This is a genomic window from Providencia sp. UF-183, from assembly GCF_058246155.1.
The window spans coordinates 1-115343 of the sequence record NZ_JBSICD010000009.1; the positions used below are offsets into that span (position 1 = coordinate 1).

Here is a 115343-nt window from a genome sequence, read left to right on the forward strand (position 1 = left end):
TGCGTAAGTGAATTTGATAAAGATTAGCGGGTATTCTTATTGTTGGCGCTGTCTTTTTAGCGTGGGTAAGGCCTGAAAATGAAGCGATAAAGCTCTTTGTCAGTTAATCATAAGCCAATCAGTGGTTTACTCAGCAATTAACTTATTTATCTAGGGATCTTTTTATCATTGTTAATCAATAACCCGCTTGGCAATTATCGGGGTTATCACAATTTTCATCATGTTAGCCCTTATCATAGCTCCTTTTTCTCATCTGAAATCACCCCAGTATTTATGCGACACCTTTTATTGCTCATCCATAATCCACTTAGCAACTAACTTATCTGTTTATGGCACTGTAGTTGCGTAAGTGAATTTGATAAAGATTAGCGGGTATTCTTATTGTTGGCGCTGTCTTTTTAGCGTGGGTAAGGCCTGAAGGTGAAGCGATAAAGTCCCTTGTCAGTTAATGATAAGGTAATCAGTAGTCCACTTGGCAACTAACTTATTTATCTAGAGCTCTTTTTTGTCATCAAATAATAATCAGCTAAGCAATTAACGGGGGATCACGATTTTCATTATGTTAACTTCCACCATAGTTCCTTTTCCTACCCAAAATCGTCCTCTGCCTTTATGCCACTTCTTGTTGTAGTTAATCAATAATCCACTTAGTAACTAACTTATCTGTTTATGGCACTGTAGTTGCGTAAGTGAGGATGATAAAGATTAGCGGGTAATCTAGTTGTGGGCGCTGTCTTTTTCAGAGTAGGTAAGGCCTGAAGATGAAAAGATTAGTTAATCATAAGACAATCAGTAGTCCACTCAGCAATTAACTCATTTATGGCACTTTTTCTCATCGCTGATCAATAATCCGCTTAGCAACTAACTTGTGTTATCACATTGCTTATTATTCCCGCGTTTTTATTCTGTTTTCTACCATCCAATTGATTGCGGCTATGCATAGATAGTCGCTATAGCGATAAGTATATTTATGGAGTAGGCAGGTTAAAAGAGTGGTGGCTTTCATCTATGGCTACTTTTTATCTCATTAGTGATAGATAAATCATGACCTATTAAAAATAATAATGACTTAACGTAATTATCTGGCTTGTTTGTTCTGATCCCGTCATATAATATTTATCAGTTTAATGGTTTTTATGGTGCTAATTAATACACCTATTATGTCCATTTTTTCTACAGTAAACTCAGTAATATCAATCAATAAAGTAAAATTAACCAATTTTACTTATATAAAAAGTGGTTATTATATTTGCAAATTATTGATAGAAAAATGCGCAATTGTTTATTTTTTTATATAAAAATTGTTAAATTGATGTTTCATTTACTTACATTTATACTGTTTCAAAGTAGTTAATGGCATATCTAGTTATCGCGTTATAGATGAAGTTTGCTTATAAGTGAAATTTTCAAAGGAAAGAAACTCGCATCTTGATATGAAAGATAGGTCTGCTAAGCAAGTTATACCTTCTTATGTATTGTATTTCTTGTAAACAATACCTCTGTACCATAGGTGGATCACATGAATAAAACAAAAAGCGCTAACCATAAAATTTTTGACCAAATCCTTTCTGTGAATAACCAGAAAGAAAATGAGTTTAACAATGGCCAAGATGGTGCAACGATTCTTTCTTTATTGGTGATGTTTTTTGTACCCTTTTTACTGCTAAATGCCGTGAGAAACTTCGTTGGAATTGAGTATAGCTTTGCATCTGTTGTGGGAATGCTAGCAATCAGTGGGATTATCACTATCACATTGTTTAAAACGCTAAAATTGGGTTCCCAATTTGCGGATAAGCATGTTGTATTAGACCAATTACTTTCTCGTTATACGCCGAAAAATAAGCAAGAATTCAAAAAATTACAAGAAGAGAGAAAAACAAATTCAGTTGATTTTTATTCACTTGTAGAAAATTGGGCTGATGTAGAAAGACAACACTATGCAAGATAGCAACGAATAACGAAAATAAAAATAAGTCCTTAAATATTATCAATATCCTTCTTTTCTCTATGTAGAAAGAAGGATTTTTTTTGTCTTAGTGAGCTTACTATGGTTTTTATTAAGGCCATAAACTTAAAGGGATAAGAAAGGATAATAAAAAAAACGGCTCGATGTTTTGAGCCGTTTTGGGTGGCAATTAAGTGAAACTTAGTGAGATTTACCTTGTTCAATACCCAAGCCAATTTGTGAACGAACAAACTGCTCTTTAAAGCGTTCTCTTTCCATTCTGCCTTGTTCTGAGTTATCGGTAATAGAGAATAACCAAGATGCGACAAATGCGACAATCATAGAGAATAATGCTGGATATTCATAAGGATAGATAGGTTTATCATGGTGTAGGATACCTACCCAAATTGTTGGCCCTAAAATCATTAAGACGACTGCTGTAGTTAGCCCTAACCAACCCCCTGCTAATGCGCCGCGAGTGGTGAGTTTGCGCCAGTACATTGACAGTAAAATAATTGGGAAGTTACAGCTTGCTGCGATGGAGAAGGCTAAACCGACCATGAAAGCAATATTTTGTTTTTCAAACAAAATACCAAGTCCAATTGCAACAAAACCTAAGATAACAACCGTAATTTTTGAGACTCGTAACTCGTCTTTTTCGTCAGCTTTACCATTTTTCATTGCCATCGCATAAAGGTCATGGGATACCGCTGAAGCACCAGCAAGTGTTAAACCTGCAACAACCGCAAGAATGGTGGCGAAAGCAACCGCAGAAATAAAGCCTAGGAAGAAGTTACCACCAACAGCGTCAGCTAGGTGAACCGCAGCCATATTGGTACCGCCTATCAACGCACCTGCAGCATCTTTAAATGCAGGGTTTGAGCTGACAAGAACAATCGCACCGAAGCCAATAATGAAGGTTAATATGTAGAAGTAACCGATAAATCCTGTTGCATAGAACACGCTCTTACGGGCTTCTTTTGCATCACTAACTGTGAAGAAGCGCATAATAATATGAGGAAGGCCTGCTGTACCGAACATCAAGGCTAAGCCGAGTGATAAAGCGGATATTGGGTCGGAAACGAGTCCCCCTGGGCTCATAATAGCAATGCCATTTTTATGAACGGCAACGGCTTCTTTAAATAAGGTATTAAAGTTAAAGCCGACGTGCTTCATGACCATTACTGCCATGAATGTGGCACCCGCTAATAATAAAATTGCTTTGATGATTTGCACCCATGTGGTCGCTAACATTCCACCAAACAGGACATATAGCACCATCAAGATACCGACAATCACAACAGCAACATGGTAATTTAGGCCGAATAATAATTCGATTAATTTACCTGCGCCTACCATTTGAGCGATGAGATAGAGTGCGACGACGACCAACGAACCGACCGCAGATAAAATTCGAATCGGCCTTTGTTTTAACCGGTAAGATGCAACGTCGGCGAAAGTGTAGCGACCTAAATTACGTAAGCGCTCAGCAATTAAGAATAGAATGATCGGCCAGCCAATTAAGAAACCAATTGAGTAGATTAGCCCATCATAGCCAGAAGTATAAACCAGAGCGGAGATCCCTAAGAAGGAGGCGGCGGACATAAAGTCCCCAGCAATTGCCATCCCATTTTGGAAACCTGTAATTTTCCCGCCTGCTGTATAGTAATCAGAGCGAGAACGCGTTCTTTTCGACGCCCAATAAGTGATATATAACGTAAAACCGACGAACAGCAAGAACATCACAATAGCTTGAATATTGACAGGCTGACGTTCAACATCCCCTGTCAATGCATCGGAAAATGCCATTGATGAGGTAAAAAAGAGAATGAGTGAGAGCAAATATTTCATTTTTCTACCTCTTTTAAAATTTCGGCCGTTAAACGGTCATATTCACCATTAGCACGGATAACGTATAGCCCGGTTAACACAAACGAAATGATGATCAGTCCAACACCCACAGGGATCCCCCTAGTGATATATGAACCTTCCGCAATTGGGGTACCTAACCAGCTAGGGTCAAAAGCGATAAGAAAAATAAAACCAACATACAGGACAAGCGTTATTACTGATAACAACCATGAAAAGCGACTACGTTTTCTAACCAGTTCTTTGAAGCGAGGGTTATCCTCTACCTTTTCGTAAGCAGTAGCATTCATCAGAGTTCTCCTCTGTTATTGTATTATTGGCATACCCTATTCTCTTTAAATACCTAGAAATTGGCCGCAGTAACCTACCCGAAAAGATTATCGGGGGATTTATGCACTTAATTTCTAGTGCTTAATGATTTTGAGTATTTATATAAAGGCCGCCATAAGACGGCCTTTTAACGCTATGACATACTCATAGACTGTTTTTCTTCGAGTAGTTTTTCGACAACACCCGGATCTGCCAGCGTGGAGGTATCTCCAAAGTTGCTGGTGTCCCCTGATGCAATTTTTCGTAGGATACGGCGCATAATTTTACCGGAACGGGTTTTTGGCAAAGAATCCGTCCAGTGAAGAACGTCCGGTGTTGCGATTGGGCCAATTTCTTTACGCACCCAATTGCGAACTTCAGTGTATAGCTCAGGAGAGGGTTCAACCCCTGATATTAATGTGACATAGGCATAGATTGCCTGCCCCTTAATACTATGAGGAATACCAACCACAGCGGCTTCAGCCACTTTCGGGTGCGAGACGAGGGCGGACTCAATCTCTGCGGTGCCTAAACGGTGGCCTGAGATATTCAGTACATCGTCAACACGACCTGTGATCCAGTAATAACCATCTTCATCACGACGAGCGCCATCACCACTAAAGTACATGCCTTTAAAGGTGGAGAAATAGGTTTGCTCGAAGCGCTCGTGATCGCCAAATAAAGTACGGGCTTGACCCGGCCATGAATCGACAATCACTAAGTTACCTTCGGTTGCCCCTTCAATAGGTTCACCGAGGTTATCCACAAGTGCAGGACGGACACCAAAGAAAGGCAATGTTGCGGAGCCCGGTTTTAACATGGTTGCACCCGGCAGCGGTGTGATCATAAAACCACCCGTTTCGGTTTGCCACCATGTATCAACCACTGGGCAACGGCTGTTACCAATCTTTTTGTAGAACCATTCCCACGCTTCAGGATTAATTGGCTCGCCAACAGAACCAAGAATACGTAATGAGCTACGGTCGGTACCTTCAATCGCTTTGTCGCCTTCCGCCATTAATGCACGGATAGCAGTTGGCGCGGTATAAAGAATATTGACTTGGTGCTTATCAACGACCTGACTCATTCGATTAACGGATGGGTAATTTGGTACACCTTCAAACATAACAGTTTTTGCGCCATTGGATAATGGCCCATAGAGTAAGTAGCTATGGCCTGTTACCCAGCCCACATCTGCAGTACACCAGTAGACTTCACCTGGATGATAGTCAAAGGTATATTTAAACGTGAGTGTGGCATAAACCAGATAACCACCAGTGGTGTGAAGAACCCCTTTGGGTTTACCTGTTGAGCCTGAGGTGTACAGAATGAACAGCGGGTCCTCCGCGCTCATTTCTTCTGGCGGGCAATCAGCGCTAACCCCTTTGATGACGTCATGCCACCATAAGTCGCGATCTTCGACCCAACTTGGGACATTGCCTGTACGTTGGTAGACAATGACATTCGTAACGGTAGTGACTTGCGGGTTGGCTAATGCGTCATCCACATTTTTCTTCAGTGGGATAGCACGCCCTGCACGTAAACCTTCATCTGCGGTGATAATCAGCTTCGCTTTACAGTCAATAACGCGACCAGAGACCGCCTCAGGAGAGAAACCAGCGAAAATGACCGTATGGATAGCGCCGATACGCGCACACGCTAGCATGGCGACAGCGGCTTCGACGACCATTGGCATATAAATCGCCACGACATCGCCTTTGCGGATACCTTGTTTTTTTAAGACGTTAGCAAATTGGCTAACATCATGATGCAGTTCACGGTAAGTGACATTTTTTGACGATGACGGGTCATCGCCTTCCCAAATAATCGCTACTTGGTCGCCTTTTTCAGCCAGATGGCGGTCCAAGCAGTTTGCACTTAGATTTAAAGTGCCATCTTCAAACCAACGGATATCGATGTGTCCGGGGTCAAAAGAGGTATTCTTAACGCGGGTGTACGGTTTAATCCAATCAACGATTTTTCCTTTTTCGCCCCAAAATCCTTCAGGGTCTTGAATCGAGCGTTGGTACTCATCGTTATACTGTTGTTCGGTAATCAGGGCATTTTTTGCAATTTCAGCAGGAACGGGATGTTTAGTTATTTGAGTCATATTATTATCTCCTTGCAGATGTTAATACTATGTCAAAAAACGGTTAACTAAAGCACGAAATATAAATTTGTTTTTCTTTTGCGCGGAAGATCACGTATTAATTGTAATGAGATTTGCAGGATTATCATTTGATGCTAAATCCAGTATTGGAATATAAATCTAAAAATATTGAAAATGTTAGATGTAAAGAAAAATAAACTGTGGGGATGTTGGTATTAGTTACTGTATAAACTAATTCTCATAGGGAATGCAAAAGACCACAATTTTATCATGGATTTGATAATGATTTTCATTAACAGTAAAATAACTATAATAGAGAGAAATTCACAAGGTGCGAAACTACGCAAGTGCCATACCCTATGAACCTTGTGGTGAAAATGAGAAACATAGTGGTATTTACGTCACTGGAGACAATAAAATGAGTTATACATTACCTGCTTTACCTTATGCTTATGATGCGTTGGAACCACATTTTGACAAACAAACCATGGAAATCCACCACACTAAGCACCATCAAACCTATGTGACTAACACCAACACGGCGTTAGAAAAATTACCTGAATTAGCAGGTCTGGATATTGACGTTCTGATTCAAAAATTAGACCAAATTCCTGCTGATCAACGTACCTTCGTACGTAACAATGCGGGTGGTCACTCAAACCACAGCATGTTCTGGAAAGGTTTGAAATTAAATACTGAATTAAAAGGCGACTTGAAAGCGGCTATCGAGCGCGATTTTGGTAGCGTTGATGCATTCAAAGAGCTGTTTGAGAAAGCAGCAGCAACTCGCTTTGGTTCAGGCTGGGCGTGGCTGGTTCTAAAAGATGACGGTAAATTAGCTGTTGTTTCAACTGCTAACCAAGACAGCCCATTAATGGGTGAAGCGATTTCTGGCGCTTCAGGCTACCCAATCATCGGTTTAGATGTGTGGGAACATGCATATTACCTGAAATTCCAAAACCGTCGCCCTGATTACATCAAAGCGTTCTGGTCAGTGGTTAACTGGGACGAAGCAGCGGCACGTTTCGCTTCAAAAGCTAAATAATTAGACTTTTTAATTAAGTCTCAATGGGCGTAGCATCGATGGTGCTGCGCCTTTTTTATTTGCAGCCCATTTGATTGTTATCTCGAGTTGCATTCTTTATGATAAAGGCTTCGTCACCAATTTATGTGGAGAGCGCCGCCCATGTCATTCCTACCCCAAGTCTTTATCGGTAAAGTCCAAGCAACGCAATCTTGCGGTCGAAGTGCGATTCATAAACATGCGGCAGATGGGTTATTGATGTTGGGGCAGCTTGGATTAGAGGGCGATGAGCAAGCAGAAACGCGTTTTCACGGTGGCCCTGATAGAGCGCTTTGCCATTATCCTCGTGATCACTACGAATTTTGGCTTAATGCATATCCTGAACAAGATGACTTATTTATGGCATCAGCATTCGGTGAAAATATCTCCACACTGGGAATGACTGAAGAAAATGTATTTATCGGTGATATTTATGGGTGGGGGGATGCGCGAATTCAGGTTACTCAACCTCGCTCTCCTTGCTATAAGCTGAACGGCTTAACGGGCGTGGAAAACTTCGCTCAAATCATGCAAGACAACGGTCGTTGTGGGTGGTTATATCGCGTGATTAAAACGGGGAATGTCAGTGCTAATTCACCGCTAACGCTATTGAGCCGCAACAGTGATGTTTCAGTACAAGAGGCGATAATGATTGCATTTCATGCCCCCTATGATGAGCAGCTGTATCATAGGCTCCTCAGTGCAGCGGGGTTATCTGCCAGTTGGAGCCTAACGATGCAAAATCGCCTTGATAATCATCGCATTGAAGAATTTAGCCACCGTTTATTTGGTAAACGCAGTTAGGATTGACCGATAAACTGCTGGTACCAAGGCGTACCAGCCATTAGTTCTGCATGGCTACCTTGAGCAATAATCTCTCCATCTTCCATATAGACGATGTTATCTGCTAAACACGCAAGGTGAGGGTGATGAGTGACCACAATGCGAGTTTGCTGAGCCGCTTGAGTGATTAAGGAAATCACGGAAGCCGTATTGATGGTGTCAAGGCTTGCCGTTGGTTCATCCATTAAAATGATACCTGGGTGGCGCAGAAGTAGCCGTGCAATACCTAAACGCTGTTTTTGCCCGCCAGAAAGTGCCATGCCACTCGCGCCGACATCTTGGTTTAAAAAATCAGGAATATCTTCAAAATTTAACTGTGACAGCAATATGTTAACCTCTCGGTCATCAATATTTGCATCTTCTAATGTTAAGTTTTGGCGTACGCTGCCGCGAAAGAGTGCGCTGTCTTGCAATAAAACCCCACGCTTTGAACATAGCGCTTCTTGCGATAATTCCATCAGGTTTTTATTACCGTAACTGACAGAGCCTTGAGTCGGGTCTTGTAGACGAGCGAGTAAGCTTAAGAGTGTGCTTTTCCCTGCACCAGACGGGCCAACGATAGTCGTGAAAGTATTATGAGCAAAACTGACGGTAATGTTATTTAAAATTCGTTTCTTTTTATCATGATAGAAAGATAACTTTTGGCAACGGACATCATTATTTTCAGGAGCAGGGGCTCGATAGGGAAATGCTAATTCAGGGGTAATCAATGCGGATTCGACCTGTTTAATCGATTGTTTTGCTTGTCTTAATGATTGGTTTAAATGCGAAAGAAGCCAGAGCGGTTCAATAAACCGCGCTAATAACACCATTCCCGCTAACCATAAGCTTAATGGCATATCACCTTGGATCATTTTTTGAATGCCTAAATAAAACAACGCGATAAAAATGATTTGGATAGCACCTGAAAACAGTAAATGAAATGGCAAACTTTGGCGCTGTAATTGTTTTTGTGTTTGATACTGTGATGCTAACGCACTCGTGAGTTGTTGGTGCTGAGATTGGCTAACGCCTGCTCGACGGATGAGCGGCTGGTGGAGTGCAAATTGGTCGAGTTGGCGAATGACATCTTGTTCAGATGTATGGGCTTGTTGTTCAAAAAAAGCCATTTTTTGGCCACAAAGGCGTAAGGTAAATAGTAAAACCAACCCAACGAATAAAAGTGCGCACCCAAAAATAGGTTGGTAGATAAATGCGCCCAATACGACAGTGAATGGCGTGATTAACCCGCTAATTATGGGATGCAATAAATGCGCAGGGACAGACATAATCTGTGAAATAGGCCCTGCCACTAAGTGATTGGCATTTTTGATCGGTTGTAATGACAAGGGCAAGTGGCGGATTAACGCATTAGCAAGGTAGCGCATCACTAATCCACCCGCTAAGTAGCCTTTTTGGGTCGCAATAAAGGTGATCAGGAGAGATATCAGGCTGCACACCGCCAGTAAAGTCAGCGGTATCATGGTGCCTAAAGACCAACTAAAAATAACATACACGAGCAATAACCCGCAGAGCCCATCTAAAATGGCAGCGAATACCATCCAAAAAATGGCGCTGCGTACCGTATACAATAAGGACTTAAGCATGGTTTTCCTCCAAGGCACGTAATAACTGCTGATAATCCCCGGATGTTTCGGCTAAATCTTTGTGAGAGCCTTGTGCAATCAATCGACCTTCTTTCATAAACAAGACGCGATTAGCGAGGTTTAAGCTATCTAGATTATGGGTTACGAATATGCAGGTTCGTGATTCATCGTGTAATAGAGATAACACCCGCTGGGCATTTTGTGGGTCAAGTGCAGAGGTGGGTTCATCGAACAATAATAAGGGGGCAGGGGATAACAAGGCTCGCGCAATGGCGAGTCGCTGGGATTCTCCACCCGATAACACCATCTCTTTTCCTATCACACTATCAAGCCCTTTAGGGGATTGTTGTACCAATGGCAATAAATTGAGGGCATCAAGGTAGCTGTGCATGTCACTTTCTGTGGCGTTAGGGGCGAAAAGTTGTAAGTTTTCCCTTAACGAGCAGGGCATAGGCTGCGGGTTTTGCATCACAATGGCTATTTGTTGATTTAACGTGGCTAACGAAAGTTCAGGAAGCGGTATTTGGTTAAATAAAACGATGCCTTGTGAAGGGTCTAAAAAGCGCGCCATAAGCTGCAATAAGGTGCTTTTCCCTGCCCCCGATGGCCCGACTATCGCGATGAGTTCACCGTCAGTAATATCGATATCAACCTGAGACAAAAGGTTTTTGTCGCCAAGAGTAACGCTGACTTGAGTCAGTTGAAGGTGGCAAGATGTTGTATCGAGAATTTTCTTGCCGTACTGCATTTCTGGCTCATTTAATAATTTCTCAATGCGCAGTGATGCACTGACCGCAAGGTTTAATGCATCAGCGCCGTGCCCCATCGCAGCAACGGGTGCTGCGATACTTTGTATTAAGAGAATAAATAAAATGACTTGAGCGAGTGAAATAGGGCCGGGAAGCTGCATCGCACCTAAAATGACCCAGAAAGACAGCAAAGTGGCACTGATGCCGATTTGGGTGAGTGAACTTAATGCACCAATTTTACCAATCCAACGTATAAAAGCGGTTTCAAAACCTTGCAGCGCGAGTGATGCCCGTTTTTGTATCCCTTGGTTTGGGTATTGCCTAGCGAATAACGGGTTATCGGCTAATTCAGCATATTGGCTATAGAGGTGCCCCATGGTTTCATTACGAGCTGTATACAAGTGTTGGTAACGCGGTGCTCGTATTGCGCGGAACAAAAAAACTGCGGCAACCAAAGGAATAAGGCAAAAAAGTGTGAGTGATACGCTTTGCCAAAACAAAATAAGCGTGGCGGCAACAGGGACTACCATCAATTTGGTAAGGTCAGCAGGCGCGTGAGCGGTTAATTGGTGGAGGTAGCGGACATCACGGTCAATTACTTGCGAAACGCCGTCTCTGCCTTGTTGGGTAAAGTGATTTAAAGGTAATTTTCCTATCTTATCAAGTAGCTGTAATCGCAATTGGTGGCATAGGTGGCTATCTGTTTGGTGTGTGAGGTACATGGCAAGAGTTTGGCAAACTAACCAGGCTATCCCCCCAATACAGGCGATAATAACCCAGTTACCATATTGATGAACGGGTGATACGGCAACTTGGCTGATGACTACCCATGGGATGAGAGAGCAAAGACCTGCAATGGCTTGTAAAATCACAGCAACCAGTAAAATTGAGCGATAGGGACGAAGCAATGTCCAAAGTGCGCGGTACATACAAAACCTCCATAGCGAATCTGTCACTGTAATTTATTTCGCTTTATTTAAGGGATTTAGTTGTTTTGCTTACCAGACTATTTGTTTTGTTTGCAGGGCAGAAAAGGGTGACGTTTCCTGTGTTTTGAGTAAGATAACGAAATGACATCGCAAGAGGGTTGGGGAAAGTAAGATGCAATATGATTTAAATGACCTCTATTATTACGTTAAAGTGGTCGAACATGGCGGCTTTTCCCAAGCGGGCTTAGCATTAGGGATCCCAAAATCCAAGCTGAGCCGACGTATTGCCGATTTAGAGCAAAAGCTCAATGTTTCCTTGATTTACCGCTCAACACGCCAATTCCATGTTACGGAAGTTGGCCAAGTGTTTTATCAGCAGTGTAAGAATGTGGTTGATGAAGCAGAGATTGCCCATGAACTTATTTGTTCTGTACAGTCCCACCCCAAAGGCACGATTAAACTTTCATGCCCAGTAGCGTTATTGCAGGTTTACTTAAATGAGCTGCTGGTGGATTTTATGGTGCAATACCCGGATATTGATATTCAAATTTTAGCGGTGAATCGCCCCGTTGATGTGATAAGTGAAGGGTTAGATTTGGCTATCAGAGTGCGTTCTTTACCCCTTGACGACTCGGGGTTGATGATGAAAGTGCTGGGGTATTCACGCAGGATATTGGTTGCGAGCCCACTGTTATTTGCTGAACAAGGTGCACCGATTGAGCCTGAAAAACTGGTGGATTACCCTATTTTGGCGAATACGGAGCATTCGCAGAATTACACACTGACCTTAAAAAATAGCGACGATCTCAGCTTTACGCAGCATTTTACCCCTAAATTAGCGACAACCGATGTGCTGACTTTGTACCGTGCGGCACTCAAAGGGATTGGTATTGCGAGGTTACCTTATGGGGTGGTGGAAAAGGAAATTGCATCGGGGGAGCTGGTGGAAGTATTGCCTGAATGGCGTTTTCCTGAAGATATTATTCATGCGGTGTATCCTTCTCGCAAAGGGTTATTACCATCCGTGCAATTATTACTGAATTATTTAGCTGATAACATTTCGCCATCAGTAAAATAAAAATCCCCCGATAGCTTAATGCTACCGAGGGATCATGCGCTGTTTATTGCGTTTCAGGAATACGGCCAAATTTGCCACTGTTGAAGTCATTTACGGCTTCATTAATTTCTTCCATGCTATTCATAACAAATGGGCCATAGCCAACAACAGGCTCATCAATTGGGTCACCACTTAATAGCAGCACCAATGCGTCTTCTGTTGCTTCTAACACAATATTGCTCTGAGTATCATCAAGGATCATCAGTTCCCCTTCGTTTAAGGCAGAACGCCCATCAACAAATATTGAGCCGCGCAGCATCACTAATCCCACATTGCGGCCTGATTTAGTCTGAATACCGACTGTTTTGCCTTTATTGAGCTGTAAATCCCAAACATCTAGTGGGGTAAAGGTTCTTGCTGCGCCTTTATGACCTAAATAATCCCCCGCGATGACACGCAGTGTGCCCGCTTCATTGGGTAGCGTGACTTTCGGCATCGTTTGGCTTTCCAATAGCTGATAGCCCGGTGCGGCGGATTTGTCTTTTGCAGGCAAATTGACCCACAATTGCACCATATCAAGGGTGCCACCTTTTTTCATAAAGTCATCAGATTGGTATTCTTGATGCAAAATACCCGATGCTGCTGTCATCCACTGGACATCCCCTGGGCCAATGACACCCCCTTCTCCCGTTGAGTCGTGGTGGGCAACTTCGCCGTCATAAACAATCGTGACGGTTTCAAACCCGCGGTGTGGGTGTTCACCGACACCTCGATTTGCCGCATCTGAGCTTGGGAATGCAAATGGCCCCGCTCTATCGAGTAATAAGAAAGGGTTCAAGTATTTCCCGTGGTTGCTGTAGCTAAACATTGAGCGAACAGGGAAACCATCACCAACCCAGTGGCTCCGTGGAGATTGATAGATACCAATAATTTTTTTCATGGTGAGACTCCGAATTCTGTTTTGATGAGCCAATCATAAAGCAGTGGAAAAACGTCGAGTAGTGGCAAAAATAGGTTTCATTGTTCCAATAAAAGAACAATCAACGTTTAAGCTATTATCCTATTTATAGAACAGTGTTTATCAAAAATCAGACTACTCAGCCTTAAATCGATGGATTAATTTAAATAACACGAAAACGGAGCGGGTATCGTTCTATTTTTCATTCTAAATAGATTTCTTACTTCATCGATTGAGAGGCTTTATTATGAGTATTCCAGCAAATTTTAATGGTCAGCGTCCTGTTATTAACCCGAACGATGCGGTGATGTTATTAATTGATCACCAAAGTGGACTTTTCCAAACGGTCGGTGATATGCCGATGACTGAATTGCGTGCTCGCGCTGCGGTACTGGCAAAAATGGCTTCACTAGCGAAAATCCCAGTGATCACCACGGCTTCTGTACCACAAGGTCCAAATGGCCCGCTGATCCCTGAGATTCACCAAAATGCCCCTCATGCACAATACATTGCCCGTCGCGGTGAAATTAATGCGTGGGACAACCCTGAGTTTGTTGCTGCCGTGAAAGCGACAGGTAAAAAACAGCTGATTATTGCAGGCACCATCACCAGCGTTTGCATGGCTTTCCCTGCCATTAGTGCTGTGATGGATGGTTATCAAGTTTTTGTTGTGATTGATGCATCAGGCACTTACAGCAAAATGGCACAAGAAATTACATTAGCGCGCGTGGTTCAAGCAGGCGTGGTACCGATGGATACCGCGGCAGTTGCTTCTGAATTGCAAGGGACTTGGAACCGTGAAGATGCGGCTGAATGGGCGATGGCATACACGCAAATTTTCCCTGCTTATCAATTGCTGATTGAAAGCTATAGCAAAGCGCAGGACGTTTTGAAAAATAATGAAAAATTAGATTCAGAACGCTAATCAACCTCGCGAATATTTAACTCACGAATTAAAGATAGCCTTTTAATACAAAAGGCTATCTTCTCTCACTCTATTTTTGGGATTATGTAATGAACAAAATCGCACTGCCGTTATTGGCATCTTTATTGGTTTTTGGAACAGCACAGGCAGCAGACTATAAATTAGACCCAACCCACACCAAAGCAGTGTTTTATACTGACCACTTCAATACTTCTACCAATAGCGGCGAATTTCATAATATCAGTGGGGATATGAGCTATTCACCTGAAAAAAAAACGGGGATGCCTATGTTCCCCGTTTTTATTTGTTTGAGATAGAAATTACAGCTGAGGACGTTTTACAAAGCCAATCGCTTCGTACACTTTGTCTAAGGTTTCTTGAGCGCGAGCCGCGGCTTTGGTTGCGCCTTCATCCATAATTTGGTTCAGCAGTGCTTCGTTATCACGGAACTCATGGTAACGCGCCTGTAAGCCTGTCAGCATCTCAGATACGGCTTCTGCAACGGCACCTTTAAGATGACCGTACATTTGGCCTTCAAATTCCGCTTCGAGTTCTGCAATTTTCTTACCTGTTACACCCGCCATGATATCCAGTAAGTTGGAAACTCCCGGTTTGTTTTCTAAATCATAACGAATGCGAGGCGGCTCTTCAGAATCTGTCATGGCACGTTTGATTTTTTTCACAACCGATTTTGGATCTTCAAGCAGCGCGATAACGTTATTGCGGTTGTCGTCAGACTTGGACATTTTCTTGGTTGGATCTTGCAGTGCCATGACACGTGCACCACCACCTGTTGGGATGAACGGATCTGGAACCGTGAAAATATCACCATAAATCGCATTAAAACGCTGTGCGATATCGCGGCTTAATTCAAGGTGCTGTTTTTGGTCGATACCAACAGGTACTTGATTGGTTTGGTAAATCAGAATGTCTGCGGCCATCAATACAGGGTAATCAAACAAACCCGCGTTGATGTTTTCGGCATGGCGCGCTGATTTGTCTTTGAATTGCGTCATACGGCTGAGTTCGCCGAAATAAGTGTAGCAATTCAGAGCCCAGCTGAGCTGTGCATGCTGTGGCACATGGGATTGTACGAAAATGGTGCTTTTTTTCGGGTCAATGCCACAGGCTAAATAGAGCGCAAGGGTATCGAGAGTTCTTTTACGCAGTTCGACCGGGTCTTGGCGAACGGTGATGGCGTGTTGGTCAACGATACAGTAAATGCAGTCAAAATCATCTTGCATCTGTACCCACTGACGTAATGCACCCATGTAGTTACCGATGGTCAATTCACCGGAAGGCTGTGCGCCGCTGAATACGATAGGTTTCTGGGATTGCTTTAGTTTTTCAGTGGGAGTGCTCATTTTAAATTATGTCCTTGCTTATTTTATTTCAGATAAACCGATTGCAGGTAATAGGCCTGAAAAATGGGTTAACACGCAGTCAGGCTCAGTCAATGCAATAGATTCACCATAGTTATAACCGTAGGTCAGACCGACACACGGGCATCCAGCGTTTCGCGCTGCGATAATATCATTACGGGAATCACCGACAAAAAGCAATTCTTCTTTGCGTAAACCGAAGGTGCCCATCGTTAAATAGAGGGGAGCAGGATGCGGTTTTAAGGCTTTAACATCGTCGCTGCCTAACACAAGGGAGAAATAGTGGTCGATATTCAGCTTTTTTAACAGGGGGGCAATGAAAGGCGTCGCTTTGTTCGTCACAATCCCCATTGGTAAGCCATGCTTTGCTAACTGTTCGAGTGTTTCTCTGACTTCAGGGAATAGCTCACTGCCAGTTGTGACAGATACAGCATAATATTTATCAAAGCTTTGGCGAGCTTGTTTTTGCAAATCAGGGGTGATGGTGGCTTTGGCCCAAGTGAGCGCTCGCTCAACTAAGACATCAACACCATTGCCAACCCAGATTGAGACGCGTTCTTTGCCGGCAGGGGGGAAATCAAAATCGTTCAGCATGTTGTCGATGGCTTCTGCTAAGCCACCGGCGCTGTCAACAAGTGTTCCATCTAAATCGAAAGCAACGGCTTTGATATTCTCTAATACAACTTGAGTCATTGAGATACCTTTTGTAATTCAACACGCATTGCATCGATAACGGTTTTGTAATCTGGCTGATCAAAGATAGCTGAGCCGGCGACGAAGGTGTCGGCACCCGCTGCGGCAATCTCTGCGATATTATTTACTTTCACACCGCCATCGACTTCCAAGCGAATATCATAACCACTTTCATCAATTAATTTACGGACTTGGCGCAATTTATTGAGGGTTTGTGGGATAAAGGATTGACCACCAAAGCCTGGGTTAACCGACATCAGCAAAATCATATCCACTTTATCCATCACATAATCAAGGTAGCTAAGTGGCGTTGCTGGATTAAACACTAGACCAGCGGTACAGCCGCTTTCTCTGATTAATTGCAATGAACGGTCAACGTGGTCGCTGGCTTCAGGGTGGAAACTAATGTGTGTTGCACCCGCTTTTGCAAAATCAGGAATGATCCTGTCGACGGGTTTTACCATTAAGTGAACGTCAATGGGGGCAGTAATACCGTAATCACGTAATGCCTTACAAATTGGCGCACCAAACGTCAGATTAGGAACGTAATGGTTATCCATCACATCAAAATGCACGATATCTGCGCCTGCCGCGAGGACATTGGCAGTATCTTCGCCTAAACGGGCAAAGTCAGCAGATAAAATAGATGGGGCAATGAGGAAGTTTTTCATTATTGTCTCCGAGTATTAGTCGTTATCTGAGAGCCATTCAGCGCTAGGTACAGGTTGTTGCGTTTTTTTCTTATTCGTTTTTCTAGGAGAAAGGCTATTAATTTCATTCGTATACAAAGCCAGTAATTCATTGACTTTACTACGGTTTAATATGTTTCTACTAATGGTGCGGCGTACTTTAACAATATGTAATTGAGCTTGATGATACCACTCTCTGGTTGAGGGGGTATCATGATTTGATATCAACACAGGAATTTTACTTTCTGTCGATAATTTATGCGCCAAAAACGCGAGATTTTGTTGCTCAAGCGCACTAAATGAATTGGTGTGGTAAGCCGTGAAATTCGCGGTTTCAGAAAGAGGTGCATAAGGCGGATCGCAGTAGATGACGGAGCCTTCCCTTGCATTTAACAAGGTTTCACCATAGTGCTGGGTGATAAAGGTGGCTTGTTGCGCTTTCTCTGCGAACCACAATAGTTCTTCTTTGGGGAAGTAAGGTTTTTTATAGCGGCCAAAAGGCACGTTAAATTCACCCTTTGAATTATAACGGCATAAACCATTATAACAGTGGCGATTTAAGTATAAAAAAAGTACGCTGCGTTTTTCCGTATCATCGGATTTATTAAACGCTTCACGCATCAAATAGTATTGTTCTGAGGTATTAAATTCAGGCGTGAAGATGCGCTGGGCTTCTTCAATAAAAAAGTCAGTTCGGTGTTTAACCGTGTTATAGAGATTGATGAGGTCACTGTTGATATCTGCCAGTATATAAGAATCATAGCTGGTATTTAAAAACACTGACCCTGCACCAACAAAAGGCTCAATTAAGCAATCACCTTGTGGAAGGTGTTTTTGGATTTCTTCCACAAGGGGGTATTTACCCCCAGCCCATTTTAAAAAAGCGCGTTTTTTTTTCATGCCGTCTTATTATTACAATCGTTTAGAGTAACTGCATTCATACTCTGTCAGGACAACATAATGCGCCCGGGGAAAAACGTTGTTATTTTTGATCCTGTTTGACTTGTTTCATATTTCTCACCCACGGTTTTTTCGCTTGAACGGCAGCAGGAAGTGTCCCTATTGCATTTTTAGCGTCTGTCACTGAATTATAGTTACCGTGAATAAGAACATACCAAGTTTGCCCATTACGAATAGTTTTATAAACCTTGTAGTTGGCAAGTTTGTTTTCTTTTGCAAAAGCTTCCAATGTGTCTGAACGGCTAGCACTGCTTAATTGAAGTGTATAGCTTCCTGCTGGTGCTGACATGACATTACTGCTTTGGTTATTGGCCGTTGCAGCAGGTTTTGTTGGTTGCTTAGGTTGAGTGGGTTGTTTCGGCTCTACCGCTTTTGGTGGTGTTCTTTCTGGTGTTACCGGTTTCACTGTTGGTTGTTGCTCAACAGGTTTAACAACAGGTGGGTTCAGCGGTGTCACATTTTGTGGCTGCGCTGTGCCCGGAGTAGGAACTTGGCCTTGGTTTAAGGCATCAACAACATCACCTGGAATTTCGATTCGCTCACCTAAACCATTTGGCTGGGTTTGTAGCTCACCTTGGGTTGGTGTTGGCGTGATTTGTGAACCCGTAATTTCTTGGGCTTGTCCTGGCTGGGTTTGACCTTGTGTATTGGTCAACGAGGAAGAACCAGATAAATCAATGTTCTGCCCGCTATTATTACTGGTTGTTTGCTGACGCTCATGCTCTGTAGGGGCTTTTAATGCGGAACTGATGGCAATAATCAGTAGCAGTAAAACAAGCACACCAACGCCTATCATGATGTGCTGGCGTGATAAGGCGATTTTTGGTTTCGCAGTTGTTGATTGGCGCGAGCGCCCTGCTGGCCTGTCTGATGTATCTGGCCTAAGATCATTTTGACCTTGCGGCTGGTTATCTGGTTTAAATTCGTCCATTTTCCTCTCCCGAATAAAATTTGCCTATAGTAGAGATAAAATGTCTCTTATCAGTACAACCTGTTAACGACCAAGCAGAGTTTTCTGCTCATTTTTAAAGCATAGATTCTTTCGTAATACCATGCTAGTCAGAATGATATTTTCATTATGCTTTGTTGAGTTTCGTATAGAGGCGTAGGCATACCGTATAATTTAACGACTTTGAACTGCATCTACCAGTAACATTTTAAAACACCAGGACAAATTAGGTCTTTTCTTTGTTTTTGGTGATGCATAAGGTCATTTTGCCATAATTTTATGGCGTACAGGATGTTATCGCGGTAATTACCGTTTGCGAATCAATATCGGAACGCATTTCTGAATGCCCGATAGTTGTTGGTAGAATTAAATGTAATTTTCCACCCATCACTTTTTTATCACGCATCATGTGTGGTAGATAATCATCAGGCTTCATTTGCGAAGGACCTTTGACTGGGAGTGAGGCGCGTTCTAACAGCGCAATAACGCGTTGTGTTTGCTCTGGAGTGAATTGGCCGATTAATTCAGCTGTTTTAGCAGCCATGACCATACCCGCTGCAACCGCTTCACCATGCAACCAAACACCGTAGCCCATATGTGCTTCAATCGCATGGCCGAAAGTGTGCCCTAAGTTGAGTAAGGCACGTAGGCCACTCGTTTCTTTTTCGTCGGCAGCAACGACTTGTGCTTTGAGTTCACAGCAACGGCGAATACAGTAAGCCATCGCTTGGTTGTCCAAAGCAACCAACGCATCAATATTGTTTTCCAACCAAGTGAAAAACTCACCATCAAGGATGATGCCATATTTAATGACTTCAGCGAGACCAGAAGCCAGCTCTCTTGGCGGGAGTGTTTTTAAGCAATCGAGGTCGATGACAACAGACGCAGGCTGATAAAATGCCCCAATCATATTTTTCCCTAACGGGTGATTGACTGCGGTTTTACCACCGACGGATGAATCTACTTGGGATAACAATGTGGTTGGAACTTGGATAAAGCGAACACCGCGTTGATAGCTTGCAGCTGCAAAACCCGTTAAATCACCGATAACTCCCCCACCAAGAGCGATGAGGGTGGTATCGCGGTTATGATGTTTTTCAAGTAATGCAGTAAAGACATCATTCATAATAAATAATGATTTATACTGTTCGCCATCCGGTAGGGTGATGGAGTCCACTTTGACACCAGAAGTCTCAAGAACACGTTTTATCTTCTCAAGATAAATGGGTGCCAGTGTTTCGTTTGTCACTATCATTGCTCGTTGACCAGCAGCTAATGGCCAAAATGCTCCTGTTTGGTTATATAAACCGGGGGCAATATTGATTGGATAACTGCGCTCATCGAGCGTAACGGTGACCTTTTCCATCTTGTTCTACCTTGAATTCATTACTGACAAAATAACACGATGATAAGTTAGTTTTTTTCTAACATTTCAATGATTTGGTTAGCAACGACTTTAGCGCTTTGTTCATCCGTATGAATCGTGATATCCGCGATTTCTTCATACATAGGGTTGCGCTCGTCAGCTAGTTTCTCAAGTACTTCACGCGCAGGTTCATCAACCTGTAACAGTGGGCGTTTTTTATCACGTTGCGTACGAGAAAGCTGTTTCTCAATTGTGGTTTCGAGATACACAACGACACCGCGAGCTGATAAGCGGTTGCGGGTTTCTTTGGATTTAACAGAACCGCCACCCGTCGCTAGTACAATGCCTTGTTTCTCAGTGAGTTCATTGATGATTTTTTCTTCGCGATCACGAAAGCCTTCTTCGCCTTCAAGGTCGAATACCCAGCCGACATCCGCGCCGGTGCGTTTTTCTATCTCGTGATCAGAGTCGAAAAACTCCATATTAAGCTGTTGTGCCAACTGACGGCCAATAGTGCTTTTGCCAGCGCCCATTGGTCCAACCAGAAAGATATTGCGTTTCTCTGCCATGTTTTTTGGTATTACTACGATTATTCGTTAATGAACCCGCCCCGCCAATAAAAAATTAGCAACGGGACCTAAACTGAAACCTCATTAGTGATGATGTGAGATCAGATAAGAAAATTATCTCAACACATCAACTAGGATTGCAACTATATAAATGTGGCACTAAGCGAACAAAGTGCCACATTTAAAATCACAGGTTTCTATATTTGAGCCGTCTTTATTGCCTAATGCATTGTTTAGCATGATTTTTAACAGATTTTAAATACCATTTGGAGCGTAATATTTCTGTTAATTGTAGAGCAAAATAATTGTGGCTGTTTTATAAGCGACTGACAGCTTGTTCTTTAATCTAAGGATAGTTAGAACATTCAATGGATAACCTTGTATGCTAAAACGACGTCAGCGTCAAATTTATCCGGTAGGTTTATGGCATAAAAACCCTTTTTTTTTTCTCTCTTTGACTTATTGTGTATTCAACTACTTGAAGTATAGGAGTTATTTTATTCATACTAAATATTGATAAGTTTTGGTGTAATAAAAACGACGAGAACCCGCCTATCGATGTGTTCCGCACTATTTGTAAACAATGCCCCTAAAAGAGGAACTTGTGAAAGGAAGGGCAGGCCTGTTTGCGTTTTTTCTTGTTTTTGCTGAAAAATGCCACCCAATATCAGCGTCTCATTATTTTTAATGGTGACGAAAGTGGCTATTTCCTGCTTGTTTATTGCTAAATGGTGATTTTGGCTACTAGTCAGTGCGGTATCTGGTGAGTTATGACTAATTTTTAGGTTTAACGCTACTTTTTCGTCGCGGATAATAGTGGGAGTGACATCCATACCTAAAACGGCGTCCTTGAATTGAACATGAGTTTTCTTTTCACTACTGGTGACATAAGGAATTTCAGTCCCTTGTTGGATGCTGGCAGGTTGTTGATGTGAGGCCACTAACCGAGGACTAGCAATAATAGATAATAAATTTTCTTTTTCTAATGCATTGAGCTTCATTTCAAGTAACCCATCGCTCAATTTTAAGACATTAAATGAAAACTGCCCCGGCGCAGAGTGATAGCGATTATAGCGGTTAAGCCGACTGTGCGTTGTATTGCTTGCCAGAAGCCCCCACTCAAGACCCAACTCCTGTAGCGCTGTCTTACTACTGCTAATGATGTGTGCGGTGATCTGAACTTGTTGTTGAGGTAAATCTTTATGTTTTATCCATTCTTCAATGAGAGTGAGACGTTCTTGGGTGTCTTTGATGATCACGCTATTTGTTGTGTCCTCGTGGCGAATGGTCGCTTTTGGGGATAACAACGCTGTTTCAGGTTGCTTTAGTAAGTGGTGAACTTCTTGGGCTTTTATTGAGACTAATTTGAAAATTTTTTCAATCCAAACCTCATTATTGATGCTAGGAGGTAATGGGGGATCAATAGCTTGAGAGAGAATGTTTTCTTCTATGGGTTGCAGTGGGACGAAAGGATCTCGGATTTGCTCTGCAAAAGCGGGGTTAAGTATTAATAAGAAGATAGCGGTTACTCGCCTCAAAGTGATAAGTCGTGGGCTATTCATAGCTATTTTCATCCTTGATAGTGGTTAAGTGAAATATTGATGAAAGCGTTACGGAGGCAATAAGGGTATTTTTTCGTAGGGATAATGTTATTTCTGGGTAATACCATGCAGCGGACGTTGATGAGGAAATGAGTTTCTGGATAAAAAGAGAAATATTGGCAAAATTTCCCTGAACCTCCATAAGATACCCCTCATTATTATTCACGGGTTGTAACTGGTTAAGTGTGACTCCAGACTGACTAACCAATGAATGAAAATGTGAAAAGAGTGCAATCGGGGGAGCTTTGTGTATTGAGGGTAGCTCAATGCTCTGAATCTGTTGTGTTAATAGATTGATAGAAGGGGATTGCAGAATGCGTAGCTCTTCTTGTTGAATGCGATTAAGTAAATTCGTATTTTCAATTTCTAATTCATTGAGTTGTGAAGATGACTGTTTCCAGTACGTAAAATAGCCAGCAATAAAAAACACCCCGATGAAAGTAACTATTGGCAAAATTTGTTGCCAAAAAGGGCGATACCAAAAGGCATGATATGTTTCATTCATTTTTTTCTCCTTGGTATTTTGCCGTTAAATGTAGGCGGTTTAGCTGATGCTTGCGGTTAAGTTGCATGAATTGAATGTCACTTAAGCTTTTCTGGTTTTCCAGTTGCTGGCCAAAAAGCGCCATATTTTGGAAGTCATAGCTATTAGCTTTGATATCGAGTTGATCATTAATCAATTGGAAAGAGGTCAACCAGCTTTTGGCCGGAGTGATTTCAGGCAAGCTATGTAACAAAACGAGTAGTGCTCGGTTGCTTTGCTCGACAGCTTTATATTTATTCTGTTTTTCAATTAGCTGATTTAATTGAGATTGTTGATGAGCTATTTCCTGAGTTAGTTGTTGGATTTGCTGGTGCTTTTCTTGTGCGCTATACAGCGATATTTTTTTCTTATCAATATTAATTTGTTGAAATAAATATAAAAAGCAACAAGCCACTATGGCTGAACAACATAATGCGAAAGTGAAAAGAATAAATTCACGCTTCTTTTTCATCATCTCCTGTTGCCTCCAAGGTAAAAAATTCACTTGATATGGATTTGCAATTTTCATTTGTTAAATATCCCTATGGCGCAGCGCGAGCCCAGCAGCTATGACAAAGTCGCCTAATTGACGCGGAAGTTTTAGATTATGGTGTTGAAAGGCTTGTAGTAATTCCCATTTGTGTGATGGCCATTGAAGGTGGCTCTCATGAGCGGTTTGTGGGGTTGCTGTGTCGGGAGGTTGGGCTATATTTGAGTGATCGGTTATGAGGTAAATGGGTAACGCGGAGCCATGGCCTTCTGTTGTTAGATGAGGTAAAAGCTGAGAAAGGGTGGTGATCTCATGGTCTGAAACATGGTTATAATTTGCAGGTAGGCTAATTGGACCTGACCATAACCATTCACCTTGTCTATAATGAACAAGCCAGCATTCGTCAGGTAAGCCACAATAGCGAGCAATGTAGCGTAATGCGATAGGGGCAACATCAATTGCCAGTAAATTAAACCCGCTTTGTGCTAAGAGATTTTGCCAGAAAGCAATATCCGCTTTTCGAGCCCCATTGAGGTAAACTTGTTGGTCGACGACACGATAGTCAATAGTCAGTTCATGAACGTTCATTGGAAAACATTTTTCCGCTTGTGATTGCAGATACCAGCCAAGTTCAGGTTGTTGTAGGTGGACTTGGCTTGGTAATGAAAGTTGTTGTTTTAATGTACGAACAGCGGGTAAGGCGATAGAAACAGCACAGTTTTTCGGTAATTTCTGACGCCACTGTATTAAAAGTTTCAGTAGAATTTGGTGTTGTTCAGGGTCTGAATTATCCGTTATTTCGAAAGGAAATTGCTGCTGCCAACATTCACATAAAGACCAGTATTTTCGACGGCGTTTCGTGGCAACTAACTGAATTTTATTTTGATAAATATCGATCCCAATGTTCCATTTTGATGTGTACATAGTTAATTTCCTTATCATTAACGATTAAATTACATTTTCTATTGTGCTGTATAAGCTTTATACTATGCGTTAGTGATATCTAAACCCTCTTGTTAGCCGAGCATGGGAATTTTCCGGTGAAGTTCGTAAAATATTTTTTTATTCTTGTTTTCTGTTGCATTTTTTTGGGAACCGCCTCGATTTATGGCATGTATAAATATGTCGAAGGGGAGTTACCTGACGTTGCAACCATGAAAGACATTCGTCTGCAAATTCCAATGCAGGTATACAGTGCGGATAATGAGTTGATTGCCCAATATGGCGAAAAACGCCGCATTCCACTCCCATTGGCTGAAATTCCACCATTAATGGTGAAAGCGTTTATCGCAACAGAAGATAGCCGCTTTTATGACCACCATGGTATTGATCCAATTGGTATTTTCCGTGCTGTATCGGTGATGGCGTCATCTGGTCACGCGTCCCAAGGGGCGAGTACCATCACTCAGCAGTTGGCGAGAAACTTCTACCTCAGTCCTGAAAAAACCTTAATGCGCAAAGCCAAAGAAGCATTCTTAGCAATTCGCATCGAACAGCTTTTTTCGAAAGACGAGATCATGGAGCTGTACCTAAATAAAATTTATTTGGGTAACCGTGCTTATGGTGTGGGTGCTGCGGCTTATGTCTACTTTGGAAAAACAGTGAATGAGCTAACTCTGAGTGAGATGGCGATGATTGCTGGATTGCCAAAAGCACCATCAACATTTAACCCGCTTTATTCTTATGACCGTGCGGTAAATCGCCGTAATGTTGTGCTTTCTCGTATGTTGGAAGAAAAATACATTACTAAAGACCAGTATGAGCAAGCGAGAAACGAGAAAATTGTGGCGTCATACCATGCGCCGAAGATTGATTTCTCTGCGCCTTATCTCGCCGAGATGGCACGCCAAACACTATATGATAAGTATGGTGAAGATGCATATACCGATGGCTATAAAGTGTATACCACTGTGATCCGTAAAGATCAGGAAGCTGCAACAGAAGCGGTTCGCAATAATTTGATCGACTATGACACCCGCCATGGTTATCGTGGTCCTGCTGAAGTGTTATGGAAGCCAACGGAAGCGGCTTGGACATCCGAAAAAATTATTGAAAAACTCAAAAAATCTCCTGTTTATGGGCCGCTAATGCCAGCAGTTGTGCTATCAGCTACTGGCTCTGAAGCGAATGTTATGTTGGCGGATGGTTCAAAAATTGATATTACGATGACCGGTGTACGTTGGGCACGTAAGTTCATTTCGGATACCCAACAAGGTGCATCGCCAAGAGCGGTGAATGCGGTTGTCCAAGCAGGTGAGCAAATTTGGGTACGTAAAGTGAAAGACAACTGGTGGTTAGGGCAAGTTCCTGATGTAAACGCCGCTTTTGTTGCACTTAACCCTAATGATGGTGCGATTATCGCGCTAGTGGGTGGTTTTGATTTTAATATGAGTGAGTTTAACCGTGTGACGCAATCATTGCGCCAAGTGGGCTCAAATATTAAGCCGTTCTTGTATACCGCAGCGATGGATAAAGGGCTTACGCTGTCTTCTTTGCTAAATGACGTGCCAATTAGCCGCTGGGATGCAGGTGCAGGTTCTGACTGGCGCCCGAAAAACTCGCCTCCACGCTATGATGGCCCAATTCGCTTGCGTCAAGGGTTAGGGCAGTCGAAAAACGTGGTAATGGTTCGAGCAATGAGAGCCATGGGCGTTGATTACGCAGCGGATTACTTGATGCGTTTTGGCTTCCCACGTGAAAATATTAACCGTACAGAAGCATTAGCGTTGGGAGCGCCATCCTTTACCCCAATGCAAATGGTGCGTGGTTATGCCGTTATGGTCAACGGGGGATACCTCGTTGATCCATACTATATTTTGAAGATAGAAAATCATAATGATGAAGTCATTTTTGAAGCGAACCCTAAAATAGCATGCCCAGATTGTACTAATATCCCAGTGATTTACGGTGATACTGAACGCACCATTGAAATGAAAGGGATTGATGACGAGTCTACAGAAGAAGTCACTCAGTCAGGTCGTAATATGGTTAACCAAGAACCAACGATGGAAGTGGCAACGTCTGGCGAAGGCAATGTGGATTTAGGACCTCAGTACGCACCTCATGTAATTGGTACGCCACTCGCGTTCTTAATTCGAGATGCGATGATGACGAATATTTATGGTGAGCCTGGTTGGTCGGGAACGGGTTGGCGGGCAGCTAGAGATTTAGGCGGTCGCCGTGATATTGGTGGTAAAACAGGAACCACTAATAGCTCAAAAGACGCTTGGTTTTCTGGTTATGGTCCAGATGTGGTGGCATCAGCGTGGATTGGCTTTGATGATAATAAACGCACACTTGGGCGAGGAGAAGCTGGAGCGAAAAGTGCTCAGCCAATGTGGGATGATTTTATGAAATCAATTCTGGCTGGTGTTCCAGTGAAAACCATGAAGCCACCGAAAGGGGTTATCTCGGTGTCCATTGACAGTCGTACAGGAAAATTAGGTTCTTCACGTCGTGAGTATTTTATCGAAGGAACTGAACCTAAAGAGTATTCTGTACAAGAGGTGGGAACAACTATTTCAACTGAAGGTGGTGCTAGCCAAGAATTGTTCTAAGAAAAAAGTGGTTAGCAATATCTTAATGAGCACCCCATTGTTATTAAAACATGGGGTGTTTTTTTATAAAAACACATTAAATGAGTATTATCTGCTTGTCATATGGCGTGCAGGTGTAGAAAATAAGCGTGACTTATATAAAATGCACACACACAAAAATAAGTAAGCTTACTTACTACTTTTTAAGTAACGTTCTAAGTAAAAAAGTGCGCTAATATTCCTAGCTTCATTGAAGTCAGGGTGCTCTAGCAATTCCATCATGCGTGCAATTGGCCATCTAACTTGTTGTAGAGGTTCAGGTTCATCACCTTCTAGTTTTTCACTGTAGAGGTCTTGCGCAACTAATATGTTCATTTTGCTAGAAAAATAGGATGGTGACATCGTTAATTTTGCAAGCTGAGTAATGTGCTTAGCACCATAGCCGATTTCTTCTTTAAGTTCGCGCTGAGCTGCTTCAAGTGCAATTTCGCCAGGATCGATAGCACCTTTCGGAAAACCGAGTTCGTAGTTTTCAATCCCAACGGCGTATTCGCGAATAAGGATTAGGCTGTCGCCGATGATAGGTATGATGAGAACCGCTTCGCGTTTAGCTGGGCGCATTCTTTCATAGACTCGTTTTTCACCGTTGCTGAATTCGAGATCAACTGACTGGATACTGAATAATTTTGATTGAGCAACATCTTGAACATTCAAGATTTTAGGTTTTTTTAGCTCTGTCATAATGATTTCCAAACAAGATGGGTGAAATCTATTGCTAAAAGCATATTTCATTTATGTATTTGGTTCTTTTACTCGGCGTTGTCAATAGTATGACAACATCCTGTCACTATGACCTATATCAAAAAAAAATGATAGAGATGATCGAGTAGATAAAATACTGTTAGTATGTTTGGCGCATAAAAATAGCACAGATAAATAAATAAAATATTTTTTTACAACATATTGTAAATTAAAACAAAAACTATAAATAGAATAGGAATTGGCTTATTTTGAGAAAGCAGCATGGTTGCTATGCTTTTCTTATTCATTTTCAGTTGGGGAAACAATGTTAAATCATGTCATTATAACGGCTATAATTGTTATCAGCCTAACTATAATGGCTTCCTTCCTGTATTTCAGGCGGGGGCGGCATTCGGGTGTCTATCAGATACCTTCTGTAGCCTCACCTTCCTTTCGGAAAATGATTGACTCGGATTACCAGACAATTTCTCAGTACTTAAATTATTGCGCTTCCGTTTCAAATAACTCCTCGCAAAAAGCATGGCAAATAAAGAAAAACTCGACAATAGCGACAATTTGCCATTCGGTGACTCGCTTTAATTTACGCCAAGAACAAGGGAATAGTTGGCGTTATTTTATCGATACGGTCGAAGTACAAATGCCATCTCAATTGGAACCGTATTTACAACGGCAAAATGTGATGGAAATCGTAGATACCGACCACTTGCCATTAGTTGTATCAATAAACAGCCACTCATTGAGGGATTTTAGTCATGAGTGGTCAGCAAAATCTGTCTCCGACACCGTTTTGCCAGAAGCGGCAATCAAAGAGCGCGGGCAACATAATGTGGAGCTACTGCGCGTTCGTCAGGAAACCGCCGAAGAGCACCGTTTACATAACTCGACAGGATGGCTCGGTGCAGGGCTGATTTGTCTAAGTTTTTTATTAGGTTACCTCACCTTAATCTCTATTCGATTGTTACAGGGCTGGGGGCTTGTGGGGACGTTGCTGGTTTTTGCTATTGGCGCACTGGTATTATTTCGTTCGCGAATGTTTCCACGTAAATACCAAGATATTCAATGTATTTATGGGCAGCCGAAGCGCTGGGAGTTGTATGGCGAGCTTGATAAAAAGTATTCAACTAACGCGTCAATCGGCGGCGTTGATTTGCATTACCCATCACACTGGGAAGAGTATTTAAAATACGAATCTAATCGTCCTGTTAATATCGATTTTTACCCAACAGGAGAGGTGGTTCGTCATGGGCAATATTTGTCCTTACACGAAGAAGAGCGTTACTACCCTTACAAACGATATAAAAAAAATGTCCTGATGCTGATAGGTGCTTTATTGGTTATTGCACTGGTGTTTTCATATCAATCCATGAGTTTACCCATTAAATTGGGTTTTGCTTGGTTTGGGGGGACACAAAAAGTGAATGTGACAGAGGTGAGTGAGTTACTCTCCTATGATCTTAAAGTGGGTGACACGCTCACCGCACAAGGTAAGGGGATGTGTTATCGCCCACCTAATTTGAACGACGCGAACCAAGCGCAATTTGTTCCATTTGATTGTTCGGGTATTTATTGGAACAGTGTGAATTTGTCGACAGAGCCACAGTCTGAGATTGCAGATCGATCTATTTCTTTATTGAATACCGTCAAAAGCCAGTTGCATCCAGATAAAAATGCGATTGGTGTGAACCCTAGGTTGCAGCGCGATATTATGAAATCGGGGATGAATATTATCTTTGATTTTACGACTATTATTATGCAAACAGACCAATTGTGCCATGATAGCAATGCGTGCTTAAAACTCAAAAATGCCCTGACAAACCTTGGTAGCACTGATGAATGGACGACATTAGTGGCGAAGGCCTCATCAGGAAAATTAAGTGGTGCGCATGTTTTATTACGTGCAGGAAGTGCTGAGGCCTTGGAAAACATCGTCGAAGACACCACATATGACTTTATCAGGAAAGAAATAGACAAAGAAGTGCGTAAAATTAACAGCCCTCCGCCCGGTGGTGTCTTGTTTGTCAGTGATGAAAACAAGCCGTTAGTGGATTTAATGGCGGGCCCATCGTTTAATTTTAATGAGTTATCGCAATTACAACGGTGGGAAGAACTCAATCGATTATCGAATTTGCTGAGTAATACCCCCTTTAGCGTGGAAGGGATTGTGACGAACTTATCGACGGATGCCAATGGCACACTGCATATTGTGCTACATGAAGAGCCAAACGAAGATATTGTCTCTCAGTATGTCTGTAGTACGCTTTTTGTTTTGTTTCTTATCTTTTGTGCATTACTCAATGGTTCGCTAATTGTGTTCCGTATTTTGAATAATAAGAAGCGATTACGTAATATTACGCGATATTACGATAAATGCTTTGAGGCTAATAACCCTTCCAATCGTCATTAGCATTACCCCGTAATGGTGGGAGCCTCATTTTAGTTTGATTCAGACTGATTGTGAGGAGACACCATGAATCAACCCTCTATAGAACCTGTTCGCCTCGATAAGTGGCTTTGGGCTGCGCGTTTTTATAAAACACGCTCTATGGCTCGTGAAATGATTGATGGGGGAAAAGTTCATTATAATGGGCAAAGAACCAAGCCTGGCAAAATAGTTGAACTGCATGCATTGGTGAAGCTGAGGCAGGGGAATGAGGAGCGAACGATTGAAATCCTTGAAATTAGCAGCCAGCGCAGAGGTGCCCCTGAAGCCCAGCGGCTTTACTGTGAAACTACAGAAAGTATTGAGCAGCGAGAAAAAATAGCGTTAGCGCGCAAGATGAACGCCTTAACGATGCCGCACCCAGAGCGTCGTCCAGATAAAAAAGAGCGACGTACTCTGCTTAAATTTAAACAAACGAATTCTCATGAGTCATCCGAATGATGGCCTGAGCAACAGCCCGAGCAATAGAGAGAAATTATGTCAAAACAAGACCAACTCCACCGTTTTCTGTTTGAACAGCATTCCGTCCGTGGAGAAATGATTAGTGTCGATGAGACCTACGAGCAAATTTTAGAAAATCATGACTACCCTACCGCAGTCAAAGGCTTATTGGGCGAGCTGCTTGTTGCTACGAGTTTATTAACGGCAACGTTGAAATTTGATGGTGATATTACCGTTCAAATTCAAGGCGATGGCCCCGTTAAAATGGCAGTCATTAATGGCAACAACCTACAACAAATGCGCGGTGTTGCACGTGTTGATGGCCCTGTTGTTGCAGGCAGTACGCTTAATCAAATGATTGGCGATGGCTTTATGGTCATTACTATCACCCCTAATCAAGGTGAGCGTTATCAAGGGATTGTGGCGATTGAAGGCAATTCCATCGAAGAAAGTATCGATGCGTACTTCCGCCAATCAGAGCAGTTACCAACCCGTTTATTTATTCGTGTGGGTGAAGTTGATGGCAAAATGAGTGCGGGTGGGATGTTACTGCAAGTTTTACCTGCTGCTGATGAGAACAGTCACGATTTCTTTGATCACTTAGTGCAACTGACGGCAACGATTAAAGGCCAAGAGCTGAGCACTCTGGGCGTTAAAGAGGTTTTACACCGTCTTTATCACGAAGAAGATGTCACATTATATGACCCGCAATCTGTAGAGTTTCGTTGCACCTGTTCAAGGGAACGTTGTGAAAGCACATTAGCAACTTTACCTAAAGAGGATGTTATCGACATTTTGCACAAAGATGGAAAAATTGATATGGAATGTGAATTTTGTGGCTCACACTACGTATTTATTGAATCCGATATTGAAGGGTTAAATGATGAGCGAAATCAGCAACTTCACTGATACGATTTAGCAACCTAATTATGTGATGAGGGTGCAATTCTGCACCTTTTTTTTATAATTTTAAAGCATTATTACGTGCTCTAAGTCTCATTATGAATTAAAAAAAATTATACATTTTCAATTCTTTGATAACTATCGCTGTTAATTAGTCGTAAAGAATTATGATCATCTGCAGATTAGTTATGTTTACCAGGAGCAATATAATGAGCGCTAAAAGCATTACCCTGAAGGAACTTGAAAAGTACGGTATTCATGATGTAGCTGAAGTGGTTTATAACCCAAGTTACGAGCTATTATTCACGGAAGAAACTAAGCCAGGACTCGAAGGTTATGAACGCGGCACGGTCACCACATTAGGTGCGGTTGCGGTAGATACAGGTATTTTTACGGGTCGTTCACCAAAAGACAAATATATCGTTCGTGATGATGTCACTCGCGATACTGTCTGGTGGGCAGACCAAGGTAAAGGTAAGAACGATAACAAACCGATGTCACAAGAAGTGTGGGCTGATTTAAAGCACATTGTGACAGAGCAACTGTCTGGCAAACGTTTGTTTATCATTGATGCATTCTGTGGTGCAAACGCAGATACACGTCTGAAAGTCCGCTTTATCACAGAAGTCGCATGGCAAGCGCACTTCGTTAAAAACATGTTCATTCGTCCATCAGATGAAGAGTTAGTTGGCTTTGAACCTGATTTTATCGTGATGAACGGTGCAAAATGCACTAACCCGAACTGGAAAGCACAAGGTCTGAACTCAGAAAACTTTGTGGCGTTCAACTTAACTGAGCGTATGCAGTTAATCGGTGGCTCTTGGTACGGCGGCGAAATGAAAAAAGGCATGTTCTCAATGATGAACTACCTGCTGCCATTAAAAGGCATCGCTTCTATGCACTGTTCAGCGAACGTTGGCGAAAAAGGCGACGTTGCAATTTTCTTCGGTTTATCAGGCACGGGTAAAACCACGCTGTCTACCGATCCGAAACGTAAGTTAATCGGTGATGATGAGCACGGCTGGGATGATGACGGCGTATTTAACTTCGAAGGCGGTTGCTACGCAAAAACTATCAACCTATCTAAAGAAGCTGAGCCAGATATCTACGGCGCAATCAAGCGTGATGCATTACTTGAAAACGTCATGGTATTAGCAGACGGCACCGTTGATTTCAATGATGGTTCGAAAACGGAAAATACCCGTGTTTCTTACCCGATTTACCACATTGAAAACATCGTGAAACCTGTTTCTAAAGCAGGCCATGCAACAAAAGTTATCTTCCTGACGGCAGATGCATTTGGTGTGTTACCACCGGTTTCTCGTTTGACCCCTGAGCAAACTCAGTATCACTTCCTGTCTGGTTTCACCGCGAAATTAGCGGGCACAGAGCGTGGTGTGACTGAGCCAACGCCTACGTTCTCAGCGTGTTTCGGCGCAGCATTCTTATCACTGCACCCAACACAATACGCAGAAGTATTAGTTAAGCGTATGGAAGCCGCGGGTGCGAAAGCGTACTTAGTGAACACAGGTTGGAACGGAACAGGTAAACGTATCTCCATTAAAGATACCCGCGCCATCATTGATGCAATCTTAAGTGGCGACATCGAAAAAGCCGATACCATTAAGCTGCCAGTCTTCGATTTAGAAGTCCCTACAGCATTACCAGGCGTGGATACCAATATCCTCGACCCACGTAATACTTATGCAGATAAAGCGCAGTGGGATGAGAAGGCGAAGGATTTAGCGAACCGTTTCGTGAATAACTTCGATAAATACACAGACACGCCAGCAGGTGCTGCTTTAGTAAAAGCAGGTCCAAAACTGTAATTTGCGAATGTGTTTTGTGTTATAGAAAAAGGCGCTACAGTGTAGCGCCTTTTTTGTGGGTGATTATTCAGCAGAAGGCAGGTCGAATAACAGAATTTCGCTATCTTCATCCGCCTTGATGGTTAAGCTAGTTTCTTCCCAAATCGCTAAACCATCACTGGTAGAGGCTTTTTGACCGTTAATTTCAACGGTGCCTTTGACAACTTGGATCCACACTACCCGTTTTTCGGCGATCTCGTGGGTTTGTACATCGTTTGCATGCAATGCCCAGCGCCATAATTCCATGTCTTGATACACTTTCAGTGAACCGTCACGGGCGTCTGGTGACAGAACCAATTGTTTACCATCGAGTGAATCAAAGCGTTTTTGCTCATAACGTGGCTCAATGCCTGTTTTTTCAGGAATGATCCAAATTTGGTACAGATGCAGCTCTTTATCACTGTTCGGGTTGTACTCTGAGTGGCGAATACCCGTACCTGCACTCATAATTTGGAATTCACCCGCTGGAATTTGCTCCATGTTGCCCATGCTGTCTTTGTGTTCGACGGCACCATTAAGCACATAGGTCAAAATCTCCATGTCTTTATGGGGGTGAGTACCAAAACCTTGGCCCGCGGCAATAAAGTCTTCGTTAATCACTCTCAGTGCTGAAAAACCCATAAATTTTTCATCATAGTAGCTGGAGAATGAAAAAGTGTGCCAGCTGTCGAGCCAACCATGGTTAGCATGACCACGTTCATTTGCTTTGCGTAAATAGATCATCGTGTTATCTCCTAGTTGGATACCCAACCGTGGTTGAACTTCTCTCTAAATCAATTGCAGACAGTTTAACCGTTTTGCTAAGAGAGAAAAGTAGCTGCCATTAACCATAGGATCCAAAAAATTTGAACAAGTAGGTTTGAGATAAGTGAAGAAAATGAATAGAAAATGATGCTGTGGAAGTTTTAACCAATAAACCCATTGACGCAGATAAAAAAATAGCCAGCGCAAGGCTGGCTAAAGTAAACACTGGAAGCAATGTGAGCAATGTCGTACTCCCTACAATAGGTGACTAAGTAACCATATCAAGGAAGTGATGATAATGATAATAGTTATCACTATCGTTTGTAAAGCATTATTTTTAACCAAAATAATATATCTTATAATTAAAACCGCAATTATATGATTTCTATGAAATTAAATATTAACCATTATTTTTCAATGGATTAAGGGAAATTTGGTTAAAAGGATACAAACAAAGAAACATCGCCAATATTAGTTAACCTTAAATTAACTATGGTTAATGGGCAGGCTTTCGGCACACGCTGCCGCTGAACTCCAAGCCCATTGGAAGTTATAACCACCTAGCCAGCCGGTGACATCGACGACCTCACCAATAAAATATAACCCTTCGGTTTTCAGTGAACCCATTGTTTTTGATGATATTTCATGGGTGTCAACTCCCCCTAAGGTCACTTCTGCTGTGCGGTAGCCTTCTGTCCCGTTGGGTTGGACTTGCCAAGCATGTAGGGTGTTATGCAGCGCTTCAACTTGTGGGTGGTTCAATTGCTTTAGGGCACACTCAGGGATTTGCCCTTGTGCTTGCATGATTTCAATTAACCGCTTAGGCAACAGTTTTGCGAGAGTGTTTTTTAAGGATTGATTCGGGTGTTCTTGTTTTTCTTCCATTAAAAAATCACTCAGCGAAAGGTTAGGAAGTAAGTTAATACTCACATACTCACCGGGGTTCCAATAGCTAGAAATCTGCAAAATAGCGGGGCCTGAGAGGCCGCGATGGGTAAATAGGATATTTTCTTTAAATAGCGTTCCGTCAGCCGCTGTCACAGTTGCCGCGACAGAGATCCCTGAGAGCACTTGCAGGGCTTCTAGAAGCGGTTTATGCAGTGTAAATGGGACAAGGCCAGCACGGGTTGGAATAATCGAGTGGCCAAATTGCTCTGCTAAACGGTAGCCAAATGGGGTAGCACCTAAGCCCGGCATGGACAATCCACCTGTAGCGACAACCAGTGAGCGAGCATTTACTTGGCTTCCATTCACGGTGACGAGAAAGCCCTCTGGTGTTTTTTCGACAGCAGTGACTTCACTACGGAGCTTTATCGAAATGTTCGGCAAATTACATTCGTTTTGTAGCATATCGACAATATCTTGCGCACTGTTGTCGCAAAAAAGCTGCCCTAAGGTTTTCTCATGGTATGGAATATTATATTTGGCGACTAAGCCGATAAAATCCCATTGTGTATAGCGAGCAAGTGCTGACTTACAAAAATGGGGATTTGTGGAAATATAGTTGCTGTGCTCAGCGTACATATTCGTGAAATTGCAGCGCCCGCCTCCGGACATCAATATTTTTCTGCCTAATTTTTTGCCGTTATCAAGGACGAGGGTGTTCAGTCCGCGTTTACCTGCGAGCGAAGCACAAAATAGGCCTGCGGCACCTGCACCTAAAATAATAACGTCGATATTTTTCACGATTAGTTTCTCTATAGCTATTTGATTTTCAGCATAATTACATTATGAATGTGGGTATTTTACGTCATCTTGAGATAGTTGTAATGTAAAGCTTCGAGCGAGATCAGATGAAAAGTGTGCAAGACGTATTATAATTAGAAAAATTCGCTCAAAAAGAGCAAATAACTTTTATTTTCGGGAAATATCGTTAAAAAAGTTTCAAAAATTCAGAATAACTTTGTTTTGACTAATGCATTGAAATATATGGAGTAATTACTATGAGGTACTTTTTTGATGGGTAGTTAAATCAAAAAAAGGTTAGATTTTGCTTCCACCGCCAGCGTTTGTCACTGATAATGCGCCGCGTTCATGTCCAACATATAATGGCTTAACGTCTATGCTACATCTTTTTACAGGTTTAGAATTTCATACAGGTCTATTATTAGTTCTAGCACTGTTATTTGTGCTGGTCTATGAGGCTATAAATGGCTTCCATGACACCGCTAACGCGGTAGCAACGGTTATTTATACCAGAGCAATGCGGGCACAGTTCGCAGTTGTCATGGCAGGGGTTTTTAACTTTTTTGGTGTCTTGCTGGGAGGGTTGAGCGTTGCCTACGCGATTGTCCACCTCTTACCAACAGACCTCTTGCTTAATGTGAGTTCCGCTCACGGCCTTGCAATGGTCTTCTCATTGCTACTGGCTGCAATTATTTGGAACCTCGGAACGTGGTACTTAGGTATCCCAGCGTCCAGTTCCCATACACTGATTGGTGCCATTATCGGGGTGGGTTTAACCAACGCGATAGTGACAGACTCATCCGTGGTTGACGCCTTGAATATACCGAAAATGATCAGTATTTTCATGTCGTTAATTCTTTCTCCAGCGATCGGTTTTGTGATTGCCGGTTTGATGATTTTCTTTTTACGCCGTTATTGGAGCGGAACAAAGAAACGTCGCCGTATTCACTTAACACCTGCAGAACGTGAGAAAAAAGATGGTAAGCGTAAGCCACCATTTTGGACCCGTACCGCGCTAATTTTATCTGCGGTTGGTGTTAGCTTCTCGCACGGTGCGAACGATGGCCAGAAAGGTATCGGTCTTATCATGCTTGTGCTGATTGGTGTTGCGCCAGCAGGTTTCGTCATGAATATGAACTCGAACGGTTATGATATCGCGAGAACCCATGATGCTGTAGTCCACCTGCAACAATACTATGAAACACATAAACCTGCATTAAACCACGCGATAGAAAATGCCCCGGCAGTTGCTGAAAGTAGCACTGAGCCAGGTGGTGAATTCCATTGCGATAGTTCACGTACAGGTGCAATTTTAAATCAAGCTCAGACGATGCTAAACGGCATTCAGAGCTACGAAGAGTTAACACCTGACCAACGTAACCATGCACGCCGTTTATTGATGTGTATCTCTGATACAGCGAATGCGGTAGCGAAATTACCTGAAACCAATGCAAAAGATGCAAGCTTACTGAAAAAACTCAGTAATGACCTGCTGTATACCGTTGAGTATGCACCTCTGTGGATCATCATTGCGGTTGCTTTAGCCCTGTCTTTAGGCACCATGTTCGGTTGGCAGCGTGTTGCGGTCACAATCGGTGAGAAAATCGGTAAGAAAGGCATGACCTACGCACAAGGTGTTTCCGCGCAGGTGACAGCGGCAGTGTCGATTGGTGTGGCGAGTTATACCGGGATGCCAGTTTCAACAACCCAAGTATTATCTTCAGCAGTGGCTGGGACCATGGTTGTTGATGGCGGCGGTGTACAGACTAAAACAATCAAAAGTATTGCATTAGCGTGGTTACTGACTTTACCAGTGTCGATTGTCTTATCTGGTGGGTTGTACTGGCTATCTCTGCTGTTTATCTAACAGCACTTCACTTGGCTTCACCGTTGTGAAGCCGTCGAAAGTGACATGAACACAGCGATATAAAAACACCAAATAGTGATGATCGTAAGGTCATCACTATTTTTTTACCTCAAGAAAGCCTGCTAGCCTGCCATTAACAAATAAACTAAGCTGACGACAACAAGAATACTAAGCCGGCTTATTGTCATAAACTGCTTACGAATTCGCTCACAACGGGCAATGACTTCAGGGTCATAATGCTCAAGATACTGTTTGCTATTGATATATCGGACAAGCCGAAGTTGTTTGTTCAGTTGGCCATGGGTGGTGAAAAAACCATTCCCATCAACGGATTGGTAGAGTAGCGGATCAGAATCCCGCAAAATAGACAATAAAACGCGAATAGATGAAAAATAACGCATCATATTTAAGATGCATAAAATGCATAGTGCCCAAAATAAAGCAATCATACTGAACATAATCCCCTCCTTAGAAACCCAGCTCACAGCACTTGTCAAAAAGGAAATACAGCAAGATATTTTATTTATACTCAGTCATTTCATTGTAGGATAAATAACCGCTTAAAAAAAGTGCAACCCCCACAAATTTTTGATTACTTTTTGTTTCTATTGAAAAAATACTTTATTGCTACTTATCATTGGGTATCACACTTTAGCGTGAAATTATGTTGTTTTTTGTCTGTGAAAGTGTAGCCATAACTCGAATTGTTTAGGTGAATATATTAATATTGAATGAATGATGTTATTGTTTTATAAAATGTTATAGACGCTTATGATTTTAAGGTTAATCTGCTTAGATGTGATCAACACAACACTTAATTATCACAATTAGCAGGTATAGTATTATTAAGATGTGGTGAAGGCATAACCACTGGATTAATCAGCATTCGGAAGGAGTTTACTTATGGCTTACAAACATATTCTTGTTGCGGTAGATTTATCACCTGAAAGTAAAGTATTACTGGATAAGGCTGTCTCTATGGCAAAACCTTACGGTGCCAAAGTCTCCATGATCCATGTTGATGTTAACTATTCAGACCTGTACACCGGCCTTATCGATGTCAATTTAGGTGACATGCAGCAGCGTATCACTGATGAAACGCGTAATGCTCTGAAAGACTTAGCCGCAGGTGCAGGTTATGAAATGCAAGAAACCCTAAGTGGTAGCGGCGATCTCGGCCAAGTATTGGTTGATGCGATTAAAAAATATGACATGGACTTAGTGGTCTGTGGTCACCACCAAGATTTCTGGAGCAAGCTGATGTCATCTGCTCGTCAGTTAATCAATACTGTTCATGTGGATATGTTGATTGTTCCGTTAAATGACGACGAAGAATAATCTACCTTCTTCAATTTGAAATATTATTCACTGAAAACGCTTGCTTATGCAGGCGTTTTTTTTGTGTCAAAATATGTCATTCAAGGTAGATATTGGCAGGTCAAGCAATTTTTTTTGCATTATAGTGAAAAAAAACCTTGAATTTAGAATACAAACTAATGATATATTCAATAGGCAAAACACAAATCAACCTCACATTTCCTAAAAATAATGACAAGAAAGAGTGAGGCACATCACAACAACCACACGTTAAAAAGGAAGACATAGATGACACAATCACTATCTTCATTCTTGGAGTCTGTCCAAAAAAGAGACCCTTCACAACCGGAATTCCTACAAGCGGTGCGTGAAGTATTCACTTCCCTTTGGCCATTCCTTGAGCAAAATGCAAAATACCGTGACCAAGCCCTGCTTGAGCGCTTTGTTGAACCCGAAAGAGTGATCCAATTCCGTGTGTGTTGGATGGACGACCAAGGCAAAGTCCAAGTCAACCGCGCATGGCGTGTGCAATTTAGCTCAGCCATCGGTCCATTCAAAGGCGGTATGCGCTTCCACCCATCAGTTAACTTATCCATTCTGAAATTCCTAGGCTTCGAGCAAACACTGAAAAACGCACTGACTACCTTACCAATGGGTGGTGGTAAAGGCGGTTCAGACTTCGATCCTAAAGGGAAAAGTACGGGCGAAGTAATGCGTTTTTGCCAAGCATTGATGACAGAATTGTATCGCCATATTGGCTCAAACACTGACGTGCCTGCGGGTGACATTGGTGTGGGTGCACGTGAAGTTGGCTTTATGACGGGTATGATGAAAAAGCTGTCTAACGACACTTCTTGCGTATTTACGGGTAAAGGCCTGTCTTTTGGCGGTAGCTTAATTCGCCCTGAAGCAACGGGTTACGGCTTAGTATACTTCACTAACGCAATGTTACAGCGCCATGGTTTAAGTTTCGATGGTATGCGTGTTGCGGTTTCAGGTTCGGGTAACGTAGCACAGTACACCATTGAAAAATGTATGGAACTGGGCGCGAAAGTGGTTACTGCATCTGACTCTAGCGGTACAGTGGTTGATGAAGCGGGCTTTACTGCGGAAAAACTTGCACGTTTAGAAGAGATTAAAAACAACTACGGCCGTGTTGAAGAATACGCGAAAGAGTTTGGTTTAACTTACTTAGCGGGCCAGCAACCATGGAATGTTCCTGTTGATATCGCACTGCCATGTGCAACACAAAATGAGCTGGATGTTGAAGCAGCGAAAGTGTTAATCAAAAATGGCGTTAAAGCGGTCGCAGAAGGCGCAAACATGCCAACCACTATTCCTGCAACAGAGCTGTTCCTTGAAGCGGGTGTGTTATTTGCACCAGGTAAAGCCGCTAACGCAGGCGGTGTGGCAACTTCTGGTCTGGAAATGGCGCAGAACGCGGCTCGTCTTGGCTGGAAAGCAGAGAAAGTCGATGCGCGCTTACACCACATCATGTTGGATATTCACCACCACTGTGTTGAGTTTGGCGGTGAAGGAAAACAAATTAACTATGTTCAAGGCGCGAACATCGCGGGCTTTGTAAAAGTCGCTGATGCAATGCTTGGGCAGGGTGTGTTGTAATCCTCTGACAAAAAAAACGTACGCGAAAGGGCGGCTGTAACATACTGATAATTCACCTGTACATACGCCCTTCGCCGTTACGTTTAATCGTTATTTTTAATGCACGGATAGATATCGAATCGATGGCTTTTTGTTGTGACCGCTGACGGCGCTTTTTGTCCCGCAAGGGGTTCTGCGTAGTCAGGGCGTTTAACCACCACACGGCGTTTTGCCAAGGCAATCGCAGGCGCTAATAACGCATCCGCATCATCATCTGCTCCCACCAATGACTGAAACACCCGCATCTCTTTCTTTACTAATGCACTCTTTTGCCGATGTGGGTACATGGGGTCGAGGTAGATAACGTCTGGCGCAGGGGTTATGTCACTCAGAGCAGTAATACTTGAGGCATGGATCAAAGACATACGTTCTTGCAGCCATGGGCCGATTTCGGCGTCCTGATAGCCACGTTGTAAGCCATCGTCTAGCAATGCAGCAACCACAGGGTGGCGCTCTAACATCCGAACACGGCATCCCAGTGCGGCAAGCACAAAGGCATCGCGGCCTAATCCTGCGGTGGCATCAATCACATCGGGCAAATACTCTTTTTTGATCCCTACCGCTTTTGCTACCGCTTCACCACGCCCACCACCAAACTTGCGGCGATGCGCCATCGCACCCGAAACAAAATCGACAAAGATCCCACCGAGTTTGGGCTCATCAAGCTTGCGGAGCTGTAAATTTTCAGGGGTAAGCACCAGCGCCATTGTGGCATCTGGTGTATGGGAGAGCTGCCACTTTTCAGAAAGTTGAGAAAGGGTGCTTTGATCAGCACCCTCTTCACAGATCAACTGGATCTTAATGTGATTAGCCATGAATACCGTAGCTCTTCAACATCGCATCAAGTTCTGGCTTACGACCACGGAAGCGCTCAAACAACGCCATTGGCTCTTCAGAACCGCCGCGACTTAAAATATTGTCGAGGAACGATTGGCCTGTTTGGCGGTTAAAAATACCTTCTTCACTAAAGCGCGAGTAGGCATCTGCCGCGAGCACATCAGCCCATAAATAGCTGTAGTAACCTGCTGCGTAGCCGCCTGCAAAAATATGGCTGAAGGCATGTGGGAAGCGCGCCCATTTTGGTGATGGCACGACCGCAACTTTTTCTTTAATCGCATATAATGTTGGCATGACTTGCGCACCTTTTGCAGGGTCATACTCTGCGTGCAAGGTGAAATCAAACAGACCAAACTCTAATTGGCGTAGGACAAACATTGCAGATTGGTAATTTTTCGCCGCTAACATGCTGCTTAACATTTCTGCGGGTAATGGTTCACCCGTTTCATAATGACCAGAAATAAATTCCAGTGCTTCAGGCTCCCAGCACCAGTTTTCCATAAACTGGCTTGGCAATTCGACAGCATCCCATGGCACACCGTTGATACCTGCGACATCAGCCACATCGATTTGCGTCAGCATATGGTGTAAGCCGTGACCAAACTCATGGAACAGGGTGATGACTTCATCATGAGTGAAGAGTGCGGGTTTATCGCCTAATGGCTGGTTAAAGTTACATGTCAGGTAAGCCACTGGATTTTGCAGTGAGCCATCTTTGTGCACCATGCGACCCACACAATCATCCATCCAAGCCCCACCACGTTTGTGTTCACGTGCATAGAGGTCAAGGTAGAAACTACCGCGTAGGGTATTTGTTTCGTCGTACAGCTCAAAGAAACGCACATCTTTATGCCATGTTTCGACGTCATTGCGTTCTTTGGCGGTTAAACCATAGATACGATGAACCACTTCGAACAAGCCATTCAAAACGCGTTGCTCAGGGAAATAAGGGCGCAATTGCTCATCACTGAGTGAGAATTTATGCTGTTTTTGTTTCTCGCTGTAATACGCTAAATCCCACGATTCTAAAGATTCAACGCCATAATGTTCTTTGGCGAAAGCGGTGAGTTCTGCCAGCTCATTTTTGCCTTGCTGGTGGGCGCGATCCGCTAAGTCATTGAGGAAGCCTAAAACTTGCTCTGGTGATTCTGCCATTTTTGTTGCTAGGGATTTATCTGCGTAGTTTTTGAAACCAAGCAATTGGGCAAGCTCGTGGCGCAATGCCATTAATTCATCGATAAGCTCGCTATTATCCCATTTACCTGCATTTGGCCCTTGGTCAGAAGCGCGAGTGCTGTATGCGTGGCTCATTTCACGGCGCAGCTCTGCGTTATCCGCATAGGTCATGACAGGCAGGTAGCTTGGCATGTCGAGGGTTAAAAGGTAGCCTTCTTCGCCTTTGGCTTCTGCCATCGCTTTAGCGGCGGCAATTGCGCTTTCTGGCATACCTGCTAATTCTTTTTCATCTTTAATCAGCTTCGTCCACCCCATGGTGGCATCAAGTACGTTATTGCCAAATTTAGAGGCGATCTCCGACAAACGTGCAACGATTTCACCGTAACGTTGCTGTTTTTCGACAGGCAAACCAATACCGGATAATTCGAAATCACGTAAGGTATTTTCGATAGATTTACGCTGTGATTGGCTAAGTGAATTAAATTCAGCACTTTCTTTTAACGATTTATACGCTTGGTATAAAGGTTCGTGTTGACCCATCCACGTACTGAATTCAGACAGCAGCGGTAAACATTGCTCATAGGCTTCGCGCAATTCAGGGCTATTTTTCACGGAATGCAGATGGCTCACTGGAGACCAAACGCGAGACAGCTTATCACTGGCTTCTTCTAACGGCTGGCACAGGTTATCCCACGTATAGTGTTCGGTTGCATTCAGAAGGCTTTCAACCGTTTGGCGGTATTCGGTAAGCACGTGTTCGACAGCAGGAAAAACGTGTGCAGGTTCAATGCTAGAAAAACGGGGTAATGCAGAATCGGCTAATAATGAATTTGTCATAAAAACATCCTGTGATTGCAGGCTTGTGCTCGTAGGCCAAGGCTTACTGTGTTGACAATAAAAGTTAAACGGCGAACTTATACCCAAAACGATTCATGTTATAGGGTGATAAAACCAGCACACCATTATGAATATAAGAAAGTATATGGGGGCGGATATGAAAACCTCAATATCAAGATAACGATTTTTGTTATCAGTGCTTATCAATAAATGGGGTTTTTGTTGGCTTTTATCAATAAAGAGGATAGTTGTAGTTTCAATGCTTTGGAAAATAATGAATTCAGTCTATAATCACTTTCCAATCTATAGAGGAAGATCGTCGTCTCCGGTGAGGCGGCTGGATTTCAAATCCAGTTGGGGCTGCCAGCAGTCCCGGGCAGGTTCGACTCCTGTGATCTTCCGCCAAATGCTGTTTCTGAATTTCTCCTAAAATCCATATTTTCCTTTTAAATCAATAAGATTTGTCTTTCTGTAGTCTGTCTGATTCTCCCCTTGTTTACTGGTTTCTACCCCTGTTTGGGGGCAAAATTGGGGGCATAATTTTCCCCTGTTTTTTGGATGCCCCCACAATGAAGCTCAAAGCCAGTCAGGTAGCGGCCTCAAGGCCAATGGTAACTCCCTATAAAATGGCAGATGGAGGGGGGTTGTATCTCGAAGTTAACATTAACGGATCGAAGGCTTGGAGAATGAAGTACCGTTTTGGAGGAAAAGAGAAACGACTATCCTTTGGAATGTACCCGCTAGTTTCACTCGTGGGCAGGATATTTATGGATTTGGGAAATTCCGGCTGAAGTGATGAAGGTGAAGCGGCCACATGTTGTGCCATTATCTAAACAGGTGCATAGCCACCAATTCAGTATCGCTTTGGTGAGGAACATCAACCGATTACCGAGGAACAAGTATTACAACCGCGTCGCTGGGAGGATAAGAAAGATGATCTGTGGACGGTATATCAACGCTTGCAGGAGAATTTAATTAAAGGTGGGTTATCTGGCAAAAATGCGAAAGGCAAGCGTGCTCGTGCTCGTACTCGTTCGGTGAATGGTATTGATGGGGATATCAAATTGAATAAGGCGCTGTGGGTGATGACAGAAAGGATGTATGAACATTTTTCTGGAAGAGAAAGAATATAGGAATGATAGCACATTGTTTTTGCATAAAATAATGTGCTTTCTATCTATTCATTGATGGCCTTATTTTTTTGTTAAATATACTATATTGTTGTTCATAGTTTATGCATAACGTATAGAGAGTGGAGGCAATTTGATGAGTGAAAATCTTCCTGAAGCGCCACAGGGCGAATTTGTTTTGTTCCGCAGTGAAGATGGGCAAACTCACGTCGAATGCCGCTTTGAGTCTGATACTCTGTGGTTATCTCAGGCTGAGATTGCCAACCTTTATCAAGTAACTCCTCAAGCAATAACTCAGCATGTTAAAGCTATCTACGAAGAGGGTGAGCTTGTACAAAATTCAACTTGTAAGTCTTTCTTACAAGTTCGGCAGGAAGGTAATCGGCAGGTTAATCGCAATACACTGCATTACAACCTCTCAATGATCCTCGCCGTTGGTTACCGGGTCCGTTCTGTTCGTGGTACTCAGTTTCGTCAGTGGGCAACGCAAACGCTGGAGCAGTATCTGATCAAAGGGTTTGTGATGGACGATGAGCGGCTGAAAAACCCGCCTATCGGTCAGTCAGTCGTGCCGGATTACTTTGATGAGATGCTCGAACGCATCCGTGATATTCGTGCCAGTGAGCGGCGGGTGTATTTACGAGTGAAAGAGATCTTCACTATGGCGGCAGACTATGAACCTTCTAATAAAGAAACTACTCGTTTCTTCCTATCTATTCAAAACAAACTGCATTTTGCTTGTACGGGCATGACTGCTGCGGAGCTTATAGCTAGTCGCGCAGATGCCAGTCAGCCGGATATGGGATTAACCAGCTATAAATTTGATGAAGTGCGTAAAACGGATGTGACGGTAGCGAAGAATTATCTACGTGAAAATGAGCTCAAAGAATTAAACCGTATCGTCAATATGTGGCTGGATTTTGCCGAAGACCAAGCGCTGCGCCGTAAGCAAGTTTTCTTACAGGATTGGGATACTAAGCTGGATCAGTTTTTAAGTTTCAATGACCGTAACGTATTACAAGGCGCTGGTGGAATAAGTAAGAAAGCCGCTGACGAAAAGGCTAAAGTAGTGTTTGATATTTTTGCTCAAAAACGCCGTCGGTTAAAAGAAATCGAAGGGGCGAGGGTGAACATGGCGGCGCTGAAAGATTTGTTGAAAACCAGTAAGCAAAAGAAGTGATCTGCTGTGGATAGAACGTATACAGATAAAGACCTCTGTGCAGCGTTATCCGATATATTTGTGGATAATTGGGTGAATTTCGAATATATCGCCTCGATCGCAAAATATTTTCCCGTTGAGTATGTTCAAGTCATGTTGTGTCGGTATGTTGCTCCTATCTGCTCCTGCAATCTGTTATCCCCTGTACCTCCCGTATGGACTGCTTTTGATGCAGATGAATTATGGAGAGAAATTGGTATATTGAAAAAGAAAGAGCAAAGTGTATTTGGTAAATTTAAAAGCTATCTCTGTACGTTATATTTCAAAAATAGGCTTAAGCAAGAGTGGCAAGAATTAATGCGTTTTTTGCAAAATTAACGGATAGTTTTCCAACTCGATTAACTGGTTGAAAGAATAGGAACAGAACATGCAGTCAATACGACTCATGGGGAATGGTTATGAACCTCATGTTAAACGCTCTGGTTCTCATTTAACCTATTCACTGCCTGTCGACTCGGGTTTTGCCAGTTTCAGTTTTACGTTTGATATTTGCCAAAACGATCTGGATATTTTACTTTCTGATGATTACAGGCGTGCAGTCCTTGAAATCATAGCACATACATTGCTACAGCGTTCGACTATGGATGGAGAGCACCGTTTTACTCAAAGGGATTTCGATAGGCTTATTTCAGAGACGCTTTACTCTAAATTTGATCGTCTTCAGGTGTTTATTGAGCAAGTGACTCGGGAAAAGCACATTTCTATTGAGCATTATGTGCAAGAAATCATTAATCGACGCGCTAACCGCAACCGAAAAAAATTGAATGAAATATAAGATTATAAATAAAGATGAAATTATTGGCATCACTGAGTTAGAGATAAGTGATCCACCGATGGGGTTTGTGTTCGGAGCTTTAGAACCCACTCAGTTTTATACATTAGGTATCAATACAACTAATTGTAAAATATTCATTTCTGAGACTGATGAAGAAATTGCTTGTGAATTCATTGCAATCGAAGATTATTCAGAGGAATGGGGAGGGCAGTGTATAGAGGTGACCGTTTTAGTTGAGTCAGCTGAAGAATATGAGAAATTCTTTAAGCATCACCTAGACGCTTACGAAAAACAATTCATCTAAGCAACAGATAATAAACAACAGCAATCGACTTCAAAACTGCCAGCTTGTTCTGAGCCTAATTCGTATAGTGATAAACTGAATTTATCGTTCCGTTCCATCATTATTTATCTGCTCAATTTCTACTCAAAAAATAATCTGGGGGCATTAATGGGGGCACTGATATTTATCCAACTCAATAAACTCATTTAATATCAACGCTATTACCCATAAAGTACGACTCGACTCCTGTGATCGCCAGAGACATGGGAGATAATATTCTCTGGCGGTTCATAACAACGAAGAGCGTATTAAGAACCTTCCAGTATTCGTGGAGCATCACAAGTTTTAGTTGCGTTGATTTCCTTACTAGAAATCAGATTTACAAAAACCGGTCATTTCATCCAGTTCCATTTCGCGACCTAATGCCGTCATTGGGTGGACAATCACTAAACCGCGTACGGATTTCTTCAGTTTGCCAAGATCAGCTTGTTCTTTCTTAGTGATAGGGCGTTTGAATGGCATATCTACCAATTTTTGCGCTTCTTTGCTTAGCTTCTTGTTACGCAACGCTTTCAGACGAGCAATTTCAACTTCTAGCGTCGCTTTTTCTTTCTCAAGTTCTGCGTATTTTTCCGCTTCGTTCGTCAATTGCATGCTTGCCATTTGGTGACGAATAAGGTCTAAACGATCGCTGAGAAGTTTAATTTGTGTTTTTTCGATTTCTTTCATTATTAATTAACCGTGAGTAAAGTTCTTGTCGGCGAGTATACACCATTCTGTGTAAGAGGGTGAAAAGGGATAGGGGTTGGCCGCTGTTTCATCAAGTTATTATTAACGACATAAATAGGAAATAACCTCTATCAGCATTACTGATAGAGGAAAATTAATTCAAACTGTTAATGAGCTTATTTCTAATTGATAGCGTGCTTTGTGGGGTATTGAAAAGGCATAGCTCTAACCAGGCTTCAATTTCTTGATAGGTCGCGTTCGTCAGGCAGTTTTGCCACTTTTGTTTTAAATCAACGGGTAATTTGAGAAATTGCTGACGGTCTAAGCGATGGCTTAATTGAGTTGAACCTGCGAGAAATAATGTGACTTGGTGAAAACGTTTTTCGGGAGCAAGTACATCTGGCGGGACGCTTCTATCTGGATTGCGGTTAACCCGTTGAGCCAATGCCATAATTTGTGGGTCTAGCTCAGGTTGAGTGAAATCGCATAAATGTAAATCTCCCTTAATCAACATTGCGGCAATGATGTATTCAAGGCAAAAACGCGCTTCGATGCCATTTTCAGGTACTCTAATGTTGGCAGCAATATCTCCTCCCAATGGAAAAGCAATATCGATACGTTGAAGGTTATCAAGAAGCGCGATGAGTGGCTTTCCGCTGCTTAACCAGCGGTCACGTAAAACTTGGGTCACGGCGACAGCGGAGTGAGTACCTGCACACGTAGGATAAGGTTTAAATTCAAGGCCTGGAGACTCGATACGCCACGGTTTCCCCCAATCTTTAGTTAGAAGCTCAGGCGCCGCTTGCCGGTGGCTCATTGCATCTAGGAATGCCTCAATCACGCCATGGGGGCGAGATGAGAAACCGCTAGAGGCTAATTGGAATGACATGACGGCGGATTGTGCTGCCAGCCCAGCATGAAGAGGTTTTACCGCTGAACCAAATTGTGCGCGTAGTGCGGTTGATTGTGTTGCCGCAAGGCCAAGCGCGCAGGCCGTTGTGTTTAAATCAGCATCGAATAAGTAGCATAACGCGGCTGTGGCTGCGATTGCCCCTAAACTTCCTGTTGAATGAAAACCCAGCTGGTAATGTTGGTTAGTGACTGCTAACCCTAATCTGCCAGCGACTTCGACACCAACACAATAAGCGTTTAAAAATCGCACATTATCGATTTCGCCTTGAGCTGGTGCTAGGGCAAAAAGTGCAGGTAAAATAACCGTTGATGGATGACCGCGAAAATTCGCGTGAAAATCATCAAAATCAAGGGCATGCCCTGCATAGCCCAATAATAGCGCAATACTGCGCGGATCACGCTCAGGGTATAGGGCACTTAATTGTTGCCAACCCGCATCATTAATATGGCCTTCTGTCACCGAGAGCGTGACAGCGAGGTAATCTTTAATGCCATTTTGTGCGGCTTGCTGTGCGCAAAGAGGCGGAGAAGCCTCAATAATTTTCTCCGCCAAAATAGTGGTTAACTCGCTAATCATTGCACCTTTCCGCTGTATTTGTTTAGCGTGGTTTCAGCCAGTTGAGCGAGGTAACGGGCTGTTGGGTATAATGCTTTATCATCAACTCGGAATTTGGGGTGATGTAGGGCATATGGCCCCCCTGAACCGATCATCATAAAAGCCCCAGGTATTTTTTGCTGATAGAAGGCAAAGTCTTCACCAATTGGGCTGGCTTCGACTCGAATAGCCTCAAAACCCGATTTCTCAGCTTGGAGTAGCGCGAGATCTACCCATTCACCCGTGTTGACTACCGAAGGTGGACCTGGGTGCCATAACAGTTCTATTTGAGCATCAAAGGTGGTGGCGATCCCATCTAATATTTGACGTAAACGCTGCTCAATTTGTTCTCGAGTCGATTGTTTAAAGGTACGTACGGTACCTTCTAAGTAAGCGGTATCAGGGATGACATTCCATGTACTGCCACTGTGAACTTGTGTAATGGACACGACGGCGTTTTGATCAGAGGAAACATTTCTGCTGATAATTGATTGTGTTGCATTAATAATCTGAGCAATGATAATTAATGGGTCATTACCTTCATGAGGTTTAGCGGCATGGGCACCTTTTGCGGCGATTTTAATTTCAAAACGGTCAACTCCAGCGGTAAGAGCGCCTTCTTTACTTCCCACAACACCGACAGGCAACGTAGGGTCATTGTGAATACCAAATATCGCAAGGGCACCATCTAATGCACCTGTCGCGAGTAGCGCTGGCGCACCTTGGCCGGTTTCTTCCGCGGCTTGGAAGAGAACGCGTACAGTACCTTTTAAATTGGCGCTATTTTGTTGCAGTAAAATAGCCGCACCAAGCGCTGCTGATGCATGAAAATCATGGCCACAAGCGTGCATTACCCCTTTGTTTTGAGAGACAAAATCAACGCCAGATTCTTCTTCAATCGGTAGTGCATCAATATCGGAGCGTAATACGACTAACGGGCCGTCTTGTTGGCCTTTGATTTCTGCCACTAACCCAGTTGCGAGTGGAAGGGGTAAAATGGTGATCCCTGCTTCCGTTAAGGCATCACGAATACGCTGTGTTGTTTGATGTTCTTGATTCGATAATTCAGGAAAACGGTGCATTTCATGGCGAAATGCCTGAATTTTATCTGCAAGTGCTTGCTCGTGGTGGCTAATGTTCATTTAATTTCTCCCAATTGAGGTGCAGGTGCCTGTGGATATTTTTTGGTTATATATTGAATTCGTCGATTGGCTCTATATTGGTCAATTGACGTAAGAAGCGGCGCGTTTGTGGGTTTTCAGAGAAGCGAATAACTTGCTCAGCGGGGCCTTGTTCGACAATGTGCCCATCGGCCATAAAAATCACGCGGTCAGCCACTTCTTTTGCAAACTCCATTTCATGAGTCACGATCACCATGGTGGTTTTTTGTTGTGCAAGAGATTTAATCACCTGAAGAACCTCGAATACTCTTTCAGGGTCGAGAGCCGAGGTTGGCTCATCAAATAAAATGGCGAGTGGCTTGACGGCAAGTGCGCGAGCAATGCTCACCCGTTGTTGTTGCCCGCCAGATAAGGTGACGGGATACTTGTGGCTATGTTCTGCAAGACCCACTTTCTCCAACAGGGCTAAGCCAATTTTATCGGCTTCACTTTTGGCGATTTTTTTGACGGTAATTAACCCTTCTGTCACGTTTTCAAGGGCAGTCTTGTTTTTAAATAGGTTGTAATTTTGAAATACCATTGCTGTTTGACGTCGTAGGGCATAGGCTTCATTAACACTGTGCTTATGCGTGTCTAATTGGACATCGCCAATTTGTATGGTGCCGGACTCAGGGTGTTCCAACAGGTTTAGGCAGCGTAATAATGTGGATTTTCCAGAGCCTGATGGACCGATAATAGCCACTACTTCCCCTTCTTCAATATCGAGGGAAATGTTATTTAAAACAGTATTTTCGCCGAAGCTTTTATTCAGTTGCGATACACGGATCATTATCATTCCTTAACGTTGTAATGATTGGCTTAAGCGTTTTTCTAACACCGTTTGAAGACGGCTATAGATAAGTACGGTGAGCCAGTAAATGAGCCCAACAACAATGAATGTTTCGAAGTAGCGTAATGATTCAGCAGCGATCATTTTACCTTCTGCAAACAGTTCTGTGACGCCAAGAGCAAAGGCGACTGAAGTGTCCTTTATCAATGAAATAAAGGTATTACCTGTAGCAGGGAGCGTGTTTAACATCGCTTGTGGCAAAATAATACGGCGGTAAATTTGGCGCTTTTGCATGCCAATAGATAAGCCTGCCTCCATTTGCCCAAAGTCGACCGAGGTTAATCCAGCACGATAGATTTCGGCCATATAGGCAGAATTTTTGAGGCTAAAGCCAATAATTGCCGCCGTGAACGCATCCATCCCACTAAAAATGGGAAAGGCTTGAGGTAAGCCGAAATAGATAATAAACAGTTGTACTAGCGTTGGAATTCCACGGAATAAGGACACGTATAAGTCCACGATTTTAACAACGGCTTTGATACCTGTAATCCGCAGCAGTGCGAGCGTCAACCCTAATGTCATCGCACAAGCCATTGAAACAATAGCAAGAAATAGCGTGACAGGTAGGTAGCTTAAAATTTGCGGAAAGATCCGCACAATATAGTCGAAATCTAAATTCATCATTCATGCCTTACAAATGTTTACCAGCCCGAGTCCTTAAGGCTGGTAAGAGCCTAGACTAATTAGTTGGCTTTTTTAGCGGTGATATCTTCACCAAAGTATTTTTCTGACAGCGCTTTTAAGCGTCCATCTTGGCGTAATACGTCTAATTCTTTATCAAATGCCGCTTTGAGCTCGTTGCCTTTTTCATCTTTCTGGAAAGGGAAACCGACAGCTTCAATCACTAAGGGTTCACCGACCAGTTTTAATGGCAGATTGTTCTCTTTGATTTCGGCTAATAGGATAGGACGCGAGTTAACATAAGCTTGAACGCGGTTGTTAATCGCATCATTCATTGCGGCATCACGACTTTCATACGTGCGGATAGTGACACCATTGTCACCAAAGGCTTTTTTCAGGTTTACGAGGTGGTTAGAACCCAAAACCCCAGCGATTGTTTTTCCTTTTAAATCATCGACAGTATTGATGTTTTCGTTTGATTTATTGGTCACAAGCTGACTACCGTAGTAGCTATAAGGTGCCGTGAAATCATATTTTTCTTGTCGAGCGGGTGTGATTGACACCACGTTTGCGACAGTATCTAACTTTTTCGCCTCAAGTTGCCCCATTAAGCCGCTAAAGTCAGAGGTGACCCAGACAATTTTATAATTGAGGTCTTTTGCGATGGTTTCTGCCAGTTCAACGTCAAAGCCAGTGAGCTTGCCATCTTTTTTATAGGCACTTGGGAAACTGAGCCCAGTGGCACCAATACGCAGTTCTTGGCTAGATTGTGCCTCAGGTGCTTTTTCAGTTTTGTTATCACAAGCAGTCAGCAAAGTCGTTGCCGCGACGAGACCTGCGATCAGCGTAATGTATTTTTTCATCGTGTTTTCTCCGGTTGATTAGAAATTGCTAACCATTGTGTATAACGTTGTTGTTCAATGATTTTTTGCATAAAAATAGTTATGTGGCCTTTGCCTAAATCCCTTTTTTCAATGATTTGAAAGCCCAAAGATTGATAGTAATTGACTAGCCATGGGTGGCTCTCGGCGGTACCGAGTGAATAAGCCGGTGCCCGCAGCTGTTGCGATAAAATACTATCTTCAAACCACGCTAATATTTTTTTACCTAACTGCTGGCCTCGGTGTGTGGGTGCTGTCGCAAACCAGCCAATATGAGGTAGACCAAACGGGCCGGGTTGCTTGCCCCATGGGTAACGTAAAGTGACAGAAGCAATTAAAATACCGTCTTCAAACATCCCATAAACCGCGTGATTATTGAGGTGTTGAGTCATTGCTGCTAAGTCAGCGGTTGCCGCATCAAAACGAATACCCAAATGCTTAATTTCTGCGTAAGCATGATGAAGTAGTTGGTAAAATACAGTTGCATCAGCAGCGAGTAATTGACGGTATTGGTACATAACGGCTTTGTCCTTATTCTGCTAATAAACCGAGTGCTTTCGCGTGGGCGATCACTTGGTCAACTTTTTGAGGTGCTGACCCTAAATAGTTAATTGGATCTAACCATGCGTCGAGTTCTTGCTCAGAAATTAATCCAGCTAATTGTTCATTGGCTTGCAAAACAGCTTTGAATGAACGTTGTTCCTCGTAGGATTGCATCGCACATTCATACACAATATGGTGCGCCGTTTGTTTGCCGATTTTGGTGCCTAATTCGAACATCACTTTTTCAGATAGTAACAAGCCGCCTTGTAGGTCAAGGTTACGGCGCATTTGTTTTTCGTTGACGGTGACGCCCTCGATAACAGCAATGGCATTTTTCAGCTGCGCTGACAGGTAAATACAAATCTCAGGTAACGCTATCCATTCTGCGCGCCAACTCATGGCGTCCCTTTCATGCTCAACATGCATGGATTCATAAATGAGGGAAACGCTCTTTAAAAGAGGATGGGTCAAACTTGCCAAACCCTCTAAAGCCGCAGGATTACGCTTATGAGGCATGGTTGTGGAACCAATTTTCCCCGCAGAGAATGGCTCTTCGATTTCATTAATTTCAGTGCGCATCAGGTTGTATAATTCGTTCCCGATTTTGCCGAGAGTGCCACTGATTAATGCACAAACAGAAGCGAATTCACTGAATCGATCTCGCGCAGATTGCCACCCGATAGTCGGGGTGCTTAACCCTAAAATATCCAATGTGCGTTTTTCGACAGCAGGCCCTTTATCGCCAAATGCCGCGTAAGTACAGATAGCGCCACTGATATTTCCAGTTAATACCCGTGATTTAATTTCATTCAAGCGTTGGCTATGGCGCAAAAATTCATCTAACCAAACGGCGACTTTAAAACCAAAGGTCGTTGGAAGTGCTTGCATCCCATGGGTTCTGCCAACCATTGGTGTGTTTTGATAGCGTTTTGCACTATTTGCTAGTGCGATAACTAATGCTTTGGCATCACGCTCAATGATGTTAAATGCACTATTTAGCTGCAACATGGTGGCGGTATCCACGATATCTTGCGTGGTTGCACCATAATGAATGTACTCACCTGCTTCACCACATTGCTTTTGCAATGCTATCAAGGTTGGCATTAACGAATGCTTCATTTGCGCGCCTTGGCTCGCAATTTCTTCAATATTCAGTTTATCTGCATCTGCGTGCTGCTCGATATATTGTGCGGCTTGGGTTGGGATCAAACCTAGTTCACCTTCTGCTTTCGCGAGTGCTACTTCAACGGCAACTTGGCTTTTTAGTCGATTATGTTCCGACCAAACATGGCGCATTTCCTCTGTGCCAAAGTTATTACCAATTAATATAAAGTCGATAAGATGTGAGGCCATTTTGTTCTGCCTTATAACTGAATTTATTTAACAAGATGATTTTTTCATAAAATATCATTGCGGTTATAAAACGATAAGAATTAAAAAATATAAGTTATATTCAACAGGGGATTATTAAATGCTTTCAGATATTGAAATGTTATTTTTTGAAACGTGATTTTTAGATAAATCTATTATTTATCATGGTGTAATGGTTTTTTTGAAGTGTTCAATAGTGTTTCTAACCAAAAACTATTTGATGAATGAAATACAAATTCACTCAATGATAAAATAGATATATAACTATTTTTATTTTCGTATAATTAATTATTATAAGTTTTAATTTCATTATTTTAGTGTATTAAATTCGTTATTGAATAAGTGAGGGTAAATATCTTCAATTTTCATCTTATAATTAAATTAAATAACTCAGTTTTTTTTATTCTTTCTCACTTTAAATCCCTCTTCATAGAGTAGAGCTAATGTAATTCGTGCAGCAATCATATGAAAAGGGATAAAGAATGAGTAAACGAGACATCTATTTTGAAAAGCCAAACGCCAGTATTTTAACGGCGGCGACCGTTGCGTTAAGTTTATTCGCGACATCCTCAAGCTTTGCTGCATCAGAAACACCTGTGAGTGGTGGAACATTAACGGTGGGGTTAGGTAGTGACACGCCGATTATAGACCCATCATTGACGGCGTATTCAGTTGCCGCTGTGGTATCGCGTAATGTGCTAGATTCATTAGTTGGGCAAGCGGAGGATAATCGCTTTACGCCATGGCTTGCTGAAAGTTGGGAAATTAATGATAACAATAAAGAGTATGTGTTCCATTTACGTAAAGACGTCACATTTAGTGATGGCACACCACTAAATGCGCAAGCAGTTAAATATAATTTTGAGCGGATCTTAGACCCTAAAACTATTTCTCATTATTCGAAATCACTATTAGGCCCGATTAAATCGATAACTACACCAGATGAGTACACCGTTGTTATTCGCTATGAAGAATCATTTGCACCGTTGCTGCAAGGTTTGAGCTTGCCTTATCTGGGTATTCAATCACCCACCTATTTGAAAAATACCCCAAATACTAGCTTCACGTTAGTGGGCTCTGGGCCATTTCTTTTAGATTCATTTGTTAAGGGAAGTGGCAGCAAGTTAACCAAGCGCGCTGACTATAATTGGGGGCCTGGTTATGCAAACCATACAGGCCCTGCGTATTTAGATCATATCGAGTTTAAATATTTACCTGAAGCATCTGTTCGTTTAGGGGCATTAAATAGTGGGCAAATTCAAGCAATTGATGCCGTTCCGCCAGTAAATTTCAAGCAAGTGAAAAGCAACCCTAAATTGAATGTGATCACTCATGAAAACCCAGGCGTTAACCGCGTATTGTATTTGAATACTGGGAAAGGTGTCTTTTCAGATGTGAAATTGCGTAAGGCTTTCCAAAGTGCGGTTGACCCAGCTGTCGCGGTGAATGCTGCTTTCTTCGGTTCACTACGTGCCGCCGATAATGTGTTGGGGCCCGCCACGCTGTATTACGACCCATCAGTGCGTAATTTATGGGGCTATGACCTAGAAAAAGCTGGGCGTTTGTTGGATGAAGCGGGTTGGAATCAGCGAGATAAAGACGGATACCGAACAAAAGATGGCCAGCAATTGCTTGTTCGCTTTACTTATGTTCCAACTAACGTCGAAGCCGCAGATGTCACTTTGTTCCAAGCTGTTCAGCAGCAAGTCAAAAAAGCGGGCTTTAACCTCCAGTTTGACCCTGTGGATGCAGGTGTATTTGATGAGCGAACCGCTTCAAGTAGCTATGATATCGCATCAAATTTCTTTGTTCGTCCTGAGCCTGACATTTTACGTACCGTGTTTCATTCTGCGTTTACGCCACCACAAGGCAATAACCACGCTCGTGTGAATACATTAGATAAGCAATTGTCAGAGGCGGTAGGGACGAATGATAAAGAGCGTGAGCGCTTATATCATGAAATCCAGCAGCAAATTATTGATCAGGCTTATGTTGTACCACTTTACATCCCAGCGTATCAGTTGGGCGTATCTAAACAAGTCCAAGGTATTAACTGGGCGACTAATGCGAAACCGAATTTCTATGATGCTTGGATTAAACCGTAATTTCCGGTTATTTAGCCATCGCATATTGATGATCGTTGCCGTGCTTTGGGGGGCGGCAACCCTCTCATTTACGGTGGTGAAATTTATACCGGGCGACCCCGTTAGCGTGATAACGGGCGGGGAAGGCGTGGTTGATGATGCTGTCAGGGCAGAGATTATTCAGCAATTTGGGCTGGATAAACCAGTGTGGCAGCAATACATCAATTACACAGGGCATGCATTGACGGGGGATTTAGGCCAAAGTTATCTGTATCGGCAACCTGTTATTTCTGTGATTGGCAATGGGCTAAAAGAGACCTTGCCTTTAGCGTTGGGCGGACTAGGTTTTGCGTTATTGGTTTCGATTATTAATGCCGTTCTAACTGCTGGGCGCCGACATCAAGCGAAAGACCTGATTGTTGGCTTAGAACTCATTTTACTGAGTACGCCGGTGTATTGGATTGGTATTTTACTGCTCAGTATTTTTAGTTTTTCATTGCAGTGGTTTCCTGTAACGGGAAATGATGGCGTGATGTCATTGGTATTACCCGTGATCACATTGAGTTTGCCGTTAATCGCGGTGTTAAGCCAGGTACTGCGTGATGGAATGGAAGAGGCATTAGCCCAACCTTTTGCCACGACAGTTAGGACGCGTGGAGTGAGTGAGCTTATGTTGCGAGCACGTCATGTTTTGCGACACGCAGCATTAGCGATATCAACTTTAACAGGCACATTGTTAGCGTCAGTGTTGGGAGGCTCAGTATTAACGGAGACGGTTTTTGGCCGAGCAGGCATTGGTCAAATTATGTTAGGTGCGATTGAAAACCGGGATATGCCGTTGGTACTTGGGCTTGTTATGTTTTCTGCTTTTTTATTTGTAGTGATTAATTTATTGATTGATGGCCTTTATTTGTTAATCGACCCTCGCTTACGCAAACAGGAGGCTATCTGATGAGTAGTGACGCATTTGGGATCAAGACAATACGACCGCAGGTGATCCCTCAGTTTGTGATGAAATATCATGGCTTATTTCTACCGAGTATGGTGCTGGCGGTGTTGTTGCTCGCGATGTTTTTCCCTGCTTGGTTTACGCACTATGCGCCAGATGAGGTAGATTTAACGGCAATCTTGCAGCCCCCAAGTACAGATCATTGGTTTGGGACAGACCAACTTGGAAGAGATGTATATACACGGGTGGTTTATGGTACTTCGTTATCACTGAGTATCGGTTTAGGAGCGACTCTAATTGCATGTTTAGGCGGGATATTATTAGGAAATGCGGCAGTATTAGCCCCTCGATTTATTCGCACACCACTCGTGCGTTTGCTCGATATCATGTTGGCTTTTCCGGATTTATTGCTTGCGCTATTAGTCATAGCCGTTTTAGGTCGCGGACCTGAGAATACATTACTGGCGGTCGGGGTTGCAGCGATCGCTGGGTATGCGCGCCTAGTCCGTTCACAAGTGTTATTGGTTAAATCATCAGGTTATGTTGAACATGCGATTGCCCTTGGAACGCCATCGTGGCGCATTATTTTTCGACATATTATTCCCAATACACTACGCCCTTTACTCATCTTAGCTACTATTGGTGTTGGTCACGCGGTATTAGCTGCTTCTGCATTGAGTTTTTTAGGTTTGGGTGTCACTCCTCCAACCGCAGAATGGGGAGCTTTGCTTGCCGATGGTCGAAACTATTTAGACAGTGCGCCATGGATAAGCTTAATGCCTGCAACGGTGATTGCATTATCAGTGATCACGATTACATTGACGGGAAGACGCATACAGCGATTGATTGCACGAGGTGAATTTTAATGAACCCTAAAATAACAAAGCCTGGGCAACCTATTTTGCAGGTTGAAGACCTACATGTACGCTTTTTATCCCAAAATACGGATTTTCATGCTGTTGCTGGTGTGTCTTTTACATTGCATGCAGGTGAAATTATCGCATTAGTTGGGGAATCGGGTTCAGGAAAGTCCGTCACAGCACGCACTCTAGTTGGCCTCACGGGGGATAACGCAGAGGTATCAGCCAAACGCTTAGCGTTATTGAGCAAGGACTCAAAAGGGGTAAGTTATGACATTGATTTACGCCATCAAAGCCAATCTCAATGGCGAAAAATACGCGGAAGAGAAATTGGTTTTGTTTTGCAAGATGCTCTGACGTCTTTAGACCCACTGCGTAAAATAGGTCAAGAAATTGCGGAGCCATTGCTGGCTCACCGATTGGTTTCTCGCCGTGAAATTCCACAAAAAGTAAATACGTTACTTAAGATGGTTGGAATACCTGACCCAGCTAATCGCTCACAAATGTACCCCCACGAATTATCGGGCGGATTGCGCCAAAGAGCGTTAATTGCGTCTGCATTGGCTGGTCAACCACGCGTATTAATTGCGGATGAGCCGACGACCGCGTTGGATGCCACTATCCAAAAGCAGATATTGGAAGAGTTCAAATCATTAGCGAACTTAGGGATTGGTATTTTACTCATTACACACGATTTATCAGTGGTTGCCGATATTGCCGATCGCGTGATTGTGATGCAGCACGGGCGGCCACGAGAAAGTGGGGATGTTCATCAAGTGCTTAAGTCTCCCAAAGACCCATATACAATAAAACTATTGTCATCTGTACCTACCCGACATTCACGAGGAACTTGGCTGACAGGGCGCGACCCTTTGGCAAATTGGTCAGTACCCGTGTCTCTATCGCCAGAAGACGCTGAGCCGGATACGGTGCTAGCTGTTGAGCAGGTTTCTCGTGCTTTTCGGTTGCCAAATGGACAGAAATTACAGGCGGTTGATAATATTTCGTTAACCCTGAAAAGGGGGGAAACTTTAGGTATTGTTGGTGAGTCTGGGTCAGGTAAAACGACACTAGGGAAGCTGATTTTAGCACTACAAACACCGGATGATGGCAATATTGAGTTGCTTAACCAGCCATGGAGCATGCTAAAAGAGCGTCAGCGCAGGGTTCTTCGTCCACGTATTCAAACAATAGTGCAAGACCCTTTAAGTTCTTTTGACCCACAACATACGGTTGAACAAGTCTTGTTGCAGCCGCTAGAGCTGCATTCCACTCTTTCCGCTGCGCAGAAACAACAGCGAATGCACGAGCTATTATCTTTAGTTTCGCTTGATAGTCATTTATTGAAACGTAGGCCAGCTTCGCTGTCTGGCGGGCAGCGGCAACGTATTTCGATTGCTCAAGCATTAGCCTGTGAACCCGATATTCTCGTTTGTGATGAGCCAGTATCCGCCCTTGATGTGACAACCCAGGCTCAAGTATTGGACTTATTATTTTCGTTACAGAAAAAACTGGGGCTAGCGATGGTGTTTATCTCCCATGATTTGGGTGTTGTACAGCATATTAGCCATCGTATTGTGATATTGAAGTCCGGAAAAGTTGTGGAAATGGGGAGTGTTGATCAGATTTTTACACAACCTAAGCACCCTTATACTCAGCTGTTATTATCTTCAGTATATTGAGTTGCTTTTCCTAAAGAAGAAAGCGTAAGTGAGAGTGATTTGCTCACTTGATTTTTTGTGCACTCAGCTTAACAGCCACATGCCTAGTCTGTATTGCTAACTCGAATTAGTTTATACTTAAGCTTATTGATAAATGATTATAGCGAACTTATGGCAAAAACTGTTGAGCAAATTGCGAACGACTTAAACCTTTCTGTGACAACGGTTCGGTTAGTTTTAAGTCAAAAAGCGGAGCAATACCGTATTAGCAAAGCGACCCAAGAACGGATCCAGTCTTATGTTGAAACTCATGGGCTGGTGGTTAACTATGCTGCGCGCAGTTTAAAATTAAACAAAACTGACACGCTTGCCCTTGTTGTTCCTCGTTTATCGAACTTATTTTTCTCAACCTTGGCAGAAAAGCTTGAGACGTGTTGCCAAACAGCAGGATATCAGCTAATCATTGCGTGTTCTTATAGTGACCCTAAGCATGAAAAAGAAGTTGTTCGCCGCTTATTAGAGCGCAATGTAGATGGGTTGTTTATTGTTCCTTCCTCTTTAGAAACTCAGCAACATCACCGAAAATTAGCCCGTAAGCGCCCCATTATATTTTTAGACCGAGATTTCGGCGAAATGGATGTCTCTTTGGTTTTAAGTGACAACTATAGCGGTAGTAAGACATTAGTACAGTCGATTAAAAAGACCGTTAATGTCGAACCATTATTTTTTATTGCAGGTGATACCCAACAGCCGTCAATTCAAAGTCGTTTGCAAGGCTATTTAAATGAAATGCCAGAGCGACAAAGCTGGGTTTTGACTGCACGCCATAATCGTAAGGAAGATGGGCAGAGCTTAATGCATGAATTCTTAAAGAAAAATAAGCAACCCCCCTCCGCTTTTATTACTTCGTCATTGCCTATCTTAGAAGGTACCTTGAGCGCGCTTCGTCAAGTTTATGGGTTTATTCCTCAGGAAATTCCGATAGGCACTTTTGATGAAAGTGACATGCTTGGTTTTTTACCAAATGCAGTTTGGTCTATGGGGCAGAATGAAGATGCGTGGGCACAACATGCTTTTCATCTAATGCAAAATAAGCTCCAAGGTGATAAGACAAATGTGAAAATAACGGTGCCAATGACGTTAATTTATCGGCCGTTATCAGTCGCTAGGGATATATAAGAAAGACTGAGCCCTGAGAATAAGGGCTCATTATTCATTAAATGAAGGTGCGTGCCGCGTGGATATATCCTTGTAAACGGGAATGAAGGCAGTCAAGTGCTTGCTTTTGTTCTGCATTCAAGGGAATAAATGGTTCTCTTACAGGGCCTAAATAGGTGACATCTAATCCTGCCAAGTATTTTGTTGATTGAAAAATACCGTTATTGACCATAGTTTCAACAACATCATTGATTTGATGTTGCAGTTTTTGTGCAGTGATAAAGTCCCCTTTTGCAAAACAATGGCGAACCGCGAGAAAGAGCTCAGGTTGAATATTCACGGTTGTTCCCACGGTTGCCGTGGTTCCTGCCGCCAAACTGGAAAGAAAAATTTCATCAAAGCCATTAAAGAAAACTTTTTCAGGGTGTTTATCTACCATACGCTCTAAAGCGTAAAGGTTGTGAGAGGTATGTTTCACTCCCAGTGTTTGTTCATTGCTGAATAACGTCTTCGCTGTTTCGAGATCTAACTCTACCCCTGTAAATTGAGGAATGTTATACAAAATAACAGGCAGTGATGTTTCATCTAAAATACGTTGGTAATAGCGAATGATAGCTTCATTACTGTATTTATAATAGTAAGGGGGAACTAAAGAAACAGCGCTCGCACCCACACTTTCTGCGTGTTTTGCTAATTCGACGGCATCCTGAGTTCTTGGTGCGCCAATGTGACTAATTACAGGCACCTTTCCTTCACTGCTATTGATAATAGTTTCTAGAACTTGTTTTCGTTCATCTAAATGTAAAAGAGGGCCTTCACCAGATGATCCGCAACAATAAAATCCTTCAACACCACGTGCGATCTGGTGCCTCACCAGCGTTTCTAATGCTGCTGTATTGATATCTTCATTGTCATGCATTGGAGTCACAATAGCCGACATAATCCCACGAAATTTAGCCCATTTATCTTGTTGTTGATTTACCATGCTGTCCAACCTCCATCAATGACAAGGTTCGCACCTGTCATATAACAAGATGCGTTTGAAAGCATAAAGACAATAGCGCCATTAAATTCATCAGGATTAGCCATACGGCCAATTGGGATGCGGTCAGTATAATTTTTTTGAAAGCGAGGGTCTTGATCCTGTCGAGCAACACCAGAGAGCGTTAACGTATTCACCCGAATACCTTCTTTTCCCCAATAAGTTGCACAGTAACGAGTAAAATTATAGATACCCGATTTTGCAGCTGCATAGGCAACAGGCTTAATAAAAGGAATGCCAGTATCTTCTTTTTTATAGCTATAGATATCTTGAACAGGTGACACAACACCATAAATCGAGCCAATATTGACAATAGAACCCGTTTTTTTCGCTTTCCTCATGCGTTTTCCAACTTGTTGGGTCATTAAAAAAGTGCCAACTAGGTTTACATCAACCACTTCACGGAAAACGTCTTCTGGGAAATCTTCAAATGGCCCAGAGACTTCAGGCGGTGCGCTTGGTTGAGTGTCGATACCCGCGTTATTCACTAAACCATCGGGTGTTCCCCATAAAGATTCAATTTGATCTAATACACGATTAATACTTGTTTTATCAGTAATATTAACTTCATAACATGCGATGCGAGGGGAGTCTTGCAATGAACCTAATACTTGAGCCAAACGTGCTTGTGTAACGTGGGTCGCTAATACCGCAACATTAGCGCCACGTTCATGAAGGGTCTTGACGTACTGCGCACCAAGTTGCCCTAATCCACCAGTGACAATAATAGTTTTATCTTGTAGCGAAAAAAGTGGGTCAGTCATAACGAGTTCCTTATTCTTTTATTTATTGATGGATAAAATATTGACGAGCATCCCCTGCAATCAACACGTGAATATTTTGCGTCATCGCTTGTGCGGCAAAGGCTTGGACTACATTGCCTAATATATCTTCATCAACATAGGCAATCGATAGGTGGTTACTTTGATGTCCCGCCATTAATGAATCACGAGAGATGCCATCAAGTACAGCATTTAATAATGGCCACTCATAGTTTGTTGCTCGGCGGCGGCGCTCAAATTCAGCATCAGGAAGCTCAACTGCGGTACCTGTTCCAATATGCATAACGACTTGGAGCCCTTCATAATGTGCCCTAGCCCAGATGAAGCGACCTTTTTTTCCTTGCCCTGCGATTGTTGAGCCTCCAAAAGGAAAAAACATTGGCGGTTGGCGATAACCTGTTGCCCCAGCAATACCACCTTTTAGGTGTGCAAACGGAACCGCGCCTGAAATTTCAAAATCCCAGTAAAACGTACCGTCATACTCACTTCCCCAACGAATATCATGTAACGTTGTTTCACTGGGGATATTTAATGATTGTAATAGCTTAGCCATGATGACTTGTGGGATAGCACTACCCATATCAACTTCATTAATACAGGTGATAGGTAAGTTTGGAGCAATAATTTCGCCGTTTTCATCGGGTATAGGAAAGCGAGCTGAATTGCCGATAGCGCCTTCTGCAAAGTCTGAAGCAGCACAACTGTCCTTCAAGCCTTGTTGGTATTGCACCCCAACGGCACTTAAACCAAACCTTTTCGTGAATCGAGCCATCGCAATCATCATGGCACATTGCTCTAATACTTGCTCACGGGTTAATTCATTGCTGTGGTTTGTACCAAACTTAAATGTCATTCCTTGAGACTGATACCATGTTAAGCAATCTTCTCGTAGGGATTGCGGTACTTTTTGCATTTCAATTAATAAGGCGGATTGAGATAAGGATTCAATTGGCATCCCTATATCAATCATTGATTTTTGTGGAAAAACACCATTAATCATCCCCATGCAAAAGCTATCAAATAACCCAATGATGGCTTTATCCCGCAACATGGCTTGTCCCATTTCACGACCAATCTTACCTTCAGGGGTTCCCATAACGGCATCAGTTGATTTTAGTGGGTATAAATAATCTAACTTATGATTGAGAAAGCCATCATCAAGCCACGTTTGCAGGCCTTTCATAAAAAAGTCATCAGTAAATGTATCTGACCATAACCGTGAATAATGGCAACCTAAGCTTGTTAAACAACCTGCCATACATAGCATACCAACCAGCCCAGGCCATGTGCCATCGAAGTTGGCTAACAATAAAATGGGACCGCGATGATGAGCTAATGAAGGGGCAATATGGTGTGAATATTGCCATGCTGTTAATAACACAATAACAGGCGCGTCAGGTGCTATTTGCGCAAAAATATCACTTCCTTCTCGCTGGTTACTGATGAACCCATGACCTCTCTCATTATCTACGGGGTGTGCCCGTTTGACTTGGTAACCAAGCTTGTTTAATGCATCTGCTAAACGTTGTTCATACAGAGCTTGAGTCGGCCAGCAGGTCACGTTCGCAGGTTCGCGTAAGTCAGCATTTGTCACCAATAATACTTCATTGGATTGAGTTGTTATTAGTTTTGGATGGGCTGGTGGGGTAAAAGTCAACATAGGAAGCTCTCCTGATGATAGATGCTGTGTTTCTAATTGTGCTAATTCGAGTTAGCAAGTTATTATTATTAGTTGTCTAACTCAATTCGTTTAAATCAAATATGTGACGGAACTCATGATTGGTTTTTTAATTTACTGTAATTAAAGGATTTGTTTTTTTCTTGAAAAGTATGAATTTGTTTTCTTTTTATAAATTGTTAATAATTTGCGCTATTTGTTTTTATTATGTTGACTTTAATTATTAGGTTTAATTTGATTGTCTTCAGTTTTTTTTTCTTGAAATCAACAAAAATATAATGCCACATTAATAAATAAAATATTTTTTATATATTAATCATTATGATAAAAAAGTTTGAAAGATCGCCATCACAAAATTATCAATAATAACTTTGAGCAACCATATCCTTTGCTATTATCAGCTAACTCGAGTTAGCAAATTAATAAAATATTTACATAATATAACTAATGCAAGCATACAGATAATCACTATGTAGAGGATTTGAAAATGACACTACTAACACCCACAACGAGTACGGCTCAGGTACATGAAGAAAGTGAACAAGAAAAAAAGCAACAACGTAAGCTTGTTACCGTTCTTGGTTCAGGATTAGCAGGAACAACCATTGAATTTTATGATTTTTTTATTTATGGCACAGCGGCAGCATTAGTCTTTCCAACATTATTTTTCCCAAACTTATCGCCATTAATGGCATTGATCGTTTCATTTTTAACATTGTCGATTACCTTTGTGAGCCGCCCCATCGGTGCTATCGTTTTTGGTCACTATGGAGACAAAATTGGTCGTAAAAAATCGTTGGTGATTTCATTGATGATCATGGGGATATCCACTTTTTGTATTGGATTAATTCCTTCTTATGACTCAATAGGAAATGCAGCTCCGTTGCTCTTGATTTTTTTGCGTCTTTGCCAAGGTTTTGCCATCGGAGGTGAGTGGGGAGGCGCGACAACACTCATTACGGAATATGCACCGCGACATCGACGTGGTTTTTTTGGGACGTTTGTTCAGTTAGGAAATGTGTTAGGGTTATTTATTGCAACCGGTGTTTTCGCTTTAGTTGTCATGTTGCCTGAGGATGATTTAATGTCCTGGGGCTGGAGAATGCCTTTCTTAGTCAGCATCTTATTATTATTTATTGGGTTATATATCCGCTCAAATATTGAAGAAACCCCTGTTTTTAAAGAAAACCAACGTCAGCAAGAAGCTAGCCAAACGAAAGAACAGAAATATCCAGTATTAACTGTGTTAAAGCATTATCGTAAATCTGTATTTCTGGCTATGGGTATGCGCATGGGGGAAATTGTATTAGGGTGGTTAACCGTGGCATTTTTTATGTCTTACGTGACTCGCGAATTAGATTTCACGCGTGAAACAGCATTAAACGGTTTATTGCTAGCGAGTTTCTGTGGCATTTTTACCTTCCCATTCTTTGGTTGGTTATCGGATAAAATCGGTCGCCGGCCTGTTTATTTAGCGGGTGCTACAATTACTTTTATCTTTGCTTTTCCTTTATTTTGGATGATTGATAGCGGCTCCGTTAAAATGTTTATGTTCGCAACCTCTTTTTGCTACTCAGTTGGGTTAGGAATGATGTTTAGCGTACAACCTGCATTTTTCTCTGAACTATTCGATACAAAAGTTAGGTACACCGGTGTGTCTTTAGGTTTCCAACTCGCAAATATTGTCGGTGGGCTTACTCCTATGATTGGTACGCTTTTACTGGTGTGGTCGGGAGGGAATTCATGGCCTATCTCTGCATTTTTAGCTTGCATGGCCTTAGTCACAATTGCTTGTGTTTGTGTGACAAAAGAAACTTATAGCGATGATTTAACAGAAGAAATTAAAAATTAATATTAGAAATAGGTTAATTGTTTCATAAAAATAAACCCTAACGGCGTGGTAAATAGCTATTAGGGTTTATTGGTATCACTTGTTCAAATATTTAGCAGGGAAATTACAAACCACAATAGCGGCAGTAATATTTATTACTCTTCTTCTACATAGAGCCTTTCTTTTCGACTCGGTACATGCTCAAAAATTACAGGTATAATCCCCCCATTATCTCACTGACAATTTAATTGATGCGGAAATAGAAATGGCAAAACTCACCTTACAAGAACAGATGCTACAAGCAGGGTTAGTCACCAGTAAAAAAATGGCAAAAGTTCAAAGAACCGCGAAAAAATCACGGGTACAAGCGCGTGAAGCGAGAGAAGCCGTAGAAGAAAACAAAAAAGCACAGCTTGAGCGTGACAAGCAGTTGAGTGAACAGCAAAAACAAGTTGCTTTATCGAAAGAATATAAAGCGCAAGTGAAGCAGCTAATCGAAATGAATAAAATTGAGATAGCAAAAGGCGATATTGCGTTTAACTTCACCGACAACAATGTCATTAAACAAGTGATGGTAGATAAAACTACGCAAAAACAACTTATTAGTGGTCGCTTGGCGATTGCGCGTTTGCTCATTGATAACAGTGATGTAAGTGGATACGCAATTATTCCAGCGGTTGTCGCCGATAAAATTACGCAAAGGGATGTGGACAGCATTGTGTTAAATAATGCATTAAGCGAAGAGGCTTTGGATGAAGATGACCCGTATGCGGAGTTCCAGATCCCAGATGATTTGATGTGGTAATACTCGTCATACTTCAAGCTGCAGCGTTGTTGACCGCGTTGATTCGCACTAGTCACATACTTATGTATGCTCCTAGTGTCTCATTCTCTTGTCGCCTAGCTGCAAATACTCGTCATATTTCAAACCGCAGCGTTGTTGTCTGCATTCGGTCACCTTAGTCACATACTTGTGTATGCTCCTAAGGGGCCCTCACTTGACGCCTAGCTGCAATTTGAACTATTTAGAGTATTAAAATTGAATTATGTAGGGTATTAAAAGATAGCTTCAAGTTATACGCCTAGGGGCAACTAAAACGGGCTGTCATAAATCATATGGAGCGGTTTATGGCTAATTGGGTGCATAAAATGCAGTTCACTTGCGTGCAACATTAGCCTTGGCGAGTGTTCTGTTCCGGGTAAGCATTGGCCACCATATAAATCACAGCCTAAAATGGGATGCCCCAAATACTGACAATGAATACGTAGCTGATGGGTGCGCCCTGTTTCAGGGGTGAGCTGCACTCGTGTTAATGGGGCAATTATGCCATCGACCATTTCTTGTTGAACACGCTCAATCACCCAATAACGGGAGCGTGCGGGCTTTCCATTCACTTCGCAAATAGACATTCGAGGAAATAGCGCTGGGTCTTTTGCAATCGGCGTATCAATTATCCCTTCATTATCATCCAAGTGCCCACACAGTAATGCTTGATAAACTTTAGCAACGGTTCGTTGGCTAAACTGCTGGCACAGTGCTGCATTGATGGTTTTATTGAGGGCAATGATCATCAGCCCTGAAGTGCCAAAATCTAAGCGATGGACAAGCGTACAATCCGGAAATAACTTCACCAGTCGATAATGTACTGAATCTAAATTTTGAGGATTCTTTCCCGAAAGACTAAGTAACCCTGAAGGCTTATTGATAATCAGCAAATGTTCGTCTTGATAGAGGATATCAATCTGCTCATGGCAAGGTGGGGCAATAAAGGTATCAATAATCGTAGACATCGAGTTCTCAGGGTAAAGAATGGCAACACATAATAGCTAATTTTTCTCTCCTCGTCGCTTTTGAGATCAGGGAAATTTACTCTCAGCGTAAAACCAAAGGCATGGTCTGAGCCTGCTTTGTGCTTTATACTGCTGCCAGAGAAACTGAGTTCATAAACGATTAATTAGGTGGTAATGCAATGAAAGGAACAATCACAACGTGGTTTGACGATAAAGGCTTCGGATTTATCAAAGATGAAAATGGCGATAACCGTTATTTTCATGTGATTAAGGTTGCTAACCCTGAGCTGATCAAAAAAGGCGCTGAAGTCACCTTTGAACCCACAACCAACAATAAAGGTTTGTCTGCTTTTGCAGTCAAGGTGATCCCTGAGAGCAAGTATATTTTTATTGCAGGTGAGCGTTTAAAACTCACTGCGATTAAATCTTTCCTCGTTTACAGTGAAGAAGTTCCTGCTGATGCGGGTATTGATAAAGCGAATACCGTGTTATCGGTCGGTGCATTGATGAGTAGTATTCGCCCAAAAACGGAAATTAAACCCGGTGATATGCGTTCACTGAAAAAATTAGCCATCACCACACTGCATGGCACGACGTTGACGTTTTCAGAAGATGAAATAGATATTGAAGAGACAGTAAAACGATTGAATTCATGCAAAAATTAGCATTTAGATAGACCTGAAAATTGAGTACTGAAGCGCTATCTTTGATGGCGCTTTTCGTGAGATGCTTTTTAATAAATCCCTTCTTTTATTTCAATATTATAATATTGATTGTTCTTCTAAGTGAATCCACTTACTATCGGTGCTTTGTTTTAAAGGAGCTGATTTCCCTTTTTGGGCTTAAGCGCGTATTCACCTAAATATCAAAAATAAATTTGATTTACGCGTACTCGAAATATGAGTAATGATAAATGTGCCATGTAAAGAGGCTGATAGCCTTACTTTTCCTTAGCCTCTAATTGATTTATTAAGGTGAATTTTTATTTTTTTAGAGATATATATTGAATTTGTTATTGCTGTTAATGAGTAAAACCAAAACTATCTATGTTTATAGTTTATTATTTTACTCATATTATGAGTTCGCATGATTAGAATTAATGTACTTTGTGTCAATTTGTAATTCAATGTAACTTTATGTGTTTTAATCCTTATAGGAGTAATTACTCGCTTGGAATTACACGCAATAATACCTGCCATAAATTAAAATATACTAATAATATTTAATTAATATATTTATCAGGCAGTTAATTATCTATTTCTTATCTTAAATACCCATGATATGCGTATATCAATAAGTTAAAGTGATCAATATTCATCATTTAATAGGCTGCGACTATCAAATTTCGCTATTTGATCGGTATAAACGTTTTTACTCTTATTTCAATGTATTTATTATTAATGAGAATTAAATGTTTAATTAATTATTTTATATTGGAGTGTAGTTAATGAAATCTAATATAATCAGTAGTCATGTTGGTATTTTCTTAAGGCGATCCCGTAAAGAAAGAAATATGACAGGAAAGCAGTTGGCTAAATTAATGAATGTTAGCCAACAACAAATTTCTCGTTATGAAATAGGAACGACATCTATTACGCTAGATCAATTAGAACAATTTTTGAGAATACTGGATAAAAGATGGATAGATGTAATTCGGTTTCTTGAAGATGAATCGGTAGTTGGAATAAAAACAGAAAAAAATGAAAGTAAAAATAAATATCTTTCATGGAAAGGCTATTCTACTAAAAACTTTATAAATAACTTCTAATTATTAGGGTAATCTGAATAAAATAATCAGATTTTCTGATTATTTTATTGATTATATTTTATAAAAAGCACGGTTAAAAGTGTTTTTTATACTATGTAATTATTTTTTGATATAAATTTAAATTAGAGAGAATAATATGTTAAATAAAAAAATGGCATCTGTTTTGCTATCAACAGTTATTGCTGCTTCTTTTGCAACCGTTGCTAATGCCGATACACGTACTGCTCAAGCGACTGCGACTTGGCAAGCAACAGCAATTAAAGATACAACAAGTATGTTAGTTGTTACTCCATTAAAAAGTTTAACGTTTAATTATGCTGAAGGCCAAAAAAGCTTTAACCAGCAAAATGGTGCGTTCGACATTGCAATTCAAGGTCAAGCTGGCGCTACAGATTTTAAATTAGCATCAAAAATTATTGCTAACACATTAGCAAGAACAACTGACGATTCTAAATTAACTGTTGGTGTTAAATGGAATGGCGAAGATCTAAATAAAAATACAGACTTAGTCTTAATTGATACATCAAAAGGTTTAACTTCTGGTTTAGATAACTTAGCTGCTGATGGTATCTACAATGGTTCTGACCGTGCTACAGACCGTGGTGAATTCACCTTTGTTATTGCAAGTGCTGAAGCGGCTGGTGCAGCAACAGACTTTAAAGCATTAACAGACGGTACATGGGATGGTGATGTGAAAGTTCAATTTACCGCAACTTGGGACGGTACTTTTACTCCAGCTCCTTAATTATCCCTTTATTGGATAATTGAATACTACGATAAAGATACTATAAGGAAATAATATCTTTATCGTTATTCCTTTCTTAGAAATTTATGATTATGAAAAAAATAACATTAGCCTTAATTTTATTATCATGGCTCCCATTAAAAAATAGCTTCGCTGTTAATGTGGGGAATATTACTGAGATAATACCATCCGATGAAGACACGATAGCGAAAGAAATTGAAAATACAGTTGATACAGCAAGACTGGTTAATCTAACAATCGAAAAAATTGACTCTCCACTTGAAAATGGAAAGGTTATTCCTGTCAATGATCCTAATGAAATATTATCAACACCAGCTAATTTAATTCTTCCTGGTAAAGCAAAAGATGTTTTTAAAATTATTTATCAGGGGCCAAAGGATGATAAAGAACGTTATTACAGATTGAATTGGAAAGATGACCCTATTGGTGAAAGTGGGGTTACGCAAAGTTCAAAATCTGCATCAGCAACAACATCGGCAACAATTAGTACGATTTTAGTTGTCGCACCAAGAATTGAAAACTTTAATTACCAATATATTAATTCCCAAGTTGCGAATACGGGTAATAGTTCTTTTCGTGTTGTGGCTTCAGGACCTTGTTTAGCAGAAAAACAAAAATATGCAGTGGATGGTGTTTGCCGTGAGCGATATTACCTTATGCCACATTTAGCCGTTAAATTGCAATTTGTCGATCTCTCAAATAAAAAATCAAGCGTAGGTATTTGGCACAAAGGAGAGTTCATTGTTGTCAAATAATGAAGAATGGACTTAAATCATGCGTAAGAGTGCTATTGCTTTATCAATATTGAGTATTATTTTTTCGAATTCGATTAATGCTGATGAAATGAAAAGTATTAAGATTGGCGGATATATTATTCCTCCTGCATTTGTGAGTGCATTGGAGGAAGGAATGTCTGTACCTGTTTTTTTACGTCTGAATGATGAGGCTAAAAAAAGCCAGAGTGAAAGCAAAATTGCGGATGCAGTTATTGTCATTGATCAGGATAAAATTAAATTATCAAGTCTTCATCTCATTGATAATGATCAGGGTGCGAAACTTAATAACTTATTAGTTGAGAAGCTTGAAAGTAAGCAAAATGCCATTTTTAATGAAAATAACGGCATTGTTATTGATAACAATGCCGTTCTTCAATTAAATATCTCTTCATTCAACCTATCATTAGATGTTGATAAAGCCGCTTTTGCAGCAAAAGAGCATGCGAGACAATCTGTCTTAGGAAATTCTTCAGTTAATTCACTTTCAGCCGTCGCCAATTATGATTTAGGTGTGTTTCAGAGCCGGGTCAAAGACGCGAAAGACTCATCAAGTAGCTATTTTAATTTAGATACCTTATTTGCTGCCGCAGAGCATCACTTTAACGTGAATGCTTCGGCTTACAGTATCGGAAAATCGAATTCGAATGTTGAGCTTTACCGTGCAATGTATGAACGCGATTTTAATGGATTCCGCTTTGCGCTCGGTTTAATGAGCACATGGAACCTGCAATCAATTGCCAGTTTAACCGCGCTCAGTAGCAGTAAAATTTATGCCGCTTCCATCGGGAATAATTCATCCAGTATGGTGGTAAACAAACAACAGTCGTTAACGCCCATTTATGCTTTTTTAAATAGCCCTGGGGAAGTGCGTATTTACCGCCAAGGTAAATTATTAAATATTCAAAATTTCCCGATGGGTAATTTTGAAGTTGATACGAGCGTATTGCCTTATGGTATTTATGAAGTCACTATCGAAACGGTTGTTGATGGAAAAGTTGTCACCACGCAGCACCAAACAATTAATAAATCCTTCGGTGCGATAACGGGAAATTACGACAAACTAAATTGGGAAATTTATGGTGGATATATTGATTTCGATAAACGCCATTATGTGAGAGGTGAGGGCTCACATAGTCAAACCCCTGAAAAAAGTTATTTAGCGGGTGTTTCTTTTGCCTATAACTTCCCGGTGTTATCGGGTGTTCGTTTCCAAATGTCCAACTATGGATTTGATAAGTTTGTTGTACAAGAAACCAGCGTTAATGCGTCTTTAAATAACTATATTTCAGTTGCTTGGCAAGGCATGTTAGAAAATCATGGTAGCCATCGCAACATTGCAACGATTTCAGTCAATATCCCTGAGGGGTACGGTTCTTTATGGGCATCTAAAGAAAAGACTGTCGTGACGGGCGATTTACCACTTTATGATGCGGATAGTTATTCTTACGGCGGCACGATTAATTTTGACAAAATCATTGATAGAACAGGCTCGTTTACTATCAGTAATACCAAAGACCGCCGTGTTGGCAGTGACTCAATTAACTATGAATACGCCAATACATTATTCTCTGGTCGTTATGGCACCGTAGGGTTAAGAGCGGGCGTTCAGCGCTATCACTATGATAATCAAAACAGTACCAACGAAAAATACGTGAATCTTGACTTCTCTTTGCCGCTCTCTACTTGGTTAAGTACGGGCGTTTCTTCGACAAACGGGAACGTAAAAGCCAATATTTATGCGAATAAGAATTTTGAAGACTCTGTGATTACCAATGCGGGGGTTTCAGTTTCAAAATTAGTTCGTGATAAAGATAATGGCGAGTCTGATTTTTCAACGCTAGGTTATGCGTCTTACGACACGAAATACAATTCAGGAACTGTGACGATTAACCGGCCTGATAATAACCGACTCAATGGTAACTTAACTTCACGTGGTTCAGTGGCCTACAGTAACGGAATGATCACGCCGAGCGGGCAGCAAGGTAAATCTGGCGTCATTATTAACTCAGATATTAAAGGTAGTGGCAGCATGGTGGCTAAAGTGAATGGCCAAAACTACCCAATTAGCGGAAAAAATACGTTTATTCCATTGTCTCCTTATTCTGACTATGACATCCAATTAATGAATGACGGCAAATCAAAAGACAGTTTTGATATTGTCTCTGGCCGAAATAAATCCGTCACATTATATCCTGGAAATATTGCCCTTTATCAACCCGAAGTCAGGCAATTAGTGACCGTATTTGGGCGTCTGAAATCTCCTAATGGCGAATATATAAAATATGCCTCCATTCGAAACCACATCGGCCGAACAAAAACAGACCAAAATGGTGAGTTTTCCATGGACGTTGATGTTCGATATCCCGTGATATCACTATTACAAGACGACCAACAGACTATTTGCGAAGCCGATTTAAACCTGCAAGGTGCACGCGGTGCATTATGGGTTGGTGAGGTGACTTGTGAGCCTCAAGAAGCATTTGCTAAACGTTAATTATCTCTTTAAAGGCTAATTTAATATGCGATTATTATCGATAACAGCACTCTTTTTTTCATTCGCTGTTTTAACGCCGAATTCTTTTGCAGCAACCGCTCCACTGCAAGAATATGTCATTGTTGAAAACCAGATTGATAATGAATTTTTTATTGTGGCAAATAGAGTTGACCCGCGTTTTTCGGGTTCCAATGTTTTCACAAAATACCAACGTAATAGCCAATTGAGTTTAGGTTATATGGGGTATACCGGTACGCCATTTAGTTCTGCTTATAATATGGGTGATATTTGGTTAGAAAATTCCCCTGTCAACCAACCGTTTGTTGGAAACCGTTGTATGACGAACAACCGAAATTGCCCTGCAACCTCTTATTGGCCCGCTCAGCAATTACGGGATAATGGAGCATATAAAATACAGCAAACAGGTACGCCGGGTGAATCGGGTTATTCAAGGCCTATTTTATCGGAAGCGTTTTATCGCTGGTTAGCGGAAATTCCGCCAGGAACTGAATACACCTTTGATTTAAGAACATGTACGAGTCGTGATGATTACGATTTAAATAACACGACCTGTATGACCAGCGGGGGGCGAACAAGTACACAGCAACATTACATTCCAACCAATAAAAAAGGGAGCATTATTTTGAAAGGCACGGGCGCCTTGCAAGAAGTGTTTGTGGACAGTAATGGGAATCCAACCATTGGGCTTGGTTCGAACTTTTGTTCTACCGGTATTGTTGGAAATACGTCTGGCGTAATTTGTAAATTGGTGGAGTTAGAAACCAAAGGATCATCAATTAGTGGGTCATTTACGGTTCGGATGTACATTGATAGTGCAAAATTAGGTTTAGCAAGGGCCCCTGCTGCTGCACAGATCCAATACAAAGGCAGTAATAGCACACGCTGGACGAATTGGTCTTCAACAACAAATATGTCTGAGATTTTTAATAATGGCTCACAGAATATTGAAGTTTTTCTCTCTAATACTTATTTGAAATCGATAGTTGATGCCTCGCCGAATTCAACCGTGACATTGGCGGACAGTGTTTATACGTTTGGTTTTCAATCTCCACTGCCACAGTCTGGTTTTTATGAATTTACGCCATCAAACTACTTAATAATTAAACCGAGAGATTATGGAATTAGCATTATTCCTGCGGACTTTAATCCAAATCAATCGAAAACAGGTAAGGTCGGTAGCGAAGAACCACCAATAGAATTTAATTATATTGTTACCACCAGTGGCCCAAGGCAGGCTGATTCTATTACAGCAAAAGTTGAAGGCCCCCAAACAATATTAAAAGGTCAATCGTATTGTTTATTTACGTCAAACGATAACAAATTAAATGTGCCTTTTTCTGCCTATCTTTCCTTTAAAAATGGCAGTGGTGTGAAAGAATCATATCGCGCAAGTTGTGATAACAATGAAATTTCATTGAAAAATGCGTTATGGGCGGAAACGCCATGGGATAGGCCAAATGAAGATCTCGGTTCTTTTTATCGCACTAATTTAGATTTATCGTTCCCAATGAATGATGCTAATTCGTTTTTCACATTAGATGGCATTGATTGGCTTGGGACAGTTTCAGCAAGTGGGACGATCACCGTTAAGGCGATTTGGACAGGGCCGGATATTCAATAAATTTCACGGCTATTTTGTGGCTACTTGTAATGACGCAAGTAGCCATTTTATTGGCACCAATTCTTCCTTCAATTCAATATCGGATTTTTATTATGAAACGCTTTTCTTTGCTTAAAATCCTATTCTTGATGGTGTTGTTTTCGTTCTACAACAACGCATTTGCGTTATATATCAACTCAGATATTTCTTCGATGGATTCGGGGCAAGAGTTTTTTTCTAAGCCATACGTGAATGACACAAAAAAGACGAACTTATACAATTTTAGTGCTTATAAAATTGATAAGCCGGGTGGCCAAGAACAGGGTGAGCCGATACTCAACGGTGAAATTATTTTTACGCCATTGAAGAAAATTTTATTACCAGGAGAGCAAGAATTTTTTAAAATTTTTTATCGAGGGCAAGCGGATGAAACAGAGCGTTATTATAAGATTATTATTAGCGAAACGCCTTTAGATATGCGCAATGATGACGGGAAAAAAAAGCAGCCATTATTTTACCCAACTGTTAGTTTAGAAACCTATTTTGTTGTGAGACCCAAAAAACCTGATTTTAAATACAACCTTAATTCAAATGAAGGCGTGTTGAAAAATACAGGGAATACTTACTTTAGAGTGTTATTGCATGAAAGCTGTGATGCTGATGATGACTCTGAGCCTTACGTCTTTTATTTATTGCCTAATCAAGAGTTTAACGATGCACGCTTAAAGAAAAAAAGCCGAAAATATATTGTTATTTTTGATAAGTATTACTCAGTTGGGAATTGTGAATAACTAATAAGAAAGGGGCTTTTATTCATTAAAAGCCCCTTTCTATCGCTATGGTGTGGACATAATAATTGTTGCCGCAGAGTTAAAATAGCCTTCTGTTAGTTCATTTGGTGATAAATTTGGTTTTTTCACTAACGTAAACATTAATGTATCTCGGCCATGGCCGTTTTCGATTTTTGAATTGAAGTGCCCATTCATTGGCGAAACACGTTGTCCTTGATGATAAACCTCTACACCTAGTCCGGGCATAATTGGGCCTTGGCTACCGATATCGCCAGTTCTAATGAGTAGTGCATCAGATGAGAAAGTTGAGGTTTCCCCGCTCAAAATCATTTTTATTGGTGCTGTTAAGTTATTATCTTCGCAGCTGTACGTGATCTCAACATTGCGCTGAAAACGGCTCGCGCTACCTACGGTTGAAATACCTGATGCGTTGACTGTTTCAAAATCAACAATAATGATTTGGTTATTATTGATATCGCATGTCCCTGTTCCGACTACCACATCATTTCCAGCATAGAAATTCCATTTAAAATAGGCGTGGTCAATATGTTGGTTACTATTCACATATGTCGCGTATTTATGGAGATCCAACGTCATCAACAAATCGCCTTTTCTGACTAACACAGAAGGCGTAGGCTTAACGTTTACTTGTAAATATAATTTAATTTGTAAAGGTTCAGAGGCGGTGGTTAAACGAAAAACTTGAATTTCTTTCCCACTAAAAGGCGCTAAATAATAAGCACCACGTACAACAACACCCGCTTTTAATTCAGGATTGTTTTTAAATGCGGGGCCTAAATCAGCGCCTGTGACATTGAGGTAATCAACGTACGCAGTGGGTGCTTCATTACGGCAAGTCATAAAATCGCTCACATCTGCGAATTCATTAATTCGATTAGGTACCGCAAAAATATCATTATCAAGAGGAACATCATTAATACTTTGTGTTCCACCGCCGACCTCTTGGCCCCCATTTGTTTTACATTGGAATGCTAAAATGGTGGGGGAAAATAATAAGGTTGCGAGAAGTAATATTAATATCTTCATTGTTACTGATACCTTAATCATAAATTAAACTAAAAATAGCGGTTGCAGTAAAATGGCCAAACGCAATACTTTTATTTTTGATTGCATCGGGTTCCCCTTGTACATTCGCATTAAAACTTAATATATTTGTACCATTCTCTAGTTTGTATGCGGGCGTCGTACTATTAATGGGGATTTTTTTACCACTGTATTCTAAAATTTCAATGCCTATACCCGAAGCCATACTGCCTGAATCTAATGCAAGAAGGCCTGGTAGATTGGTATTTTCGGTTCCTGTAAATTTAACGGTTACCGTTTTAAATATACTATTATCACAATCATCTAAGTGAATATTAAAATTTTCCAGAGGCGTTTTTTGGTTGATATAGAGATACTTATTGACGATAGTACCAAAGTCTACAATGATATTTTCATCACCAGGTCTTACTGTACAAGCTTCAGCAACAAGCTGCCCTCGTATTTTAATTTCACCGATTTGACCATTTTTTGCATGACTCGGTAATGAAAAAAATAACAAACTTAATAGCATGGAGAGTATTATTTTTTTAAATTTATAAAAATTGAAATTTAAGTTATTCATATAAATACCTTCAATGCTACATCCGCAAAATTGAGTGAGCTTATTCATAGGTTATTTGAAAAGAAATAACGCTTCTGTACGCGCCTGCCTGTAATTTTTCAGCAACTCTAACGGGGGTTACGTAATAGGTTAAAATATTTTGCCCAGACGAAATAAGTTGTGGTTCGCTGTATTCACCAAAAGCGATTTCTTTTCCTTTTGGGTTAGTGATTTGTAATCCTAATCCTGTAACACCTTCTACACTGGCAATGTTAGGGCGAAACGGTATGACAGGGGCAATAAACCGAATTTTCATCCCCGGCTGAGAAGTACTCCATGTAACATTACCCGATTTGTCATTTCTTAGGACGGTTGGCGTTTCGATACAATCTAGTAACTCAATATTAATCGGGGTCTTATGGCCTTGTGCACCAATTGCTTTTAATGACGCAGTTTCAACATTCCCCAAATCAACAGATTGAAATGCAGAGTCCATCGATAAATGGCAAGCACTTTCAGTTAAGGAGCCATAAACAAAAATTTTTCCATTAGCGCCTTCGACATCCCAATTTCCTGTGGCGTTATGAAAGGCATTCGAGGATGCCCCATATATGACAGACGGTGGAAATATCAGAGATAACCCGAGAAGCAAGGTAAGACTTTTTTGATTAATCATCTTTTCCTCTCTATTTATTTTCAGGAACAACCTGGCATGTGCTGGCTTGGCATTTGAATTGCAATTTAGGACGGCCACCGTAGTCATTGATGTAGGTGAGAACAGGGTTCGCACCTACAGTAGAGCTTGGAACACCTAGGTTTTCTTGGCTAAATGGCGCGACCATAACGGCTTTAAAGTTTTGATTTACCGGTGAGTTGATACGCTCCGCAGCACCAATAATAGTGATGTAAAAGGGTGTTGGGTTTTTTATAATATATTGGTCGCCTTGCTTAATAAGCTGTGTTTTTTCTTGCCAAGGGTTATTCAGCATTTCAGTTTCGCTTAGCATGATGCTTTTGGGGCGATAAAATAATTTAATTTTGCTTTGTAATGCTAATTGCAAAACATTGGGTTTATCACTTTTCGGTGGGATCTCTCTTAAGTTAAAGTAATAAACACTTTCTCGATCTTGGGGCAATTGACTTATTTCAGGGAGTGCCTCAATACGCACTTGGCTTGATTTTTCCGGTTCAACTCTTTGCACGGGAGGTAATACGGCAAAAGGTGAGGTAATTTTCACCCCTTGAATATTTTCTACCCAGCCTTGAGCCAAATAAGGCAGTTGGTTATTTTTATTGGTAATAGTGATTGATACACTTTTTTGATCGCCATTAAAAATAATGCGAGTTCTATCTAAAGCAATTGCTGAGAAAGCACTTCCGCTAACTAAACTGCTTAATAAAATAGTACTGATATATAAATTAGTTAATTTTTTCATCGCAATCACTCATCTACAGATTATTATCTGTTTCATTACGTTTATTTGATAATGGTTTACAAGGAATGAATAATCCTTGGCTAATTGTTTCTAAATTTTCAGGAAAATGAATTTCACATTGAGCTTCGCCACCCCAATGAATAATCATGACTTCATTCGGATTGATTCCGCTCACGTAGGCATATCCATTATCAGTGACTATTCCTGTTTCTTTTCCTGCCAAATTGGTAACCTGAGCACCAAAAGGTGGCGCAGAACCATCAGACATACGCATTGAAAGCATCATCTTTTCACCAGATAACACATTAAATTTACGGTAGCCAATCGCGCCTTCAGTTAATGTTGCTTGAACAATAGAATCAGTCACTTCGGCGTTATTCGGTAGAGCGTTTAAGTCGACTTTAACTTTACTGCGGTAGTAGCTATTTAAGTCAGGCACGACCACTTTACCGAATGCATTTGATGCAATAGGGATGCCGCGGTCTGATACGGGGATTTTAGCTACGCCGTCAGTGTCGATAAGTAAACGAGTGCCGCCAATATTTGAAACTCGGTGAGCATCCGCACCTTTTAACGTCATAGTGAATCCGCCTTGAGCCCCTAATCCAAATGACGTGTAATTATTGTGAATATAGCTGGCATTTGCGGTTAACTTCGTATTATCGCCATAATGAGTAATATAGGTGCTTGCGGTTCCGCCTTTGTTAGTTGACCCTGCGCTGACTTGGTAATTGGTTCTATCAGACAGCTTGTCATAATAAGTTGCCCGGTTAACGGTGTCGTCCCGTGTTGCTTGTAATGAATAGCCGATATTGGCGCCATTTCCCCAAGGCATGGATGCTGAAATATAAAGGCCGTCATCATTTGTTTCGTTATATTTATTGCGATAAGCTGATAACGAAATATTAATATTTTTCAGGCTCCCCCAATCTAAGGTTTTTGTGACCATTAAATTGTAGCGATTGCTTTCTGGCTTATCCCAATACGTTTGGTGTGAATAGTTTAAATAAGCCGTAATTCTTGATTCCCTAAAGTTTTTATTTAGGGAAATCACATACATTTCCTTATTACTGCCTTGGCGTTCGCCAGAGTCTTTAGCCGTTAAAAAATCAGTCACTGTCATAAAGCTACGCTCAGAGAAGCGGTAGCCTGCGAATTGGACTTGGCTATCATAGTCATCAAAGCGCTTCGAATAGTTTATTCGATATGAATTACCAGTCAGTTTTTTATCATTCGGAATATTTGCAATAGAATGTGTAATATCGAAAGATAAAGCACCAAATGCTAATAGGTCTCGGCCTACACCTACGTTGAATGCATTATAGTCTTGGCTATTTAATGAGCCTGCGAGTAATGACCAACCGTTGGTGACACCCCATGACATTTCACCACTTGCGAATGTGTCTCCATTAACATGGTGCTCCATATCCGTTGGTCGGCCCACTGCTAATTTATACCGAACACTGCCAGGTCGCGTTAAATAAGGAATATTAGCCGTTTCAACTTGATATTCTTGAACTGAGCCATCTTGCTCTTCGATTCTAACATCCAGTTTACCTGTCGTTGCATCACTTAAGTTTTGGACACGAAAAGGCCCTGCAGCGACTTGTTCTTGGTAAATAATTCGCCCCTGTTGGCTAATAATGACTGTCGCATTGGTTGCCGCAACGCCTGTAATCTCAGGTGCATACCCACGTAAGTTAGGTGGTAGCATCAAGATATCAGAGCGTAAGCTAACACCTGTAAATCGGAAGCTATCGAATAAATCCGTATTAAAATAGTCTTCACCTAAGGTCAATTTAGCTTTAATACTGGTTAATGCTTTGTAGGCGTATAACCGACTCCATTGGAAATCATGCTCATTTTTACTATTTGAACTGGTTTCTCGTTGAGCACGTCCTTGCCAATCGCCCCTGAAGCGCCAAGCACCAAGGTTCACGCCTGCAACGCCGTTTGCTGTCACATTATAGTTACTGTTGTTATCATGGGGTTTATTGGCTCTTGCGTTAATGTTGTAGTCGAAAAGCGCCCCAGAGATCCCTTCATCCCAGAGGGAAGGTGGATCCCAGTTGGCCGTTCTATATTCAAGATAGGCCTGAGGAATGCTCAGGTATAATGTTGAGTCAGATAAATCTCCTCGAGCTTGAAAACCGGGCAAGCTGAGTAAATCAAGGCACTCATTATTATGCCACCACGTGATTTTCTTCAGCGAATCTGCCGTTAATCCTAACAGCTGGACTTGTTCTTGAGTAATACACACAAGGCTCGCTTCAGGGTCATTCTTCGGCGCATAAAATGAAAATCTTTGCTCAGAAAGTGTTTCTTTATTTAATTGTATTTTCAGAGGGTAAGTGCCAGGCATAATATAGCCAGCACGTGAGAACTGCTTTATATCAATGTTTTTTTTGTCTTCTAAATCAAATAAAGCTGTATTAAATTGTATGGTATCAGCAGCATATAACTGGGCGGATAATGACCCAAAAGTAAGCATTATCGTTGTCGTTATTATATTTATTTTGTGTTGTTTAAAAAACATAAAAAACATCCCTAAAACAGCAGTATAACTTTTAGAATTAATAATAATCGACCTTGAACCTTAATAAGGTTTGGTAATTACCCGCTTTAACAGGGTGATAATTGGTGACTAATTGCATTTTATATTTCAATATCATTGTGCCAGGTGTAATTCCTAATGCTGGTAATGGCTTCCCTGGTGTAATGGAATATCCTGATATATCATGCAATGCCAATTGCACTCCTTTTGCTTCACCCGAGAGCGTGAAGAAATTACCTTCTGATGGACCATCAAAAGTGACTTCGAGTGAATTCCATTCGTTATTATCTTTTGAATATTTTTCCCAACGGCAATCAACAAGTTTAATATTGAATTCTTTTATGGGGCCTTTTCCAACTTCACGAATATAGCTTGTTGGAAGCACCCCCATATTAATCGTCTGATCCCTAGACCCGATATCTATTGCACAGGCAGTATCGACTATCTCACCGTTCATTGTGACTTTTCCCCATCCATGAGGTGATGCCGCCATTTGTGGCGAAAGAAATAATGTAAGAAGAAATAGAAACAATGCATTTTTTGGCGAATAGATAAATCCTTTCACTTTAACCTCTGACTTAATTAGGTGACTAATAGAGGAATACGGATGTATTCCTCTTTAACTAATCAATTAGTTATAAGTTAAGGTAAAGTTAGTTACGCCTTCGAATTTACCTAATGGAATTTTATCCACTGCAACGTTTGCACCTTGTACATAAGCGCTATAACGTAGTGTGTTATCACCTGCTTGTAGTTGGTGCTCTTGTGCTGTAGCAACACCCATATCTAATGCTGCACCGTTGGTATCTGTTAATTGAATACCGACGTTACCTGCAATAGTTGGATCCGTTGCATCTAAGCCAGTTACACCTAATAATTTAGGATTAAACGCGGCACTAGAACCAGAGAATGTGATGTTGACTTTGTCATTATAGACTTTGTCGTTTGCATCTTTAGGGAATACACAGTCTTCTAATTCAATGTTGAATTGTTTAGCAGTAGAAGTACCACCATTCGCTAAAACAGAGTTAGCGATTTGGCCTAACCATACTGTTTGGTCAATAGAGTCAGAACTAATTGAGCAAGGTGCATCGATGATTTCACCTTTAAATGTAACTTTACCATGCCCTTGATCAGCGAGTGCTGGAGAAGCGATAGCGGCAGAAACAAGTGCTGCTAAAAATACTTTTTTCATTTGAACCTCATTTATATATAACAACGTGATGATTACCCAACAATTAAGTGGGCATAGTTAAATCTTATATTTTTTAAATAACTATTTGCTGTATAAAGAATTTAAAATAATTTCTGTTTGTCGATTGAAAATATAATGACAATTATCTTGCTTATCGAAGAGGTTTTCATTGTTATGAATAAATGAATTAGCATTTGAATGTTCTTCATTTATTTTCAATGTTATACTTTCGAAAAACGCACTAGGGTTAGTATCTAGATAGAATAAGATTGAAAACAGCATTGCACAGTTAATGCTACATATTCCTCTTTCATATCGAGAAATTTGTTGTTGTGATATCTTTAATTTTTTAGCTAGCTCTTTACCACTTAGCCCTTTTTCTTTTCTAAGATGAAATAACTCCAAACCAATTTGTTCAGTTAGTATTTTCTGAAAGTTATCTATACTGGTTTTTAACTTATTATTTTTCATATCTCACCAATAAAGCGTTATGTCAGTTAGGTTACAGTCAGACCTGCCTACAAAGTAAACGACTTGATTGTTTTTGACTCAAGAAACGCAACAAAATAAATCAAAATGTTGCGTTAAATTGGTTTTAGCGATTTTGTTTTATATATAGGCATCGTCAGGATTAAAATCTTTAATTTGTGTTTTTTGCTAGTAAATAAAGAGTATTTTACTGGCGAGTTTTAATGATTAAAACATCACGAATGGTAACTTTTTGTTGTAGATAATAAAATTTTACATTAATTGCTTTCTGACTCTAAAAAGCATTACGCAAACAGATTTTTATGCTGTTTGATTTTGGTTAGTCTCAGAATTATACTTATTAGGCATTTTAAACATTTTGATTTATTATGTTGCGTTATCATTTGATTTTAAATCAAATTTGAAATTTATCATTGTTTTTGCTTAATTGTTGTTAATTTTCTTTATTATTAACTTATTTTTTGTTTTATTTTTCGCTCATATGAAATATGCATCTTTTTATTGCCATTTTATGGGTTTAAACTCTGTTGGTATTTAAATTTTATCATTAAAGTCATTAATAATCTTTATATGACTATCTAAATATGAATATAAATGTGTTTTTTTTGTGTATGAATTGGTAGTGACATGTTAATTTAATGCAATTTTGGATATACTCGTAATTGGAGTAATTAAATTATGATAATTGGTAAAAGAAGAATAAATAAAATTATTAACTAATCTTATTTTAGGGTTTTTGAAAATAGTCAATCTATAGCTTTATTTAGCGGTATTAAAATTAATCATTACACCCACTATTTATGAGAATACCTCAGTTTTATAAAACCAATTGGTTAAATAACTGAGGTATTTTTGGTGTTTAATTCATTTTATAATATTGAACTTTGGTTTCATGTTGACACAAGTCATTAAATTGTCTATTGATTAGACCAAATACCGCTAAAGCGTTTTTCATTACTTGCAGTATAAATTACAGTGTGGGCGATATTTCGATGCCCTAAATAGTCTTGAATTAATCGAGTATCTCTGCCGAGGTCAGCTAATGCATACCCACACGCATGCCTTAACATATGTGGGTGAAGCTTGACGGAAAGTCCGGCTATCTTGCCGTATTGTTCAAATAAACGATAAATTTGATAGCGAGAAATTTGGCTCCCTTTTTGTGAGATAAACAAACAATCTGAACTGGATGTTTTCCAAGAGTCTCTCTCAATTAGCCATCTTTCTATTGCTGTAAATTCTTCTGGGATTATAGGTTGAACAGTGGATAGCCCTCCTTTTAATCGTCTGATATAGATGACTTTTTGGACTAAATCAATATCAGACATGGTGATATGAGTAAGTTCACTGACTCTCAAACCATGTAAAAAGCTCATTAATAACAAACAATAGTCACGATTAGGATATCGCCCCTGTTTGGTTGCATGTAATAGAGCGTTAACTTCTGTGCGTGTAATAAATTTACGTTTAGTCATTATGATCTCATTTATACCTCGTTACATTTCGCTATATACTCACGATAAATTAACTAAAAATAATAAATTTTCCTAAAATTACATATAATATGTTATATGTATGCGTGATGATACCTAAATACGAGTGATTAAGCATGATGACTTTTCATACTCTTTAGTCGTGCTAAAAAGAGTCTGTGAGCAGAAAGTATGGAATTGTTGAAGGATAAAGTGAAACGGGTTTCGTCTCTGGAGATAAATTGATTTATGAGGGAATGTAGTCGTGTAGGCACTAAGAAGAGGTGGGCTGTAAAGGGCATTTATGGGTGCAAATTTGCCAAACAGCACCATAAATGACGCTGCTTGGCGGTTTTAATTTACGGTTATTCTTTCTTCTCTTTCTCTTCTTCTAATACTTCGCGATACCAACGAGGATGGTGTTTCCTTGCCCACCCACGTGTCACCCAGCCTTCGACCATGCTACGAATCGAGCCTTTTACCCAAAAGGCTGCATAAGCATGAACAACAACCGTGATAATCAGAACTATAGCAGATAGTGAGTGCGCCAGTAATGCCGCGCGGATGATTGAAATCGAGAAATAATCCGCGAAATAAGGACGCCAAATAATAACTCCACTGACTGTGAGGATGATAAGGCACAGGCTGAGAACCCAATAAATCCCTTTTTGGCCAAGGTTATAATGACCAATATCGCCAGCTTCTTCATTACGTAAAACTTTATGAATGTTTTTAGCCCAAATAAGGTCTTGTTTATCCACAAAATTATATTTTAGGTATCTGAAAAACATAAAAATAAATAAGAATGCCATGACGCTACCGACAAACGGGTGCAGTAAACGTGATAATTGTGGCGTTCCTAAGATATTCATAAACCAGTTTAATGAGGGAAAAAAGAAACCTAACCCACTGAATGCCGTAAAGACAAAGGCAATGACGACTAACCAGTGATTAATACGCTCAGATGCATTATGGCGTAAAATTGTATCGCTGTTTTTTTTCATCAGTGTTGCTCCTCGTTATGCTCTGATTGTGCAGTTTGAGAAGCCGCTTCTTTATCTTTTCGCGCTTCTTCCTCATCTTCTTCTGTGGTGTGGTTTGGCCCGATACCAAAATAGTGGAACATTGCGCCAGCAAAGGTTGCCGCAAACCCAATTGCCGCAAGCGGTTTCCAAATTCCTTTCCAGAATTTTACCGTTTCACTGATTTCGGGATTGTCAGGGAGCCCGTGATAAAGATTGGGTTTATCTGCATGATGAAGAACGTACATTACGTGGGTTCCGCCGACGCCTTGGGGATCATAAAGCCCAGCATTTTGATAGCCGCGGGTATTCAGTTCAGAAACACGCTCTTGAGCAAGATGTTTCATGTCTTCTTTACTACCAAAATGGATGGCACCTGTTGGACACGTTTTTACACATGCAGGTTCTTGACCCACTTCAACACGATCGACACACAATGTGCATTTATAGGCACGGTTATCTTCTTTATTGATACGAGGAACATCAAATGGGCAGCCTGCGATACAGTAACCACAACCGATACAGTGCTCCGATTGAAAATCAACAATACCGTTAGCATATTGAACAATAGCGCCTTCCGCTGGGCAGGCTTTTAAGCAACCTGGGTCAGCGCAGTGCATGCAACCATCTTTACGGATTAACCATTCTAATTTGCCATTTTCTTCAACTTCAGAAAAGCGCATAACCGTCCAAGATTTTGCTGTTAAGTCGACAGGGTTATCATAAACACCAATATTGGTGCCCACTTGGTCACGAATGTCGTTCCATTCTGAACAGGCCACTTGGCAGGCTTTACAGCCAATACAGACCGTAACGTCAATCAGTTTTGCGACTTCTTCTTGATGGTTGCGAACTTGTGGTGCTGGTGTAAGGCTATTCGTTGCCGAACGGCGAATAATGTTTTGAGATTGCAGTGACATAATTTCTCCTTACGCCTTTTCAACATTGACTAAAAACGCTTTATATTCAGGCGTGAATGCATTTGCATCACCAACCGATGGCGTCAATGTATTGGCAAGGAAACCTTTTTGTGTTGCTCCTTCAAAGCCCCAATGGCAAGGGATCCCAATGGTTTCGACCACATTACCATTGATGGTTAATGGGCGAATACGTTTGGTGACTACGGCCTTGGCTTTAATAAAGCCTCGTTTGGCACTGACTTTGACTTCATCACCTTGTTTAATGCCTTTTTGTGAGGCTAATTGCTCACCAATTTCGATAAATTGGTCAGGCTGTGCAATGGCATTTAATAATGAATGTTTCGTCCAATGACGGAATAGCTCAGTGATGGAGTAAGTGGTTGCTACATATGGAAAATCTTTTGCATTTCCTAAATGCTCTTTATCATAGCTATATAAGCGGGCTACTGGGTTACGTGACACTTTTGGATGCAAAATATTATGTTCTACAGGGGATTCAAACGGTTCGTAGAATTCAGGGAATGGGCCGTCAGCCATTTTATCCACGGAGAATAAGCGACCGACACCCTCAGGTTGCATAATAAATGGCCCTACACCGCTGTTTGGCGGAGCATTACCAAAATCAGGAACATCAAAGCCCCCCCATTGGGTACCATCCCACTTAATGAGTTGGCGTTTTTCATCCCATGGTTTTCCACTTGGGTCGACTGACGCACGGTTATAGAGAACACGGCGGTTTTGCGGCCATGCGAACGCCCAGCCTGGGGTACAACCTAAACCGGATGGATCTGCATTATCGCGGTTTGCCATCTGATTGCCTTTTTCTGTCCAGCAACCAGAATAGACCCAGCAAAAACTGGCTGTTGAGCCATCGGATTTCAATTGGTGGAAGCCATCAAGCTGCTGCCCTTTCTTGAATAATAGCTTGCCGGCATCATCATAAATATCCTGCATCGCTTGGCCATTCGCTTCCCTCGCCACTTCTTCAGGTTGCGGGTCATATGGGTCTACATAGTTCCAAGAGAGATTCATTAATGGTTCAGGGCAAACACCGCCTTCTTCTTGGTATAGTTGGCGTAGGCGCATCAATAAATGCCCCAGAATTTTACCATCATGCCATGCTTGAGCGGGTGGTCGTGCGCCCGCCCAATGCCATTGTAACCAGCGGCCAGAGTTTGCGATTGAGCCATTTTCTTCAGCAAAACACGAGGATGGAAGACGGAAGACTTCGGTTTGAATATCGGCGGTATTGACGTCGTTCATCTCACCATGGTTTTGCCAGAAGTTTGATGATTCAGTGACCAGAGGATCGATAATGACCAGATATTTGAGCTTCGAGAGTGCTACGCTACATTTGTTTTTATCAGGGAATGCAGCTAATGGGTTAAAACCTTGAACGATATAGCCGTTCATTTTGCCATCAACCATCATTTGGGTTTGCGCCATGATGTCATAGCTCTTATCCCATTTAGGTAGCCAGTGATAACCCCATTCATTGGCTGCGGTGGCATTGTCACCCCAAAAGCTTTTCATTAAGCTAATGAAAAAATCGGGCGTTCTTTTCCAGTAGTTCACTTGGTCAGGCACGATTGAGCTTGGTGTGATTTGCGACAGATAGGTTTGTAGTGAATCCTGTTTCTCGTTGGGTAACGGCATATAACCCGGTAGATTCAAAGAGAGTAACCCTAAATCGCTATAACCTTGAATGTTGGAGTGGCCACGCAGCGCATTGACACCACCACCCGGCATACCAACGTTACCCAGCAATAGCTGGATCATACCTGCAGTACGAATCGTTTGTGCCCCACCTGTGTGGTGCGTCCACCCTAAAGCATACAAAATGGTCGACGTTCTGTCTTTGCCTGAAGTCGAGGCAAGTTGTTCACAAATATAGATAAAATCTTCAAGTGGTGTACCACATAAGGTCGTGACGACTTCAGGTGTATAGCGGGAAACGTGTTGCTTTAATAGGTTCCAAACGCAACGAGGATGTTGAAGTGTTTCATCCTTGAGCGCATGGCCATTTGCATCGGTTTCATAATGCCAAGAGCTGCGGTCATATTGTTGTTTTTTATCATCAAAGCCGCTAAAAAGCCCATCATCAAAATGATAATCTTCACGAACGATTAATGGCGCATTAGTATAGGCTTTGACATACTCGTGTTGAATTTTATCATTTTCAATAAGGTAGCGGATAACACCGAGTAAAAATGCCGTATCTGAACCCGCACGAATTGGCGAATACATGTCTGCGACGGACGCGCTGCGGTTAAAGCGTGGGTCAACAACAATGACTTTGGCATTATTTTTGATCTTGGCTTCGATAACCCATTTGAAACCAACAGGATGTGCTTCCGCCGGGTTTCCACCCATAATTAAAATGACGTTGGCATTTTTAATATCAACCCAGTTGTTGGTCATTGCGCCACGACCAAATGTTGGGGCAAGTGCGGAAACGGTCGGGGCATGGCAGAGTCGGGCTTGGCAGTCGATAGCGAGCATGCCTAATGAGCGGGAGAATTTATTATCGAGAATCCCTGTTTCATTGCTCGCCGCAGATGAACACAACATGCCTGTTGTCAGCCAGCGGTTAACTTCTTGGCCTTTTTCATTGTGCGTAACGAAATTTTCATCGCGGTCTTTTTTCATTAAATGCGCAATTTTGTCTATCGCTTCATCCCATGAAATACGTTCCCATTTGTCAGAACCAGGTTTGCGGTATTCAGGGTATTTTAGGCGGTTTTCACTGTGAATATAGTCGATAAGGCCCGCCCCTTTTGGGCATAACGAGCCTCGGCTAACAGGGTGATCAGGGTCGCCTTCGATGTGATAGATATTTTTTTCTGCGTTTTTTGCGCCATCGCCTAAGCTGTACATCAAAATACCGCAACCTACGGAACAATAGGTACAGTTATTACGTGTTTCGACAGAGCGTAAGAGCTTATATTGGCGAGAACCTGCGAAAGATACATTTGGGGCAAAACCAAGTAGTGCAGCGGAAGTTCCTGCCATACCACCTGCACAGATCTTGAAAAAAGACCGTCGACTGACTTGCATCAGCGTCTCCTTGTTAATTGATAAGAAAGCCCAAGGCTAGGTCGTTAAAAACAACCTATCCGCGGCGAATTTCATTTTTCAATCATTCAAGACAGACCTGAGCATCATGTTCGAACTCAATGTAATGAACTACTACATAAAATGATGGGCACTGATTATAATTACTAAAAAAAATAAATCCATAGTAACAATATGGAAACAGTTAGGCAGAAAATTGCACAAAAAAAGGCGGCACTACCAAAGGATAATCGATAAACTCGCTCTTTGGCGGGCAATATGACTAGATCTGTATTACTTAGAGAAATATCTTAATAAACTAAGTTATTTTTTTAGAACATATTGTTTTAATTAAACAATTGTACCTTCTCACAAATTTACCTCCCTGAATTCTATATAAAGGCTCTATTTGGCGTATAATCAGCAAATTGATTATTTTGTGTTATTTCATCATTATTAATCATCATCACGTTGTTGGTCCCTGCGGTATAATGGGTTTTTTCGGCAAAATTGGTCAGGTGGGATATGTTGGAATTTTTAAAAAATTACGATAATTTAACGCTCAGCGAAAAAAAAGTTTTAAAATACCTGAACGACAATATTGCTGATATTCCATACTTAAATATCAATGATTTAGTGGCGAAAACGTATGTGTCTAAAACAGTCATTATTAACTTATCGCAGAAATTAGGCTTCAGTGGTTTTAAAGAGCTTAAATTTCAAATTAATAATTATATTCTGTCCAAAAACAAAGCTGAAAAAGTCACGCCTGCTTCCTACAAAAAACAACTCGAAAAAAACATTAATAAAAGCTTTACGCTGATCAATGAAGACCAAATTAACGATTGTGCGAATATCTTACATAAATCACGAAATATTTTTATTGTCGCGAGGGGAACCAGTAAGGCCGTGGGCTATTACCTTGAGCACTTACTCTTTGCATTAGGTCTGCACTGCTTTTTTATTAATGACTACAATTTATCTGATTCTTTCACTCGGCTCGTCAGTAAAGATGATACGGTGATATTTATTTCCCTTTCTGGTGGCACAAAAAAGATTATTGAAACCGCTAAAATTGTCCAATTAAAAGGGGCGAATATTATTAGTATGACGGCATTCAATACCAATGAATTAACCAGTTATACCGATAACACGCTTTTTTGTTTCGCAGACAGTTACGATACTAAAAGGGATGACACCAAGTCCCGAATCGGTTTTTTTATTTTAGTTGATTTACTTATCAATGAGTTAGAAAACCTACTTTAGGCGACTTTCTTAACTTACCCTTCCTATATTACTGCCTTTTTATTGTTATTTCTCGCGTTAGTGCTGTTTCAAAATGACCTAGGTCATAATTTATGACCTAAGATAATTTTTAAAACCGGGACATCATTTCTTTTATAAAACCCCCAAGCTAGTATGCCTTTAATTCTAATAATAGAAGTCATAAGGAAAAAGTATGGCCAGAAGAAAGTTTGGTGAATCTATCCAACGCTTTGGGAGAACATTACTCCTTCCGATTGGTGTGCTTGCACCTATCGGTATGATATTGGGTATCAGCGGTGCGTTAGTGCAAACGTATATGATTGCACGCTTTCCTTTCCTCGGAAATGAAACAGTTAACGCTCTATTAGTTAGCATTCGTTCTATTGCAGGGGTGATTTTCGATAATATCCCATTGCTGTTTGCGATGGGGGTCGCTTATGGGATGAGTCAGAGAGATAAGGGGATAGCCGTTTTTGCGTCGGTGGTCGGTTACTTATCCTTGATCATTACTATGAATATTTGGTTGGTACTCACTGGCAAGCTCGCTGATGCAGCGATTATGAGCCAAGTGGGGCAGATCAAAGTCCTTGGAATACAAACCCTAAATATCAGTGCCGCGGGGGGGATCATTACCGGTTTAATTGCCTCTTGGGCGACTGACAAGTTCTATAACCTTGAGCTCCCAACCGCATTTGCATTCTTCTCTGGTAAAAAATCAGTGTCCATTATCATGATTGGTTTAATGATCATGGTCGGCGCATTGTTACCGTTTATCTGGGAAGTCTTAGTTCAAGGTTTAATGAAGCTATCCGCCGTGTTTTTGAGTCCAGTTGGGCCATTCTTTACCGCAGGTGGTGAGCGTTTATTCATTCCGTTCGGGTTGCACCACGTCTGGAACGTGTTGTTTCGATTCACGGAAGCGGGCGGTACTTATGTTATTGATGGACAAACTTTTGTTGGTGTTGTTCCTGCATTGACTGAAGTGTTATTCAAACAAGGCCCTAACAGCGAATATTGGGCAATGATGCCAAGTTTGACCCGCTTTATGGCGCAACAGCAAATGTTAGTAACGCTGTTCTTATTCCCTGCAATTGCACTGGCAATTTACAGAACATCGAAGAAAGAAAACCGCGCAGAAGTGAAGTCGATGTTGGTGACAATGGTATTGACTGCGATGCTGGGTAACGTGACCGAACCGCTCGAATTTACTTTCGTATTTATTGCGCCACTGCTGTATCTCATTTACGCGATTATTGTCGGTATTGGGGCGGTATTACTTTCTTTCGCGGGTGTTGCTATCGGTTATATCCGAGGAACGGTATTCGACTTCACGATATTTGGATTGCTATATGAGCACACCAACTGGATATTCTTGGTCATCATTGGTAGCTGTTTAGCCGTCGTCACTTACTTTATTTTCTACTGGGCGATTATTAAATTTGATATCAAAACCCCGGGTCGTGAAGAGTCTAGCAATCTGAAAAATACCTTAATTAAAGAAAAACGTTATGGCGAAATTGCAGAAATTTTAATCCAAGCGTTAGGTGGCAAACAAAATATTCGTAACGTAGATAACTGTATTACTCGTATGCGTATTGATGTTGGCGAAGTGAATCAAATTGATAAAGATTTAATGTTGGAATCAGGATGTACCGCATTCTTCTTTCCATCGGCAAACCATGTCCATGTCGTTTATGGGCCGAAGGTTGAATTCGTTCGCAATGCTGTTGATGAAGCAATGAAGAAATAAAGAAGGGATACGAAATGAGAGCATTATACGATTCTAAAAGTAAAACCATTGATGACCGAGGTATTAAGGCGCTTTTATCTGATGAAGCGAAATATACGACTTGGTTAATGTTTGAATCTATGTTGGCTCAAGCACAGGCGGAGCAGGGGTTTATTCCCCAATCCGCAGCTGATGAAATCAAAGAAAAGGCGATTATTGAAAATATTGATTTCGAAGAAATGAGCCGTATTTACCAAAAAATTGGCCATGGTTTTGTGCCTTTTCTGAAAGTATTAGTAAATGCATGCTCAGAAGAGAGTGGTAAATATATTCACTACGGTATTACCACGCAGAATATTCAGCAAAGTTCCCAGCTGTATATGATGAAAACAGTACACAACAAATTTATGTTGCTGCTGAGTGAAATCATTGAGAACTTATCGGGGCTGGCAGAAAAAACCAAACATATGGTCATGCCGGGTCGAACCCATGGACGCCATGCAATTCCGATCACTTACGGTTATAAAGTGTCGGTATGGATCAGTGATTTTATTGATTGTTATCAGCGTATGAAAGAGTGTGAAAAGCGCGTCTTCACCATCATGATGGGCGGAGCGGTTGGGGCATTTAACTCTATGCCGGGTATTGGTTTAGAGGTACAAAAACGCGTCGCTGAGCTAACGGGCATGCATGCGATGGAAGTTCCATCGAGAAACCTAAGTACCCATAAATTAGAATATATGGCGAACTTGGCGCTGATGGCGAATATCTGCCATAAAATTGGCGAGGAAGTTTACAGCACCACATTGGAAGAAATTGCTGAGGTTTCTGAAGGGTTTACTAAGGGGACGGTAGGCAGCAGTACCATGCCGCACAAGATTAACCCAAAACTTGCGAAAGGGATTATTGCGAACTCACAGAAATTGTACTCTTTGCCAAGTGTGGGGATGTACTCTGCCGTGCGTCCTTATGAAGGTGACAGTAGCTCTTATATGTTATTCGATGGCTTAATTGAAGAAGCGTTAGAATTAACGACAGAAATTCTTTTAAGAACTGAAGAGCTTTCAAGAACTCTCGTTCCTCATGAAGATAGAATGTTACATAACGTATTGAGGAATAAAGGGCTAGATAATACTGAATACGTCATGATGAAAATGGCAGAAAAGCTGGGGAAAGACAAAGCCCATGAGCTGCTATATGAAGAAGCGATCAAGACCGCAGCGGATGGTGAGGATTTCTATACCAACCTGACCAAAAACAGTGTGATTTCAGCCGCTTTTAGCAATGATGAAATCAAAGCGATGCTCGACCCGCGTTCTTATATTGGTTTGTCCGTTGAGATAGCAGAAAAAGAAGCAAAACGAGGCTTAGCGATTTCGCAAGAAATTAAAAAAAGCTACCAATAGCAATCAATTAAAAATGATAAAAGAGCGACCTATTTATTAGGTCGTTTTTTTTTGATAAGAAATAATAGCGTATAACTGATTATGTTTTTTTAAGTTGTACTAATTGATGCGTTTTTCATTTAACGCTTTTTTATTTATACATAGATAAGGCATCTCATCTGTTGAGCCGTCATTTTTACTCTCTTAAATAAAGGTGAAAATAATCTATGTCTAAACAATACCGTTTTACAGCCAAAGCTGTTGATTTTCTATTACCGAATATTAAAAATGCAAATAGAGATGAAAGTGTGATTCATATCCATGCGACAGGTTCTTTTGAAAATGAGGAGGAAGTAAAAAAAATACATTTTATCCTCAATGATTTGGCGATAAATTCTGCACCTTTTACCGCTTTGCTTGCATTTGTTTTTGGCTCAAAAGGGGTTGATGCAAAAACAGGATTTACTCCACCGACTAAACTGGTTTTCACCTGTACAGAGAATGAGTTAAATGAAGGTTTATTTGATGTGGTATCTTTAGGTTTGGAATCAGAAGGCCTTTGGTAAAAATATTATCGCTGCTCTTTACTAAGCAGCGATAATATGTGGAAAAACGCTTACTCGCCTGCTAATGCCCTTGGGAACAGTAAGTTGTTTTCTAAGTTAATATGATTCATTAAATCATCAATTAACTCATTGATTCCATTGTAAAGTACACGCCAAGTGGTACAGGCTTCCGCGGGAGGTGTCACGTTATCTGTGATGCCTTTAATCGCTTCTAATAAATCTCCAGCATCATCATGTTCCTGTTCCATGACGCTAATTGGACCCGCTGCATTTTGCCCTAACCCATTTTTAATCATTGGGAACAATACACGTTCCTCTTTCATCATATGGCTGGTTAATTCTTCAAGCAGGGCTTCAAGGTATTTTGCCAAGCCACTCGGAACGGTGGGTTTATTAGCATGAACTCTCTCGACTTTTTGTGCTTGCAAAATAAGTTCAGGTAATTGCTCTCTGTGTCTATCGTGATAACGGACAATAATAAAATCAATAATTTCATCTAGCGGAGCCGCTCGCCAGTCTTTTTCTAATGTTTCATTTGATAATTCTGCTAATTGTTTTTCTAATGCTTCAATGTCTAAATTCAATTTTTCTGCACTTCGGCTGAGCGTTTGTTTTCCGCCGCAGCAATAATCCATATTGTATTGGCGAAAAAGCGCGGATGCTCTTGGAATCGATAAGGCAAGCTGGCCAAGTGTTTTATCTCTTAATTGCATGTGAGGTGTCCTCTATAAAATCATAAAATTCTGATCGTGCTTTGGTCAGTGTGGTTATGCAGATAAAGCCCATTTACGTGCAATATCTCGGCCATATTCACGGCAGCTTTCTAGCGTTGCGGTATCTGGTTTCCATTTTGCTTTTAATGACAGAGCTGTATCAAACCCTGCATCCATTAGCCGCGTTTGTACCCGATCAACGGCGCCGCCATTCCAGCCAAAGCTACCAAATGCAGCCGCTTTTTTATTTAAAAACCGTAACCCAGACATTTCTTCAAGCATGCCTGCAATCTTTGGCATCATCACATTGTTCATGGTTGATGTGCCGACAAGGGTGCCTTTAGAACGAAATACATGTGTAATAATGTCGTTTTTGTCACTTTTTGCGATGTTGAAAATCTTAACCGCCACATTCGGGTCAGCCTCATTAATGCCCTGTGCAATGGCATCGGCCATTAAACGGGTATTATTTGACATGGTATCGTAGAAAATTGTGATGCGGTCTTCTTGATAATCAGCCGCCCATTTCAAATACAATTCAACAATTTGCGTTGGATTATCTCGCCATACCACACCGTGTGACGTTGCAATCATATCGACGGGTAGATTAAAGCCTAAGATCTCATTAATTTTCGGGGTTACTAAGCGACTAAAGGGTGTCAGAATATTGGCGTAATAGCGCTGACATTGATCAAACAGTTCATTTTGATCCACTTCATCGTTGAATAATCGTTCATCACAATAGTGTTGTCCAAATGCATCATTACTAAAAAGAACGGCATCGTCAGTAAGGTAAGTCATCATGCTATCTGGCCAGTGAAGCATAGGTGTTTCAATAAATATCAGCTGCTTATTGTTACCAATATCAAGGGTATCCCCTGTTTTGACGACATTAAAATTCCATTCAGGGTGATGATGGTGACCATTGATTGAGTCAATAGCGTTTGCGGTGCAATAGATAGGCGTGTTAGGAATATAGCTCATGAGCTCAGTTAAGGCACCTGCGTGGTCTTCTTCCGCATGATTAATAACAATGTAATCGATATCATTTAAATCAATCTGGCCACGTAGATTTTGCACAAATTCGCGGCTAAATTTATGATCTACCGTATCGATAAGGACATTTTTCTCCTCACAAATCAAATAGCTGTTATAGCTACTTCCTTTGAGTGTTTTGTACTCGGTACCATGAAAATCGCGCACTTCCCAATCACGCTGACCTACCCACTGAATATTGTTTTTTACATGAATCGCCATATTAATTTTGTCCTATATTTCTTTGGAGTATACAAAGACATAATCAATATCCATGCCATGTTTTTATCTATTTGATTTTAATGTAAATAGTGATTTCAAGGTAAAATAAATATGTCATAATGACTATATTAAAATGAGTCATTATGACTATAATGATAGTCAAATTGACTATGAGGAATGATGATGGGTTTTTCTGTCGATGCATTGGCACAAATCGCGATTGAACTGCAAAGTGGTATTGAACACCCAGACCGCTTTCAACGGCTTATTACCACATTGAGGCAATCCCTAAAATGTGATGCTTGTGCATTGCTTCGTTATGAGTCAGGCCAATTCATACCCTTAGCAATTGATGGCTTAATGGCAGATGTGTTGGGAAGACGCTTTTTATTAGAAGGGCACCCACGACTCGAAGCAATTGCACGCGCTGGGGATGTGGTACGTTTCCCCGCGGATAGCCAACTCCCAGACCCTTATGATGGTTTAATTCCACATCATCAACACCTTAAAGTGCATGCCTGTGTAGGGCTACCTTTATACGCAGGGCAAAATCTTATCGGTGCATTAACCTTAGATGGACTGTCTCCTGACCAATTTGATGCCTTTAGTAATGAATCATTGAGGTTAATTGCTGCACTTGCAGCGGGGGCTCTAAACAATGCCTTGTTGATTGAACAGCTTGAAAATCAAAATGTTTTGCCAAATCAACCAGCCTTATTTAAACCGACAGGGCAAACTGAAATCATTGGTTTATCCCTGCGAATGCAGCAATTAAAAAAAGAAATCGAGATTGTTGCAGCCTCTGATCTGAATGTACTGGTGGGCGGTGAAACGGGAACAGGGAAAGAGCTAGTCGTTAAATCCATTCATGAAAAATCACTCCGCGCAGATAAGCCATTGGTGTATTTAAACTGCGCGGCCTTACCTGAAAATGTGGCTGAAAGTGAGTTATTTGGTCACGTGAAAGGGGCATTTACTGGAGCAATAAGCCATAGAAGCGGCAAGTTCGAGATGGCAGACAATGGCACACTGTTTCTTGATGAAATTGGTGAGTTGTCATTATCATTGCAGGCAAAATTATTGCGTGTTTTACAATATGGCGATATTCAGCGGGTGGGGGATGACCGTAGTTTACGGGTTAATGTACGGGTATTGGCAGCAACAAACCGTGATTTGCGCGAAGAGGTTTTAGAAGGGCGTTTCAGAGCTGACTTATTTCATCGGCTCAGCGTGTTCCCATTATTTGTTCCGCCATTAAAAGAGCGGGGCGAAGATATTATTTTGCTTGCGGGGTATTTCTGCGAACAATACCGCCAACGTTTTAATTTATCGAGTGTGGTATTAAGCTCATCATTGCAAATGTATTTGCTTAATTACGTGTGGCCTGGAAATGTCAGGGAATTAGAGCATGCTATCCACCGTGCAATTATACTTGCTCGGGCATCTACTCATACAGGTGATGTTATTTTACAGCCACACTACTTTACGTTTAATCACCCTGAGCAGGTAGTTGACCAGCCACTCACGCTACCAGTGGGCACTAACTTGCGTGATGCAACGGATGATTTTCAACGTAAAATGATTACGCAAGCCTTGGAGCAAAATCATTATAATTGGTCGGCAAGTGCTCGCGATTTATCATTAGATATTGCAAATTTACACCGATTAGCCAAGCGATTAGGGTTGAAGTAATTAGGAGTAATAGATAATAAACTTATTACTGCATTGATAAAATAGGCAGTGATATTTTTTCTGAAGAAAGCAGAGGTAGTGGAACAATTTTATTTGTCATCATAATTAACGCCTCGTCTTTTTCGATTCTGACACTAATTCCTAATGGTTTTTTATTGGTCATAAGATGGTCTGGAATATTCGCTTTAAAATAAACAACACGACTAACTTTATTTGTTTTAAAGTGATAGCTATAGGTCTCATTATTAGAGGAAACTATATCTAATGGACTGATGGATAATGTTATTTCAGCATTATCAGGGATATTGGCATGTGAATAGATATCTCCCTCAAGACGGTAGTCAGAATCGAGTAGTCTGTTTTGCGAAAATTGACTGCAACCAAACAGTAAGCCAACAAAAGCGAGAATAAATAAAACGTTAATATATTTTTTTAATGTATTGATAAAAAACATGATTAATTTCTTCTATATATGATTTTATTGGAATGAACGGACAAAAACTTTTTGGAAAAAACATCGAATGTAAGAATAAACATTTTTTCTATCTTGATGATTTTTCGATAAAACTGGCATTTCAAATTTCTCTCCAGTATAGAGAATACCAATTCTTGGTAGCGTCATGATGAGGTTCTCATCTAATTCCACTTTTTTGAAAGATTGACGTAACTGTCTCACCAGTTTGTAGTAACTACTTTCAGTCACAATGGTTCCTCTCTTTTCCCAGATTTCGTACATGACCTCTCTTTTATTACTTGTTTTTACTAGTAATAATTTTAACAGGCAAGACTCATTTTCTGTAAGACTGATGGATTTCTTTCCTTTGGAAAGGGTTCTTTTTAATGGGTTATAAACAACCTCTTCGGATAACAAAATCATGGGCTCTATTTCCATGTATTCCATACTACTCATATATTTTCCTATAAAAGATAACTGGGTAAGAAATTAGTCATATCCTAACTTCCACTAAAATATGCTTCAATATAAAAAAACAGGGCTCACTAATAAATGAAAAAAATTAAGTCGTTTTTTTATAATAGCTCTAAATTTATTGTTAGGATAAATTTAACTCATATTGCCTGGATATATATATCAAAAAAATATACATAATTTTTATTTTTTAGAGGGAGAATAGAGAGGAAATATAAAAGAGGTAAATAATTATCAAAGATTGTATGAACTTTACCTCTATAGAAATGCATCTAATATTGATGGTGGTTATCATTTTTAAACTTAATCATCATCGTCGCCATCTATATTAAAGCTAGATATATTTTTGTTTAGTTGCTCAGTAAACGGTTGATTCATTAAATTTATCGCCATATAACGCTTTAACCCTTTTGTGAATTTATCATAGAGTGATGGTGTTCCATCATTCGGTAGCGATTTGAGCATTTGCGCCGTGCCAGCAATAAAATTCTCTTTTTCATTTTTTTTAAGCCGAGTGAGAGTACTGAAAATAGCAGAAAAAAACTCTTTATCTGTTTCTTTTGACTGTAATTTTTCAATAAATTTATCTATTTTTTCTTGTGTCTTAGGTGGGATATCCACTACCTGTTTTGTTGTATTTGATGCTAAAGGTGTAGTGCCTTTTGTGGTAATCCTTATTTTATCGAGGGGGTGACTAATTGGCACGATAGAGCTTGTTGGTATGGGCCTATTGGGGAGTATCGTCATTATTCTCTTTCTCTGCATTTATTCTTTCAATCAGTTTCTGGTAGGCCACTTTTTGTTCATCCAATATCTGGCAACGAACTGGGATGGAGAAAATCTGTGGTAATGTATTTTTAGTCGCAATTGAAGGCGAGAAATAGCAAATTTGGTTATTAGTTTCTAACGCAATTGATTCATAATCAGCATGGGTCAATATCGTAATGTTTTGTTTTATATCATTTAAATTTGCATGTGTCTGCGCTGGCAAATGTAAGGTTGTTTTTGATGCTATTTCGGGGGACTGAGCAAAGTAATGCGCAATAATTTCTTTCAAACGGTCATCATTAAACAGCGACATCAATAGGTTTTCGAGCCTGACTTGGCTTTGATTTACCTGTTCTTGAAAGGCAATTATGCTGTGTTCTAACCCTGCAATAAAGTCATGTAAAAGCTGTTTTAAGCCATCATTGTACCCTTGTTGATAGGCCGCTTTTTGTAATATAGCTTCATTTTCTTGAGCATGTTGATAAAGTCTATTAGACTTTTTTTTGGCGTATTGTATGATGCTTTTTTCATATTTTGATGCATTCAATACCTGCTTTTTAATCAGCACTTTTTCCTGTGCTGTTGCCATTATTTGTTTCTTAGTTTCTATTTCTGCCGACATGGTGACACGCCTCCTCGATAATGTTCCAGGGTAATGCCCCGTCGAAATATGTAGGTATAAGTTGTTGTGTGTTTTGGCTGAACATATATTTTGCGCGTGAAACATAAATATTGCCGAAAGGGGTAAGGCAAGCTAAAAGCTGTGCTGCACCAAAGGCAGACAGTGCCTGTGGGATATTTTCCTTAGGTAACATATCGTTATTGAATGGTTTTCTTTGCCATAAATGACCGAGTGTTATTGCAATCGTAGGGAATGCTTCCCAATTATTTGATAATAAACTGGGTAATATTCGGGTATTTTCATTCGGCATCTTTAATGCATATTTTTCAATCAAATTTTGATTGTGTTGCTGCTGCAATTTTGCAGGTAATTGATGATAAATGGGGAGATTAAATTCATCATGAAAGTAATTCCCCGGTGCTAAAAAAATATTTTTTTGGTCAATAAGAAGCTTATTTAGTAATAACATCTAAATTATTCTCAGCGATTTCATCAGATTGTTTTTTATTTGATTGCCGTTTCAGGATAAAAGCTAATAAGCTAAAGAGAAAAACAATCACGACAAAAATAGTCCCTATTAATATAGGCTGAAAACTACTCTCTGATGTCGATTTTAATTGGTATTGAAGTGGTGGACGATTAATAACAACAACCGAGACATTATCGTAAGTTGTTTCTGAAAAACTACTATTTAAAAATAGTTTTATTTTGCTCATCATCATTTTGGGGTCTTCATTTCCCGAGTAAGTCACTAGACTGGAGACTTTTTGTATTGGCTTTGCCGTACCATTGCCATTTAATGGGTAACTAACATGCACCCTTGCATTGACTACGTCGGGAATGGATAACAAGGATTGTTCTAAACGTTGCTCAATTAAAGATAACAAACGGGTTCGCTCCGCTTGTGGTGAGGCAACGAGTGAATCACCTGGAAATGCCTGAATAATCTCAACAGGGTCTTTCGAGGGGAGGTTATATTTTTGCAGTAAATCAACGGCAATGACAAAATTATCACTTGAGACACGGATGGCATCCCCGCTTTTATTATCGTGCTTACGGGTCGCATCTACGCCGTGTGCCTGTAATATTGCAAGAACTTCATTACTTTGTCTTTGGCTTAAGTTACTGAGCAATAATTGATTATCACAGCCTAATAACAAACCAACAAAACCGACTAATAATATTTTTTTTAAAATGTTCATAAGTTATTGGGCTTTTAAGACGACATCAATGGCCGAAACACTTTTATGAGTAAGCGTGCTGATTGTGCTCATCGCAAGGTTATAATTACCGACTTGGTTTTGAATTTTAAGTAACTCCGCGGGGTTGCTGACATCAATATTATTCGCCTTATTGATTAAGTCCGCTTTTTCACTTCCAACAGCCACAGTATATTCCGCAAATAATTGCCTCACTTTGTCTTCAAATGAGCCCATAGGTACTGCTGTTGTGATACCGTTGTCAATTTGGAAAAGAGCTGAAGATGTAATTGGGCTAATCATAAAAATATCCTATAAAAGAGAGCACCCGTTTATAGGGTGCTTAGTTAAATATTAAACGTTACGAATAATTACTTGGGCAGCATCTTTAATTGATTTCATAACATTGCTCTGTAATTGACGAGCCATATTATAGTTTCCACTCAGTGTGGTAATTTTTCCAAGTACTAATGGGTTATCAACTTCAACATTTGGGTTATCCAACGTATCTTTTAATTGATCTGCAAGAACTTTAGTTCGTGCGCTTATGCCCGCTGATGCACGATACATCATCCCCCATTTACTATCTATGGCATCAGGAGATTCAAATTTAGAGCTATCCCATTCACCTGTACTAACTGTTGTATTACTCGGGCCAGCTGTCGTACCCATGCCAATTGTTGCCATGATATTATCCTCATTGTTTACTGATTAAAGTGTTTTTGGATTAAATTTCCAATGGTTATTACCTAATAAAATATAACCATCTTCGTTTGTAATAAATGATTGATCTGCTAATTCATTATTAGCTAATGATATTGAGAACTGAATTTGTCGCTCCCCCCATTGCTGGTTAAATGAATTAACGAAGTTAATTAATGAGATAGTTTGCTTATCATTTAAACTATCTTTAATAATAAATATAGATTTATTATTTTTAGTGATTTTATGCCATTTTACGTGACTTTCTGTTAATCCTAGCTCGGCATTTTTTAGTAATTCATCGATATTGATAGTATGTGTAGTATAGTTTTTATAGCAACTAAAGTTACTGGAAAATATCTTGTTAAAAAGATCATTGTTTTTTACTGTTTGCTGATTAGATAATGACTTAATCACTGGGTGACAGGGGTCAGTAATATCAACTTTTAATAAATTAGATATTTCATTTGAAATTTTATTTTCTATCTCATTTTCTAATTGTCGGCGGATCTTGATGGAAAAATTGTTGCGAAATTTTGTCTTTAACAATTGTTGCATTGCCCAATCATAATCACGTTGAGATTGTACTAATATAAGGGCAGCATTTTTATCATCTTTGGTCACAACAATTTTTTGTGTACTGCCGATAAGCATTTTTTCAATAGACTGCAATTGGATATCTTTTTGTAAATGAGAATTTTTAGGAAGAAAGAGATAACCAACAAGAATGCACGCGAATAATGATAGACCTGCAAAGAATTTATAGTTGTATGGCGATTTATTAAATTTATTATGATTTTTTTCTGTTTTAATAGGTTGGTGTTGCTCCTCTTTAGACATTAGCGACGTATTCCAAGGCGTATCAATTTCTTTAAGCATAAATGGAAATAGCTCTTTTAAAACAATTTCTTGTAGATTAATTAAGATGATCTCACTTTGGTTTTTTTTGTGTAGGTCGATGGCAATTTGGCCTTCATGGGAAATAATAGAGAAAGTAAAAGCGTCTTGATGGCTAGGTATTGAGTAGCCAGTAAAACCCTCATCCGTTACGTTAGCCTTATATGTATCTTCCTCACCAATAATAATCAAATTGGCATTTAAATTAATTATTATTTCATGGTCATGCATTTCACCATTCATGATTTTCATCACGTAAGTCTGATTATGGATATCTGTCACGTATATAATCTCTTTAAAAATAAGTTGAGTGTATTAAACAGAATAAAAAAATCACTGTCAGCTGAATTAGTCTTATTCCTTATGACTAGGGAATCATTTTTTTAAGTGCAAAGTATTCCTTTTTATTCCATTGAGTTTGTTGGGCATATATTTCAAGCTACTTTTTGAAAAAATACATAGATAGGGCTTATATATCATGACAAAGAAAGATATTGCTGCGCTGTTAGAAAATAGAAACTTCTGTTTTTCTTTGCAGGATAAGTTAGTTTTGGCAGTACCAGGTGATAGCGCAACGGCGTTTTTTTATAAATCGCCATATTCAAATTTAAATATTTCATTTGATCAATCATCTATATTTATTGCCAATGATAATGTGTTAGAGAGCAATGAAAACCCATGCTGGGAGCTCTATTCAATAGCATTGTCAGAGTTGATTGAGATTCTTGCGGTGATTGATACGGCGATGGGGCAGTCATTTCTTTCAAAGAAGGAAGTTTGCAGCTTAAACGAACAAGTCACACAAGAATTTATTTCATTGGATGAAGAGCTTTCTACCAGTGTCTCAATGAGAAATGTTGTTATCGATTTGGTTATAAGAATACACCCGTTATTTAACTGTTGGTGCAATGTATTACGTAAATATGAAGCTTACGGAATGATGCGTTTTATTTTGGAAGCTGCACAGAGTGATAAGAATGCCAATATCAATCAGCTTTGTGCTCGCTATGGTGTATCAGCGTCTTATTTTAGACAACTTTATCGAGAAAACTTTAATAAAACAGCAAAGCGTAAAATTATGAGTGTTCGTATGGCGAATGCAATTCTACAGCTAATTGAGAGTGAAAGTTCAATTTTAGATGTTGGGTTAGAAGCAGGATATTGCTCAGCCTCTCATTTCACCAATGATATCAAAAAAGAACTGGGGTTAACGCCTTCAGAAATAAGACATCTTGGAGCAAATTTATATGAGCAGTAAAAGAAAAGGGGCAATATTACTAACACTCCTTTTGCTGAATTCTAATGTTTACGCGGCTCAGTCTGAAATATTTATTGCAGAGCCTGTGGCACAAGAAAGAAATCATGAAACTTTTGTCGCAAATAATATTGCGGTGGGTAAGGTTTTTGAGGCTGTGGCTGAACAGTTAAATAAACCCATTATCTTAAGTAAATTAGCGGCTCAGAAAAAAGTCACAGGTAATTTTAATCTGGCGAATGCAGATGAAATGTTTAAAGCCCTGACACGGCGTATTGCGCTAGTGTGGTATGACGATGGCGCCAGTATTTATGTTTATGATAATAGTGAAATGCGCAGCGTCATTGTGCCAACGCATCGAGTGAGCAGCGGACAAGTGCTGAGCTATATTCAGCGCAATGGGATTTATGATGAACGATTTCCAGTGCGTTCTCAAGGTGCTGATAACTTATTATTTGTTTCAGGCCCTCCGCTGTATGTTGAGTTGATCAAAGCTGCCACGCTGTACCTCGAAAAGCAGTTAAAGCAAGAAGAGTCAACCAGCAGTGAGGTGGCTGTGATTTCATTGAAACATGCCTCTGTTACTGACCGTACATATTCATCCCGTGGTCAGAGCACAACAGTGCCAGGCATGCTGACTGTTATTAGTACATTATTTAAAGATAGCGGTAATACCGTAGAGGAAACCGTTAATATTCAGCCTGCAAAACTTAATGTATCAGGGGATTCAATCGATGAATTGATGGATGCGCCGATAGGTGAAGAAAAGCAGGAAAAAAAGCAGGTTATTGTTAATCGTTCATCGGGTAAAAATGCACTTTCATTAGTGGCTCATCCTGACAGTAATAGCTTAATTGTTAAGGGTAGCCAAGAACAAATTAACTATGTAAAACAGCTAGTTCGTACACTGGATGTGCGCCGACGCCAAGTTGAGCTTTCATTGTGGATTATCGATATTACCCGTTCTGAGTTAGATAACTTAGGTGTTAGCTGGGAAGTAGGGACATTTAAAGCGGGTCGAGGGGCAATTGCTTTTAACCGTAGTACACTGTCGAATAGCCAAGAGTTTTTACTGCAAATTGATGCACTTAGCAAAAAAGGCAATGGGCATATCGTATCCCGCCCTGTCTTACTGACACAAGAAAATATCCCCGCGTTGTTTGATAACAACACTAGTTTTTACGCCAAATTACAAGGCGAGCGTATTGCGACGTTGGAGCAAGTCACTTATGGCACCATGATCAGCGTCATGCCGCGTATTTCAGCGGGCCATCAAGTTGAAATGGAAGTCAATATTGAAGATGGTGCCCAAAGCCATGGCAGTGATGGCAAGGCTTCCAGCGTTGAAGGGTTACCGTCTATTAATCGTACCAGTATTAATACGGTTGCACGAATTGCGAAAGACAGCAGTTTACTGATAGGTGGCTATACTCGCGAACAATACATTGAAAATGAAAGTAAAATTCCTGGATTAGGTGATATTCCTTGGATTGGCGGATTATTTAGTAGCACTTCAGTTAACCAGCAGAAAATGGTACGCCTATTCCTTATTCAGCCGCGTTTATTGGATGAAAATGAAGCGTGGGATGGCCGCCAATTCTCAGAAAAAATGCGTATCACTCAGCGTGATAGCCAGTTGCACGGCACGGTACAGTTTTTACAGCAATATATGAGTGAATCATGGCAATAACGCCAATGAATTACAGCAACCGGTTTTTATCCAACACTCAGGATAAAAGCCGTGCATCATCAAAGAGCAATAGTGATGATGGCGACGAGGTTGCCCGTGGTTTAGGGGTTATTGATAGCAGCAGTGAATACGCGTCAATGGCTATGTTGGCCGCGAGTCATGTGCGCCGAGGGAGCTCTCGAAAGGCACCTGAAGAGGAATGGACACGTTTTTCTGAACGCATTTTAGACAATGATGCCGATGAGAAAGTGATGAAAATCGAGGGGTTGCTAAATAAGCAGCTTATGACACCGCAGCAATTACGTGCATTATTGTTGCAGTTTTTCCCAGACCCCAGTGATTTATTAATGGCGCTTGCAACATTAATTCATCGCAGAAAGCTAAAGCAGGAACAAATTGATAACCTTGAGACACTGAATGAGCATCTTTTAAATGATGAAAATGCGCGAAAAGCTCAAGCTGGGGCGAATGTCGCGTTATTAGCTAAGGCATTTGCTGAAAAACTAAAACAAAGTGCTGGGAACTTGAGAGCCGTTTATCGTGAGTTTATTAGCTATGACGGCCCAGTCGTTTATTTATATGAGCAGTGGGTTGAAGAGTTAGAGTTTCAAGAACGTGAAAATATGATGCGTTATTTAGCTCGTGCATTAGCGTGTGATTTGCAGGCATTACCGTTGGGGGATATCAATGTTAGCGAATTCGGTAATTTTTTTATTCGAGTTGGGCGGCTAAGGGAATTACAGTCACTTGACTATATCTTTAGTCAGCAATTTTTTCTATCAACATGTTTTCAAAACAGCACTGACATTAATAAGCCGATATTGGAAAAATCACTGAGCCAAGTTTTTACCGGCGGGATCCGTGGGCAAATAATATTTGAAGAAAAAATCATTTCTTTTATTAATAAAGAACTCCGTATTGCTCATACCGAAATACGTGCTCAATTTTTTCAGTTATTACTGTTGGCATTTTCCATGATCCCTGTCGCTATTTTTCCTTCATTGGAAGATAGAGATGAATTATTGTCATTTTTAAAAATACAGATGAATGACATTGTGGCTAAAGAACAACAGCAAAGAAATAAATAGGAAATTTATCATTCTATGAAAAATATAACAGGGTTTTTATTACAGATCCGACAGCGACCTGAATTAATGGTATTGGTGATTATGGTGATGGTTATCGCCATGTTAATTATTCCATTACCAACAGTTTTGGTCGATTTATTAATTGGTCTGAATATTATGATTTCAGTCCTTATTTTTATGAGCTCTTTTTATATTACTCGAGTACTGAATTTTCAGTCGTTTCCATCCATCCTATTAATCAGTACATTGTTTAGATTGGCCTTATCAATTAGTACAAGCCGTTTAATTCTATTAGAAGCCGATGCCGGCGATATTATTGCCACGTTTGGCGAGTTCGTTATTCAAGATAACCTCGTTGTGGGGATGGTCGTGTTTGCCATTGTGACAATTGTGCAATTCATTGTTATCACAAAAGGTTCTGAGCGTATTGCGGAAGTGGCTGCGCGGTTTTCTCTTGATGCAATGCCGGGCAAACAAATGAGTATTGATGCTGATTTACGTGCGGGTGTGATTGATGAAGCTACCGTGAAAGAAAAGCGGGGAGACCTCGAAAAAGAGAGCCAGTTATTTGGTTCCTTTGATGGCGCCATGAAGTTTATCAAAGGTGATGCCATTGCGGGTATTGTGATCATTTTTGTTAACTTAATCGGTGGCATCTCTGTCGGTACTGCACAACAAGGTATGGATGTTTCGACAGCGCTAAATACGTTTTCGCTGTTAACGATAGGCGATGGTTTAGTTGCTCAAATTCCTGCATTACTGATTTCGATTAGTGCGGGCTTCATTGTGACGCGTGTCGGGGGAAATGATAAAAATTTGGGTGAAAATATTGTTTCTGAATTATTTGCTAATGATTTTACGATATTAATTACCGCTTTGATTGTACTTTTTATGGGGTTTTTACCCGGGTTTCCAACGACGATTTTTCTATTTCTTTCCGCATTGCTGATTGGGCTTTTTGCCGTACGTTACTATAAAAAGCGTAAGACAATGACCACTGAAAAACAACAAGAAATAGAAAGCGTCACATCAGAAGCGACAGAGGGGGAAACACAACGCGTTAACCAAGATTTTATTGACGAATATATCCCAGAGACACTTCCCATTATTATTTCAGTGAATCAAGTATATAAAGAACATTTGGAAGAAAATAATTTTCTATCTCGTATGAAGAAAGATGTTTTTATTCGTTATGGCTATCGAATCCCTGATATTGCAATAAATTACTCACCGATCATTGAAGAAAACAAAATAGTCATATTAATTAATGAAATAAAGGCAGGGGAATATGACATTTGCTTTTATGGGCACCGGTTATTGTCAAATACAGATGAATTGAAATACCTTGGCATTGATTTAACTGAGTATGCGGATGAGTATGGCTCAAAAAATATTTGGTTTGATAATAAAGACAAAGAAAATATTGAGCAGCTAGGGTTGTATTCTCGCGATGATGTTTCAGAAATGATTGATTGTGTTAGCACACTTTTGCTGCGCCATATTAATGAATTTTTTGGTATTCAAGAAACCAAAAATTTACTTGATGACCTAGATAGTAAATATCCTGAATTACTCAAAGAGTGTTATCGCCATGCCACTGTGCAGAAAGTCACAGAAGTTTTCCAACGTTTATTGATGGAAAAAATTTCAGTGCGAAATATGAAATTAATTATTGAAATTTTAGTGCAGTGGGTGCCGAAAGAAAAAGACAGTTTGATGCTTGTTGAGCACATTCGCAGTGGGATGGCGAGGTATATCTCATCAAGATTTGCAGTAGATGGGCGCCTCAATGTTTTAATGATTAATTCAGAGTTTGAAGACACTATTCGCCAAGGTATTCGTCAATCATCGGGTGGTGTGTATTTACACCTTGAGCCAGAAGCAAGTAATGCCTTAATTCAATCCGCGGAGCTGGCGTTAGAGAACAGTTATTTATCAATCAGGGACATCAATGTGCTCGTTCCTGTTGATATCCGCCGTTTTGTAAAAAAAATATTAGAAGGACGTTTCCCTGAGCTAGAGGTTCTCTCTTTTAATGAGATTTCAGACACAATAAAAGTCAATGTAATTAAAACCATTTAAATAAGGAATATAATATGAAATACCGTTTTATCGAAGTGCTAAACGAATACTTAAGTGTCATGGGGCGCAATGATTTAATTAATAGCCAACTGGATTGCCATTCAAATATTCAGTTAGAAATGAATGATTCGCCTGCAATTAATATTGACCTCTCTTCGGATGATATCATTATTTGGTGTAATTTATTGCCATGCAATTATAGCCTTCTCGATTCCGTGAGTGCTTTATTATTAAAATCCATTATTGAATATCCGCCACGTAATTTTCAACCAGGTCAACCCGCGTTGAACCTTGTTGAGGATGAATTGATTTTATCTGCGGTATTGAAACCAGCTTCATTGAATGAAATGTCACTATTTTCAGATAGCTTTGAAGAATTTTTTGAACGCGCAATTGAATTACGCCAATTATTATCCGCTTAAATGATGAAATTTTTCGATACGTGCGCACATCCTGTGCGCATTCATGGGAGCCTGATTGAAGCGCCATTACAGGGTGTTTTTATCGGTGAAATCTGCTTTATCGAGCAGTCGATTTCGAATACTCACATTATTGCAAAAGCGCAGGTTGTGGGCTTTAAAGAAGGGCTCGCTGTGCTGAGTTTGATTGGTCGCATTCAAGGATTAACCCGTGAAGTGGTTATCAGGCCTAGTGGCTATCCTTTTGTTTTTCCTGTTGGTGAGCACCTTGCGGGCAAAATTTTTGATGCAGCTGGGGAAGAGGTGGGGCGGCTAACTGAAGATGAAAATGAGGTTACGCACATTGATAACCGATTACAACGTATTGATAATCCACCTGTTAGTGTCACTAAAAGGCAACCAATAGATCAACCCCTGTTTACAGGTGTTCGAGCGATTGATGGGTTGTTAACCTGTGGTCAAGGGCAGCGTATTGGTATTTTTGCCGCTGCGGGAAGCGGGAAAACCTCTTTGATGAATATGATCATTAATCAAGCCGAGGCAGATATCCATGTGGTGGCGCTAATCGGTGAGCGTGGCCGTGAAGTTATTGAATTTATTGAGGAGTTGAAAGCTTCACCTCAGGCTGAGCATACAATTTTAGTGTATGCCACGTCAGATAGCCCGCCAGTTGAACGGTGTAATGCGGCATTATTGGCAACGACGATTGCGGAATATTACCGTGATGAAGGGAAAAACGTTCTGCTCTATGTGGATTCAATGACGCGTTATGCAAGGGCCTTACGTGATGTGGCATTGGCGACAGGGGAACTACCTGCAAGGCGGGGTTATCCTGCTTCTGTATTTGAACAATTACCTCTGTTACTCGAGCGCCCAGGGCGCCTCAAGAATGGGTCAATCACCGCTTTTTATACTGTGTTATTAGAAAGTGAAGATGAAGCTGATCCGATAGGTGATGAGATACGCTCTATTTTGGATGGTCATATTTACCTTAGCCAGAAATTGGCAGGTCGCGGTCATTATCCTGCCATTGATGTTTTAAACAGTATTAGCCGTGTGTTTTCTAAAGTCACGCAACCTGCGCATCAACAATCGGCGGCTCGGGTTCGTGAGATGTTAGGCAGGCTTGAACAACTCCAGTTGTATCTTGACCTCGGTGAATACCAGCGTGGGGAAAATACAGATAACGATGAAGCATTAAACAAACAAGCCGCAATTGAGCTTTTTTTAAGACAGGGTATGACGGAGAGCCAATCTATTGAAATATTGATAAATGACTTAAATCAGTTGGCGTCATGAGTGTCAAAAATTTATTGCAATTAGTTGAACGTCGCTTAGACAAAACACGCTATGAACAGGGGCAACTTAATTCGCAAATTAGTGCGCTACAAAGTGCTTCTCAAGATATGAGAGATCGTATCCTGATTTTATCTGAGCAGGTCGCTTTATATGAAAAATCCCAAGAGCTAAGCCCGATTGCTTTTTGGGAACGCCAAAGACTGAAAGCGGCAGTACTCGGTGATATCGCCCAGTTTGAATATGAAATTGACGCCATGTCGACCCAAATAGAGAAATATCAACTCTTGGCTAAGCAAATGGCAATGCAAGCACGAGTGTTACACAGTAAGTGTGAAAAATTCCAAAAATATCTTAAACAGCAATCGAACACTCGGCGTTTAAAATTAGAGCAGCAACAGCATACTGAAATAGAGGAGCTCTTCGTTCATGTCCGCAATAAAATCACCTAAGAGTGAAATAGTTATAAATTCTTCCGATATAGGGATAATAAAACCCTCGGATGAAACAATATTGGGTTATGCCCTAATAAATAAAAAGGAAGATAAAAATAATAGCTTACAAATGATGGCTAAAAAAATAATCACGAGTTTGAGCAAAAATAAAATGCCATCAAGTGTATCACAGAATATTTCTATTCAGCCAAGTGAAATTGAAACAGGTATTACACCAAAAGAAACCCTGAGAAATAATTGTCTACAGGAAAGTATTCTTTATCCAAATAAGGAAATTAATGACTCAGTTATAAGACCGAATTTTTTTGTATCACCTAATAGTCAGGACACAAACTTTATTGATTTAAATAATGTGAATTTATTTTTTTCTAATATAAAAGATACCTCTGATAATATTCAGTTATCTAAAGGGAATGAGCTTGTTTTTCTCCAAAATGAGGTTGTTGAGATAAATGATATTCAAACAACTTATGATGATACACCGGCAGGTGAAAAAGTAACCGCGCAACATGAGTTTGATGATGAGTTTCCATTGGTGAATTTCAACGGGGGAATGGTGATCCCATTACGCGATAACACTTTGCCAGCAAAACCATTATTAAGCCTCAGTAATACAGGCGTTATACCTGAAAATACGCCGCTAAGTTTTGGCATGATTGATGGTCAACATCTTGATAGTAAAAAGTTATCCTATATGGAAACTCGTAATTACCATACGGTAAATATCGCGTTGAATAGCCATCAAGAAACTGTGTTTAATCATGTTCAATCTGAGCTGCATCATCTGACAAATAACCCTCGTGAAACAGTGAATATAGATTCTGGTCATGGCAAAGAAAATGTCTTGCTTGATGGCGAAAATCCCTATTTTTCGGATAAAAAAGCATACAGTGAGCAACTGCCATTGAGCCAAATATTGGCTGATTTTGGACAAGATGTGACGAAAAATGAGAAAAAAGCACCTGTTTTACAAGAGATGGCAGATATTGAAGACGTTAATATCATTCAGAATCGTTCACCACAACTTGATGTGGTTGGTGAAGTGTATCGGGAAGCTCAGACTACGCCGTTACGAGGTGCAACAACTCAGCCTCAGAGTACCATTCAAACGGTTGAGCATAACGTGGTTTCTCATTTGGTGCTTGCAAATGAACATGAGCCAAGAACATTAACGTACACGTTCCACCAATGGAAAAATGCGCCATCCGTCACATTTGAACTGGCGACTAAAACTGAATTAATTGCAATCACTCAGAATCGAGAGGTGCAAGAAACCTTAAAAGAAAATAAGCACTTACTAAATAGTGAACACGATGTTTATTTTCGACAAGAACAGCATCAAGAACGTGGGCAACATCACCAGCAGCAGGAACATAATCAACAAGAAGAAGATTAAGTATGTTGAAAATAAGGCGAATTAGCCAACGTGAAACACAACTAAAAGCTTGGGAGAAGCAATACCAAGCAACTGCAATTCTTAATAAAGATAATGTCGAAAAGCGTTATTTTAATGTGTGTTTAAAAAACGATAACCAGCAAATTCAAATAAAGATTGATGTGCATGGTTGGTGCCAACACCGTTGGCCTCATTTAGCGCATTATGCTTGGGAAGCGGTAGATGATCAAAGCGTGTGTGAAATATTTGAATTTGAAAACCACAATAAATCTTTTTTTACCACTCAGCTTTATTGCCATTCAGTGGATATTGTTAATCACAATAAGATTGAAAGGTTTGGTTTATCTGTATTCGAAAATCAACTTGGCACGGTATTGATAGATGCGCCATTTGAAGGGCTACCCACTCGAAATATTGCACATTATTCCTATGACAATCTATTACTTTCTATGGATTGGGTTTTAGGGCACAGCATTATCAGCGCGTCGCTATTAAGTTCTTTAGCGTTAGGTGATGTGCTGTGCATCCAACAATTAACCTTGAACATGAAAATTGCTGGGCAATTATTCGCACGCTTTCAAAAACAAGAAGAGGGACTATTTATGATTGAAGAACTGATTTCAACAGAAAATGACGAAAATAATATTCAATCTACAAAAGATTACCAAAATGAAATGGTACGCCCATTTAATATTAACGAAATGACTATTCAACTGAGCTTTGTGTTAGGAAGTACGGATATTAAAGTTAACGAGTTGAGTAATATACAGTTGGGCTCTGTTTTTTCAATTGGTGAAAATAAAGAGCGAGAAGTGAAAGTCTATGCTAATAAACAGTTAATTGCGGAAGGTGAATTAACTTATATTGGGGATGGCGATGAATTAGGTTTGGAAATTACTCGCATTATTAGCCTTGGTGATAAAAGAGTTTAATATGCCAACTGTTCCACAAGAAATTCCATTATTAGCAATAATTGCATTTTCCACATTACTTCCTTTTGTGATTGCAGCAGGAACCTGCTATTTAAAAATATCCATTGTATTAGTTATGGTACGTAATGCGATGGGAGTACAACAAGTGCCTTCAACGATGGTATTAAATGCCATTGCTTTATTGTTATCTATTTTCGTCATGATGCCAGTTTTGCAAGATGTGAATAATTATATGCGTCAAGAAAGTGTAGATTTTAGCAATATAGACTCTATTGATCATTTTGTGGATGACGGGTTAGGGCGTTATAAAACTTACTTACAGAAATACTCAGACCCACAGTTAGTGACTTTTTTTGAGTCCATTCAGCAAGGGCGTAGTGAGGAAGAAATTAGTGCGGATGGCACGGTGCCAACACTTTTTTCATTATTACCCGCCTATGCACTCAGTGAGATTAAGTCTGCTTTTCAAATTGGTTTTTATATTTATTTGCCCTTC

At 40.8% G+C, this 115343-nt stretch carries 104 protein-coding genes, 1 tRNA gene and 3 pseudogenes (1 of these 108 running past the window's edge); 50 read left to right on the forward strand and 58 right to left on the reverse strand.

Annotated elements, in window-relative coordinates:
• Window positions 1–1519 precede the first annotated feature (1519 nt).
• Window positions 1520–1948, forward strand: coding sequence for a hypothetical protein (locus AC4IFT_RS10175; protein ID WP_490734098.1), 429 nt, complete (start codon window positions 1520–1522; stop codon window positions 1946–1948).
• 198 nt (window positions 1949–2146) lie between these two features.
• Here the strand turns inward: AC4IFT_RS10175 and actP are convergent, their stop codons facing one another.
• The 3 genes from actP to acs all read right to left on the reverse strand — a co-directional run bounded on the left by actP (window position 2147) and on the right by acs (window position 6233).
• Window positions 2147–3796, reverse strand: coding sequence for a cation/acetate symporter ActP (gene actP / locus AC4IFT_RS10180; protein WP_219245217.1), 1650 nt, complete (start codon window positions 3794–3796; stop codon window positions 2147–2149).
• Window positions 3793–4104, reverse strand: coding sequence for a DUF485 domain-containing protein (locus tag AC4IFT_RS10185; RefSeq protein WP_490734095.1), 312 nt, complete (start codon window positions 4102–4104; stop codon window positions 3793–3795). Before AC4IFT_RS10185 ends, actP begins: the two co-directional genes overlap by 4 nt.
• 173 nt (window positions 4105–4277) lie before the next feature.
• Window positions 4278–6233 (reverse strand): acetate--CoA ligase, encoded by a 1956-nt coding sequence (gene acs, locus AC4IFT_RS10190; RefSeq protein WP_490751266.1) that lies wholly within the window; start codon window positions 6231–6233, stop codon window positions 4278–4280.
• 418 nt (window positions 6234–6651) lie between these two features.
• Here acs and sodA point away from each other — a divergent pair, with 418 nt between their 5' ends.
• Together sodA and yiiM are read left to right on the forward strand one after the other, a co-directional pair.
• A complete protein-coding gene (gene sodA, locus AC4IFT_RS10195) occupies window positions 6652–7278 on the forward strand; it encodes a superoxide dismutase [Mn] (protein WP_225819965.1) in 627 nt (208 codons plus the stop codon).
• Between the two features lie 141 nt (window positions 7279–7419).
• Complete coding sequence (gene yiiM, locus AC4IFT_RS10200; protein ID WP_490734091.1) at window positions 7420–8100, forward strand: 6-hydroxyaminopurine reductase; 681 nt, start codon at window positions 7420–7422, stop codon at window positions 8098–8100.
• On the opposite strand, the gene AC4IFT_RS10205 is transcribed toward yiiM, so the two are convergent.
• Window positions 8097–9725, reverse strand: coding sequence for an ATP-binding cassette domain-containing protein (locus tag AC4IFT_RS10205; protein ID WP_490751267.1), 1629 nt, complete (start codon window positions 9723–9725; stop codon window positions 8097–8099). The genes yiiM and AC4IFT_RS10205 overlap by 4 nt on opposite strands.
• Entirely contained in the window at window positions 9718–11403 is a 1686-nt protein-coding gene (locus AC4IFT_RS10210) for an ABC transporter ATP-binding protein (RefSeq protein WP_490751268.1), read from the reverse strand. Before AC4IFT_RS10210 ends, AC4IFT_RS10205 begins: the two co-directional genes overlap by 8 nt.
• Window positions 11404–11575: 172 nt before the next feature.
• Here AC4IFT_RS10210 and AC4IFT_RS10215 point away from each other — a divergent pair, with 172 nt between their 5' ends.
• On the forward strand, window positions 11576–12481 hold the full coding sequence (locus AC4IFT_RS10215; RefSeq protein WP_490751269.1) for a LysR substrate-binding domain-containing protein: 906 nt from the start codon (window positions 11576–11578) through the stop codon (window positions 12479–12481).
• A 43-nt stretch (window positions 12482–12524) separates the two neighbouring features.
• Here the strand turns inward: AC4IFT_RS10215 and AC4IFT_RS10220 are convergent, their stop codons facing one another.
• A complete protein-coding gene (locus tag AC4IFT_RS10220) occupies window positions 12525–13400 on the reverse strand; it encodes a pirin family protein (RefSeq protein ID WP_219245225.1) in 876 nt (291 codons plus the stop codon).
• A 265-nt stretch (window positions 13401–13665) separates the two neighbouring features.
• Between AC4IFT_RS10220 and AC4IFT_RS10225 the strand changes: the two genes are divergently transcribed.
• Together AC4IFT_RS10225 and AC4IFT_RS10230 are read left to right on the forward strand one after the other, a co-directional pair.
• Window positions 13666–14343, forward strand: a complete 678-nt coding sequence (locus AC4IFT_RS10225) for a hydrolase (protein WP_490751270.1) — start codon at window positions 13666–13668, stop codon at window positions 14341–14343.
• Window positions 14344–14432: 89 nt separating this feature from the next.
• On the forward strand, window positions 14433–14660 hold the full coding sequence (locus AC4IFT_RS10230) for a YceI family protein (RefSeq protein ID WP_490751271.1): 228 nt from the start codon (window positions 14433–14435) through the stop codon (window positions 14658–14660).
• A 3-nt stretch (window positions 14661–14663) separates the two neighbouring features.
• Here AC4IFT_RS10230 and trpS read toward each other — a convergent pair whose 3' ends face one another.
• The 11 genes from trpS to pilM all read right to left on the reverse strand — a co-directional run bounded on the left by trpS (window position 14664) and on the right by pilM (window position 24489).
• A complete protein-coding gene (gene trpS / locus AC4IFT_RS10235) occupies window positions 14664–15707 on the reverse strand; it encodes a tryptophan--tRNA ligase (RefSeq protein ID WP_206085210.1) in 1044 nt (347 codons plus the stop codon).
• Between the two features lie 18 nt (window positions 15708–15725).
• Complete coding sequence (locus tag AC4IFT_RS10240; RefSeq protein WP_490734078.1) at window positions 15726–16418, reverse strand: phosphoglycolate phosphatase; 693 nt, start codon at window positions 16416–16418, stop codon at window positions 15726–15728.
• Window positions 16415–17089, reverse strand: coding sequence for a ribulose-phosphate 3-epimerase (gene rpe, locus AC4IFT_RS10245; protein ID WP_047756509.1), 675 nt, complete (start codon window positions 17087–17089; stop codon window positions 16415–16417). Before rpe ends, AC4IFT_RS10240 begins: the two co-directional genes overlap by 4 nt.
• A 15-nt stretch (window positions 17090–17104) precedes the next feature.
• Window positions 17105–18007: an adenine-specific DNA-methyltransferase gene (dam, locus tag AC4IFT_RS10250; RefSeq protein WP_490734075.1), complete on the reverse strand. Its 903-nt coding sequence runs from the start codon at window positions 18005–18007 to the stop codon at window positions 17105–17107.
• A gap of 82 nt (window positions 18008–18089) precedes the next feature.
• Window positions 18090–18998, reverse strand: a complete 909-nt coding sequence (locus tag AC4IFT_RS10255) for an SPOR domain-containing protein (protein WP_490751272.1) — start codon at window positions 18996–18998, stop codon at window positions 18090–18092.
• A gap of 295 nt (window positions 18999–19293) precedes the next feature.
• Window positions 19294–20382 (reverse strand): 3-dehydroquinate synthase, encoded by a 1089-nt coding sequence (gene aroB, locus AC4IFT_RS10260; protein WP_490734071.1) that lies wholly within the window; start codon window positions 20380–20382, stop codon window positions 19294–19296.
• A gap of 47 nt (window positions 20383–20429) precedes the next feature.
• Complete coding sequence (gene aroK / locus AC4IFT_RS10265) at window positions 20430–20951, reverse strand: shikimate kinase AroK (protein ID WP_490734069.1); 522 nt, start codon at window positions 20949–20951, stop codon at window positions 20430–20432.
• A 506-nt stretch (window positions 20952–21457) separates the two neighbouring features.
• Complete coding sequence (locus AC4IFT_RS10270; RefSeq protein ID WP_490751273.1) at window positions 21458–22513, reverse strand: secretin GspD/PilQ domain-containing protein; 1056 nt, start codon at window positions 22511–22513, stop codon at window positions 21458–21460.
• Window positions 22506–23057, reverse strand: a complete 552-nt coding sequence (locus tag AC4IFT_RS10275; RefSeq protein WP_490734065.1) for a hypothetical protein — start codon at window positions 23055–23057, stop codon at window positions 22506–22508. Before AC4IFT_RS10275 ends, AC4IFT_RS10270 begins: the two co-directional genes overlap by 8 nt.
• The gene (locus AC4IFT_RS10280; RefSeq protein WP_490734063.1) at window positions 23050–23604 is read right to left on the reverse strand and encodes a PilN domain-containing protein; all 555 of its coding nucleotides are present in this window, start codon (window positions 23602–23604) and stop codon (window positions 23050–23052) included. The genes AC4IFT_RS10275 and AC4IFT_RS10280 overlap by 8 nt, the downstream gene beginning before the upstream one ends.
• Window positions 23605–23607: 3 nt before the next feature.
• Window positions 23608–24489 carry a pilus assembly protein PilM gene (pilM, locus tag AC4IFT_RS10285; RefSeq protein WP_490734061.1) on the reverse strand — a complete coding sequence of 294 codons (882 nt, stop codon included), beginning with the start codon at window positions 24487–24489 and terminating at the stop codon, window positions 23608–23610.
• A gap of 116 nt (window positions 24490–24605) precedes the next feature.
• Here pilM and mrcA point away from each other — a divergent pair, with 116 nt between their 5' ends.
• Window positions 24606–27122 (forward strand): peptidoglycan glycosyltransferase/peptidoglycan DD-transpeptidase MrcA, encoded by a 2517-nt coding sequence (gene mrcA, locus AC4IFT_RS10290; protein WP_490734059.1) that lies wholly within the window; start codon window positions 24606–24608, stop codon window positions 27120–27122.
• 168 nt (window positions 27123–27290) lie between these two features.
• Here mrcA and nudE read toward each other — a convergent pair whose 3' ends face one another.
• Window positions 27291–27842, reverse strand: a complete 552-nt coding sequence (gene nudE, locus AC4IFT_RS10295) for an ADP compounds hydrolase NudE (protein ID WP_490734057.1) — start codon at window positions 27840–27842, stop codon at window positions 27291–27293.
• Window positions 27843–28167: 325 nt separating this feature from the next.
• On the opposite strand from nudE, the gene AC4IFT_RS10300 reads away from it, so the two are divergent.
• The 4 genes from AC4IFT_RS10300 (at window position 28168) to pckA (ending at window position 33476) form a co-directional block, all read left to right on the forward strand.
• Entirely contained in the window at window positions 28168–30267 is a 2100-nt protein-coding gene (locus AC4IFT_RS10300) for an IgaA/UmoB family intracellular growth attenuator (protein WP_490751274.1), read from the forward strand.
• Between the two features lie 63 nt (window positions 30268–30330).
• Entirely contained in the window at window positions 30331–30744 is a 414-nt protein-coding gene (hslR, locus tag AC4IFT_RS10305; RefSeq protein WP_490734054.1) for a ribosome-associated heat shock protein Hsp15, read from the forward strand.
• 36 nt (window positions 30745–30780) lie between these two features.
• Window positions 30781–31653, forward strand: coding sequence for an Hsp33 family molecular chaperone HslO (gene hslO, locus AC4IFT_RS10310; RefSeq protein ID WP_490734052.1), 873 nt, complete (start codon window positions 30781–30783; stop codon window positions 31651–31653).
• Window positions 31654–31856: 203 nt separating this feature from the next.
• Window positions 31857–33476 carry a phosphoenolpyruvate carboxykinase (ATP) gene (gene pckA, locus AC4IFT_RS10315; protein WP_219245241.1) on the forward strand — a complete coding sequence of 540 codons (1620 nt, stop codon included), beginning with the start codon at window positions 31857–31859 and terminating at the stop codon, window positions 33474–33476.
• 63 nt (window positions 33477–33539) lie between these two features.
• On the opposite strand, the gene AC4IFT_RS10320 is transcribed toward pckA, so the two are convergent.
• Window positions 33540–34238 (reverse strand): pirin family protein, encoded by a 699-nt coding sequence (locus AC4IFT_RS10320; RefSeq protein WP_490751275.1) that lies wholly within the window; start codon window positions 34236–34238, stop codon window positions 33540–33542.
• Window positions 34239–34745: 507 nt separating this feature from the next.
• Complete coding sequence (locus AC4IFT_RS10325) at window positions 34746–35945, reverse strand: BaiN/RdsA family NAD(P)/FAD-dependent oxidoreductase (RefSeq protein ID WP_490751276.1); 1200 nt, start codon at window positions 35943–35945, stop codon at window positions 34746–34748.
• Window positions 35946–36321: 376 nt separating this feature from the next.
• Between AC4IFT_RS10325 and pitA the strand changes: the two genes are divergently transcribed.
• Window positions 36322–37812 carry an inorganic phosphate transporter PitA gene (gene pitA / locus AC4IFT_RS10330; RefSeq protein ID WP_219245244.1) on the forward strand — a complete coding sequence of 497 codons (1491 nt, stop codon included), beginning with the start codon at window positions 36322–36324 and terminating at the stop codon, window positions 37810–37812.
• A gap of 122 nt (window positions 37813–37934) precedes the next feature.
• Here the strand turns inward: pitA and uspB are convergent, their stop codons facing one another.
• A complete protein-coding gene (uspB, locus tag AC4IFT_RS10335; RefSeq protein ID WP_430254992.1) occupies window positions 37935–38270 on the reverse strand; it encodes a universal stress protein UspB in 336 nt (111 codons plus the stop codon).
• Window positions 38271–38715: 445 nt separating this feature from the next.
• Between uspB and uspA the strand changes: the two genes are divergently transcribed.
• Both uspA and gdhA read left to right on the forward strand, forming a co-directional pair.
• A complete protein-coding gene (gene uspA, locus AC4IFT_RS10340) occupies window positions 38716–39150 on the forward strand; it encodes a universal stress protein UspA (protein WP_219245245.1) in 435 nt (144 codons plus the stop codon).
• Window positions 39151–39417: 267 nt separating this feature from the next.
• Window positions 39418–40752 carry an NADP-specific glutamate dehydrogenase gene (gdhA, locus tag AC4IFT_RS10345; protein ID WP_219245246.1) on the forward strand — a complete coding sequence of 445 codons (1335 nt, stop codon included), beginning with the start codon at window positions 39418–39420 and terminating at the stop codon, window positions 40750–40752.
• A gap of 83 nt (window positions 40753–40835) precedes the next feature.
• Here the strand turns inward: gdhA and rsmJ are convergent, their stop codons facing one another.
• Together rsmJ and prlC are read right to left on the reverse strand one after the other, a co-directional pair.
• Window positions 40836–41606, reverse strand: coding sequence for a 16S rRNA (guanine(1516)-N(2))-methyltransferase RsmJ (gene rsmJ / locus AC4IFT_RS10350; RefSeq protein WP_490751277.1), 771 nt, complete (start codon window positions 41604–41606; stop codon window positions 40836–40838).
• Entirely contained in the window at window positions 41599–43641 is a 2043-nt protein-coding gene (prlC, locus tag AC4IFT_RS10355; protein WP_490734037.1) for an oligopeptidase A, read from the reverse strand. Before prlC ends, rsmJ begins: the two co-directional genes overlap by 8 nt.
• Window positions 43642–43951: 310 nt before the next feature.
• Between prlC and AC4IFT_RS10360 the strand changes: the two genes are divergently transcribed.
• The 7 genes and pseudogenes from AC4IFT_RS10360 to AC4IFT_RS10390 all read left to right on the forward strand — a co-directional run bounded on the left by AC4IFT_RS10360 (window position 43952) and on the right by AC4IFT_RS10390 (window position 47069).
• Window positions 43952–44046 (forward strand) — tRNA-Sec (locus AC4IFT_RS10360).
• Window positions 44047–44210: 164 nt separating this feature from the next.
• Window positions 44211–44393, forward strand: a pseudogene (locus AC4IFT_RS10365) (Arm DNA-binding domain-containing protein); the annotation flags it as partial.
• Window positions 44394–44492: 99 nt separating this feature from the next.
• Window positions 44493–44774, forward strand: a pseudogene (locus AC4IFT_RS10370) (DUF932 domain-containing protein); the annotation flags it as partial.
• Between the two features lie 133 nt (window positions 44775–44907).
• A complete protein-coding gene (locus AC4IFT_RS10375; protein ID WP_490751278.1) occupies window positions 44908–45951 on the forward strand; it encodes a virulence RhuM family protein in 1044 nt (347 codons plus the stop codon).
• A gap of 6 nt (window positions 45952–45957) precedes the next feature.
• Window positions 45958–46308 (forward strand): DUF7079 family protein, encoded by a 351-nt coding sequence (locus tag AC4IFT_RS10380; protein ID WP_490734033.1) that lies wholly within the window; start codon window positions 45958–45960, stop codon window positions 46306–46308.
• A gap of 49 nt (window positions 46309–46357) precedes the next feature.
• Entirely contained in the window at window positions 46358–46765 is a 408-nt protein-coding gene (locus AC4IFT_RS10385) for a hypothetical protein (RefSeq protein WP_490734031.1), read from the forward strand.
• Complete coding sequence (locus AC4IFT_RS10390; RefSeq protein WP_490734029.1) at window positions 46755–47069, forward strand: hypothetical protein; 315 nt, start codon at window positions 46755–46757, stop codon at window positions 47067–47069. Before AC4IFT_RS10385 ends, AC4IFT_RS10390 begins: the two co-directional genes overlap by 11 nt.
• A 345-nt stretch (window positions 47070–47414) precedes the next feature.
• Here the strand turns inward: AC4IFT_RS10390 and AC4IFT_RS10395 are convergent, their stop codons facing one another.
• The 8 genes from AC4IFT_RS10395 to purB form a co-directional block, all read right to left on the reverse strand.
• Entirely contained in the window at window positions 47415–47777 is a 363-nt protein-coding gene (locus AC4IFT_RS10395; protein ID WP_490734027.1) for a YibL family ribosome-associated protein, read from the reverse strand.
• A gap of 154 nt (window positions 47778–47931) precedes the next feature.
• On the reverse strand, window positions 47932–49266 hold the full coding sequence (locus AC4IFT_RS10400; protein WP_490734025.1) for an MmgE/PrpD family protein: 1335 nt from the start codon (window positions 49264–49266) through the stop codon (window positions 47932–47934).
• Window positions 49263–50426 carry an amidohydrolase gene (locus AC4IFT_RS10405; RefSeq protein ID WP_490734023.1) on the reverse strand — a complete coding sequence of 388 codons (1164 nt, stop codon included), beginning with the start codon at window positions 50424–50426 and terminating at the stop codon, window positions 49263–49265. The genes AC4IFT_RS10400 and AC4IFT_RS10405 overlap by 4 nt, the downstream gene beginning before the upstream one ends.
• 46 nt (window positions 50427–50472) lie before the next feature.
• Window positions 50473–51240, reverse strand: coding sequence for an amino acid ABC transporter ATP-binding protein (locus tag AC4IFT_RS10410; RefSeq protein ID WP_490734021.1), 768 nt, complete (start codon window positions 51238–51240; stop codon window positions 50473–50475).
• Between the two features lie 3 nt (window positions 51241–51243).
• Complete coding sequence (locus AC4IFT_RS10415; protein ID WP_490734112.1) at window positions 51244–51915, reverse strand: amino acid ABC transporter permease; 672 nt, start codon at window positions 51913–51915, stop codon at window positions 51244–51246.
• A 62-nt stretch (window positions 51916–51977) separates the two neighbouring features.
• A complete protein-coding gene (locus tag AC4IFT_RS10420) occupies window positions 51978–52778 on the reverse strand; it encodes an amino acid ABC transporter substrate-binding protein (protein ID WP_490734019.1) in 801 nt (266 codons plus the stop codon).
• On the reverse strand, window positions 52775–53314 hold the full coding sequence (locus AC4IFT_RS10425; protein ID WP_490751279.1) for a GNAT family N-acetyltransferase: 540 nt from the start codon (window positions 53312–53314) through the stop codon (window positions 52775–52777). Before AC4IFT_RS10425 ends, AC4IFT_RS10420 begins: the two co-directional genes overlap by 4 nt.
• Window positions 53315–53327: 13 nt before the next feature.
• Window positions 53328–54692 carry an adenylosuccinate lyase gene (gene purB / locus AC4IFT_RS10430; protein ID WP_490751280.1) on the reverse strand — a complete coding sequence of 455 codons (1365 nt, stop codon included), beginning with the start codon at window positions 54690–54692 and terminating at the stop codon, window positions 53328–53330.
• Window positions 54693–55192: 500 nt separating this feature from the next.
• Between purB and AC4IFT_RS10435 the strand changes: the two genes are divergently transcribed.
• The 5 genes from AC4IFT_RS10435 to AC4IFT_RS10455 all read left to right on the forward strand — a co-directional run bounded on the left by AC4IFT_RS10435 (window position 55193) and on the right by AC4IFT_RS10455 (window position 61443).
• Window positions 55193–56815 carry an ABC transporter substrate-binding protein gene (locus AC4IFT_RS10435; protein WP_490734013.1) on the forward strand — a complete coding sequence of 541 codons (1623 nt, stop codon included), beginning with the start codon at window positions 55193–55195 and terminating at the stop codon, window positions 56813–56815.
• Window positions 56793–57746: an ABC transporter permease gene (locus AC4IFT_RS10440; protein WP_490751345.1), complete on the forward strand. Its 954-nt coding sequence runs from the start codon at window positions 56793–56795 to the stop codon at window positions 57744–57746. The genes AC4IFT_RS10435 and AC4IFT_RS10440 overlap by 23 nt, the downstream gene beginning before the upstream one ends.
• Window positions 57747–57805: 59 nt before the next feature.
• The gene (locus tag AC4IFT_RS10445; RefSeq protein WP_490734108.1) at window positions 57806–58609 is read left to right on the forward strand and encodes an ABC transporter permease; all 804 of its coding nucleotides are present in this window, start codon (window positions 57806–57808) and stop codon (window positions 58607–58609) included.
• On the forward strand, window positions 58609–60285 hold the full coding sequence (locus tag AC4IFT_RS10450; RefSeq protein WP_490734011.1) for a dipeptide ABC transporter ATP-binding protein: 1677 nt from the start codon (window positions 58609–58611) through the stop codon (window positions 60283–60285). Before AC4IFT_RS10445 ends, AC4IFT_RS10450 begins: the two co-directional genes overlap by 1 nt.
• Before the next feature lie 150 nt (window positions 60286–60435).
• Entirely contained in the window at window positions 60436–61443 is a 1008-nt protein-coding gene (locus AC4IFT_RS10455; RefSeq protein ID WP_490734009.1) for a substrate-binding domain-containing protein, read from the forward strand.
• Window positions 61444–61480: 37 nt separating this feature from the next.
• Here AC4IFT_RS10455 and AC4IFT_RS10460 read toward each other — a convergent pair whose 3' ends face one another.
• Genes AC4IFT_RS10460 through AC4IFT_RS10470 form a run of 3 tightly spaced genes read right to left on the reverse strand, consistent with a single transcriptional unit; the run spans window position 61481 to window position 64906 of the window.
• Window positions 61481–62407, reverse strand: coding sequence for an N-acetylneuraminate lyase (locus tag AC4IFT_RS10460; RefSeq protein WP_490734007.1), 927 nt, complete (start codon window positions 62405–62407; stop codon window positions 61481–61483).
• Window positions 62401–63228 (reverse strand): SDR family oxidoreductase, encoded by an 828-nt coding sequence (locus AC4IFT_RS10465; protein WP_490751281.1) that lies wholly within the window; start codon window positions 63226–63228, stop codon window positions 62401–62403. Before AC4IFT_RS10465 ends, AC4IFT_RS10460 begins: the two co-directional genes overlap by 7 nt.
• Window positions 63229–63250: 22 nt before the next feature.
• Entirely contained in the window at window positions 63251–64906 is a 1656-nt protein-coding gene (locus AC4IFT_RS10470; protein WP_490734003.1) for a signal transduction protein, read from the reverse strand.
• 505 nt (window positions 64907–65411) lie between these two features.
• Here AC4IFT_RS10470 and AC4IFT_RS10475 point away from each other — a divergent pair.
• A complete protein-coding gene (locus AC4IFT_RS10475; protein ID WP_490734001.1) occupies window positions 65412–66776 on the forward strand; it encodes an MFS transporter in 1365 nt (454 codons plus the stop codon).
• Between the two features lie 244 nt (window positions 66777–67020).
• Window positions 67021–67560, forward strand: coding sequence for a DUF2058 domain-containing protein (locus AC4IFT_RS10480; RefSeq protein ID WP_490733999.1), 540 nt, complete (start codon window positions 67021–67023; stop codon window positions 67558–67560).
• Between the two features lie 287 nt (window positions 67561–67847).
• On the opposite strand, the gene AC4IFT_RS10485 is transcribed toward AC4IFT_RS10480, so the two are convergent.
• The gene (locus AC4IFT_RS10485; protein ID WP_490751282.1) at window positions 67848–68546 is read right to left on the reverse strand and encodes an RluA family pseudouridine synthase; all 699 of its coding nucleotides are present in this window, start codon (window positions 68544–68546) and stop codon (window positions 67848–67850) included.
• A gap of 179 nt (window positions 68547–68725) precedes the next feature.
• On the opposite strand from AC4IFT_RS10485, the gene AC4IFT_RS10490 reads away from it, so the two are divergent.
• The 7 genes from AC4IFT_RS10490 to AC4IFT_RS10520 all read left to right on the forward strand — a co-directional run bounded on the left by AC4IFT_RS10490 (window position 68726) and on the right by AC4IFT_RS10520 (window position 76762).
• Window positions 68726–69211, forward strand: coding sequence for a cold-shock protein (locus tag AC4IFT_RS10490; protein ID WP_490733995.1), 486 nt, complete (start codon window positions 68726–68728; stop codon window positions 69209–69211).
• A gap of 782 nt (window positions 69212–69993) precedes the next feature.
• A complete protein-coding gene (locus AC4IFT_RS10495) occupies window positions 69994–70314 on the forward strand; it encodes a helix-turn-helix domain-containing protein (protein ID WP_490733993.1) in 321 nt (106 codons plus the stop codon).
• A 136-nt stretch (window positions 70315–70450) separates the two neighbouring features.
• The gene (ecpA, locus tag AC4IFT_RS10500) at window positions 70451–71059 is read left to right on the forward strand and encodes a common pilus major fimbrillin subunit EcpA (RefSeq protein ID WP_219245265.1); all 609 of its coding nucleotides are present in this window, start codon (window positions 70451–70453) and stop codon (window positions 71057–71059) included.
• 92 nt (window positions 71060–71151) lie between these two features.
• Window positions 71152–71835 (forward strand): EcpB family pilus assembly chaperone, encoded by a 684-nt coding sequence (locus AC4IFT_RS10505; RefSeq protein WP_206085167.1) that lies wholly within the window; start codon window positions 71152–71154, stop codon window positions 71833–71835.
• 19 nt (window positions 71836–71854) lie between these two features.
• Window positions 71855–74350: a TcfC E-set like domain-containing protein gene (locus AC4IFT_RS10510; RefSeq protein ID WP_490733992.1), complete on the forward strand. Its 2496-nt coding sequence runs from the start codon at window positions 71855–71857 to the stop codon at window positions 74348–74350.
• Between the two features lie 25 nt (window positions 74351–74375).
• Complete coding sequence (locus tag AC4IFT_RS10515; RefSeq protein ID WP_490751283.1) at window positions 74376–75992, forward strand: fimbrial protein; 1617 nt, start codon at window positions 74376–74378, stop codon at window positions 75990–75992.
• A 92-nt stretch (window positions 75993–76084) separates the two neighbouring features.
• The gene (locus AC4IFT_RS10520) at window positions 76085–76762 is read left to right on the forward strand and encodes a fimbrial protein (protein ID WP_490751346.1); all 678 of its coding nucleotides are present in this window, start codon (window positions 76085–76087) and stop codon (window positions 76760–76762) included.
• A gap of 45 nt (window positions 76763–76807) precedes the next feature.
• On the opposite strand, the gene AC4IFT_RS10525 is transcribed toward AC4IFT_RS10520, so the two are convergent.
• The 12 genes from AC4IFT_RS10525 to fdnG form a co-directional block, all read right to left on the reverse strand.
• Window positions 76808–77809 (reverse strand): fimbrial protein, encoded by a 1002-nt coding sequence (locus AC4IFT_RS10525; RefSeq protein WP_490751284.1) that lies wholly within the window; start codon window positions 77807–77809, stop codon window positions 76808–76810.
• A gap of 13 nt (window positions 77810–77822) precedes the next feature.
• The gene (locus AC4IFT_RS10530; protein ID WP_490733986.1) at window positions 77823–78389 is read right to left on the reverse strand and encodes a fimbrial protein; all 567 of its coding nucleotides are present in this window, start codon (window positions 78387–78389) and stop codon (window positions 77823–77825) included.
• Window positions 78390–78429: 40 nt separating this feature from the next.
• A complete protein-coding gene (locus tag AC4IFT_RS10535; protein WP_490751285.1) occupies window positions 78430–79044 on the reverse strand; it encodes a fimbrial protein in 615 nt (204 codons plus the stop codon).
• 10 nt (window positions 79045–79054) lie between these two features.
• Entirely contained in the window at window positions 79055–79804 is a 750-nt protein-coding gene (locus tag AC4IFT_RS10540) for a fimbria/pilus periplasmic chaperone (protein WP_273804323.1), read from the reverse strand.
• A 13-nt stretch (window positions 79805–79817) separates the two neighbouring features.
• Window positions 79818–82349 carry an outer membrane usher protein gene (locus AC4IFT_RS10545; protein WP_490733980.1) on the reverse strand — a complete coding sequence of 844 codons (2532 nt, stop codon included), beginning with the start codon at window positions 82347–82349 and terminating at the stop codon, window positions 79818–79820.
• A 28-nt stretch (window positions 82350–82377) separates the two neighbouring features.
• A complete protein-coding gene (locus AC4IFT_RS10550) occupies window positions 82378–82923 on the reverse strand; it encodes a fimbrial protein (RefSeq protein ID WP_490733978.1) in 546 nt (181 codons plus the stop codon).
• A gap of 66 nt (window positions 82924–82989) precedes the next feature.
• The gene (locus AC4IFT_RS10555; protein ID WP_219245273.1) at window positions 82990–83553 is read right to left on the reverse strand and encodes a fimbrial protein; all 564 of its coding nucleotides are present in this window, start codon (window positions 83551–83553) and stop codon (window positions 82990–82992) included.
• Between the two features lie 81 nt (window positions 83554–83634).
• Window positions 83635–84024, reverse strand: coding sequence for a helix-turn-helix domain-containing protein (locus tag AC4IFT_RS10560; RefSeq protein ID WP_490733975.1), 390 nt, complete (start codon window positions 84022–84024; stop codon window positions 83635–83637).
• 935 nt (window positions 84025–84959) lie between these two features.
• Window positions 84960–85517 (reverse strand): tyrosine-type DNA invertase, encoded by a 558-nt coding sequence (locus AC4IFT_RS10565; RefSeq protein WP_490733973.1) that lies wholly within the window; start codon window positions 85515–85517, stop codon window positions 84960–84962.
• Window positions 85518–85879: 362 nt separating this feature from the next.
• Complete coding sequence (gene fdoI, locus AC4IFT_RS10570; protein ID WP_490734104.1) at window positions 85880–86521, reverse strand: formate dehydrogenase cytochrome b556 subunit; 642 nt, start codon at window positions 86519–86521, stop codon at window positions 85880–85882.
• Window positions 86518–87456 carry a formate dehydrogenase subunit beta gene (gene fdxH, locus AC4IFT_RS10575; RefSeq protein ID WP_272575124.1) on the reverse strand — a complete coding sequence of 313 codons (939 nt, stop codon included), beginning with the start codon at window positions 87454–87456 and terminating at the stop codon, window positions 86518–86520. Before fdxH ends, fdoI begins: the two co-directional genes overlap by 4 nt.
• Window positions 87457–87465: 9 nt before the next feature.
• Window positions 87466–90513: a formate dehydrogenase-N subunit alpha gene (gene fdnG, locus AC4IFT_RS10580; RefSeq protein WP_272573788.1), complete on the reverse strand. Its 3048-nt coding sequence runs from the start codon at window positions 90511–90513 to the stop codon at window positions 87466–87468.
• Between the two features lie 522 nt (window positions 90514–91035).
• Here fdnG and AC4IFT_RS10585 point away from each other — a divergent pair.
• From AC4IFT_RS10585 to AC4IFT_RS10600, 4 genes are all read left to right on the forward strand, one after another.
• A complete protein-coding gene (locus AC4IFT_RS10585; protein WP_490733968.1) occupies window positions 91036–91776 on the forward strand; it encodes a MurR/RpiR family transcriptional regulator in 741 nt (246 codons plus the stop codon).
• A 193-nt stretch (window positions 91777–91969) separates the two neighbouring features.
• Complete coding sequence (locus AC4IFT_RS10590; RefSeq protein WP_219245279.1) at window positions 91970–93526, forward strand: PTS transporter subunit EIIC; 1557 nt, start codon at window positions 91970–91972, stop codon at window positions 93524–93526.
• Window positions 93527–93540: 14 nt separating this feature from the next.
• The gene (locus AC4IFT_RS10595; protein ID WP_490733966.1) at window positions 93541–94911 is read left to right on the forward strand and encodes a class-II fumarase/aspartase family protein; all 1371 of its coding nucleotides are present in this window, start codon (window positions 93541–93543) and stop codon (window positions 94909–94911) included.
• A gap of 206 nt (window positions 94912–95117) precedes the next feature.
• A complete protein-coding gene (locus AC4IFT_RS10600; protein WP_490751286.1) occupies window positions 95118–95456 on the forward strand; it encodes a hypothetical protein in 339 nt (112 codons plus the stop codon).
• A 50-nt stretch (window positions 95457–95506) separates the two neighbouring features.
• Here the strand turns inward: AC4IFT_RS10600 and ytfE are convergent, their stop codons facing one another.
• On the reverse strand, window positions 95507–96169 hold the full coding sequence (ytfE, locus tag AC4IFT_RS10605) for an iron-sulfur cluster repair protein YtfE (protein ID WP_490751287.1): 663 nt from the start codon (window positions 96167–96169) through the stop codon (window positions 95507–95509).
• A gap of 60 nt (window positions 96170–96229) precedes the next feature.
• Window positions 96230–97426, reverse strand: a pseudogene (norV, locus tag AC4IFT_RS10610) (anaerobic nitric oxide reductase flavorubredoxin); the annotation flags it as partial.
• Window positions 97427–97609: 183 nt separating this feature from the next.
• On the opposite strand from norV, the gene norR reads away from it, so the two are divergent.
• Window positions 97610–99118 (forward strand): nitric oxide reductase transcriptional regulator NorR, encoded by a 1509-nt coding sequence (norR, locus tag AC4IFT_RS10615; protein WP_490751288.1) that lies wholly within the window; start codon window positions 97610–97612, stop codon window positions 99116–99118.
• A 25-nt stretch (window positions 99119–99143) separates the two neighbouring features.
• On the opposite strand, the gene AC4IFT_RS10620 is transcribed toward norR, so the two are convergent.
• From AC4IFT_RS10620 to AC4IFT_RS10660, 9 genes are all read right to left on the reverse strand, one after another.
• Complete coding sequence (locus AC4IFT_RS10620; RefSeq protein WP_490751289.1) at window positions 99144–99572, reverse strand: hypothetical protein; 429 nt, start codon at window positions 99570–99572, stop codon at window positions 99144–99146.
• A gap of 24 nt (window positions 99573–99596) precedes the next feature.
• Window positions 99597–100028 carry a winged helix-turn-helix domain-containing protein gene (locus AC4IFT_RS10625; RefSeq protein WP_490733956.1) on the reverse strand — a complete coding sequence of 144 codons (432 nt, stop codon included), beginning with the start codon at window positions 100026–100028 and terminating at the stop codon, window positions 99597–99599.
• A gap of 321 nt (window positions 100029–100349) precedes the next feature.
• Window positions 100350–100793 (reverse strand): hypothetical protein, encoded by a 444-nt coding sequence (locus tag AC4IFT_RS10630; protein WP_490751290.1) that lies wholly within the window; start codon window positions 100791–100793, stop codon window positions 100350–100352.
• Entirely contained in the window at window positions 100774–101436 is a 663-nt protein-coding gene (locus AC4IFT_RS10635) for a hypothetical protein (RefSeq protein WP_490751291.1), read from the reverse strand. The genes AC4IFT_RS10630 and AC4IFT_RS10635 overlap by 20 nt, the downstream gene beginning before the upstream one ends.
• Window positions 101414–101905: a hypothetical protein gene (locus AC4IFT_RS10640; protein WP_490751292.1), complete on the reverse strand. Its 492-nt coding sequence runs from the start codon at window positions 101903–101905 to the stop codon at window positions 101414–101416. The genes AC4IFT_RS10635 and AC4IFT_RS10640 overlap by 23 nt, the downstream gene beginning before the upstream one ends.
• Window positions 101889–102638, reverse strand: a complete 750-nt coding sequence (sctJ, locus tag AC4IFT_RS10645) for a type III secretion system inner membrane ring lipoprotein SctJ (protein ID WP_490751293.1) — start codon at window positions 102636–102638, stop codon at window positions 101889–101891. The genes AC4IFT_RS10640 and sctJ overlap by 17 nt, the downstream gene beginning before the upstream one ends.
• Window positions 102639–102641: 3 nt before the next feature.
• Window positions 102642–102938, reverse strand: a complete 297-nt coding sequence (sctI, locus tag AC4IFT_RS10650; protein ID WP_490751294.1) for a type III secretion system inner rod subunit SctI — start codon at window positions 102936–102938, stop codon at window positions 102642–102644.
• 51 nt (window positions 102939–102989) lie between these two features.
• Window positions 102990–103322: an EscF/YscF/HrpA family type III secretion system needle major subunit gene (locus tag AC4IFT_RS10655; RefSeq protein ID WP_490751295.1), complete on the reverse strand. Its 333-nt coding sequence runs from the start codon at window positions 103320–103322 to the stop codon at window positions 102990–102992.
• A 24-nt stretch (window positions 103323–103346) separates the two neighbouring features.
• Entirely contained in the window at window positions 103347–104516 is a 1170-nt protein-coding gene (locus AC4IFT_RS10660) for a PrgH/EprH family type III secretion apparatus protein (RefSeq protein ID WP_490751296.1), read from the reverse strand.
• A 196-nt stretch (window positions 104517–104712) separates the two neighbouring features.
• Between AC4IFT_RS10660 and AC4IFT_RS10665 the strand changes: the two genes are divergently transcribed.
• The 10 genes in view from AC4IFT_RS10665 to AC4IFT_RS10710 are tightly spaced (at most 15 nt apart) and all read left to right on the forward strand, a layout consistent with a single transcriptional unit that may run on beyond the window.
• Window positions 104713–105492 (forward strand): helix-turn-helix domain-containing protein, encoded by a 780-nt coding sequence (locus AC4IFT_RS10665; protein WP_490751297.1) that lies wholly within the window; start codon window positions 104713–104715, stop codon window positions 105490–105492.
• Entirely contained in the window at window positions 105482–107179 is a 1698-nt protein-coding gene (sctC, locus tag AC4IFT_RS10670) for a type III secretion system outer membrane ring subunit SctC (protein ID WP_490751298.1), read from the forward strand. Before AC4IFT_RS10665 ends, sctC begins: the two co-directional genes overlap by 11 nt.
• Window positions 107170–108267, forward strand: coding sequence for a type III secretion system gatekeeper subunit SctW (sctW, locus tag AC4IFT_RS10675; protein WP_490751299.1), 1098 nt, complete (start codon window positions 107170–107172; stop codon window positions 108265–108267). The genes sctC and sctW overlap by 10 nt, the downstream gene beginning before the upstream one ends.
• 15 nt (window positions 108268–108282) lie before the next feature.
• On the forward strand, window positions 108283–110349 hold the full coding sequence (locus AC4IFT_RS10680; protein ID WP_490733934.1) for an EscV/YscV/HrcV family type III secretion system export apparatus protein: 2067 nt from the start codon (window positions 108283–108285) through the stop codon (window positions 110347–110349).
• Between the two features lie 14 nt (window positions 110350–110363).
• Window positions 110364–110771, forward strand: coding sequence for an InvB/SpaK family type III secretion system chaperone (locus AC4IFT_RS10685; protein WP_490733932.1), 408 nt, complete (start codon window positions 110364–110366; stop codon window positions 110769–110771).
• A gap of 3 nt (window positions 110772–110774) precedes the next feature.
• Complete coding sequence (gene sctN, locus AC4IFT_RS10690) at window positions 110775–112067, forward strand: type III secretion system ATPase SctN (protein WP_490751347.1); 1293 nt, start codon at window positions 110775–110777, stop codon at window positions 112065–112067.
• Complete coding sequence (locus AC4IFT_RS10695; protein WP_490751300.1) at window positions 112064–112516, forward strand: hypothetical protein; 453 nt, start codon at window positions 112064–112066, stop codon at window positions 112514–112516. The genes sctN and AC4IFT_RS10695 overlap by 4 nt, the downstream gene beginning before the upstream one ends.
• Window positions 112494–113915, forward strand: a complete 1422-nt coding sequence (locus AC4IFT_RS10700) for a SpaN/EivJ family type III secretion system needle length determinant (RefSeq protein WP_490751301.1) — start codon at window positions 112494–112496, stop codon at window positions 113913–113915. Before AC4IFT_RS10695 ends, AC4IFT_RS10700 begins: the two co-directional genes overlap by 23 nt.
• A gap of 2 nt (window positions 113916–113917) precedes the next feature.
• Window positions 113918–114847: a FliM/FliN family flagellar motor switch protein gene (locus AC4IFT_RS10705; RefSeq protein ID WP_490751302.1), complete on the forward strand. Its 930-nt coding sequence runs from the start codon at window positions 113918–113920 to the stop codon at window positions 114845–114847.
• Window position 114848: 1 nt separating this feature from the next.
• Window positions 114849–115343 carry the 5' portion of an EscR/YscR/HrcR family type III secretion system export apparatus protein gene (locus AC4IFT_RS10710; RefSeq protein WP_490751303.1) on the forward strand. Its footprint extends 171 nt past the window's final position, so only the first 495 of its 666 coding nucleotides appear in the window; its start codon is at window positions 114849–114851; its stop codon lies off the right edge, out of view.

What these genes read in the sequence shown, in the direction of transcription:
- yiiM (WP_490734091.1), top strand. Translation starts at nt 7,420, where the DNA reads ATGTCATTCCTACCCCAAGTCTTTATCGGTAAAGTCCAAGCAACGCAA.
- ecpA (WP_219245265.1), top strand. Translation starts at nt 70,451, where the DNA reads ATGTTAAATAAAAAAATGGCATCTGTTTTGCTATCAACAGTTATTGCT.
- AC4IFT_RS10225 (WP_490751270.1), top strand. Translation starts at nt 13,666, where the DNA reads ATGAGTATTCCAGCAAATTTTAATGGTCAGCGTCCTGTTATTAACCCG.
- AC4IFT_RS10385 (WP_490734031.1), top strand. Translation starts at nt 46,358, where the DNA reads ATGCAGTCAATACGACTCATGGGGAATGGTTATGAACCTCATGTTAAA.
- AC4IFT_RS10600 (WP_490751286.1), top strand. Translation starts at nt 95,118, where the DNA reads ATGTCTAAACAATACCGTTTTACAGCCAAAGCTGTTGATTTTCTATTA.
- actP (WP_219245217.1), bottom strand. Translation starts at nt 3,796, where the DNA reads ATGAAATATTTGCTCTCACTCATTCTCTTTTTTACCTCATCAATGGCA.
- gdhA (WP_219245246.1), top strand. Translation starts at nt 39,418, where the DNA reads ATGACACAATCACTATCTTCATTCTTGGAGTCTGTCCAAAAAAGAGAC.
- AC4IFT_RS10525 (WP_490751284.1), bottom strand. Translation starts at nt 77,809, where the DNA reads ATGAAGATATTAATATTACTTCTCGCAACCTTATTATTTTCCCCCACC.
- aroB (WP_490734071.1), bottom strand. Translation starts at nt 20,382, where the DNA reads ATGGAAAAGGTCACCGTTACGCTCGATGAGCGCAGTTATCCAATCAAT.
- AC4IFT_RS10590 (WP_219245279.1), top strand. Translation starts at nt 91,970, where the DNA reads ATGGCCAGAAGAAAGTTTGGTGAATCTATCCAACGCTTTGGGAGAACA.
- AC4IFT_RS10320 (WP_490751275.1), bottom strand. Translation starts at nt 34,238, where the DNA reads ATGATCTATTTACGCAAAGCAAATGAACGTGGTCATGCTAACCATGGT.
- AC4IFT_RS10630 (WP_490751290.1), bottom strand. Translation starts at nt 100,793, where the DNA reads ATGACGATACTCCCCAATAGGCCCATACCAACAAGCTCTATCGTGCCA.
- hslO (WP_490734052.1), top strand. Translation starts at nt 30,781, where the DNA reads ATGTCAAAACAAGACCAACTCCACCGTTTTCTGTTTGAACAGCATTCC.
- AC4IFT_RS10480 (WP_490733999.1), top strand. Translation starts at nt 67,021, where the DNA reads ATGGCAAAACTCACCTTACAAGAACAGATGCTACAAGCAGGGTTAGTC.
- AC4IFT_RS10535 (WP_490751285.1), bottom strand. Translation starts at nt 79,044, where the DNA reads ATGATTAATCAAAAAAGTCTTACCTTGCTTCTCGGGTTATCTCTGATA.
- AC4IFT_RS10565 (WP_490733973.1), bottom strand. Translation starts at nt 85,517, where the DNA reads ATGACTAAACGTAAATTTATTACACGCACAGAAGTTAACGCTCTATTA.
- AC4IFT_RS10655 (WP_490751295.1), bottom strand. Translation starts at nt 103,322, where the DNA reads ATGGCAACAATTGGCATGGGTACGACAGCTGGCCCGAGTAATACAACA.
- AC4IFT_RS10520 (WP_490751346.1), top strand. Translation starts at nt 76,085, where the DNA reads ATGAAACGCTTTTCTTTGCTTAAAATCCTATTCTTGATGGTGTTGTTT.
- AC4IFT_RS10415 (WP_490734112.1), bottom strand. Translation starts at nt 51,915, where the DNA reads ATGAATTTAGATTTCGACTATATTGTGCGGATCTTTCCGCAAATTTTA.
- norR (WP_490751288.1), top strand. Translation starts at nt 97,610, where the DNA reads ATGGGTTTTTCTGTCGATGCATTGGCACAAATCGCGATTGAACTGCAA.
- AC4IFT_RS10470 (WP_490734003.1), bottom strand. Translation starts at nt 64,906, where the DNA reads ATGTTGACTTTTACCCCACCAGCCCATCCAAAACTAATAACAACTCAA.
- trpS (WP_206085210.1), bottom strand. Translation starts at nt 15,707, where the DNA reads ATGAGCACTCCCACTGAAAAACTAAAGCAATCCCAGAAACCTATCGTA.
- pitA (WP_219245244.1), top strand. Translation starts at nt 36,322, where the DNA reads ATGCTACATCTTTTTACAGGTTTAGAATTTCATACAGGTCTATTATTA.
- purB (WP_490751280.1), bottom strand. Translation starts at nt 54,692, where the DNA reads ATGGCCTCACATCTTATCGACTTTATATTAATTGGTAATAACTTTGGC.
- rsmJ (WP_490751277.1), bottom strand. Translation starts at nt 41,606, where the DNA reads ATGGCTAATCACATTAAGATCCAGTTGATCTGTGAAGAGGGTGCTGAT.
- nudE (WP_490734057.1), bottom strand. Translation starts at nt 27,842, where the DNA reads ATGACAGAGCTAAAAAAACCTAAAATCTTGAATGTTCAAGATGTTGCT.
- AC4IFT_RS10485 (WP_490751282.1), bottom strand. Translation starts at nt 68,546, where the DNA reads ATGTCTACGATTATTGATACCTTTATTGCCCCACCTTGCCATGAGCAG.
- sctI (WP_490751294.1), bottom strand. Translation starts at nt 102,938, where the DNA reads ATGATTAGCCCAATTACATCTTCAGCTCTTTTCCAAATTGACAACGGT.
- AC4IFT_RS10595 (WP_490733966.1), top strand. Translation starts at nt 93,541, where the DNA reads ATGAGAGCATTATACGATTCTAAAAGTAAAACCATTGATGACCGAGGT.
- AC4IFT_RS10455 (WP_490734009.1), top strand. Translation starts at nt 60,436, where the DNA reads ATGGCAAAAACTGTTGAGCAAATTGCGAACGACTTAAACCTTTCTGTG.
- sodA (WP_225819965.1), top strand. Translation starts at nt 6,652, where the DNA reads ATGAGTTATACATTACCTGCTTTACCTTATGCTTATGATGCGTTGGAA.
- AC4IFT_RS10475 (WP_490734001.1), top strand. Translation starts at nt 65,412, where the DNA reads ATGACACTACTAACACCCACAACGAGTACGGCTCAGGTACATGAAGAA.
- pckA (WP_219245241.1), top strand. Translation starts at nt 31,857, where the DNA reads ATGAGCGCTAAAAGCATTACCCTGAAGGAACTTGAAAAGTACGGTATT.
- AC4IFT_RS10505 (WP_206085167.1), top strand. Translation starts at nt 71,152, where the DNA reads ATGAAAAAAATAACATTAGCCTTAATTTTATTATCATGGCTCCCATTA.
- AC4IFT_RS10530 (WP_490733986.1), bottom strand. Translation starts at nt 78,389, where the DNA reads ATGAATAACTTAAATTTCAATTTTTATAAATTTAAAAAAATAATACTC.
- pilM (WP_490734061.1), bottom strand. Translation starts at nt 24,489, where the DNA reads ATGTACACATCAAAATGGAACATTGGGATCGATATTTATCAAAATAAA.
- AC4IFT_RS10555 (WP_219245273.1), bottom strand. Translation starts at nt 83,553, where the DNA reads ATGAAAAAAGTATTTTTAGCAGCACTTGTTTCTGCCGCTATCGCTTCT.
- fdxH (WP_272575124.1), bottom strand. Translation starts at nt 87,456, where the DNA reads ATGTCACTGCAATCTCAAAACATTATTCGCCGTTCGGCAACGAATAGC.
- sctN (WP_490751347.1), top strand. Translation starts at nt 110,775, where the DNA reads ATGAAATTTTTCGATACGTGCGCACATCCTGTGCGCATTCATGGGAGC.
- AC4IFT_RS10390 (WP_490734029.1), top strand. Translation starts at nt 46,755, where the DNA reads ATGAAATATAAGATTATAAATAAAGATGAAATTATTGGCATCACTGAG.
- AC4IFT_RS10185 (WP_490734095.1), bottom strand. Translation starts at nt 4,104, where the DNA reads ATGAATGCTACTGCTTACGAAAAGGTAGAGGATAACCCTCGCTTCAAA.
- AC4IFT_RS10515 (WP_490751283.1), top strand. Translation starts at nt 74,376, where the DNA reads ATGCGATTATTATCGATAACAGCACTCTTTTTTTCATTCGCTGTTTTA.
- AC4IFT_RS10425 (WP_490751279.1), bottom strand. Translation starts at nt 53,314, where the DNA reads ATGTACCAATACCGTCAATTACTCGCTGCTGATGCAACTGTATTTTAC.
- AC4IFT_RS10255 (WP_490751272.1), bottom strand. Translation starts at nt 18,998, where the DNA reads ATGGACGAATTTAAACCAGATAACCAGCCGCAAGGTCAAAATGATCTT.
- AC4IFT_RS10490 (WP_490733995.1), top strand. Translation starts at nt 68,726, where the DNA reads ATGAAAGGAACAATCACAACGTGGTTTGACGATAAAGGCTTCGGATTT.
- prlC (WP_490734037.1), bottom strand. Translation starts at nt 43,641, where the DNA reads ATGACAAATTCATTATTAGCCGATTCTGCATTACCCCGTTTTTCTAGC.
- AC4IFT_RS10275 (WP_490734065.1), bottom strand. Translation starts at nt 23,057, where the DNA reads ATGAATGAAACATATCATGCCTTTTGGTATCGCCCTTTTTGGCAACAA.
- rpe (WP_047756509.1), bottom strand. Translation starts at nt 17,089, where the DNA reads ATGAAAAACTTCCTCATTGCCCCATCTATTTTATCTGCTGACTTTGCC.
- uspB (WP_430254992.1), bottom strand. Translation starts at nt 38,270, where the DNA reads ATGTTCAGTATGATTGCTTTATTTTGGGCACTATGCATTTTATGCATC.
- AC4IFT_RS10450 (WP_490734011.1), top strand. Translation starts at nt 58,609, where the DNA reads ATGAACCCTAAAATAACAAAGCCTGGGCAACCTATTTTGCAGGTTGAA.
- AC4IFT_RS10210 (WP_490751268.1), bottom strand. Translation starts at nt 11,403, where the DNA reads ATGTACCGCGCACTTTGGACATTGCTTCGTCCCTATCGCTCAATTTTA.
- AC4IFT_RS10625 (WP_490733956.1), bottom strand. Translation starts at nt 100,028, where the DNA reads ATGAGTAGTATGGAATACATGGAAATAGAGCCCATGATTTTGTTATCC.
- AC4IFT_RS10705 (WP_490751302.1), top strand. Translation starts at nt 113,918, where the DNA reads ATGTTGAAAATAAGGCGAATTAGCCAACGTGAAACACAACTAAAAGCT.
- AC4IFT_RS10680 (WP_490733934.1), top strand. Translation starts at nt 108,283, where the DNA reads ATGAAAAATATAACAGGGTTTTTATTACAGATCCGACAGCGACCTGAA.
- AC4IFT_RS10435 (WP_490734013.1), top strand. Translation starts at nt 55,193, where the DNA reads ATGAGTAAACGAGACATCTATTTTGAAAAGCCAAACGCCAGTATTTTA.
- AC4IFT_RS10410 (WP_490734021.1), bottom strand. Translation starts at nt 51,240, where the DNA reads ATGATAATGATCCGTGTATCGCAACTGAATAAAAGCTTCGGCGAAAAT.
- AC4IFT_RS10215 (WP_490751269.1), top strand. Translation starts at nt 11,576, where the DNA reads ATGCAATATGATTTAAATGACCTCTATTATTACGTTAAAGTGGTCGAA.
- AC4IFT_RS10640 (WP_490751292.1), bottom strand. Translation starts at nt 101,905, where the DNA reads ATGTTATTACTAAATAAGCTTCTTATTGACCAAAAAAATATTTTTTTA.
- AC4IFT_RS10560 (WP_490733975.1), bottom strand. Translation starts at nt 84,024, where the DNA reads ATGAAAAATAATAAGTTAAAAACCAGTATAGATAACTTTCAGAAAATA.
- AC4IFT_RS10240 (WP_490734078.1), bottom strand. Translation starts at nt 16,418, where the DNA reads ATGACTCAAGTTGTATTAGAGAATATCAAAGCCGTTGCTTTCGATTTA.
- AC4IFT_RS10175 (WP_490734098.1), top strand. Translation starts at nt 1,520, where the DNA reads ATGAATAAAACAAAAAGCGCTAACCATAAAATTTTTGACCAAATCCTT.
- AC4IFT_RS10445 (WP_490734108.1), top strand. Translation starts at nt 57,806, where the DNA reads ATGAAATATCATGGCTTATTTCTACCGAGTATGGTGCTGGCGGTGTTG.
- acs (WP_490751266.1), bottom strand. Translation starts at nt 6,233, where the DNA reads ATGACTCAAATAACTAAACATCCCGTTCCTGCTGAAATTGCAAAAAAT.
- AC4IFT_RS10230 (WP_490751271.1), top strand. Translation starts at nt 14,433, where the DNA reads ATGAACAAAATCGCACTGCCGTTATTGGCATCTTTATTGGTTTTTGGA.
- AC4IFT_RS10395 (WP_490734027.1), bottom strand. Translation starts at nt 47,777, where the DNA reads ATGAAAGAAATCGAAAAAACACAAATTAAACTTCTCAGCGATCGTTTA.
- aroK (WP_490734069.1), bottom strand. Translation starts at nt 20,951, where the DNA reads ATGGCAGAGAAACGCAATATCTTTCTGGTTGGACCAATGGGCGCTGGC.
- AC4IFT_RS10510 (WP_490733992.1), top strand. Translation starts at nt 71,855, where the DNA reads ATGCGTAAGAGTGCTATTGCTTTATCAATATTGAGTATTATTTTTTCG.
- AC4IFT_RS10635 (WP_490751291.1), bottom strand. Translation starts at nt 101,436, where the DNA reads ATGTCGGCAGAAATAGAAACTAAGAAACAAATAATGGCAACAGCACAG.
- AC4IFT_RS10205 (WP_490751267.1), bottom strand. Translation starts at nt 9,725, where the DNA reads ATGCTTAAGTCCTTATTGTATACGGTACGCAGCGCCATTTTTTGGATG.
- AC4IFT_RS10695 (WP_490751300.1), top strand. Translation starts at nt 112,064, where the DNA reads ATGAGTGTCAAAAATTTATTGCAATTAGTTGAACGTCGCTTAGACAAA.
- AC4IFT_RS10400 (WP_490734025.1), bottom strand. Translation starts at nt 49,266, where the DNA reads ATGATTAGCGAGTTAACCACTATTTTGGCGGAGAAAATTATTGAGGCT.
- AC4IFT_RS10540 (WP_273804323.1), bottom strand. Translation starts at nt 79,804, where the DNA reads ATGAAAAAATTAACTAATTTATATATCAGTACTATTTTATTAAGCAGT.
- AC4IFT_RS10405 (WP_490734023.1), bottom strand. Translation starts at nt 50,426, where the DNA reads ATGAACATTAGCCACCACGAGCAAGCACTTGCAGATAAAATTCAGGCA.
- AC4IFT_RS10270 (WP_490751273.1), bottom strand. Translation starts at nt 22,513, where the DNA reads ATGAATAGCCCACGACTTATCACTTTGAGGCGAGTAACCGCTATCTTC.
- sctW (WP_490751299.1), top strand. Translation starts at nt 107,170, where the DNA reads ATGGCAATAACGCCAATGAATTACAGCAACCGGTTTTTATCCAACACT.
- AC4IFT_RS10460 (WP_490734007.1), bottom strand. Translation starts at nt 62,407, where the DNA reads ATGGTAAATCAACAACAAGATAAATGGGCTAAATTTCGTGGGATTATG.
- hslR (WP_490734054.1), top strand. Translation starts at nt 30,331, where the DNA reads ATGAATCAACCCTCTATAGAACCTGTTCGCCTCGATAAGTGGCTTTGG.
- AC4IFT_RS10440 (WP_490751345.1), top strand. Translation starts at nt 56,793, where the DNA reads ATGATGCTTGGATTAAACCGTAATTTCCGGTTATTTAGCCATCGCATA.
- AC4IFT_RS10375 (WP_490751278.1), top strand. Translation starts at nt 44,908, where the DNA reads ATGAGTGAAAATCTTCCTGAAGCGCCACAGGGCGAATTTGTTTTGTTC.
- AC4IFT_RS10495 (WP_490733993.1), top strand. Translation starts at nt 69,994, where the DNA reads ATGAAATCTAATATAATCAGTAGTCATGTTGGTATTTTCTTAAGGCGA.
- fdnG (WP_272573788.1), bottom strand. Translation starts at nt 90,513, where the DNA reads ATGCAAGTCAGTCGACGGTCTTTTTTCAAGATCTGTGCAGGTGGTATG.
- uspA (WP_219245245.1), top strand. Translation starts at nt 38,716, where the DNA reads ATGGCTTACAAACATATTCTTGTTGCGGTAGATTTATCACCTGAAAGT.
- AC4IFT_RS10665 (WP_490751297.1), top strand. Translation starts at nt 104,713, where the DNA reads ATGACAAAGAAAGATATTGCTGCGCTGTTAGAAAATAGAAACTTCTGT.
- sctC (WP_490751298.1), top strand. Translation starts at nt 105,482, where the DNA reads ATGAGCAGTAAAAGAAAAGGGGCAATATTACTAACACTCCTTTTGCTG.
- AC4IFT_RS10685 (WP_490733932.1), top strand. Translation starts at nt 110,364, where the DNA reads ATGAAATACCGTTTTATCGAAGTGCTAAACGAATACTTAAGTGTCATG.
- AC4IFT_RS10220 (WP_219245225.1), bottom strand. Translation starts at nt 13,400, where the DNA reads ATGAAAAAAATTATTGGTATCTATCAATCTCCACGGAGCCACTGGGTT.
- AC4IFT_RS10545 (WP_490733980.1), bottom strand. Translation starts at nt 82,349, where the DNA reads ATGTTTTTTATGTTTTTTAAACAACACAAAATAAATATAATAACGACA.
- AC4IFT_RS10300 (WP_490751274.1), top strand. Translation starts at nt 28,168, where the DNA reads ATGTTAAATCATGTCATTATAACGGCTATAATTGTTATCAGCCTAACT.
- ytfE (WP_490751287.1), bottom strand. Translation starts at nt 96,169, where the DNA reads ATGCAATTAAGAGATAAAACACTTGGCCAGCTTGCCTTATCGATTCCA.
- AC4IFT_RS10280 (WP_490734063.1), bottom strand. Translation starts at nt 23,604, where the DNA reads ATGAAAATTGCAAATCCATATCAAGTGAATTTTTTACCTTGGAGGCAA.
- sctJ (WP_490751293.1), bottom strand. Translation starts at nt 102,638, where the DNA reads ATGAACATTTTAAAAAAAATATTATTAGTCGGTTTTGTTGGTTTGTTA.
- AC4IFT_RS10420 (WP_490734019.1), bottom strand. Translation starts at nt 52,778, where the DNA reads ATGAAAAAATACATTACGCTGATCGCAGGTCTCGTCGCGGCAACGACT.
- dam (WP_490734075.1), bottom strand. Translation starts at nt 18,007, where the DNA reads ATGAAAAAAAAACGCGCTTTTTTAAAATGGGCTGGGGGTAAATACCCC.
- AC4IFT_RS10585 (WP_490733968.1), top strand. Translation starts at nt 91,036, where the DNA reads ATGTTGGAATTTTTAAAAAATTACGATAATTTAACGCTCAGCGAAAAA.
- AC4IFT_RS10620 (WP_490751289.1), bottom strand. Translation starts at nt 99,572, where the DNA reads ATGTTTTTTATCAATACATTAAAAAAATATATTAACGTTTTATTTATT.
- AC4IFT_RS10465 (WP_490751281.1), bottom strand. Translation starts at nt 63,228, where the DNA reads ATGACTGACCCACTTTTTTCGCTACAAGATAAAACTATTATTGTCACT.
- AC4IFT_RS10700 (WP_490751301.1), top strand. Translation starts at nt 112,494, where the DNA reads ATGTCCGCAATAAAATCACCTAAGAGTGAAATAGTTATAAATTCTTCC.